The organism is Nocardia glycosmidis (assembly GCF_052545115.1).
This window is the reverse complement of the sequence record NZ_JBQWRH010000022.1, coordinates 1-91,508: the sequence shown is the minus strand read 5'-3', so window position 1 is coordinate 91,508 and position 91,508 is coordinate 1. Positions and strand designations below refer to the sequence as shown.

Here is a 91,508-nt window from a genome sequence, read left to right as displayed (position 1 = left end):
GGCGGTTGTCCGCGGCCCGGGGGGCGGGGGGGGCGGGGCCCCCCCCCCACCCCGACATCGCCAAGGTGATGTTCACCGGATCGACCGCCACCGGCCGTAAGATCGTCGAAGCTTCGGGCAGCAACCTTGCCCGCCTCACGCTCGAATTGGGCGGCAACGACGCAGGCATCGTGCTGCCCGATGCCGATCCGGCGGCGATCGCCGAGGGCCTGTTCTGGGGCGCGTTCATCAACACCGGCCAGACCTGCGCGGCGCTCAAGCGCCTGTACGTGCACGAATCCAACTACGACGCGGTGGTCGACGCGCTCGCCGCGGTGGCGGAGCAGATGCCGATGGGCTATGGGCTCGACGAGCGAAATGTTCTCGGCCCCTTGCAGAACGCCCAACAGTTCGACATCGTCAAGCGCCTGGTCGATGACGCCAAGGCTCGCGGCGGCCGGGTCGTCGCCGGCGGCGAGCCCGCTCCGGAACTGGGCGCCAACTTCTTCCGCACCACCATCATCGCCGACGTCGCGGACGGTGTGCCGCTGGTCGACGAAGAGCAGTTCGGCCCGGCCCTGCCCGTCATCAAGTACACCGACATCGAAGACGCGATCGCGAGCGCAAACCGGCTCGACACAGGACTGGGCGCCTCGGTGTGGTCGAGTGACCGTGCCGCGGCACGAGCGGTTGCCGCGCGATTGCGGGCCGGCACCGTCTGGATCAACTCGCACGGCACCCTGCACCCCAGGATCCCGTTCGGCGGCGTGAAGAGTTCGGGCTACGGACTCGAATTCGGTGTCGAGGGCCTCAAATCGGTTGCCGAGCCGCGGATCATCAACGGTTGAGCGCCTTGTCCGCCGGGATTGCGGTCACTGACCGCGGCATTCACGCTCTCGTCGTCGCGGGTGAACTCTGATCGTCGCCGGAATTCCGGAATTCAGGTCTTCTGACAAACCGGTCATCGCGAACCCCGGACACGGCGTTGGGATGCGCGCCGACGGCGGGGTCCAACGCTCCCTAACCCGAATACCCTGACGGTCGAAGGGCCAGCGATTCGGATCATGCCGGGTAGGTACCCAGCGGGTGTGATCGGTCCTATGCCAAGCGGCACTCGCCCAGTTCGCCGATCTTTGAACCGGTGCCGTCCGCCTCGGAAGGTTCGGTCGCTGAGGGCGGACGGCACTGGACGCGATTTTACCGTGCGCTTGCCTCCAGTGAGCCGAAGAACGTCTCGAGGATCGCGTTGTCGGCGTAGGCCAACTTGGTTGTCGTGGCGTCGGTTTCGGTGAACCAGCGCAGGCCCTGGCCCTCGGCGAGTGTCACGTCTTCGATCTCGAAGTCCACCTCGGCGGTGAAGGTGTGCTCGATACCGAAGTCCAGATCCCGCGTGCACAGGAACTGCACGTGCACCGGGTCGAGCGTGATCCCGATCTCTTCCTCGATTTCGCGGATGATGGTTTCGGCCGGAGTTTCGCCTTCCTCGATCATCCCGCCGAGCAGGCTCCACTGGTTGGGGTAGAGGATGTGCGGTTTGTCGTCGCGCAGGTACATCAGGACCTCGTTGCGCGGGTTGACCATGATGATCTGGGTGCCTTCCTTCTTCGCCATACGGGTGATTCCTTTCAGCACTGGTAGGCGATAGCGAGTTTGCGGACCGCCGCCGCGACGTCATCGACGTCGGCTTCGGTCCTCGCGGGATACAACGGCAGGCTCAGGATACGGTCGGACACCGCGCTGGCCTGCGATGCCGTCTGCTCGGTCATGCCATGCTCACGCTGGTAGTAGGGCTGCTGATTGAGGGCGATGAAGTGGATGCCGGTTTTGATGCCCTCTTCCCGCAGCGCCGCCATGAACTTGTCCCGGTCGATGCTCAACCGGACCACGTCGAGATCGACGATGTAGAGATGGTGCACGTGCCGCACCCCCACTCGTCGCCGCAACGGCCGCACGACCTCCAAGTCGGCGAACCGTTCGTCGTAATCCTTCACTGCCACTACTGAATAGATCACCGACTTTATTGCCCTCCGCTTGGCATTCGCTTCCTCTGCGTCGATATCAGAACTTGCGTTTCGGGGCACGCATCACAATTCCGGTTGGCAGCAATAAGGAACACGCGGTGGTAATCGCCTGGTACCCGGTTCCGAAGTAGCCGATATCCGGCGCAATTATTACCGTAGCTTTTGCTGCGGCGGCGGTGCCGACGATCAAAGTGATAGGCATATAGGTGTTTTCGTCGATCGCCAGAATCCCTGCAAGCTCGTATCCGCCCGTTCGCGCCGTACGTTCGATCCATGCACGGTCGCCGTGGATTTCCACAGCCAAGCCGAGATGCACTAACCCGATTGCTCTGTCAGTCAATGGATTCATTCTCCATCGGCGCGCTGGGTTGGGTCGTCATCGGTCATGATTCGGCCGAGGGCTTTGGTTTTCCCGAAGGCGGGGGAGCGCACACCCCGCCTCCGGGAGCTTCGGAAGCTTCCGCCCACGCTTTGAGGGCGGCGACGTAAAGTTCCAAGTCGGCAAGTGGCAGAGTGCGTACGAGGCCGTGGACCCTGGGGAACGGTTTCCGTTGAGGTAGTGCTGCACTCGCGCTAGCCATGTCGTTCCTTCCGTGAGAGTGGCTGCGCCCGGGGTTGTGTCAACACTTTCCGCCGGTCGGGGGCTATGTCTCGGCAATTTGTTGGTCCCTGGGCGCACAACCAGCACACCACGGAAACCCTTGCCGCATAACCCTTACTGGAGAACCCAGTTCGAACTAGCATGGGAATCGAGGGCAAAACCCAGTTCGCCCGACCCCGAAACCCAGTTCGTTATGTCGGAATACCCAGTACGGGTGGAGATTTACGGTGGAGGATGGATGTCTGACTCAGGCTCGACACTGGCCGGTAGGCAGTTGGGCGGCTACCTTCGAGCCGCACGCCAAGCGTTGGGCGACACCATAGAACGGACCGCTCAAGAGTCCGAGATCAGCGCTTCGGTGCTGCAACGTTTGGAGAAGGGTGTACCCACGCGACTGAAGGTCCGGGACATCCGGGCGCTTTGCGCGGTGCTCGAGATGCCCGAGGAATCGACATCCGCAATGGTGGGTTTGTTCTTGAAGGCTGATGAAAAGAGTTGGTGGCACGCCTACGGCGATGTCATCCCCGAGACCTTCGATGTCTACGTCGGGCTCGAATCAGCCGCTTCAGGACTCACCACGTATCAGCCCTCGCAAGTGCCCGGACTACTCCAGACCGCGGACTACGCGCGGGCGCTGATTCTGAACAGGATGCCGGACAGCACCGAGGGGGAACGTCGGCGCGTGCTGGACCTGAGATTGAAGCGGCAGAACCTGATGACTCGCAAGTTCGACCCCCTGGCGCTGGATGTACTCATGAACGAGGCGGCGCTGCGCTGCCTCGTTGGGGGCCGCGCAGTCATGACCGAGCAGCTGAGACACCTTGCCGAGATCGGCAAGCGTCCCAACGTCACGATAAGAATCCTGCCGTTCGATGTCGGGATGCCCTTGGGGCATCCGATCGGGCAGTACGCCTTGCTGCGATTCGCTAGTACCGGGGCACCTCCAGTGGTGTACCTGGAGGGGTTCAGTGGCTGCGCATACCTGGAAAAGCCCGACGATATCGCCCTGTACGAGGACGCTACCCTACAGCTAGGTCGGCGAGCGCTGAGCGAGGATGCTAGCCGATCGCTGATTCGGAGTGTGGCGAAGGAGCATGAACAGTGAGTAGCCCCCAGTGGTTCAAATCGAGCTACAGCGGCAACCAGGCCGATTGTGTCGAGGTCGCTTTCTTGGACGGGGGCCAGGTCGTCGGGGTCCGCGACTCTAAAAACCCCACCGGCCCGATGGTCGCGTTCACCCCGGCCGAATGGGATGCCTTCTTGGCTGGCGCGCGGGACGGCGAGTTCAGCCAGCCCTAGCGAGGTCAACCACTGCGAGGACCCCCGGGTCGCCGGGGGTCTTCTGCTATCCAGGACAGTTCACGCATGTGAGAAGTTGGTACGAGCACCCGGCGAGTCCCCGAGCCCCATGTGGCGCGGATTTCGCGATCTTGTAGGACATGGATGGCCTTGACCAGTGATCCTGCCCGGTGCGGGGCCGAAGTTCATCGACTTGCTCAGCCAAGACCCGCGCACGGTCGTCGAACCCACTGAGGTCGTCGATCTGATTCGCTCGGTTGCGTCGCAGTCGCGCAGGCGAAAGGCCTTGCCATTCGTGGGGTTCTCGGGCTGGCTTGTCAGAGTGTGGTGCAGTAGAACTCTGCTGCGGTGATGGTCGCGGGCACGCCGAGCACGGCGGCTATCGCCTCCAGCGCCGTCGTGCTGCCGACGAAGGCGGCGTCGATCTCGTCGTCGTGCAGGTGGCGCAGATCCATGCTGTAGTCGCCGGGTGGTCGGACGACGCAGTGGACGTCGCGGTCCAGGTCGCGGCCCCCTCAGTACATGGCCATTCCGCCGTTGACCGCAGCGGTGGTTCCGGTCATGAAGGCGTTATCCACGATCTCGGCCGCTGGGCGATCTCGGATTCCCGATCCGCCCGGAACGGACCGGGATCGGTCAGATTGTGCCGAGAAAGCGGTCGAGGTCGGCGGCGAACTTCTCCGCACTATCGAGAAACACCGCGTGGCCGGCGCCGGCGTGCTCGTCCACCTGAGTCGTCGGTGCGATCTGGGCGAGCCCACGAGCCGAGATGTCCTTGATAACGCGGTCATCGGTCCCGTAGCCGAGACCGAGCGGGATGGTGAGCTCGCGCCAGACATCGTCGTTGTCCTGCTCCCGTGCGAGCATCGCCGAGCGGACCTCGGCCGGCACGCTCAGCGCCGCCCCCAGCCGCTCGTACCGCGCTCGATCCGCGAGCGGGTGCGCGGTCACCAGGTCGAGGAACCGCTCGGTTGCCGACACCGATGTCTCGAGGTCGTGGGACAGCAGTCCCGGGACCAGTTCGAGGAACGCCGCGTCGAGCAGGTCGACACCTTCGGCGGTGCCGACTTTGCGCAGCGGAGCGACGAGGTACACGCCTGCCAGACGGTCCTCGCCGTACTTTCGCAGGAAGTCGCCCACCATCATGCCTGCGTACGACCAGCCGACGACGACGGGAGGCCGGTCGAAACGGCCGAGAACGGCATGTAAGTCGTCCGCCCACTGGTCGGCATCGCTGTAGCTCTCATCCGCGGGAGCCCCCGAGCGGCCGTGCCCTCGCAGGTCGACGGCAACGCCCCGGTAGTCCCGGCGCAGTGCGCCGATCTGGTGCAGCCACACCAGGCCGTCCATGCCCAGCCCGTGCAGGAACACCACGGGACGGGCGTCGGGTTCGCCGTAGCAGCGAACGTGCAGTGTCGTACCGTCGCTGGATTCGACGGCCAGCGCGTGCTCGGTGGTGACCGTCATGAGCCGACCTTGCCGTCCTCGATCAGGCCGACCCCGGTCGCGCCTTCTTCGCCACGCAACTGCCGCAGTAGTGTCTCGGTGTCGAAGTAGACTCGCTCGACCAGCAGCTTTCCGGCCTCGTCGTCGGACTCGCCGAAGAGGTAGAACGCTGCGAGCTCGAAGGAGACCCGGTTTCCGGTGGGGGCGACGCCCGCGAACTCGCCCTTGTGGGTAGCGGTGACGGTGACCTCACGGATCGAGCATCCGGGTACGTCGTACTCGTGACTCACCGCGAGTTGGAAGTCAGGGAAAGAGGACTCGAACGCGGCGTAGAAGTCCTGCACGCCTGTGAAGCCCTCGTAACGGGCGGCGAACGGAATCACGTCGTAGTGCGTCCTCTCGTCCTGAATGAAGGTCTCCCACACGCGGTCCCAGTCGTGGGCGTTCTCGCCGGCCATATGGTTCGCGACCGTCTCCCGTTGCATCCGCACCTTTGCGGCGTCCGACAGGGGCATGACTCACTCCTCGAATCTTCTGGGCGAGGGATCTCGCTGAACAAAGTCTGGATCCACCACACCCACGGCGCCATGGCCCGAAGGTGGAATGTCGACCACCTTGCATGTGACGCCCGTTACAGCGATGCTCGGAGTTGTGTCCATGACAGACAACCGCGGCTGCGGGCTGGGACCGGGCGACTACCGGCGGATTCTGGCAGTGCTTCGCCGGTGCCAGGAAGCAGAGGATGCCGACTCGTTCCGCACGATTTTGCTGGAGTCGCTGGCCGAGAACTTCGGGTATGAACACCTCACCTTCTTTCTCGGCCGACACCCCTCGTCACAGATCGATCTGCGCGACCCGATGACCTACGGCATCGCCGAACCACTGATCGACCAGTACCTTTCCCGCTTCGCCCGCAACGACGTGTTCGCTGCGCGCAAGGCCCGCGGGCTTCTGCGCGCCTATGGGATGGCCTGTCTGCCACATCTGCTCGACGGGCCCCTCACACCGCCGCAGGAGCAGTACGTCGTTTCCTTCCTCGAACCGGTCGGCATCGTCGACAAAGTGATGTTGTGGCTCGACACCGGGTTACCCGTACAGGGATTCGTCGGGATCCTCGCTGTCGGCGACCGCGAGTTCGATAGCCATGACCGCGCCCTGCTCGCCGAGTTGCGCCCGCACCTGACCTACCTGCTGCGCACGCAGCTTCGGCACTCCACCACGTCGGTCGACCAGACGCCGCTGACGATCCGCGAACACGAGGTCGCCCGGCTGGTGGCCGACGGCTGGTCGAACCGCGCGATCAGCCGTCGCCTCGACGTGTGCGAGTCGACGGTGAAGAAGCACGTGACTCGAGTCCTTGCCAAGTGCGGAGTTCACTCACGCACCGAACTGGCCGTGTTGTGGCGGGAGCCGCCCACGGCCGACTCTTTCCCGGCCGACACATCCGGAGTCGCGTAGCGACGCCCCGCCGAGGGGCGAAGTCCCTCGGATTCGGGACAGGCTTTGTGCCGCTTCGGCTTTCGCATAAATAAGACCGGGACGCCTGATGCGATCGCCACCACCCGGAGTTGGGGCCACGGTGTACCCCCTTTGTGGGGGTAGTCGGTTCGGGATGTCATGTGGATACTATCGATGTGATGAGGACCACAGACCAGCCGCGGCCGACGAGCTATTCCTTCGGGGTATGGGACGCACCGTTACTCGGTGACACCATAGGCGACAACCTGGACCGCACAGTCGCCGCACACCCCGACCGGGACGCCCTGATCGATCAGGTAACCGGCATCCGCTGGACCTATCGTGAATTCGTCGCGCAGGTCGATGCGCTGGCGCTCGGTTTGCTCGCAGCCGGTCTCGGTGCGGGTGACCGGATGGGCATCTGGGCGCCGAACTGCGCGGAATGGACACTGGTGCAGTACGCGACGGCGAAGATCGGCGTGATTCTGGTCAACATCAACCCGGCCTACCGCACCCACGAACTGGAATACGTGCTGCGCCAGGCCGGCATCCGCGCCCTGGTGGCGGCGCGGACGTTCAAGACGTCCGACTACGCCGCGATGATCGAGGAAGTCCGGCCGAACTGCCCACAGCTGGAACAGGTGGTACTGCTGGGCTCCGCGGAGTGGACCGCGCTATCGGCCGCCGGGCGCACCGCCGATCGCCGGGACTTGCTCGACGCGCAGGCGAAACTCTCCGCCGACGACCCGATCAATATCCAATACACCTCGGGGACAACGGGTTTTCCGAAGGGTGCGACACTGAGCCACCACAACATCCTGAACAATGGATACTTCGTCGGCGAGCTGTGCGGCTACACCGAACAGGACCGGATCTGCATTCCGGTGCCGTTCTACCACTGTTTCGGCATGGTGATGGGCAATCTCGCCGCTACCAGCCACGGCGCCGCGATGGTGATTCCGGCCCCGTCGTTCGATCCGCGAGCGACGTTGGAAACCGTTGCCGCTGAACGCTGTACCTCGCTGTACGGGGTGCCGACGATGTTCATCGCGGAACTCGCCGAACTCGATGTCCGCACCTACGATCTCTCGTCGTTGCGCACCGGGATCATGGCCGGGTCGCCGTGCCCGGTCGAGGTGATGAAGCAGGTGATCGAACGCATGGGTATGCGGGAGGTGTCCATCTGCTACGGCATGACCGAGACGTCGCCGGTATCTACCCAGACGCGCCGTGCGGATGGCCTTGTCCAGCGCACCGCCACCGTCGGCCGGGTGGGTCCGCACCTGGAGGTCAAGATCGTCGACCCGGTCACCGGGCGGACGGTGCCGCGCGGCGAGCCCGGCGAGCTGTGTACCCGTGGCTACTCGGTAATGCTCGGCTACTGGAACGATCCCGAGAAGACCGCCGAGGCCATCGATGCCGCGCGCTGGATGCATACCGGCGACCTCGGCACGATGGACGACGACGGCTACATCGCCATCACCGGCCGCATCAAGGACATGGTGATCCGCGGTGGCGAGAATATCTATCCGCGGGAGATCGAGGAATACCTGTACACCCACCCGGACATTCTCGATGCCCAGGTGGTCGGTGTGCCCGACCCGAAGTACGGGGAGGAGCTGATGGTCTGGATTCGGATGCGCGAAGGCGCAACACCATTGGACGCCGATACCGTCCGCGAGTTCTGCACCGGCAAGCTCGCCCACTTCAAGATCCCGCGCTACGTGCACATTGCCGAGGAGTTCCCGATGACGGTGACCGGCAAGATCCGCAAGATCGAGATGCGCGAGATCAGCGCGCGCCTCGTCCTGGACGCGCAATAGTGTCAGCTGGGTGCGGACCGACACCGCATCCAAGGCGGAATGGTCGCGGCCGAAACTTCATCTCGCACGTGCGAGTGCAGGCCACTGTGCGGGGTCAGCAGTTGACCCCGCACGGTGGCAGCCCCGCGAGGCGCAGGACTCGCGATCCTGGCGCCGAGCCGCGAGGGTTACGGATGCTGAGCCAGTGACCGACGCAGCCATCAGCAACATCCCTGGCAACGACGCCGCCGGAACCGCTGGATCGACGTGACCGTCGACCGGCTCTGCCTCGCGTTCGGCAATCAGGTTGTCCGGTCCCGGGTCGGCCGGGCGCTGCGGCGATGTGCGCAGGACCTGGCCGGCAGCCTGCCCGAGCTCAGCGAACGGCTGACGCGTCAACGTCTGCTCGATAACAGCGACCGTGTACGGCGACAGATATGAGCGAATTTGTCTTCGAGCGGCAGCGCTCGCGCCGTAGGGGCCCGACCGGGGAACGCGCAGGTGACGATCGGCCCTAGAGATGCGACACAATGCCCATCCTCAGCAGGGGTGCGCGGCGCGACACTGGAGTCATGACCGACAGCAACGCACACACTGCACCGGCTGTGCCGGATCAGTCCGCGCTGGTGGCGGCTGTGGAGCTGGCCGGGCGCGCCCCCTCGGTGCACAACACTCAGCCGTGGCGCTGGGAATTCGACGGTGCCGAACTGCGCCTCTACCGGGACAACGACCGGCTGCTGGTCTCAGCCGACCCGCAAGGCAGGCAACTGGTCATCAGCTGCGGAGCGGTGCTGCATCACCTGCGCACGGTGCTGGCCGCACGCGGCTGGCACGCCGACACCCAGCGGGTCCCCGACCTGGGCCGAAGCCCCGATCTACTGGCACGCGTCACCTTCCGCGCTTGGCCCGACCCGCCTGCGGGCGTGCTGACCCGCGCGGCGGCGATCGAGCGCCGCCGCACCGACCGGCTGCCGATGTACCCACCACATCGGTTCAGCGAGCTGGTACACACCGCGAGGATGTTGACCAGTCCGCACGATGTCGAACTCGACGTGCTCGACGACAGCGCCCGCCCTTTGCTGGCCGCGGCCTCCGAGCAAGCCGCCGCCGCCCGCCACTACGACATGGACTATCGAACCGAACTGCATTGGTGGGCAGGGCATTTGTCGACCAGAGAAGGAGTGCCCCGCACAGCGCTGATATCCGACGCCGAGGCTGCGCGGGTGCCGATCGCCCGTAGCTTCCCCTCCGCGCCGCACTCCGAGCGCCGTGGCGAGCTCGACGACCAGGCGGGGCTGCTGGTGCTCAGCTCGACCGGCAATACCATCGCGGACTGGCTGCACACCGGCGAAGCGCTCTCCGCGCTACTGCTGGAATGCACCGCCGAAGGGTTGGCTACCTGCGCACTGACCCACATCACCGAACTCCCCGCCGCCCGCAATGCGATCGACAGTGCGCTTTCGAGCGCTGGCGTGCCGCAGGTCATCGTTCGTGTCGGTGTCGCACCGACCGAGCCGGAACCCGGCCCGCCGACACCACGGCGCCCGGTCAGCGAGATCCTCACCATCCGCCGCGACGCCGTCCCGCCGCCCCCGAACGAGTGATCCGATCCGAGATTCTGCACACGGCCTACCCGGATGGTCCAGGGACGACGAATCCGTTGTGGCTGTCGCAGCCGACGCAGCTTGCACAGCCTGGCGACTGAGGGGGGCGAGTAATGGCTGCGAGTCGGCTCCGCCGCCGGCACTCTGGTGCAGTACGCCTCCTGCCCGATCGCGGTGGTCCACCCCGCACCATGACCACATGAGCGGGTACTGAACCAGGCGCTGACCCGCCTCGCATCGACGAGCTCGTAGATTCGATCACCATGACGGTGATGCGCTCGATAGTTCTGTTCCTGGTGGCGGCCCTCGCCGAAATCGGCGGTGCGTGGCTGGTGTGGCAAGGCGTACGCGAGCACCGCGGCGGGAAGTGGATCGGAGCGGGAGTTATCGCGCTGGGTATCTATGGGTTCGTCGCTACCCTGCAACCCGACGCTCATTTCGGGCGCATCCTCGCCGCCTACGGGGGTGTCTTCGTCGCAGGTTCGCTGCTGTGGGGCGTGGTGGCCGACCGATTCCAGCCCGACCGCTGGGACATCACCGGCGCTCTCATCTGCCTGGTCGGGGTGGCGGTCATCATGTACGCGCCGCGCGCAACCTGACAGCGATCCGTGACACGTGCGGTGACCTTCCGGTGCAGCGACGACGCGATCAGCAGCACATGTGTCTATCGGTCTCCGGCATTCGATCGCGTTCTCGGGGCCGAGGCAGCGTGGACTAGCTCGCCGGGCCGAGCGAACATCGCCGCCTTCCTCGAATTCGCCGCGAATCTCCTTGTTGCTCTTAGGGTTCCCGCAGCGCTGCGGTGATCCGCACCGCGTCGACGAGGGTGATGGCTCGGCCCTCATGGGCGACCACGACCGGGCCGTCGTGGCCGTTCAGCCGCTGGGCGGCGCGTGCCAGCGGTTCCGTGACGCCCGCGACCGGCAGCGGTGCGCTCAGATGAGCGGTGACCAGGTCATCGCCCGGCGCTCGGGCGAGGGTCGCTGCCACGGCCGCCCCCAGGATTTCGCAACCACCGCCGGGCCGGGCTGCGGACGCCGCATCCTTCACCGGCACACCGGAATCCACCAGCCGCGCCAACCGATCACCGAACCGGACCAAATCCTCCTGAAACGACACGATCGCCGCAACCTCTCAAATCGAGAGTGTTGCGACGACCGCGTGAACCCAAGGGTCCCGCCGGGGTTCCTTCGGTGTGATCGACCCGGGTCAGTCGTTGAGCTCTTCCGGCTGGAGCAGGAATTCGCCGATGTAGGTGCGCGACTGGTCGCCGTTGAGGGGTTGGAACATGGAGGCGGCGGAATCGCGGTAGAGGCGTTCGAAGATCGTGCCCTTACGGAAGGAGGAGCCACCGACCAGGCTCATCGCGTGCCGGGTCATGTGCAGGACGTTGTCGGCGATGAAGGTTTTGGCCAGGCCGATGTAGGGGAAGCGCAGTTCGATGGGCCAGTCGTCGTCTTTGCCGTCGATGAGCTCCTGGCAGGTCTGGTAGAGGACCCGCCGGCAGATCTCGACGCGCGAGGCCATATCGCCGATGCCATCGATGATGTGCCCGACATTGGCGACCTTGGTGTCCTCCGCGACGATCGCGCCGAAGGTGGCGCCGAGCGTCTTCTTCGACAGCACTGCCCGGGCCTCCTCGAGCACCCGGTACTGCATGCCGAGATAGATGCTGGCGAACATCAGCGAGGCCCACTCCAGCACACCGAACGCGCCGGAGCGCCATTCGCAGATGAAACCGTCCTCGGGCACGTAGTAGCCCTCGAAGTGGATGGTTTGCGTGCCGGTGGCGTGCATGCCCAGCGCGTCCCAGGTCTTCTCGATCCGGATGCCGTCGCCCTGGCCGTTCTCGTCGACCTTGAATTCGCCGATGAAGAAGCTTTCGGCGTTGACCCGCTCCTGGAAGTCCTCGGGCAGATTGCCCTCGGCGTCGGTGATGGTCGCGTTGGTGGTGATGATGTCCGCGGCCTCACAGAGCGTGCCCCAGGTCTTCTTGCCGTAGAGGCGCCAGCCGCCCTCGGCTTGCGGCACTGCCTTCATATCGGCCAGGCCGCTGAATCCCGCGCGCTGCTCGGAGAACGGACCGAACATGAGATCGCCGTCGGCGACCCGACCCAGCCAGTACTTGTTCTGCTCCTCGCTCATCAGGCTGCCGGCGATGCCGACCATGATGTAGTGCATGTTGTAGGCCAGCGTGATCGCGGAATCGCCCTTGGACAGTTCGCTGACCACCTTCGAGGTGTGCAGCAGGCTGCCGCCCAGACCGCCGAATGCCCTCGGCACGGGGAGCGCGCCGAGACCGGACTTCTTGAACACCTCGATCGAGGGGTACGCGAAGGTGTTTTCCGTGTCGTACTTCGGACCTATTTCGCGAAAGTACTTCGAAACTTCCTTGGCCTTCTCGAAATACGGCTGGAATTCTTCGTCGGTCAGGTCGGGATCAAGCATGTCTGCTCCTTGATTCTGGGTGGAAAGGGTCAGGGGTGACTGTGTTTCAGCGGATCAGCAGATCTTCGCGGCCGCTGTCGACCAGCAGCTTTTTGTAGACATCGAACAATCCGGTGGTGAGCGGAAGAAGTTTCAGCGCCACCGAACGCTTGCCGTCGAGCTTGACCTTCCGTTGCGCCATCGCAAGCGTGAAGTTGAGCTTCCCCTGCCAGAATCGGTTGCTGTTATCGGACGACATCCGTAGCTGCACCGTGGAATCCATGCTCTGTGCGGCGTCGCCGGTGGCGACCTTCTGCCCGGGGAAATCGATCACGATCACCGCGTCCGGATCGGTCTGTATCAATTTGATGACGAGACCGGTGCCCGCTGTCGCATCGATAAAAGACTGTTCTTTCGTGGCGATTTCGAAGATTCCGCCGATATAGGTGTAGACCTCGTCGGCATTGGCGAATGTGCTCATAGAACGACCCTTTGCTTCCGGTGCGTGTCGCAGCTCAGTCTGGCAACCGGGAGGCCGGGCCCACACCTCCCGGAAGAGGGATTTAGCACCAACGAAGGGGGAGAAGCGGCGCGAATCGCGCGCGTCGGCCGGGGGAGGCCGTGCCGACCAGGGGGCGCCGCCCAACACCCGGAGCCGGTGGCGGCTCGCCCGCTGACCTGCGACGTAGGTGGGGGGATGCGCCACTTATACCCCCTTAGAGCAGTGGTTTTCCTCCGAGAGGAGGTCGATCGCCGGAGTGCCCCGCAATACCTTGAATGCGTACCCGACGAACCGAGGGAGAGCGAACTTCCATGAGTCATTTCTTCGCCGTCAAATGGCTGAAAGCTTTCCGTGAAAGCCCCGAGGCTGTTGTGGCGCTCTATGCCGATGAATTCCTTTTCGAGGACCCTATTCTCGGCCAGTCGATCACAAACAAGGAAGATCTGCTGCGCGTGTTCGCACCGTATGCGAACAAGGACACCGAGAACGGCATCGGCATCAATAACTTCCGCATCGATGAGGTCGTCGGTGACGAGAAGTCGGCGATTTACCGGTGGACCTGGCAGGCGCCGACGGCGACGGCATTCGTCGGCGTGCCGACCAACGGAATAGTGCCGGGCAGCCGTGGCATCACCTTCCACGTCTACAACGAGGACGGGTTGATCGTCAAAGAGGCGAGCCTGTGGGATGTCGCCACCGCTGTCGCCGAGCTCGGCCAGCCGATCGAACCCCGATCGGTCACCAAATCGGCCGCCCTCGTCTGAACAGCGCACTTTCCGAAGGGAATTCGAACATCATGAGCACGCACGAAGAACACGCTCGCCGCTGGGCAACGGCGCTGTCCACGGATACCGCCGCCGCACTCGATCTGTACGCCGATGACCTGGTATACGACGATCACGCGGACCGCGACCACGTCCTGTCCACGGCGATCACCAAGGACGAACTCGCCCCGCGGCTGGCCCCGTTCGCCAATACCGATCCGGCCAATGGTGTCGGTATCCACCGCTTCGATGTCTTCGAGAGCTTCGCGCTGGCGGGCGTCGGCGGCAACCCGGCGGTCGTGATCCGCTGGAACTGGACCGGAACGGGCCTGGACACCTACCGCGGGGTTGCGGTCCAGAACAAGACGCTGACCACCGAGGGTATTACCTGGCACCAGCTCGACGCCGACGGGAAGATCAGCAGAGAGACCACCTACTGGAACGACACTCCCATCCTGCAGGAGCTCGGCATTCCGATCATCACCCCCGAATACTGGGTCGAAGGCTTCGATCCGTCCACTCTCGTCGGCTCCTGATATGTGGGGTACGTTGCCGGACGTCCTGGATCGGGCGTGCACTTACTACTCCTCATCCGTCGCGATCATCGACGGAGAACGGTCGATCACCTACCGGGAGCTCGGGGAATGGCGCAACACAATCGCCAATGCCCTCCTCGCTGTCGGTGTGCAGAAGGGTGAGCGTGTCGGGCTGTTGCTGCCGAACTGTCTGGAGTTCATCCCGACCCAGCACGGCATCTGGGCGGCCGGCGGCGTACTCGTGCAACTGCCGACGCGGTCCGCGGCGGATGGATTCCGATCGAATCTGGCGCAGACCGACGCCACAACATTGATCTATCACGCGCAATTCGACGATGCCGTCGCCGAGATCCGGGACAAGCTGCCGAAGTTGCAGAACCTGATCCGGCTCGGCGGCAGCGCCGATTCGAATCCCAACGACGCACTCGACTACCAGGACTTCATCAGCGGTCTGCCGGCTACCCGTCCGCAAATCGAGCTGTCCGAGGACGACGAGGCATACGTGCTGTTCACCTCGGGCAGCACTGGCGAGCCGAAGGGCGTGGTGAACTCCCACTTCACCTGGGCGCAGTACAGCATCTCGGCCGGGTTGGAGATCGGCGATATCCGTTTCGGCGAGGTGTTCGCACACGGCGCGCCGCTGACGCATTTCACGCAGATCTTCGTCATGCCGACGTTCGTGCGTGGCGGCACGAACGTCATGTTGCCGGGGCTGGATGTCGACGGCCTGCTGGCCGCTGTCGAACGTCATGGTGTGACGGCGACCGCGGTCGTCCCGACCATCATCTACCTTCTGCTGGACCATCCGCTCCGCACCAAGCACGACCTGTCGTCACTACAGACGATGATCTATGCCGGTGCGCCGATCGCACCGGAACGGCTGCGCGAGGCGTTGGACGTGTTCGGCCCGATCTTCATCCAGACCTATGCGGGCACCGAGCCGGGGTACGTCTCGTGCCTGCGCAAGAACGAGCACCGCGTCGACAACGCCACCTGGATCGAGCGCCTCGCCTCGGCGGGCCGGCCGATGTTCCAGGTGCGTGTGACGATTCAGGACGAGGATGATCGGCCGCTCCCGATCGGCGAGGTGGGCGAGGTCTGTTCGAAACAACTCGGCCAGATGCTCGGCTACCTGGATTCCGCCCGCAATCACGAGGCACTGCGCGACGGCTGGGTGCACACCGGTGATATCGGCCGCCTCGACGAGGACGGCTTCCTCTACATCGTCGACCGAAAGAAGGACATGGTCGTCAGCGGCGGCTTCAATGTCTTTCCGCGCCAGGTCGAGGACGTGTTGTCGACCCACCCCGCCGTGGCGCAGTCAGCGGTTATCGGTGTGCCACATCAGAAGTGGGGCGAGGCCGTACACGCCGTCGTGGTCACCAAACCGGATGCGACGGTGTCCGAGAGCGAACTGATCGACCACGTCAAGGCCGCGCTCGGCAGTGTCCCCACCCCGAAGTCGATCGAATTCGTCGACAGTGTGCCGGTGAACCCGGCGGGCAAGGTCGACAAGAAATCGATCCGCGCACCGTATTGGCAAGGGCGAGAACGGCAGATCGGATGAGGCGGCCGCAACTACGTTCCGACGGTTCACATCACATCAGGAGCACCCGATGACTACCCCACACTATTCGATGTACATCGACGGCAAATGGATCGACACCGCCGATGCCTACGAAATCCGCAGTCCCGCAACCGAAGAGCTGGTCGCAACCGTCGCCAAGGGCGGCGTCACCGAGGTCGACCTCGCGGTGGCGGCCGCCAAGGCCGCGCATGAGGAGGGCAGCTGGCGGCGCACCTCGCCGGCCGAGCGCGCCGCGCTGCTGAACGAGGTCGCCACCCGCCTGGCCGGGCGGACCGACGAACTCGCCGTGCTGCAGACCCAGGAAAACGGCGCGACAATCCGGATCACCGGCGCGCTGCACGTCGGTCTGTCGGTGGCGCAGATGCAGTATCTGGCCTCGCTGGCGGAGAACTACGAATGGGAGACCAACGGACCCGAGATCGGTCCGATTCCGGCGGTCGGCATCATCCGGCGCGAACCGCTCGGCGTGGTAGCGGCCATCGTGCCGTGGAACATTCCGCTGCTGACGATAGTTTGGAAGATCGCGCCCGCCCTGGCGGCCGGAAATACGGTGGTGCTCAAGCCCGATGAGCACGCACCGCTGCTGGCCCTCGAATTGGCGAAGGAGTTCGAGGCCGCCGGGCTGCCCGCGGGCGTGCTGAACGTCATCACCGGCGACGGTGACCCGGTCGGCGCGTATCTGAGCGGACACCCCGACGTCCGCAAGGTGGCTTTCACCGGCTCCACCGTGGTCGGCAAGAGCATCCTGCGTCAGTCGGCCCAGACCATTCGGCGGGTCACCCTCGAACTCGGTGGCAAGGGCGCCAACATCGTGCTCGACGATGCCGATCTCGAGCTGGCGGTGGACGGGGCGCTGTTCGCGGCGATGGCCAACAACGGCCAGGCCTGCGAGGCAGGCACCCGGCTGCTGATCCCGGCGAGCAAGCGCGACGAGATCGTGAATCGGCTGGTCGCGCGCGCCTCGACGTTGCGGCTGGGCAACCCGCTCGATCCGGCGACCAATATCGGTCCGATCGTCTCCCAGGTGCAGCGTGACCGCATCGTCGACTACTTCCGGATCGCCGCGGAAGAAGGCGCGACCGCGGTGGTGGGCGGCCGGGTACCGACGGGTGGTGAGTTCGACAAGGGCTATTGGGTCGAGCCCACAATTTACGTCGACGTTACCAACGATATGCGGATCGCTCGTGAAGAGGTCTTCGGCCCGGTCCTGACCGTGCTCACCTACGACTCGGTGGACGAGGCAATCAAGATCGCTAACGACTCCAGCTACGGCCTGTCGGCCGGTGTGTGGGGCGAAGAGAGCCGGGCGCTCGAGGTGGCCCGCCGGCTCGACGCCGGCATGGTGTGGGTGAACGACTGGCATGTCATCCATCCCGCGTATCCCTTCGGGGGCTACAAGGAGAGCGGTCTGGGGCGCGAAGGCGGTCCGGGTGCGCTCGACGAGTACACCGAGCAGAAGTTCATCTCGCTCGACCGGTCGGGCGGAATCGAGAACAAGGCGTTCGCGATCGTCATCGATCCGGTCGCCTAGCCGCCTCCCTCCGTCGCGCGGACGCGGCCCCACCGCATCCGCGCGACGATGGCCAAGAAGGAAATCGTATGTCCCGCTTCGGTATCGAATTCGGCCCTGCGCCGCGAATCGCGATCGAACTGCCCGGCTCGGACCACAATTCGGCCGCGGCCATCGGCACGGCGGCGGACTCCGCCGTGTGGGTCGAGGTGACCGAGCCCGCAGAGGCCACAGTCATTCGCATCCAGGCCGCCGATCTTCGCGCCGCCCAGCAGCAGACCGCGCGGATCAAATCGGCGGCGGCCCTGGCGGGCCGCGATCCGGCGAGCATCAGCGTCCTCGTCGACATCGCGGTAATCATCGCTGCTGACGCCCCGGGCGCGTGTCAACGCATGGCACGGTTGGACGAAATGATCGACACCCCGCCCCGATCGATCCACTACGCGGGGACACCTAAGGGGCTGGCCGGATTGATCGTCGATATCCACGCGGCACACGTCGCCGACGGCGTGACGCTGCTGCCGTTGGAAACCCCAGAGGTGCTGGGGCACATTGCCTTCGAGACCCTGCCATGGCTGGAATCCGTCGGCGTCCAGATGGCGAGAAAGCAAGTCGATTACATCCGGCGCCAGGGACTGGGACCATGCGCCACCGGCCTGCACACCGCTGGTGAGCGCCGGTCGGCCTAGCTCGTCGGATCGGATACTTCAGGAGGAATCGATGTCGAGCTCGATCGAGAGCACCGGCGAGTTGTCGGCCCGCTCGGACAGGTTCCGCAGCGTCAGCGCTGTCGAATACCGCGCGGCACTGCGGCGTCATCCGGCGGGCGTCACCATCGTCACGTGCAATTCGCGCGGCGGGCCGGTCGGCTTCACCGCGACCTCGTTCGCCTCGCTGTCGCTGGATCCGCCGCTGGTGTCGTTCAACATCACCTGCACCTCATCGAGCATCGAAGCGTTGCAGGCGGCCGAATCCGTGGTTGTCCACCTGCTCGGCGCACACCAATTGCCACTCGCGCAACGGTTTTCGCGTAGTGCCGAGCACCGCTTTGCCGACGAATCGCTCTGGTCGCCGCTCGACACCGGCGAGCCGGTGCTGCATGGCACGCCGACCTGGATTCACAGCGAAGTGTCCCAGCTGATCCCAGCCGGTGACTCGGTGCTGGCGATCTGCCGAGTGGTACGCGTGTACTGGGATGCGGACGGCGATGAATCACATGCGCCACTGCTGTATCACAAGGGCGCTTATGTCGCAGCGGCCCCGCTCGATGAGCGGTCGACGGCGTAGGCCGCGCGATCGGCCCGTTTCGGCCGAGCATCGCGGTATACTGGCCAGATGCTAGGTCGGGAGACAGGGCCCGTCGATGGCGAGCTTCGATCCGCTGCGGAAGCAGGGTGACCTCACCGTACGTATTGCGTCGGACCTGAGATCGGCAGGCTTCGAGAATGCCGCCGAGATCGGCCACGGCGGCTTCGGGGTTGTGTATCGCTGCGAGCAGCCCGCACTGGACCGGATAGTCGCGGTCAAGGTACTGACCTCGGACCTCGATCCGGGGAATCTGGAGCGGTTCCTGCGTGAGCAGCGCGCGATGGGTAAACTCTCCGGGCACCCGAATATCGTCAGCATCCTGTTCAGTGGTGTGATCTCGGCCGGTCGGCCCTACATTGTGATGCCCTTCCACCGCCGAAAGTCGTTGCAAGACACCATCCGAAGCGGTGGGCCACTGCCGTGGAGCGATGCGGTGCGGGTCGCGGTGAAGGTGGCCGGAGCGCTCGAATCGGCCCATCGCATCGGGGTGCTGCACCGGGATGTCAAGCCGGGCAACATCTTACTGAGCGAATATGGTGAGCCCGAGCTCACCGATTTCGGTATCGCTCATGTGCCCGGTGGGTTCATCACGACGACCAGTGTCATCATCGGCTCGCCGGCCTTCACCGCGCCCGAGGTGCTGAAGGGGTATCCGCCGACCGCAGCGGCGGATATCTACAGCCTCGGCGCGACACTGTTCTGCCTGATCACCGGCCACGCCGCCTTCGAACGCCGAGCCGGAGAGAAGGTGGTCTCCCAGTTCCTGCGCATCACTTCCGAACCGATTCCGGATCTGCGCGCGCAGAAGATTCCCGATGATGTCTGTGCCGCGATCGAGTGTGCGATGTCGGAGAATCCCGCCGACCGCTACCCGACGGCCGCGGCCTTCGGGCGTAGGCTGATGGAAATCCAACGACGCCATGGTCTTCCGATCGATCAGATGGTACTGCCTGCGGAATCGTCAGGCACAATGGGCAATTCCGAATCGAGCGTGGCCGAGATCTCCACGTCGGGTCGGAATCCCAGCACGCGGACGGCCGCCATGCGCACCCCGCCCACGGCGTCGACGAAGTTCCGCCCACCGACGCCGACCCGCCCGCTGGTTGTGCGGGATCGGCTGATCGAGGTGCTGCGGGCCGGGCAGCGACGGCGACTGACTGTGATCCACGCCCCCGCCGGGTTCGGCAAGAGCACGCTGGCCGCGCAGTGGCGCGACATTCTGACGGCAGATGGTGTCCACGTCGCATGGCTCAGTGTGGACCACGACGACAACAATGAGCTGTGGTTCCTCGCGCACCTCATCGAGGCCGTGCGCCAGGTTTTGCCGACGCTCGCCGCGGAACTGGGGCAGCTGCTCGAAGTGCACGGCGGCGAAGCGGAACCCTATGTGCTCACCTCGCTGATCAACGATATCCACACGGGCGGCGAACGCGTCGCCGTTGTCATCGATGACTGGCACCGGGTCACCCACGCGCCCACTGTGGCCGCGCTGGGCTATCTACTCGATCATGGCTGCCACCATCTACAGGTGATCGTCACCAGCCGTGCCCGCACGGGTCTGCCGTTGAGCAAGATGCGCGTCTATGACGAACTGGTGGAGATCGATTCGAATGCGTTGCGCTTCAACCTCACCGAGGCGAATTCGTTCTTCGCCGGTGTCGGTGGGCTGGCACTCGAGCCGGCCGATATCGCTGATCTGACCGAATCAACCGACGGCTGGGTCGCCGCGCTGCAGCTTGCCTCATTGTCGCTGCGGGGCGCCGAAGATCCCAGCATCCTGATCAGCCATATGTCCGGACGGCTCCATTCGATCGGCGACTTCCTCGCCGAGAACGTGCTGGACAACCTCGAGCCCAGGCTGCTCGAATTCGTGCTGCGGACCTCGATCACGCATCGGCTCTGTGGCGATCTGGCCTCGGCCCTGTCCGGCATGCCCGACGGAACCGCGTTGTTGGACGAGGTAGAGTCCCGTGACCTGTTCCTGAGCCGAGTCGACGCCGACCGGGAATGGTTCCGCTATCACCACCTGTTCGCGGACTTCCTGCGCAGGCGCCTGGAAAGGGACCACCCGGAGTGGATCCCGGATCTGCATCGCACAGCGTCCCGGTGGTTCGGCGGCCACCATTTCTTGCGTGAGGCCGTCGATCACGCACTGGCGGCGGGCGATTCAACCGCCGCCGTCGCGCTGATCGAGAGCGATGGCACGCAACTGCTGGAGCAATCGCAGATGTCGACATTGCTCGCGCTCATCGCGAAGCTGCCGCCGGACGCGGTGCAGTCGAGCCTGCGACTGCAGATCACCACGGCGTGGGCCAATCTGCTGCTGCAACATCCGCAGGCCGCGAACACTGCTCTGGTGCGCGCGCATTCGCTGCTCGAACACGCCCAGGGCGCGACCGCCGACGAACTCGCGACGGAGGCCGCCGTGGTCGAAGCGGGCGTTCGGGTCTCGGCTGATCGCATCGACGGGGTTGCCGAGCTGATCTCGGATTGCCTGGCCCGGCCCGAGCGGCTGCACCCCTGGGTGGTCACCACAGCCGCCGATATGGCGACCTTCGCCGCGATCTACCGATTCGACTTCGCCGCGGCCCACCGATGGCAGGTATGGGCGGCCGACTATCACCGGCAGACGACCGGTCCCTTCAGCGTGATGTACGGCCACTGTTTCGACGGTATCGCCGCCAACGAAGAACTCGATATCGCCGAGGCGGAGGCCAGTTTCCGTACCGCGCTGCAGGTTGCCACGCAGACCGGCGGCTCACGTTTGCACGCCGCGCGGATCGCGAGCGCACTACTCGGTGCGCTGCTGTTGGACATGGGTGATATCGATGCGGCCGAGCGGCTACTCGACGAGGGGTACGAACTGGGCCGTGAGGGCGGAATCGTGGATTCGATGCTCGCTACCTACGGCACGGGCGCACGAATCAAGGCGCTGCGCGGCGATCTCGAAACCGCCCGGCAGCGACTGACCGACGGGTCGCTGATCGCGACCACACTGTCGTTGCCGCGCCTCGCCGCCCGGATAAGGAACGAGAGCATCCGGGCAGGGATTGTTCTTCCGGCAGCGGAACATGGGCGATACCGGTCGCCGCCCGATCCGGATGCCGCCGCCGACGGCATCCGGATCAGCACCGCGGAACTCGAGGAAGCTTCGACAATCCGGGAACTGCTGGTGCGAGAGTCGATCACCGAGGCTCGTACCCGGGCACAGGGGCTCGTCGACCGCATTGCGCCGCAGGGACGCCCTCGGGCGCTGCTGGAAGCGCGCCTACTCCTGGTCGTGTGCACCGCCGAACTCGGTGAGCTCGAGCAAGCCGGACAGCTGCTGCTCCCGGTGGCACGGCAGTGTGCCGAACAAGGGCTCGCCGGCCTGCTGCGGTACGGCGATCCAGCAGTGCGCACAGTATTGCGGGCCCTCGTGGAGGACGAAGCCTCCGGACGCGTGGACGCGTTGCCGGAGGCATTCCTCACCGAGGTGCTGACGCCGTTCTGACGGACAGGGTCAACGATACGTTTCGCCGCGAGAAGCCTTGGCCACCAAGGAATCCGGGGGAGTGAACCGTTCGCCGTACCGCGCTGCCAGCTCGTGTGCGCGCCGCACGAAGCCGGGCAGTCCGCCGTCGTAGCCGTTGATGTACTGCAGTACGCCGCCTGTCCAGGCGGGGAACCCGATGCCGTACAGCGAACCTATGTTCGCGTCCGCGACCGAGGTGAGTACTCCCTCGTCGAAGCAGCGCACGGTTTCGATCGCCTCCGCGAACAACATGCGCTCCTGGAGGTCCTGCAACGGCACGGTGGCCTCCGATCGGAAGGCGTCGCGCAACCCGGACCACAGGCCGAGGCGTCGGCCGGAATCGTCGTAGTCGTAGAACCCGGCGCCAGTCGAACGGCCACTACGCTCGTACGTGTCGATCATGGTGTTCACCACTGCTTCCGACCCGTGCGCGGTCCACGATCCGCCGGCGGCCTCGATCGCCGCTCGCTTCTCGTCGCGGATCTTGCGCGGCAGCGTCAAGGTCAGCTCATCCATGAGTTGCAACGGTGGCGCTGGATAACCGGCCTGCGCACCGGCCTGCTCGATCACCGCCGGATCAACGCCTTCGCCAACGGCGGCGACGGCCTCGTCCAGAAAGGTCATGATCACCCGGCTGGTGAAGAAGCCACGGCTGTCGCCGACGACGATCGGCACTTTGCCGATCTGCTGAGCGAAGTCGAACACCTTCGCCAACGTCTCGCGGGACGTGCACTTTCCGGTGATGATCTCGACCAGCGGCATCTTGTCGACCGGCGAGAAGAAGTGCACCCCGATGAAGTCCTCCTGCCGCTCGACCCCCGCGGCGAGCGTGGTGATCGGCAGCGTCGAGGTGTTCGAGCCGAGCACGGCGTCCGGCTGAACGATGTGCTGAATCTCTTGGAATACTGCCTGTTTGAGCTCGACACTCTCGAAAACGGCTTCGATCACGAAGTCGACGCCCGCGAAATCGGCCGGGGTGGCGGTCGGCTGGATCCGGTCGAGGAGTTCCTTCAAGGCGGCTTCGGTGGTCGATCCCCGCGCAACCGCCTTGGCCTCCAGACCCTCGGCATATCCCTTGCCGCGCAGCGCATTATCGAGCGTGACATCCTTGAGAACCACCTGGATTCCGGCACTCGCGCACACATACGCGAGCGCCGCACCCATCATTCCGGCACCGAGGATGCCGACCTTCGTAGCCGCGAACTTCGGGACGCCGGCAGGTCTGCTCGCCCCGCCTTTGACGGTCTGGATATCGAAGAACGTCGACTGAATCATGTTCTTCGCGATCTGACCGGTGACCAGCGGGATGAAGTACCGAGTCTCGATCAGCGACGCCGCCTCGACATCGACCTGCGCGCCCTCGACCGCCGCGGCGAGGATAGCGCGCGGGGCGGGCAGCGGAGCGCCTTTGAGTCGTCGCCGCAGATTCGCCGCCAATGCCGGCAGCGCCGCGGCTAATTCGGGATCGGCCGGACTACCGCCGGGAATGGTGTATCCCTTGACATCCCACGGTTGCACGGCGTCGGGGTTGGCCTCGATCCATGCCTTGGCCGCGGGCATCAGTTCCTCGGCACTCGGCACGATCTCGTGGATCAGTCCGACTTCCAATGCCTTTGATGATGTGAACCGAGTTCCGGACAGCAGGACGTTGTCCAGTGCGGACCGGACGCCCAGCAACCGCACGGTTCGTACGATCCCGCCGACGCCGGGCAGCAGTCCGAGACCGACCTCGGGCAGCCCAACGACCACGCCGGTGGCCGTGGTGATGCGGTGATGGGCGGCCAGCGCGATCTCCAGACCGCCGCCGAGGGCTGCGCCACTGATGGCCGCGACCACCGGACGGCCGAGCGTCTCGAGCCTGCGCAGTTGCCGCTTCATGTCATCGCAGAAGTCGCTGAAGTGTTGTGCGTCGGCCGGTGTCGCGGCGATCAGGTCGGCCAGGTTGCCGCCCGCGAAGAACGTTTTCTTCGCCGACACGAGCACGACGCCCTTGATGGATTCGCGCTCCCCCTCCAGGCGATCCAGTGTCGAGGCCAGTGACTGCTGGAACGCACCGTTCATGGTGTTCGCCGATGCCGTCGGGTCATCGAGGGTGAGTACGACGATATCGTCGTCATCACGCCGCCAACGGATGGTGCTGATCTGGTTCATCCCGATCTGGTTCATCATTGAATCCTGCTTCCGCTCAAAGACGTTCGATGATGGTTGCGATGCCGATGCCGCCGCCGACGCACAGCGTCACCAGTGCACGCCGTTCCCCGCGCCGTTCGAGTTCGTCGATGACGGTGCCTACGAGCATCGCCCCGGTCGCGCCCAGCGGATGGCCCATGGCGATGGCTCCGCCGTTGACGTTCAGCTTCTCGTCCGGAATCTTCAGGTCCTTCTGGAACTTCAGGACCACCGAGGCGAAGGCCTCGTTCAGTTCGAACAGGTCGATATCGTCCAGGGTCAGACCGGCGATTCCGAGCACCTTTTCGGTGGCCGGTCGCGGTCCGGTCAGCATGATTGTCGGGTCCGCGCCCGATACCGCCGTCGCCACGATCCGCGCCCGTGGTGTCAGACCGAATCGTTCGCCCGCTTCTTCATTGCCGATGAGTACCAACGCGGCACCGTCCACGATGCCCGAGCTGTTTCCGCCGTGATGGACATGTTCGATGCGTTCGATAGACGGATACTTCTGCAGCGCAACGGCATCGAATCCGCCGTTGGCCCCGAGCGCGGCGAACGACGGCTTCAGCGCGGCGAGTGAATCGACCGTGCTGGCGGGACGGCGGTGTTCGTCGTGGTCGAGCACGGTGATGCCGTTGAAGTCTTTAACCGGCACCACCGATTTGGCGAAATACCCACCGGACCAGGCGGATTCGGCGCGTTGCTGGGAGCGCACCGCATAGGCGTCGACGTCCTCGCGGGTGAACCCCTCGATCGTCGCGATGAGATCGGCGCCGATGCCCTGCGGTACGAAATGGAGGTCGTAGACGGTGGCCGGGTCATTGAAAAGAGGACCGCCGTCGGTGCCGATCGGGACGCGCGACATGGATTCGACGCCGCCGGCGAGCACCAGGGATTCGAATCCGGAACGGACCTTCTGGGCGGCGAGGTTCGTCGCCTCGAGGCCCGACGCGCAGTACCGGTTGATCTGAACACCCGCAACCGTATGCGGCAGTCCCGCCGCCAGAGCCGCTGCCTTGGCGATATTGCCGCCCTGGTCACCCACCGGTGTCACGACACCGAGGACGACATCGTCGATGTAGGCGGGATCCAGGTCGGGGAAGCGGACTTTCAGCTCGCCGATCAAGCCGACCACCAGGTCGATCGGTTTCACGCTGCGCAACGAACCGTTCTTCCCCTTGCCTCGGGGCGTGCGAATCGCCTCGTACACGATTGCCTGATTCGGCATGGGCTCTCCTCGGTGACGCCCGCGAACGGCTCCGACGTGCATGCGTCGGCCGCGGAGCGGCCCAGATGTGTGGACGTCGAGACGGTCCGGTGCGGGCAGGTGATCGATAGCCACACTTCTTGTGTGGTCAACCGAAGGTAACCCAACGCCCCACCTGCAGTCAATGCTGACTGCAGGTAGGGATCGGAGGCGCCGAATTCGCAGCCCACCTCGCAGTTTGCGCGCGCCCCGCGACGGCACTCGCGACCGGTCGTGATTTCGTTGCGGGCAATCGATTCACCGGTGCGCGGTTCTACCCTGCTATGGGGAGTCCGGTATACCGGAGTGAATCTCTGATCGGAAGCGATATCCGATATCGCGAGGTATCTGCGTGGCGGTCTCGGGAGCCGAGGATCCCTCGCCTGGACGATGGATGTACTTCTGAGGGATAGCGCGCGGCTGTGACGGACGCCATATGTTCGATCTCGCGGAGTTTGCCTAGTGAACCGCCCCGATGGAAAAAGTACTTCGGATGGAGCATCCAATGCCAACACAGCCGATTGATCATCCCCTCAACCTCACGATGCAAGCCATCCTGACCTATGGCAGCTGGGGGATCACCCTGGTCCTGCTCGCGCTCGCGGTCCGGATGGGGCTGCGGGAGCGAACACCGTTCTACGTGCTGATGGTGCTTGCGGCGATGGTGGCCGCCTTCGCCGAGCCACTCTACGACGTCGGAATGAGTCTGTACTTCTACTCCACCGACGGCATGTTCACCCATTTCACGGCATTCGGTGTGCCACAGCCGATTTGGACACACAGTGGTTACGCGGTGCTGTACGCGAGCGCCGCGATGTATATCGCGCGGGCAATCCGGCGCGGCACACTGACCTCCCGCGGTCTCTACGTCTTCGCGGGCATCGAGTTGGCCATGTCCTCGGCCTTCGAGATGATCGGAATCAACGGCGGCACCTACGAATACTGGGGTCCGCATGCGTTCCGGATTTTCCAGTACCCGCTGGTCATCGGCGTGCTGGAGGCGGCCCAGGTGATCTGTTTCGCGGTCGCGGCGGCGACATTGCGCGACCGGGCGACCCGGCCCTATCACCTGCTCGGGCTGTTTCTGCTGTTCCCCTGCACGTTCTTCATGGCCAACTTCGGCGCCGGTGCGCCCGTGATCATCGCACTGCACCTGGAGCAGCATTCGTCGGTCCTCGTCGCGCTCGCCTCAGTTCTCAGCATCGTCGCGGCGTTGTTGCTGATTCGCACCGCCGCGCGATGCATTCCGGCAGCGATCGGCCGGGAGCAATCCGAACCGGTGGTGGTGGCCGATCAGCGCGACGGTGTCGGCGTTTGAGCCGGAGCGTGTAGGTCGTCGATAATCGTGCGACGCGCCGATTCGTGCAATGGGTAGGGCGTGTAGAGCGTGAATCGGTCGAAGATGTCGGCGAATCGGCGCATGATCTCTGCGCCGATTCTGCTGGTCTCGCCGACTATGGTGAAGGTGTTCAGGACGGCGTCGATGAGTGTCGCCATCGCGGACCACGCGCCCGCTTCGGACAGGGGATGCAGCTCGGTACGCAGGTCACCCCACCCGTCCAGTTCCAATACGGACAGTAGGTAAGTATGGCTCCGTCCGCCACCGCTGCAGTCAGATCTGACTGTAGCTCGGCGTCGGGCCGTACTATCGAGGCATGACCGCCAGTCGAGCCGAGAGCTACCTGCAACAGCAGGAGCAGCGCACCCGGGCCAGTCGTCAGCAGATTCTCGACGCCGCGGTGCGATGCCTGGTCGAATTCGGCTATGCCGGGGCATCGACGTTGCGGATTCAGGAGTTGGCGGGGATTTCGCGTGGCCGCCTGCTGCATCACTTCCCGTCTCGTGACGAGCTGCTCGTTGGGGCGGTGCAGCATCTGGCCGCCAGCCGGATCGCGGAATTGCGCGAGGAGGTCGGCGCGACGATCATCGCGGGCGATAACGATCCGGCCCGTGTCGACGAGGCCATTGCGCACATGTGGAAGAACTATCAGCAGCCATTTTTCTGGGCGTCTATCGAACTGTGGGTGGCCGCGCGGCACAACGCGGCATTGCGGGATGCGCTACGGCCGGCGGAGCGCAATCTGCAGAATGCCATCCGCGAAACAGTCGACGCCATGTTCGGTCCCGTGCTGGCGGCGCGGCCGCGTTATCGGCAAACCGTGGACATTCTGATGTCCAGTATGCGCGGCGTTTCGCTGGCCTACGGCTTCGATCCACGTCGGCCGGATCGGGATCCGCATCTGGCCCAATGGCGCGAGATGGCACGCGTCTTGCTGGCCGAGTGAGCCCACGCGCGTTGGATGTCTCCCGCTTCGAGCCGGTGGCGGCGCTGCGGGCCATCGAACTATGCGCGTCTGGGAAATCGCTCGAACTCGGGGCGGCGCTTCTGCTTATATGCTTCGCGCCCTTCTTGCGCCTCCTCGGTGGCGTAGAAGAGCAGGTTCGCGTCGTGCGCCAGCTGCTGGATGCCGGAGATGCCGTCCTGCGCGGCGTTGAAACTGGCCTTCATCAGCCGCAGCGCGAAGGGTGACATCTGCAGCATCTCGCGGCACCAGGCAATGGTTTCGCGCTCCAGATCGGCGAGCGGCACCACGGTGTTGACCAGGCCCATCTCGACTGCTTGCCGCGCGTTGTACTGGCGGCAGAGGAACCAGATCTCCTTGGCCTTCTTGACTCCGACGAGTTCGGCGAGCAGGCCGGCGCCGAAGCCCCCGTCGAAGGAGCCGACCTTGGGCCCCACCTGGCCGAAGCGCGCGTTGTCGGCGGCGATCGTCAGGTCGCACACGAGGTGCAGAACGTGCCCGCCGCCGATCGCGTATCCGGCGACCATCGCGACAACGGGCTTGGGCAGGCGGCGGATCTGTATCTGTAGGTCGGTAACGTGGAAACGGCCAACGGCGTGGGAATCGCCCGGTTCGGTCAGATAACCGGTATCGCCGCGGACTCGCTGGTCGCCACCGGAGCAGAACGCTTCGGTGCCTTCGCCGGTCAGCAGGATCACGCCGATCGTGGGGTCCTCGCGGGCCTCGGTCAGGGCGTCGGAGATCTCTATCAATGTCTGCGGGCGAAACGCGTTGCGCACCTCGGGTCGGCAGATCGTGACTTTCGCGATGCCGTCGCCGCTGTGTTCGTAGCGGATGTCGTCGTATTCGTGTACCGGCGACCAGGTTATGAGTGTTCCGTCCTGTACATGCATGAGCGATAAGGCCTTTCGATCAGGAGCTGATGTCGATATCGGTTCGTGCGGACGGGAAGGGCTCCGACCGGCGCAAGGAGAGCAAACCTGTCGGAGCCCCGGTCAGGGTGTCGCGCTTACGCCATGGTGAGGCCGCCGCTCACCGACAAGGTCTGCCCGGTGATGTAATCGGTTGCGTCCGAGGCGAAGAAGGCGACGGCGGCGGCCACATCGCTGGGCTGCGCGAGTCGCTTCATCGGCACGCCCCGGGTCATGCCCGAGATGACCTTCTCCGCATCCTGTCCGGCATTGTCGGCGAATTTGCGCAGCGCCGGTGTATCGGTCGGACCGGGGCAGACAGTGTTGGCGGTGACTCCCTTGGTGGCAACCTCGCGCGCGAGAGTTTTGGTGAAGGCGATGATGCCGCCTTTGGCGCCGGAATACACGGCCTCCAGCGAGGAGCCCACACGACCGGCATCCGAGCCGATATTGATGATCCGGCCCCAGCCGCGTTCGATCATGCCGGGTACTACCGCCTGGGTAACCCGGAGTGCGCCTTTGAAATTGATGTCGAGGATGCGGTCCCAGAAGTCTTCGGTGGTGTCGAGGAACTTCATGAAGTCGTCCCAGCCGGCATTGTTCACCGCCACCTCGACTGGGCCGAGTTGCTCGGTGACCGTCTTGACGGCGGCTTGCACCGACGCGGTATCGGTCACATCGACCTGGACGGCGATCGCGGTGCCGCCCGCGGCGGTGATCTCCGCGGCGGTGGCCTCGGCGGCAGTCAGATCGAGATCGGCGATGGCAACGCGGAATCCGCTGGCACCCAGCGTCGCAGAGATTCCTTTACCGATGCCCTGGGCGCCGCCGGTGACGAATGCGACTCGATTGGTCATATCTTCTACTCCGTTGTGTCGTCGGTGACAGGGATTCAGTTGGTAGCGCGGTGCCAGTCGATCGGGCCCGCGGCGATCGAATGGCTGGTGAGCTTGCGCCCCAGCACGTTCTGCGCCTGCAGCGCAGCCAGGATCATCTTCGGGAGATCGATGCCGGTCTCGACACCCATCTCGTGGAACATGCTGATCAGGTCCTCGGTGGCGATATTGCCGGTTGAGCCCGCGGGCACCGGACAGCCGCCGAGTTCACCGAAGCTGGATTCGAAACTGGTACAACCGGCCCGCAGTGCGGCATAGGCGTTGGCCAGGCCCTGACCGCGGGTGTTGTGGAAGTGGGCGGTGACCTCGACACCGGGCAGCCGATCCAGAGCCGCGGCGAAGAACTCCGCGGCGTAAGCCGGATTGCACATGCCGGTGGTGTCGCCGAAGCCGATCTCGCCGGCGCCGCCGGCGGCGAACCGCTCGGCGATGTCGAGCACCCGCGACATCTCGACCTTGCCCTCATAGGGGCAGCCGAACGAGGTCGCGATGACGGCCGCACAGTGCAGTCCCTCCGCGACAATCCGTTTCGCCATGACATCGTTGTCGGCCATCGACTCGGCGACCGTGCGGTTGACGTTCTTCTTGTTGTGGGTTTCCGATGCGCTGACGAAGATCGCGACCTCATGGAACGTGTCGCGCACCCGCAGAGCGTTCTCCAGGCCCCGCGTGTTCGGCACGAGGACCATGAGTGCGACGTCATCGGGGACATCGATCTGATCGAGCACTTCCCGGCCGTCGGCCAACTGGGGAATCACATCAGGCCGCACGAAACTCGCGACCTCGATCCGCTTGACCCCGGACTGCCCGAGCGCATTGACCAGCCGGATCTTGTCGGGTGTCGAGATGTGCTCCGGTTCGTTCTGAAAACCGTCGCGCGGTCCCACTTCCCGGATGTGTACCTGCTTGGGATGGGTCATTTCTGTGGATCCTCTTCCGTTGTGCCCGTCAGGACCGGCGGGAGTGCGTGGCACGCTCGAGTTCTTCCCGGTGTTCGGGGGCGGCCACCGAGATCAGCTGCCGCGCCCGGCCCCCCAGATCGAGACCGCGCAGGGCGGCGATGCCGAATTCGGTGACGACGAAATCGACATCGGCGCGCGCGGTCGTCACCGAGCCGTATTCGAGCCGCGCCTTGATATTCGACTCACTCTCGCGGGCGGCCCGCATCGCGATGATCGACCGTGCCCCGGTAAGCGAAGCGGCCCTGGTGAAATCGGTTTGACCCGCCACCGCTCCGGCATAGATCCGGCCGCGGCGTTCCGCGCCCACCTGCCCGGTGAGGTCGACCTCGATCGCGGAGTTGATCGACACCAACGACCGCAGCCGAACGAGCACGCTCGGATCGTGGGTGTAGCTGGCGGGCCGGAATCCGATCGGCATGGCGCCCACCCGCTCGTACAGTTTCGACGTGCCGATGGCTGTCCCGGTGATCACCATGCCCGTATCGATCTCCTTGCGTGCCCCGGTCAACACGCCCTTGTCGATGAGCCGCAGCACATCGTCGGCGATCATGCCGGAGTGCATGCCGAGGTCGTCGTGACTCTCGAGTGCGAAAAGCACTGCGGCGGGTAGTGTTCCGACGCCGATCTGGATGGTGTCGCCATCGCGGACCAGACTCGCGACGTGGCGGGCGATCCGCCGTTCCACTTCGTCGGGCCGGCGTTCGGCGGCTTCCAGGAGTGGCCGGTCGGTGCCGATCGTCGCGGTGAACCGGCTCAGCGGAATCGTCGGCGCGCCGCGGGTCACCGGCATCTGGCGGTTGATCTCGGCGATCAGCACAGGTGTGTGCTCCACTGCGTCGGCGATGTAGTCGACGCCGATACCCATGGAGCAGTTGCCGGTCGCATCCGGCGGCGAAACCTGCAGCAGTCCCACATCGCTCGGCAGCGCGCCTTCGGCGAACAGCCTCGGTAACGCGGAGTAATGACACGGCACCACATCGAGCAGTCCATGCTTGCTCAGTGTCGACAGCTCGCCGAGCCCGCCGTATGAGGTGACCGAGAGCAGCGGCGGCGGGTCATGGGTGACGGCGCGATTCCAGGTGAGACCCGCGAACGCACGGATCGGGCCGATCTCGCCGACCTGCTCGACCAGTGCGTTCACCAGTGGGGTCGGCTCGGCGCCCGCCTGGTTCCACCGGACGCCCGAGCCTGCCCGGATATGCGGTCGCAGATCGATCATCAGTGCACCCGCTGGACCAGCGTGGCGGTGCCGAGCCCGCCGCCGCAGCACATGGTGACCAGGCCGAGTTCCTTGTCCCGGCGTTCGAGTTCGGCGACGATGGTCGCGATCAGCCTCGCTCCCGTCGCGCCGACCGGGTGACCGAGGGCGATCGCGCCGCCGTTCACATTGACCCGGTCCATATCCGGCTTCAGTTCCCGCTGCCAGGCGAGGACGACGGAGCCGAAGGCCTCGTTGACCTCGAAGAGATCGATATCATCGATCGTCATCCGGTTGCGTTCGAGGATCTTGTGCGTGGCCGGGATCGGGCCGGTCAACATGATGATGGGGTCGACCCCGACCGTGGTCTGATCCACGATCCGCGCGCGGGCCCGAAGCCCGTGCGCGGTAGCGGCTTCCCGGGACGAAAGCAGCACCCCGCCCGCGCCGTCGCAGATCGGCGACGAGGTGCCCGCGGTGACGCGGCCGTCCTCGCGGAACACGGTCTTCAGCTTGGCGAGCGTGGCCAGGTCGGTGCCCGGCCGCACCGTCTGGTCGGTGCTGCGGGTTTGTCCGTCGAGCTCGAGCGCAACCATCTCGTCCGCGAAGCGACCGGCCTCGATCGCGGCGGTAGCCAATGCGTGTGAGCGCACCGCGAATTCGTCCATCTCCGCGCGGGAGATGCCCCACTTGTCGGCGATCAGTTCCGCGCTCTCGCCCTGTGAGACGAAGGAGTACAGCTCACGAAGCTCCGCCGGCCACGGATCGCCATACAACTCCGAAATCCTCGCGGGCGAGTTCATCGGCACATGGCCCATGTGCTCGACGCCGCCCGCGATGACGAGATCGTGTGTGCCGGAGCCGATCAGCGCTGCGGCCAGCTCGACGGCGGTCTGCGCGGATCCGCACCGCCGGTCCAAGGTCACCGCGGGCACCTCGGCCGGGTAACCCGCCTGTAGCCAGGCGTTGCGGCCGATGTTTCGCGACTGCTCACCGAACGGCGCCGTACAGCCGATCACCAGGTCCTCCACCGCCGCGGGCGCGATTGCGCTGCGGTGCACCAGATCCCGGTACACCGAAGACAGGATCGCATTGGGGTGGATATCGCGGTACCAGCCGTTGTCGGGGTGCGACCGGCCGATAGGCGTGCGCACCGCCTCGGCGATGAGTACTTCGCGCGCGGTACGCCGGAACGGCCCCGGTGCCGGGCAAGTCGTCGATGTGGTCATCAGATCACCGTCCCGCCGTCGACGGGAAGAACCTGTCCCGTGATGTAAGCGCCCGCGTCGGAGGCGAAGAAGACGAAGCTGCCCGCGATCTCGCTCGGCTCGGCCCAGCGCCCCAGCGGAATACGCGCCAGGGTCTTGACGGCCAGCTTCTCGTTGGAGCGAATGTTCTCGGTCATGGCGGTCGCGGCCAGCGGTGCGATCGCATTGGCCGTGATCCGGCGCTTGGCCAGCTCTTTCGCGAGCGACTTGGTGAGGCCGATGATGCCTGCCTTCGCTGCCCCGTAGTTGGCCTGGCCGATGGTGCCGGTGAGTCCGGCGGCCGAGGTCACATTGATGATGCGCCCGGTGCCGTCGTCGGGCAGATATTCCAGCGCCGCCTTGCTGCAGACGAACGAGCCCAGCAGGTGGATGTCGACGATCCGGGAGAACGCCTCCTGGTCCAGGTTCGCGAACATGGCGGGGGCGGTCGCGCCCGCATTGTTGACCAGGATATTGAGCGTGCCGTTATTGAGGGCTGCGGCCTGTGCGGCGGCCTCGGCCGCCTGCTGCGCGTCGCGCACGTCCAGGACCGCCGACTGCGCGGCACCACCTGCCGCGGTGATCCGGTCGGCGACCGCGGCGGCCGTATCGCCGTTCACATCCGTAACCAGCACCGCCGCACCCGCTTTCGCGAATGCCTCGGCCACGGCCGCTCCGATGCCGCCGCCCGCGCCGGTCAGCAGGGCCGATCGTCGCGTGAGTCCGAACATCAGTAGCTCCTCGGCAGGCCGAGCACGTGCTCGCCCAGGTAGTTGAGCACCATCTCCTGACTCAGTGGAGCGATGCGGGTCAGCCGGGCCTCCCGGAAGTACCGCGCGACGTGGTACTCCTCGGAGTACCCCATGCCGCCGTGGGTCTGCAGGGCGCGGTCGGCGGCCTGGAAGCCCGCGTCCGCGCAAAGGTATTTGGCCGTATTCGCCTCGCGGGCACACGGTTTGCCGTTGTCATAAAGCCAGGTGGCCTTACGCAGCACGAGTTCGGCGGCATCGAGCCGGGCGAGGGAGTCGGCGAGCGGGAACTGCAGGCCCTGGTTCATGCCGATGGGCCGGCCGAACACGTGGCGTTCCTTGCCGTACCGAGTGGCGCGGCGCAAGGCGGCCCGGCCGATACCGAGCGCCTCCGAGGCGACCAACATCCGCTCCGGGTTCAGGCCGTCGAGGATGTATTCGAAGCCCCGTCCCTCTTCACCCACCCGGTCTTCGACCGGAATCTCGAGGCCATCGATGAACAGCTCGTTGGAGGTGACGGCATTGCGACCCATCTTCTCGATGGGGCGGATCTCCACCTTCGAGCGATCGAGGTCGGTCAGGAACAGGGTCAGGCCGTCGGTCTTGCGCTGGACGTGCTCGAACTTGGTGGTCCGGGTCAGCAACAGGATCTTCTCCGACTCCATCGCCTTGGAGATCCACACCTTGCGGCCGTCGACGATGTAGCTGGGTCCCTCGCGTCGCGCAAAAGTGGTGATCCGTGTCGTGTCCAGTCCCGCACCGGGCTCCGTGACGCCGAAGCACACGTGCAGGTCGCCCTCGACGACGCGCGGCAAGGTGCGTCGTTTGAGTTCCTCGGAGCCGTGCACGATCACCGGGTGCATGCCGAAGATCGACAGGTGCATGGAGCTCGCGCCGTTCATGCCGGCTCCGGACGCGGCGACCTCCTCGAGCAACAGCGAAGCCTCGGTAATGCCGAGACCGTGCCCGCCATATTCCTCGGGCGTCGTAATGCCCAGCCAGCCACCCTTGGCGAACGCGTCATAGAACTCGGTGGGGAACTCGTGGGCCGAATCCTTTTCCACCCAGTACTGCTCGTCGAATTTTCCCGCGAGTTCGCGTACCGCGTCGCGAATTGTCTGTTGATCCTCGGTCAGATCGAAGTCCACCGCACACGTCCCGTCGGTAACTGAGAATTCTTTGGGCCAAATATACAAAAGGACTGACCAAAAGGCAATCTTACTGAGCTGCGGCCACCAGGGGCAGTAGATCGGCCAGCCGCCCGTTCCAGACCGCGGCCGAGCCGAACAGTTGGGCGTCGAGCTTGGCGCGTTTGTAGTAGAGGTGCAGGTCGTGCTCCCAGGTGTAGCCGACCGCGCCGTGCAGGGTCAGCGCGCTGTCGGCCGCGACGACGGCGGACGGGGTCACCTGGGCTTTCGCCACGGCGGCATGGATCGTGCGCTGCGAGTGCTGCTCCTGGACCGATTGCGCGGCGAAGTACACGATCGAGCGGGCGGCTTCAACGGACACCAACATGGTTGCGGCGGCATGCTTTACAGCCTGGAAGGACCCGATCGGCGCGCCGAACTGCTGGCGGGTCTTGCTGTAGCTCACCGCCAGGTCCAGCATTCGCTCCATAGCGCCCAGCGCGTCGGCGGCCGTCAGTACAGCGGCCCGCAGCGCGACATCGGCCAGCGCCGATTCGGCGTCGAGGTCGAGCCGCAGTCCTGCCGCGCCGGTCAGCCGCACGTCAGCAGCGCGGCGCGAGCGATCCAACGTTTTCCGCGGCGCGACGCTTACCGCGTTGTCGCGCGCGTTCACCAGATACAGCCCGGGGCCATCGGGGCCCCGAGCGGGCACGACGAGCAGGTCCGCCTGATCGGCGCCGAGCGAGGTGGCGACCGCGCCGGACAGCGCGCCGTCCTCGGAAATGCGGAACGTCGTGGCCGTGTCGGCGGCGCGTGACGCGTCCACAGCCAGGGCCGCCGTGAGCTCGCCGGACAGGACCTGTCCGGCCGTTTCCGCCGGCAGCAGAGGCGCGGTCAGCACGGCGGCGAACCAGGTGGACGACGGTGCCGCGTGGCGTCCCAGTTCCTCTGCGGTAAGAGCGAGCTCGAGCAATCCGCCGCCCTGCCCGCCAATGGGCTCGGGCAGTCCGACGGCGAACCAGCCCTCCTTGGCGAACTTCGTGTCGAAGACCGAGGAATCGCCGGACTCCAACCATTTTCGGACGGATTCGGGCGGCGCGAACCGGTCCAGCCAGCCGGCGAAGGATTCCCGGAACAGTTCCTGTTCTTCCGTCAGTTCCCAGCGCATGATCTGCGGTCCTGTCGATCGTGACCTGAACTACGCTCTGCGCAGCCCGGGTGAAAAAAGGGATGGATGTTATATTGAGGTCTGACCCTTAGACCAGAGAGTGGGGCATGTGATGCCGAAGGCCGCGGCCAGCGGGGATACGAGCAACCGGCGCTCCGCCATTCAGCTGCAGCCGATGGCGGTCCCGAAAGCGTCGGACGTGCTGGCCACCGAATTACGCGAACGCATCCTCAGTGGCGAATTCGAGGACAATACGCCGCTGCCGCCCGAGCGGGAACTCGTCATCCAGACGCGCATGAGCCGTACCACGGTGCGGGAAGCTCTGCGAATCCTCGAGGTCCAGGGCTTCGTCCGCATCAAGGCGGGGCGCAATGGCGGGGCCTTTGTGCGGCGGCCGGGCGAGCAGTCGATGGCCGACTCGGTGGCGCTGCTCATTCGCGGCCAGCGGATCCGTCTCGCCGCCCTGCTGGAGACCCGCGAGGCGATAGAGCCCTTTTGCGCGCGGCTGGCCGCGCTCAACCGCACCGACGCCGACCTGGTCGCGCTGGGTGCCGCCAACGATGCCATCGCCGACGCGGGCGCAGATCTGGACAAGTTCCTGCAGGCGAATGTCGACTGGCATATCGGGGTGTCGCAAGCCAGCCACAACGAACTGCTGACCGGACTGATGATCGCGCTGTCGCGCGCGATCTACACTGCCACCGCCAATGAGGGCTTTGTCGACGAGGAGGTGCGCGCCACGACTTTGCGTGCCCACCGATCGGTGACGCGGGCGATCCGAGACCGTGATCCCGACGCTGCCGTGCGGCGCATGACCCGGCACGTGCACAACTACGCCAAGGCCGTCCTCGAATTCGAGAAGCGCACCGAGATCCCGCTCGACGGGGATGCGTAGCGCCGTGTCCCGCACCGACGGTGCGAGACACGGATAGGCTGTCGCGCTCACTGTCGGCCACCGACCACGGTGCGAACCTCGTCGAGTGACTCGGGGTTCTCGGCGCCGGACAGGTCTCCCGGATCAGTGCCCAAGGCCGCGGCTCGGATAGCGCGGCGCATGATCTTGGCCGAGCGTGTCTTGGGCAGTGCCGACACCTGGTGAACGGCGCTGGGCGCGAACGGCTTCCCCAGTTCGTCGGCGACGAGCTGCGCCAGTTCCGCCGAGATGTCGGTAGTGTTCCCTGGTCGCGCGACCCAGAATGCCCACACGGTTTCGCCCTTCTTCGGATCGGGTACGCCGATCGCCGCCGCCTCCGACACCGCCGGGTGGGTGGCCATCGCCGCTTCGACCTCCGCCGACGCGAGCCGCTTGCCCGCCACGTTCATCACGTCGTCCGAGCGGCCGCGGATATACCACTGCCCGTCGGCGTCCACCACCGCGTAGTCGCCGTGGCGCCACATTCCGGGGAAGGTGGACCAGTACGCCTCGAGGTAGCGCTGTTCGTCCTTCCAGATGCCGCGGGTCATCGAGGGCCATGGCTGGCGGCACACGAGTTCGCCGGGTTCACCGCGGACCGGTGCGCCGGTGTGGTCGACCACGTCGACATCCATGCCGAGCGACGGTCCGCCCAGTGAGCAACTGCGGATGGGCTCGACCGGGTAAGGCGCGAGGAAGGAGCCGCCTACCTCCGTGCCGCCAGAGAAGTTGATAACCGGGATGTGTCCGCCGAAGACGTCCCGAGCGAGCCAATCGTAGGAGTCCGGATCCCACGGTTCACCCGTCGAGCCGAGTGTGCGTACCGAGGACAGATCGATGTTGTCCACAGTCGTCGCCGCACTGGTCCGCAACGTACGGATCAGGGTGGGGGAGACGCCGAGCATAGTGACCTGGTGCCGCGCCGTCAGGTGCCACAGGCGGTTCAGGTCGGGAACGTCGGGAGAACCCTCGTAGAGCATCAGGGTGCCGCCGTTGGCGTGGGTCCCGATGATGGACAGCGGACCCATGATCCAGCCCATATCGGTGATCCAGCAGAAGATTCCGCCGGGTCTCAGGTCGAACGAGTACGCGACCTCGCTCGCTGTCTTCACCAGGAATCCGGCGTGCGTGTGCACCGCGCCCTTGGGCTTGCCAGTGGTACCCGAGGTGTAGGCCAGCAGCAGCGGCTGCGTGGCGTCGAGGGATTCGCTGGTCATCGGGGATGCGACGGCCGCGAGCAGGTCAAGCCACGCGGTCTCGTGTGCGCCCGGGAGGATCGGTTCACCCGTGTTGTCGACGACCACGACTCGGTTCACCGACGGACAGGATTTCAACGCCTCATCCAGGGCAGGCTTCATGGCGATCTTCTTGCCGCGGCGGATGGTCCCGTCGGCGGTGATGATCACCTTCGCACCGGCGTCCTGGACGCGTGCGGCGATCGCGTTCGCGGCGAAGCCCGAAAACAGCGGAACCAGAACGGCTCCCAGGTGCGCGATCGCGTACACCGCGACCGCCGCTTCCGGAATCATCGGCAGGTAGACGGCGACCGTGTCGCCCTTGCGCACGCCGAGCGCACGCAACCCGGCTGCGCACGCGACGACGGCCGCCGCCAACTCCCGATAGGTCATGCTCCGCACGGACCCGTCCTCGGATTCATGGACGACGGCGAGCCGATCGGCAGCGTCGGCGTCGCGCACCCAACGCTCGAGGCAGGCGTCGACGATATTGAGCCTGCCCCCGACGAACCAGTCGGGGTGCTCGATGCCTTTGGACGTATCGAGTACCTCGGTGTACGGCTCGCGGAAGGGCAGCCCGAGATCACGCACGACCGCGTCCCAGTACCACGAGACATCCGCCACCGAACGCGCCCGCAATTCCGAAAGCGTTGCCAGCCCATGGTCGCGCGCCAACCTGGTGACATTCGCGGTGTCGATGTACTCGGGTGTCGGCAGCCAGGCATAGTCGGTCACGGTCAGCTCCTCGGCATTTCGAGCATGCGCTCGGCGACGATATTGCGCTGGATGAAGGTCGAGCCCCCCGCGATCGCCGTGCCGCGGGCCTGGTACGCCAGCCGTAGCCACTGCGCCGCGTGCTGTCGCTCGTCCTCGGCCGCGAGTTGCCCGCCGAGGGGCTCGAGCGAGAGCCGGAAGTCGCTGAGATCCTCGACCAGCGGGCAGAAATACAGCTTGCCGATCGAGGTCACCGGCCCGGGCGGGCCTTCGGCGGCCGCGAGGGCGATCACGCGCTGGCCGATCAGGTAGTGCACCAGTGCGCGGCCGTAGAGGTCGGCGACCTTTTGACGCACGGTTGGGCTCTGCCCCAAGGGTTTTCCGGTGTCGTCGGTCATCCCCGCGATATCGGCGATCAACTCGTCGACCGCGCGCTTCGTATTGACCCGGCCGGTGGCGATCGCGACGCGTTCATAAGCGAGCGTGCCCATCGCGACCGTCCAACCGCCGTCCACCTCGCCGACCACCAGGTCGTCGGGAATGAAGACGTCATCGAGGAAGACTTCGTTGAATTCGGGCTCACCGAGCATGTGCGGCAGCGGCCGGACCCGGACACCGGGGCTGTCCATCGGCAGCAGGAAGAAGGTGATGCCGCGGTGCCGCGGCCCGCCGCCGGTGCGGGCCAACAGGATCGCGTGCGCGGCGATATGCGCCCGGCTGGTCCAGATCTTCTGGCCGTTGATCCGCCACCCGCCCTGGACCTCGGTGGCTTTGGTACGCAGCGAGGCCAGATCGGAACCGGCCTCGGGCTCGGAGAACAGCTGGCACCAGATCTCCTCGCCGGTGAGGATCGGGCGCAGAAAGCGTTGTTTCTGCGCCTCGGTGCCGAAGTCGATGATGGTCGGCCCGGCGAAGTCCTCACCGATGGTGTTCAGGCGTTCGGGTGCGCCGGCGCGATCGAGTTCTTCGGTGAAAATGGCCCGCCGGATCGCGTCCGCGCCCTGCCCGCCGAATTCTTTCGGCCAGGACTGCCCGGCGTACCCGGCTTCGAACAACAGCTTTTGCCATTGCCGCCAGAACGGCACCTTCCCGACCAGATCGGCGGGTTCCGGCCAAGGGAGGGTGGACAGCGACTGCGCCAGCCAGTGTCGGACTTCCCCACGGAACTGCGCCTCAGCTGGGGAATCGGCAAGGTTCATCGTTGGATCTCCTCAAATACGGTGCAATAATACTATAGGTCAGTCCAAATATAGAACGAAGACGGGAGGGCGGGAAGATGGCGGAGACGACGCTCGGTGCGATCGTCGACCAGGTGGAATACGAGGTCGAACGCGGCAAGATCGGTGAATTCAGCCGTGCGACCCGGACCGAGAGCGCGGTGCACCGCGACCCGGAGGCCGCCGCCGCGGCGGGTTTCGAGCGCATTCCCGCCACGCTCACGCACAGCGTGGTCGCCGGGCATTACCGCGACCAGGCTGGTTTCGTGGCGAAGCTGGGCCTGGCACTGAGCCGGATCGTGGTGGGCTCGGTGAAGTGGACGTACCTGCGGCCGTTGGCGGCAGGCGATGCGCTGCGGGGTATCCGGCGGGTGGTCGGCGACGAGCCCCGGGAAGGTAAGCGCGGCGGCACGATGCGGGTCGTCACACTCGAGACCGACTATCGGGACGCGGCGGGCGATAGGGTGCTGACGGTCCGCGAAGTGCTGATCGAGCGAGGAACCGACGCGTGCGACCCCCGGTGAGAGCGCAGGTGGGACACGCGCATCCGGACCGGACCGTAGGGCCGTTGACCTTGACCGACGTGGTGCGTTTCGCCGGGGCGGGGGGCGATTTCAATCCCTTGCACCATGATCCCGGCTTTGTAGCGGCCGCGGGGTTCCCCGCGATCGTGTCCATGGGTCAGCTGCAGGCGGGAATGCTGGCGGGCTGGCTCTCGGACTGGGTCGGCGTCGAGCACGTGCGTGAGTATGAGATCCGTTTCATCGCACCGGTATTCGTAGGCGATGTACTGACGCTCGGGGGAAAGGTCACCGTGATCCGGCAGCAGGGGGCCGAGCGGCTGGCAACGATCGAGCTGACGGCCGCCAAGGGCGATGGCAGCGCTGCCGTGCTGGGTCGGGCGACGGTTGTCGTGGACGGCTGAACCTGGTGCCGGGCCAGCGAAAATGGGCGGTGACCGGGTCGCGGTCACCGCCCATTTCGGGCAACGTCGACGGCCTGGTTCGGCGGACGTCACGCCTTCAGCTGCGCGGCGATCCGGGCGCGCAGAATGTGCTTCTGAACCTTGCCGGTGGCCGTCATCGGAAGTTCGTCGACGATTTCCAGGCGCTGCGGGACCTTCTGGATGGCCAGGCCCGCATCCAAGAGATACTTCTTGATCTCCTCCAGCGTGGGCGGCGCCGCCGGATCGGCTGGGACCAGGTAGCAGCAAACCGCTTCGCCCAGTCGCGGATCGGGCATGCCGACCACTGCTACGCCGTGCACTCCGGAATGCGCGGTGAGCAGGTCCTCGATCTCGCGGACGCTGATATTGAGACCGCCTCGGATGACAATGTCTTTGGTGCGCCCGGTGACTCGCACGTAGCCCTCGGCGTCCATGAACCCGAGATCGCCGGATCGCGAGTAGCCGTCCGGAGTGAACAGCGCGACCGTTTCCTCGGGCCGGCCCAGGTATTCGAGCATGTGTGTCGCGCCCTTGAAGGCGATATCGCCCTCCTGTCCGCGCGGCACCTCGCCACCCAACTCGTCCACGATCTTGACCGATTGCAGCGGCAGGGCGCGGCCGTCGGAGGTGACCGACCGCTGCGGGTCGTCCTCGACGGCGCACACGGTGGTGGTGAGATTCTCCGAGCGCCCGTACAGGCTCAGGATGCGCATGTCCGGGAAGAGTTCGGTCGCCCGTTCGACGATGCTGCCCGGGATCGGTGAGCCCGCGCAAACCCACGCACGCATACTTGCGATGTCATCGGTGCCGGGATCGTATGCCTCCATGATCATTTGGAGGAATGCGGTGGCGCAGACGACCGCGGTGCAGCCGCGCTTGCGGATCTGGTCGATGCCGCGCTCGGGCTCCCACGCCTCCATCAGGTACGTCGAAGCGCCATAGAGCAGCGGCATGATGACGCTGGTGACCAGGCCCGTCGAATGAGTGATGGGAGAGGGGCCGAACTGGACGTCCTCGGCGGTGTAGGCGATGGCCTTCGCCAGTAGCCGGGACGTGCACGCATAGGTATTGAAGGTGTGCACGCAGCCCTTCGGCCGGGACGTGGTGCCGCTGGTATACACGATGACAAACGGCTCGTCGGGCCCGGAGTCCGGGCCGAGTTCGGCTGCGGCCTCGGCCGGCTCGATATCCGCCAGCAGCGACTCGAAGCGCAGGACATTCTCCGGGGTGTCGGTACCGCGCAACGCCACGACGTCCTGGAGTGCGGGCAGTTCGCCGCGCAGCTGCTGGTACATGGCGGGATAGTCGAACTTCTTGAAGCTCTCGGGACAGATGGCGAGCCGGACACCGGCATTGGCCAGCACGTAGCCGACCTCGTCGCGGCGATAGATCGGCATGATCGGCACCAGGATCGCGCCGATCCGCGACAGCGCCACCGCGATGATCGCGAATTCCGCCCAGTTCGGAACCTGGGCCGACACTCGGTCGCCACACCCGATGCCGCGGCGCTTCAGCCCCACCGCCAGGCGCAGCGCGCGCCGCCGCAGTTCGGCGAAGGTGAGTGAGCAGACGTCGTCGATGACGAAGGCTCGATCGGGATTCGCCGCCGCCTGGGCCTCGAGGACGTCGAACAGGTTCTCGGTGTGCCACTGCCCGGTGGCGTAGAAGTGCCGGATTTCCGCTTCCGAGAAACGGTCGGTCACCGTGGCGATCGTCATGGGGAGGGCCCTTCTGGAGCAGCTGGACGGGGGCGATGCCAGCATTCGAAATTATGGTGCAATGGTCAGACCATATGGTCGATAATCTGCTGCGCTCCGAGACGCACGCGGATCAGCGCGTCCCTTCGGAAAAACAGGACTCAGTCGATGCTGAGCACGACCTTGCCGAAACCGTGTCCGGCTTCGAGGAATTCGTGGGCCGCCCGGGCCTGGTCGAGCGGGTAGACGGCGCTGATCGGCGCGGGGGCCACGTCGTGGGTGTCGAGCAGATGCAGCAGACCCGCGAAATCGCGTGGACTGCCCATCGTGGTCCCGATCAGCTCGTACTGGCCGAAGTAGTAAGGCCGGATGTCCAACACCGCGGTCTCGCCGCGGGTCGCGCCCAGCACCACGAGCCGGCCGCCCGGGCGCAGTGCGGACAGTGCCTGTGCCCAGGTGCCCACCGAATCCAAGACGAGATCGAAACCCCGTGCACCCGGGCATAATTCGCGGGCCGCCTCGGGCCATCCCGGATCCGTGTACAGCACGCCGCCGATGGCGCCCAGCGATACCGCCTGCGCGATCTTGGCTTCCGAGGAGGAGGTCACCGTCACTGTGGCGCCCACCGCCGCGGCGAGCTGCACCGCCATCGTCGCGACACCGCCACCCGCGCCCAGCACCAGCAGGTTCTCACCGGCGCGCAGGCGACCCCTGGTGAACAGCCCGCGATACACCGTCAAGCCCACCAGGGGCAGCGCGGCCGACTGCGCCCAGGTGAGGTTCGCCGGTTTCGGTGCGACGCATTCGATAGGCACGCGAACCAATTCGGCATACGTGCCGCGCTCATAGTCGCCGAGGATCTGCCAATCCGGCCCCGGAGCCGATTCGTCCGCGCCCCAGCGCAGCGACGGCAGGATGACCACGCCCTCGCCGGTATCGGCGCGAATTCCCGCGCCGTCCGCGCCGAGCACATGCGGGAGCGGGGAGCCGTAGGCGCCCCGGCGAACCGGCGCATCGTGCCAGTTGAGCGCGGCGGCCTCGAGCTGCACCGTGATCCACCCTGGTTCGGCAGCGGGATCCGGCATCGAGCGCAGCCGCAGCACATCGGGTCCGCCGAACTCGTCGAGTACCACCGCCTGCACGGCATCTCCTATCGGTCTTACCATTTGGCGTTATTTGCCGAGACTGGTGCGGCGGAAGTGCTCGCTATTCGAGCGACGAGGTCAGACCGCAAATGTTCTGCGGCCACAGTGCATGAAGCTGCTCGCTGATCATGAATTCCGCTGCGTTCGAATGCTGCACGGGGAAGGCGGCTGGTCAGGGTAAATGGCGGTGTGGATCAGCCGCCGCGGAGCTACCTGACGTCCAGGTAGATGCTCTTCGAGTACTGATAGCCGCTCAAACCCTCCGGGCCCAATTCGCGGCCCATACCACTGGACTTGATGCCGCCGAATGGCGCGGTCGGGTCGTTGACGTACCCGTTGACACCGACGGTCCCGGTGGCGATCCGGCGCGCGAAGCGCGCGCCGCGCTCGGGATCGGAGGTCCAGACCGAACCGCCCAGACCGTAATCCGAGTAATTGGCGATCGCCACGGCCTCGGCCTCGTCGGCGTAGGGGATCACCGACAGCACAGGACCGAAGATCTCCTCACGGGCAATGGTGTGACCCGGGTCGACGTCGGCGAAGACGGTCGGCTCGACGAACCAGCCGCGATCGGCGGGTCGCCCGCCACCGGTGGTGAGCCGACCGCCGTCGGAGCGGCCCTTCTCGATGTACCCCTCGACGCGGTTGCGCTGGCGTTCCGACACCAGCGGGCCCATCTGGGTCTTCTCTGACAGCGGGTCGCCCACCACGACGCCTTTGGCCAGGGCGGTGATCGTGTCGACGATTTCGGCGTACCGGGACCGGGGCGCGAGCACGCGCGTGCCGAGCCAGCAGATCTGTCCATTGTTCAGAAGCGTTGCGGCGAAAAATGATTCGAGATTTTCTGACAGCCGCGCGTCATCGAGCACGACGGCCGCGGACTTGCCGCCGAGTTCCAGGGTGACCGGGCGCAGCAACTCGCCACAGGTACGCGCGATATCGCGTCCGGCAGTGGTGGATCCGGTGAAGGAGATCTTGTCGACGCCCGGATGACCGACCAGGTGCGCGCCGACTTCCCGGCCGCCGGGCACCACGTTGAGCACGCCCGGCGGGAGTCCGGCCGCGCTCGCTGCCTCGGCCATCAGAAAGGCGTCGAGCACCGTCTCCGGCGCGGGCTTGAGCACCACCGTGCAGCCCGCCGCGAGGGCGGGCGCGATCTTCAGGAAGGTGATGGCCTGCGGCACATTCCAGGGCACGATCGCGCCCACCACGCCGACCGGCGTCTTGGTGACCACAGTTGATCCGCCGATCATGCCCGGCCGTATATCGTCGCGTTGCGCTGCGACCAACTCGCTGTAGTAGCGCAGCACCAGCGATGGGAATCCGCCCTCGAACTGCCGGGCAACCGTGATCGGCATGCCGTTCTGGCTGCTGACCCGCTGCGCGGTTTCCTCGGCGCGCGACTGCAATTCATCGGCGAAGGTCCGCAGCACATCGCCACGACGGGCGGATTCCCAGGTGGCCCAGCCGCTCGGATCGTCGAAGGCGGCACGGGCGGCGGCGACGGCGCTGTCGACATCGGCCTCCGTGCCTTCGGGCACCGAACCGATCCGTTCCTCGGTCGTGGGGGAGATCACTGGGATGATCGCATTGCTGGCGGGGCGCGACCAGCCGCCGCCCACATACAGCTCGTGGTAGTCGATCGTCATGGGTCTTGTCTTTCTCGGTGATTCGGATTCGTTCAGTCGTGCACGAGCACGGGCTTGAGGACCTCACCGCGGTGCTGCGCCGCGATGGCGTCATTGATCTTGGCGAAGGGAAAGGTGGTCACCAGCTTGTCGATCGGGAATCGTCCGGACCGATAGAGCTCGATCAGTTCGGGCATGAAACTGTCGGGAGCGCTGTCGCCTTCGACGATTCCGGCGACGGTGATGCCGAGAACCAGCGCGTCGAGAATGCTCAGCGGGAGGCCGGCATTGGGATCGGCGGGAACGCCGATCAATCCGAGCTTGCCGTGAAAGGTCATCGATGCGATGAGGCTCGCGATCACGGCGGGCAGGCCGGAGGTGTCGATCGCGTAGTCGACACCGGCCGCGACGATGGCCCGGACCTGTTCCTCGACCGGGCCGTCGCTCGGATCCACGACGTGGGTGGCGCCGAGCTCGAGGGCCAGCGCGCGGCGCGAAGCGTGCGGTTCGACGGCAATGATGGTGGCGCACTCGCGCACTGCCGCGGCCATGACCGCGGACAGTCCGACCGAACCCGCACCCGCGACGAGCAGCGCCGAACCGGGGCGGCAGTCCAGTGACCGCAGTACCGCTCCCGCGCCGGTCTGGATGCCGCAGCCGATCGGGGCGATGAGTTCGGCGGGCACATCGTCGGGCACCCGCACCACATTGCGTTCCAGCGCCAGGCTGTGGGTCGCGAATGACGACTGCCCGAAGAACAGCCCGGTCACCGGCTCCCCGGCGGCGGACAGCGGCCCGGTGCCGTCGGCCCGCGCCCCGGAGTAGTTCAGGCGCATGAAGTGATGGCAGTAGGACGGGGTATCGGCCGTGCAGGCGGGGCAGGCCCCGCAACTGGCGAACGTAATGCCCACGCGATCACCGGCGGCGACCTTGGTGACGCCCGGGCCGACCGCCTCGACAACTCCGCAACCTTCGTGACCCAGCACAGCGGGCAGCGCCACCGGGATCGCGCCGTCGCGGGTGGCGATATCGGTGTGACAGATGCCGACCGCTTCGATGCGCACCAGGACTTCACCGGCTCGCGGTTGGTCGATGGTGAGGGTTTCGAGGGTGAATTCGGTCTGTGGCGCTCGTGCCACCGCGGCCAATATTTCCATGATCAGATCCTTCGGGTGTGCGGCCGGGCGCCTGCGGCGACCGGCGTGGAGGGGCCGTCCAGCGCGACATCGCGCAGGGCGGTACCCGGGTCGGCCAGCGCGCCGCGGTCCAGCTGCGCCCGAGTGCCGATGAATTTCTTGCCCGCCATGAAATCGGCTGCGGCATTGACTGTTTCGACCGATAAGGCCACGCCCTCCGGGGTGAGGTGGAAGAGCGAGAAGGCACCGGTATCCGGGTCGCCGCGCAGCACGGCCGCGGTGGCCGGGTCATAGATGCCGGCCATCTTCATTTTGAGATCGAACTGATCCGACCAGAACCACGGCACCTCGTGCGCGGGTACCGGCGTGCCCATGATGACGGCGGCCGCCTGCTTGGCCTGCTCGACGGCGCTGGGGATGCTTTCCAACCGGACGAGCCTGCCCAGCGTGGCGTGCAGCCGTTGGGTCACATCGCCGATCGCGAGGATATGCGGATCGCTGGTGCGGGCCAGCTCGTCGACCACGATGCCGGACCTGCAGTGGATGTCGGCCGCCCGCGCGAGTCCGTCCGCGGGGATCGCCCCGATGCCGACGACGACGAGGTCGCAGTCGATTTCGGTGGTGTCGGTCAATCGGACCCCGCGAATCCGCCCGGCGGCGCCCAGCAGCTCGGCCACCTCGGCCCCGGCGATGATCCGGGTGCCGCGGGCGGTGTGGAACTCGGTGAGGATGCGGGACAACTCGGGGCTCGCGACCCGTGCCAGCACCCGGTCCTCGCGTTCGATCACGGTGACCGAGCAGCCGTGCGCGCGTGCGGCGGCGGCGACTTCCAGCCCGACGTATCCGCCGCCGACAATGGCCAAACGTGCTCCGGCAAGCACGGATTCGCGCAGCACGCGCGCGTCCGTGAGAGTACGCAGTCCCAGGACGCCCTGCAGGTCGTTACCCGCAACCGGCAGCGTGCGCGGTGACGCACCGGTCGCGAGCACCAAGTAGGCATACGGAAAGTCCGCCCCCGACGCCGTCGAAACGGTGCGGGCCAGGCGGTTGACTCGGGTGACCGGATCATCGAGCCGAAGCTCGATGTCGTTGTCGCGGTAGAAGGATTCGGGCCGCAACCATTGGAGGAAGTCCTCGGCGCCGAACTTCTTCGACAGCGGCGGCCGGTGGTACGGCGGCACCGGTTCCGCTGCGCACAGCACCATGCGTCCGGCGAACTTCTGCTGCCGGAGCAGGCCGGCGAGCGTGCCGCCGGCCTGCCCCGCGCCGACGATCACCACATTGTGTGCCGGATGCGTCGCGTCCACGGTGACTACCGGCGGAATTCGATCGACACCGGCATGTTCTTGAGCCCACCGACGAAGTTGGTCTGAATGAACTTGGTATTCCCGGTCGCGGTCAGCGACTCGATATGGGGGAGCAGCTCTTCGAACATGATGCGCAACTCCAGCTTTGCCAGATGCTGGCCGATGCACATGTGTGGCCCGTACCCGAAGGCGATGTGCTTGTTCGGGCGGCGCTGCGGATCGAAGCTGTCCGGATTCGGGTTGGCCTCGGCGTCCCGGTTGCCGGACTGGTACAGCAGCATGAAGCGATCGCCCGCGTGGACCTCGCGGCCGCGCAGGGTGTACTCCTGTGTCGCTGTGCGCATGAAGTGCTTCACCGGCGAGGCCCAGCGCAGCGATTCGTTGACCAGATGCGGGACCAGCGACAGATCACCGCGCACCCGCGCCAATTGCTCCGGGTCACGCCCGAGTTCGAGCATGCCGCCCGCGAGCGTGCTGGAGGTGGTGTCGTGACCCGCCGTCGCAATGGCGATGAAGTAGCCATAATACATCTCGTTCGGGTAGAACTCGCCGTTCGGATCACGGCCCATCGCGATGACGGTGGCCAGATCTTCGCGTGGATTGGCGCGCCGATCCTGGAGCAGCGCTTCGAAATACGCGTAGAAGTCCTGGATAGTGGCGACCCACTGCTGGGCGGCGGCGTCGGGGCTCAGCGGCGCCACGTCCGCGCGGGCGGCGTCGGGGTCGGCGCTGCCGAAGAACTCCTGAGTCAGCGCCATCATCCGCGGCTCGTCGGATTCCGGGACGCCGAACAGGCTCATGATCACGTGCAGCGGGTACTGCAGTGCGAAATCCTTGACGAAGTCGACCTTGCCGTCGGTGGCCAGCAGCCGGGCCACCGACGCTCGCGCGATATCGCGAATCACGGTTTCCCATTTGGCCAGGTTCTGCGGCCGGAACCAGTCCAGCGCAATGTCTTTGATCGCGGTGTGCTCCGGCGGATCCAGATAGGTCAGGGTCTCCAGAATCCGCAGGCTGCCATTGTTGATGCTCTTGGTGAAGGCGTCACCGGCCTGATTGGCCAGGATCGGATTGACCGACCCCTTGTATTCGCCGCCGGCGCTGGTGAAGATCTCGGGCTGGCGTTCGATCTCCATGATGTCGGCGTACTTGGTGACCAGCCACAGCGGGTCGTAGCCGTCTACGACGGCGCGCCCCAGCGGATTGTGGTCGCGCAGCCAAGCGTATGCGGCGAAGAGCGCGTCATTGTCACGGTGGCCCTCGGGAAGCACGATCTGCCGGGCGATGGTCTCCGGAATCAACTCCGTGGACTGTTCCGTGGTGCTCATCGTCTCTCCTCGTTACGTTTTCGGACCGCGTCGTCCGGGTGGTTGCTGCACTGAGCTGGGAGTGCACCCAGCGTCGCAGCGGATGGGGTGAGCCACATCACACCGATGGGGGATAGGGGTCTGCTGCCAGGGGGAAATCCGGGGATGGTGTCACTCCGAGGACAGACGCCGATCGACCGTCGTGGGGATGTGTGGTGGCGACCGGCCCGCCGACACTGGGACCACTTCGGTAATCCAGTCGTGAAGGAGGCCACCATGCCCACCGTCGTCTACCACCTGCCCGACGGTTCGAACAGCGTCGTCGAGGTGCCCGCCGGACAGTCGGTGATGGACGGATCGGTCCGCAACAACCTGCCGGGCATCATCGCCGAGTGCGGCGGCAGCTGCTCATGCGCGACCTGCCACGTCTATCTGGGCGAGGATGCCGCGCAGTGCTTCGGTGAACCGTCGATGGAGGAGCGGGATCTGCTCGAATATCTCGAGGGCGCGAGTCCCGGCTCGCGCCTCGCCTGTCAGCTGATCGTGCGGGCCGAGATGGGCATCGTCGAAGTCACGGTCGCACAGTCCGGAGGTTAGCGAGGTGCGCGTGGTCGTACTGGGCGATCAATTCCGCGCGGTTGCCGGCGCCCAGCTTGCGCAGCACGCGTTTGACGTGAGATTTCACCGTGTCGATCGTGATGACGAGTTCTTCCGCGATCACCGAATTGGACGCGCCGGTCAGAATCAGGCGCAGCACGTCGATCTCGCGGTCGGTAAGCGGTTCCACCAGGGGTGGCCCGGCGTGCGCCGGCGTGGTGGAAAGTTCAGTGCGCGAGGGGGTTTCGATATCTTCGGCCCATGACCGGGTGCTGGTTCGCAAGAGGTTCACCTGTCTGGTGCGACGTGTCGCCAGCCCGAGCCGGGCGAAGCAGACGCCGAGCACCTCGGCCAGCATGGTGACCGAATCATGCAGCGCCGCCGTGATAGACCCGGCTATGTACAGCATCCCTGCCGGTTTCGCGTCGATGGCGACGGGCAGGATCGCGCAGCCACCAGGGAACGCCGTGCGCAGGGTAGCGACCGGTTCGGCGTCGAACTGCGGTTGTCCGGCCAGCGCCCGTGCCTCGGCCGATCCAGGAGTGATGTCGAGCGCGGGTGGCAGTTCCCGCCGGTCGGCATCCGCGGCGTCATAGACCATGACGGGAATCGCCTGGGGGCCCGCAAGCGTGCACAGCACGACGCGCTCGGATCGGCACAGATCGGCGAATCCCCGGCAGGCGCGCCGCATGAGCTCGTCGCTGGAGGACGCATCGCCGAGCGTCCGCACAATCTGTTCGAGCTGGAACATGGCGTGGCGCAGTTCGTCTCTCGCGCTGTCGCGCTGCTTATCCCGCAGTTCGAGCAGATCGACCATCCGAGCGCCGAGTTCGACGAGTCGCGGTCCCGACGCGTTGCGCATCGCGGCCATGGTGTCGGCGATTGTCCGATCCAGATCCTGTTCGGTCTCCAGTGGCCCGGGAGAATCGCCGCCGATCACGCCGGTATCCTGTCCGGCAGTCGCCGCCCGGCGTGCCACGCGGCCGCTTCGGCGCGGGTCGCCACATTGAGCTTCTTGAAGATCTGTTGTGCGTGCGATTTCACCGTACCGTCGGAAATGCACAGACGCCGTGAGATGGCCGCGTTGGTCGCGCCGGTCGCCATCAAGGCCAGCACGTCGCGTTCGCGTGGGCTCAGCGGCGCCGGGTGCGCCGTGCTGTCCGGGTCACCGTCGATCCGCACGGGCGGGCTGCCAGGTGCGGTGACCTCGCCCAGGGTGACCTCGCCCAGGGTGACCTCGGACTCCTCGAGGTCGCGCAGGGAGCGGGCCAGTCGCTGCAGTTCGGCCTCGGTGCGCTGATTCTGCTCGGCGATCCGGCCGCGCAGCGCCTGCGATTCCGTCGCCAGCGCGCAAACTTCGGCGAGCGCGCCGACGAGATGGAAGTCCGCGTCGGACAGATCGCTGTCCTGGCGGTCGACGTGGACGATGCCCACCGCGCGCTCGCCGACCACGACAGGCACCGCCAGATAGGCCGCGGATCTGCTCAGGTCGAGCAGCGGCCGGTAGGTGTGGCGGTGGATCTCCGCCGGGCTGACCGCAAAGGAACGGCGCTTGCGCACCAGCTCGGCTTCGCGCGGCGCGTCGCGCAGCGAGATCCGATGACCGTCGACCGCCGCGATCAGTTCGTGGAAGCCATCGCCCAGTTCGGGATTTACCGACACCGACATCGGCGACCACGAGGAGCCCGAGATCAGGGAGAACATCGCTTTGCTGTACCCGACCGCGGTGCACAGTTCGCGCGTGACCACGTCGGGCAGCAGCGCGCCGCCCGCGCCGCTGATGGCGCGCACCGCCCGGGTCAGTCCGCTGACATGCTGTGCGTGCACGCGCATCCGCCGGGTGAGGTCTGCCCGGATGGCGACGTCGACCGAAGCGAGGATCATGGCGACCTCGGCGGTGTGCTCGGGCACCGCCAGCCCGGCGCGCAGTACCCGGGTCAGGTAACCGCGCGCCAGCGAAAGACTGGGGTAGCGCTCTTGCAGGCGCAACAGTTCCGGATCTGGACCGATCAGCTCCCGCAGCTGGGCAAGCGCGTGTTCTGCGACGTGGGCGGCATCGCCCGGAAAGCTGTGCGGAACCACTGATAACTCCTCGAACCGATGGACCCCATGTGCTGCGGGTTCGTCGTCGCCACACACCGTGTGACTCACAACACAATACGCTATTTGTATATGGTATGTTCAAATGTTGGCAAGAGTCGCGTCGATCAGTAGGCACTCGATCAACGGGCGTCGGACTCGTCGATGCAGGCGAGCAGAGCGCGGCCGCGCCGTTCGAGTTCCAGCGCGGTCGCGAAGGATCCGATCTCCTGATTGCGCTGGAGCGCGCGTTTGGTCATGCGGACGGCGCCGAGCGGGTGCTCGGCAATGGCGCGCGCCACGGTGAACGCCTCATCCAGTAACCGGTCACCGGCCACGATGCGGTTGGCCAGGCCGATGCGCACCGCTTCCTCGGCGCCGACGACCCGGCCGGTGAACGAGAGTTCGGCGGCGCGGCCATATCCGATCAACCGGGTCAGCTGCCAGGAATTGCTGAGCTCACCCACCGACAAGCCGACCCGCACGAACGCGGCATTGAACTTCGCATGCGGTGCGATCAACCGGAAATCGGCCGCCAGCGCCAGCGACAATCCGCCGCCGGAGGCGGCGCCGTTGACCGCGGCGATGACCGGAAACGGCAGCTGCCGCAGCGCGGCCATGCCTCCTGCGGCCAACTCCTGAAACTGGAGGAACTCCCGGATCCCCATCCGGGTGATGACCGAGATCTCGTCGAGGTCGAATCCGGTGCAGAAAGCGCGCTCACCCGCACCGCGAATGATCAGCGCTCGCGCGCCGGTGTCGCGCAAGGCGTGGGCGGCCGTGCCGAACTCGGCGAACATGGTGACGGTCTGGGAGTTCATCCGCTCCGGCCGGTTTACGGTCAGCACCGCGATCCGGCCGGGATGGATATCCAGCGTCAGCGTCTCCAGCTGGGGCGGTGCATAATTCGCGAGTGCGGCGGACTCGATCTCACCCACGGTCTCTGTCATCGCGATCACCGTCCCGTGAAGTGGGGCCGGCGCTTCTGCTTGAACGCGGTCAGCGCCTCGGGCATATCCGCGCCGCGGGTCAGCAGCGCCTGGCCGCGGTTCTCCAGTTCCAGCGCCGCTGCGAAGGAGCCGATCTCCATATTGGCCTGCAATGCCCGCTTGGAAAGCTGAATACCGCCAGGGGAATTCGCGCAGATCTCCTCGGCCAGGTCGATGGCCGCATCGAGCAGAGATTCGGCTGGAACCACGGAATTGAGCAGGCCGAGCCGCTCGGCCTCGGGGGCCTCCATAATGCGGGCAGTGTAGGCGAATTCGGCGGCCTGCGCCGGGCCGATGAGGCGGGTGAGCAGCCATGAGGAGCCGAGATCACCCGCCGAGAGGCCGATGCGGACGAAGGCGGCATTGAAGCGCGCTGCCGGAGCGCCGATCCGGATATCGGCGGCGAGCGCGAGTGCCAAACCACCACCGGCGGCCGCACCATTGACGGCCGCGATAACGGGAACCCGCATGCCGCGAATGGCGGCGAGCGCCCGGGCCGCCAGCTCCTGCTGATCGAGCATCCCCAGCGCCGACAGTTCGGTGAGCCGGTCGGCATCGGCGAGGTCATAGCCCGCGCAGAAGGCCTTGCCCGCTCCGGTGATGATCAATACCCGCAGATCGTCTTCGCGATCGAGAGTGTGTGCGAGCCAATCGAGTTCGGCAAACATGGTGTTCGTCATCGCGTTCATCCGATCGGCGCGGTCGAGTGTGGCGACAACGATTCCGGGTTCGGGGCGATCCAGTCGAATCGTTTCCAGCTGTCGGCGGGTGGTCACAGAGGGCTCACTTTCGATATAGACGCAGTGGGTCACGCGAACCTCGGCGCGCGCTTCTCCAGGAATGCCGTGAGACCTTCCTTGGCTTCGCCGTGCTCGAACAGTTGCTGCTCCTGCTCGACCTCGTAGCGCAACCCCTCCTCGAGCGGCAGGTCGAAGGCGGCGTCGACGGTGCGGATGACGGCTTGCTGTGCGGGCAACGACTTTTCGCAAAGGTCGGTGGCGAGCTCGAGCGCGGCGGCCGCGGCTCGGCCGTCGGCGACGAGTCGGTCGATCAGGCCGATCGCGTAGGCCTCCTGTGCGGGTACCTGCCGGGCGCTGAGCATGATGTCGAGCGCACGACCCCGGCCCACCAGGCGGGGCAGTCGCTGGGTTCCGCCCGCGCCGGGAATCAATCCGAGCTCGACCTCCGGGAGCCCGAACCGCGCCGCGGCTCCACCGACCCGCAGGGTGCAGGCCATCGCGAGCTCGAGACCGCCGCCGAGAGCCACCCCCTCGACCGCGGCGATGGTGATCCGATCGGATCCGGCGAGCCGATCGAGCGCACCGCGCAGCCGATCGCCGTAGGCGGTGAAGGACTCGGCGTCGACGCCCTGCATGTGTTTGATGTCGGCGCCGGCCGCGAAGAATCCCGGGATATCGGACACGACTACCGCCACTTTGATGTTCCCGGCCGCGTCGGCCGCATCGAGCGCCGCACCGATCCCCTCGATGATGGCCGGGCCGAGCGCATTGGCCGGTCGTCGCCGCAGGGTGATCGTCATGATGCCGCTCTCGGCGATATTCCAGGTGACGGCTGGGGTGTCGGTGCCGGTCATGGGACCTTCCTCAGTTCTTCGGATATTGGACGTATTATCAGACCGAAATCAGGCAATGGTTCCGGCGGTGCCCGCGATGGATGCGCCCGCGAGCCCTGCCGCACCGCGAGCCGCGTTCAAAAAAGACAGGACCAACGCCTCGTCTCGGTAGTACGGATCGCCGACGCCGGTCACCGCACGGCGGCGGCCGTATTCGTAGAGAACCGCCAGCTTCCAGTGGGCCAGGGCGATGTACCAGTTCAGGTTGGTCAGGCTGCGTCCGGTGGCCACGGCATACCGATCGGCCAGCTCGGCTCTGGTCGGATAGCCGTCCTCGAGGCAGGCGGTGCCGAGTTCAGCGGTGGGCGTGAGTGGTTCGCCGGCGGCGGGATAGCACGCCAGGAAGTACCCCAGGTCGAAGAGCGGATCGCCGATCGTGGCCAGCTCCCAGTCCAGCACCGCGGCGATACGCGCCGGCGGGCACGGCGCGACGATGACGTTCCCGATGCGGAAGTCGTTATGAATGATGGTCGCTCCCGATTCGGCGGGCGCGTGGACTGCCAGCCACTCGGTGATGTCGGCGAACTCGGTCGGTGGTTGACCGTCGGCGTCCGCGACGAGTTGGCCCATCCGATGCAGATGCCGTCTGTTGAAACCTTCCGGGCGGCCTAGATCGCTCAATCCGGCGGCGCGCCAGTCGACGGCATGCAGGGCCGCCAATGTATCGATCAGGGCTTCGCCGAGGGCGCGGCGCTCGGCGGGCGCGGCTAGCGCGTCCGGGGTGTTCGTGGTGATCACCGGTCCGGCGACATGATTCATCACATAGAACCCGACGTCGAGGACCTCGCCTGCCTGGCTGGTCGCGAGTACTTGGGGAACCGGTACCCCGGTATTCGCGAGACCGTCGAGCAAGCGGGCTTCGCGGAGCATGTCGTGCGCCCCGGGCGGCACCGGAGGCGGCGGCGGACGCCGCACGATCACCGGGCGCCGTCCATCCGAAACCAGGAAGGTGAGGTTGGAGTGCCCATCGCCGATGCGTTTCGTGGTCAGCGGTCCGTCGACGATGCCATGCTCGAACAGGAAACGCCGCAGCGCGGCGAGGGTCGCGGGTGACCAGTCCCAGGTCATCGGTTCGCCTCTACCAGATGCTGGAGATAGCCTGCGGGCCAATGCGTTTCGAATTGCCCCGCGCCGGGTTCCCCGTCGATTACGGCCGCACAGGCGGCTTCGGAGATGACCGTAGCCATGCTGTCGTTGGTCGGCAGCCGGAACAGGCCGAAGCGTTCCATCGTGAGATGGGTACGGCCGCCGGTGATGTCGACGAAGACCGCGTCGAGGCTGCGCTGCGCCATGTCCCGGTCGTATCCGGTCTTCGCCTCGATGTGCGAAACAGGGATCGTGACACCGTCTTTCAGCACATATCCCGCGAAGCCCCATTCGCCCTTGGCGATCCAGATCCACCCGTTCACCGCCCGCCCGGACTCGGTGTAGGCGATGATCCACTTCCAGTGGTGCGGGACGCCCCAGTCGCGGGGGCCCCAGGAGTGGTCGCGGTGTCCCTTGCGATCCAATTCGATACGGCGGTCGCCGATTTCGAGGAATCCGGTGACGTGACCCGTCTGCTCGAGCCGGTTCTCGGCGAACCAACTCGGTAACCCGTCCGGGTTCTGGCGATAGCTGAACGCGTCGTGGATCGCCTCGAACTCGTACTGCAATCGGACGTTCGCCGAGGTGAAGCCGACCTGCGCGGTCCGGCGCAACTCGGGCTGGCGCACCGTCAGATGCTCGAATTCGAAATCGTCCAGGTCCATGCCGGACGCGACGACTCCTTGCGCCAGTTCGCGCGCGACGGGCTGCTCGTCCGGTCCCCAGACCACGACGTTGTAGCCCGTCCGGCCGCGGTCGGTCAGATACAGGTAGATCTGCAGGCCGAGCTGCTCCTCGGGCATTGTCAGCTGCCAGAACAGGGAGTCGCGCATCTTCGCGCCGGGGGCGGGCCGGTGCCGCAGATCGTCGTCGGGGCCGAAGCCCGGGGCGATGTCGCCGAGGGTGGTCACAGTCTGAATGTACAAAAGGACTGACCAAACAGCAATGGGCGAGATTTGGTATATGGTATGTCCAATAGTGCTTGTGAGATATCGAGGAGCTGCCATGCGTACTCGGGTCGGGGTGTCCGTGCACGATACGATTCTGGATCCGAGTCCGTCGCGGCGTCGCCGCATCCTGGAGCGGATCGCCGCAGCGGACATCGACCACGTGGCGGTGGGCGACCACATCAGCTTCCGCGGCGGGACCGGATTCGACGGGCTGATATCGGCGACTGCGGTGCTCGCCACGCACGACGAGCTCGCGGTGCATCTCGGCGTGTATCTACTCGGGCTGCGGCATCCGATGCCGGCCGCGCGCCAGCTGTCGACGCTGGCCGAAATCGCGCCCGCCAGGCTGGTTTTGGGTGTAGGAGTGGGCGGCGAGGACCGGGCGGAGATCCGCAATGCCGGTGTCGACCCGGCGACGCGCGGGCGTCGGCTCGATGAGACGCTGGCGCTGGTACGGGCCCTGCTGGACGGCGAGGAGGTCACCCATCGGGGGGAGTTCTTCGAACTGGACCGTGCGCGGATCCTGCCCGCGCCCGTCCCGGCCATCCCGATCATCGTGGGCGGCAAGGGCGATGCGGCGATCAGACGGGCCGCGCGGTATGGCGACGGCTGGCTGGGGCTGTTCTGCTCGGCGCGCCGGTTCGCGGCCACGCGGGAGCGCATCCTCGAAGCGGCGGATTCCCTCGGGCGCAAACCGGATCGGTTCGGCATGAATGTGTGGTGCGGTCTGGACGCGGACGCGTCGAAGGCCGAGGATCTGCTGGCCCGCAAGATGACCGCGCTCTACCACCTGCCGCGGGAGCGGTTCCTCAATGTTGCGCCTGCCGGCACGCCCACGCAGGTGGCCGACTGGCTGCGGCCGTTCGTCACGGCGGGCGCGCAGAACCTGACCATCACCGTCGCGGCCGCGTCGGTAGAAGCGGGCATCGACCACGCGGCCGAGGTGCGGGAGTTGCTGTGCGCGGCCGACTCCTGATGAACCCCGCGGGTCAGCGCTGCCGGTAGGAGTCGAGCACGCCCAACGCGCTGCGGACCATGGTGTCGGCGAGGGCGGGCGTGCGACTGACCTTGGTCGGCCAGTACGCGATCGAGAAGAGCATGCCCAGACAGGTCTGGGTCGCGATGGCGACCTGGACCGCCGTGGCATCCGGCAGGCAGCGCCGCACCGTGGCTTCCCAGCCTTCGACATACCGCAGCCGCCGTCGGTTCACCTGTCGCAGCCAGGGCTCGACCAGGGAGCGGTCTTCCCGCTGCGCGACATTGACCAGGTGCCGGTTCGAGATCGCGAACTCCACATGGTGGCGCACCAGCCGCTCGAAATCGCGATCCGGGTCCTCGTCCTGAACCCCGGTCGCGCGCCCCAATTCGTCCATGGCCTCGTTGAACAGGGTCGCCAGAATCTCGTCCTTCCCGCCGAAGTGGCGGTACAGGGCCGGCCCGCTGACCCCGGCGCGGGCGCCGAGTTCGTCGACCTTGGTGCCGTGGAAGCCCTTCTCGTAGAAGAGTTCGGCGGCGGCGTCGAGAATCTTCCGCTCTCTGTCCATCGGGCCAATCTACCTCGTTGTAAACGATCGTTATTGCATCGATCAGCTGATCACACTGTATCTCCTCGTTCCCTTGAAAACGATCGTTAACTGCCTTACATTCGTCATACGGTCGGACCAAAAAGGTCCACAGGAAGGATCGACGAGTCAATGACTGACTTCACCGACGTGACGTACGAGGTCGACAACGGACTGGCCTGGATCACCATCAACCGGCCCGACCGGTACAACTCGTTCCGCGCCCGCACCGTCGACGAACTGGTCAAGAGCTTCAAGAAGGCGTGGGCAAGTGTGGACGTGGGTGCCATCGCGCTCACCGGCGCGGGCGAGAAGGCGTTCTGCACCGGCGGCGACCAGAAGCAGCGCATGGAGAGCGGCGACTACGGCCCGTCCGACAGCGGCCTGTTCGAGGTCGATGCGCTGCACCGGGTCATTCGCGATGTTCCCAAGCCGGTGATCGCGGCGGTCAATGGGTTCGCCATCGGCGGCGGTCATGTGCTGCACGTGCTCTGCGATTTGACCATCGCGGCAGACACCGCCGTCTTCGGTCAGAACGGCCCGCGCGTAGGTTCCTTCGATGCCGGCTTCGGCAGCGGCTATCTAGCCCGCGTGATCGGTGAGAAGCGGACACGCGAGATCTGGTTCCTGTGCCGTCGCTACAGCGCGCAGCAGGCCGAGGAATGGGGTCTGGTCAACAAGGTGGTTCCCGCCGACCAACTGCGTGCCGAGGTTCGCGCCTGGGCGGATGAGATCCTGCAGCTGTCGCCGACCGCGCTGAAGGTCCTCAAGCAGTCGCTGAACAGCGACACCGAGCAATTCGCCTCGATCGGGCAAATGGCCTACTCCAGCCTGAAGATGTTCGGTGAGACCGATGAGGCGCGCGAGGGTATCACCGCGTTCAATGAGAAGCGCAAGCCTGACTTCTCGAAGTACCGGGCCAACTGATCCACTCATCGAACCGAAAGGACCAGCGGGGATGCCGGATTCCCTGTTCGCGCCCGGAGTGTTGGCGGGCAAGCGAATTCTGATCACCGGGGGTGGAACGGGCTTGGGAAGAGGGCTGGCCCGGCACCTGGTGGGTATGGGTGCCCAGGTGCACCTGTGGGGGCGGCGTCCCGCTGTCCTCGCCGAAGCGGCCGCCGAGGCGTCGGCGCAGTCGCCGGGGTCGGTGCATTGGCAGGCGGTGGACGTGCGGCAGGCCGATCTGGTCGACGCCGCGATGACGCAGATCTGGGCGCGGCACGGACCATTGACCGGCGTAATGAACAATGCGGCCGCCAATTTCATCGCCCCGACCGAATCTCTCAGCACACGCGCGTTCGAGGCGGTCACTGCCACGGTCATGGGCGGCTCCTTCAATACCACGCACGCCGCAGGCCGGCGCTGGATCGCCCAGGGCGACAAGGGCGTTGTGCTCTCCACCCTGACCACCTGGATATGGACCGGGTCGGCGTTCGTGGTGCCCTCGGCGATGGCCAAGGCGGCGATCCACGCGATGACCATGTCCCTGGCCGTGGAATGGGCCCGATACGGCATCCGGCTCAACGCCCTCGCGCCCGGCCCGATTCCCACCGACTACGCATGGGAGATGTTGAACCCCAACGAGAAGAGCTCGGTCGGCGCGACCCAGGCCGACCAGATCCCGATGGGCCGGATGGGCACCATCGAAGAACTGGCGAACCTGACCGCCTTCCTCCTGTCGGACGCGTGCGACTACCTCACCGGCCAGACCATCGCCATGGACGGCGGCCAAATGCTTGCCGGCCCGGGCACTTTCGCCGGGCTCACCGCGATGTCCGCCGAGGACTGGGCGGACGCGCGCGAGCGCAGTAAGGCCGCCAACGCGGCAAGCAAGGCACAGCGAAGTGTCTGACCAATACTTGCGGCAGCGAATTGGGCGGGCCTCGGATCAACCATCCGACGCTCGCCCATTGCCTGTGTGTGCAGGGTCAGCCTGCGGAGACACCGCCGTTGATGCCGATCGCCCGGCCGGTGGCCTAGAGAGCCTTGCGGAATTCTTCGTGCTCATCTCGCCCAACTCGGCCGACCGGATACCGGCCACTACGGGTCCGCGACACCTTGTTCTGCAAGTGGCCGATTCCCGCTGTCAGCCCCAGATCCCAGGGGCGCGGGCAGGAACCGTCAGTTCGGCGACTATGCCGTAGTGGTCGCTCGCCTGAACCGCACCCTGCGGCTCGACACCGATCAGGTCGACGGACCGCACCTCGAGCGTGGGCCCGAAACTGCCGCCTCGCACCATCACGTAGTCGATGCGCCGTCCGGCAGCGGAGAACATGTCGCCGCGGGCGACAAGCGCGTTGTCCGGGGTGAAGGTATGCCCGGGATCGTTGGGTCGCAGCACTTCCCACGCGTCGTGATAACTTACGCTCACGCCCGCCAGTGACTGGCGGCCGGTCCAGAACCGTATGCTCGACGAGTTCGGGGTGGCGTCGAAGTCGCCGACCACGACAACGTGTGCGTCGCGTCCGTCGAGCACTTCTTCGATGAACCGGGCAGCCTCGACCGCCTGCAACTCACGTTCGTGTTCGTAGTCGAACTGGAAGACCGGTTTGTGGTGGGCGACATGCAGTGTCCCCAACGGTTGCGGAGCACGGATTTCGGCGACAACCACAGCCGACCATGGGAACACCGCCGCGCGATCGGTGACCCCCAGGCTGTGCTCGTGAATCTTGCCGAACGGCCAGCGGCTGGCCAGCGCCAATCCGACGCCATCGGGTGTTGTCCGAGAGTGCCACGCGACGTGCCAGCCCGGGCCGAGCAGATCGGCAATGCCCTGATTCCGGTCCGCACCGGCGTCGACCTCTTGCAGAGCGATGATGTCGGGGTCAGTTGCCCGCAATTGTTCTGCCACGACTTTCTTCCGGTGATGCCAATCGGCAAGCAGCGGCGACAGGACATTGAAGGTTGCCACACGCACAGAACCCACGGATATCTCGTGGCCGGTGTTCGGCTCGGGATTGATCACGATGGACATAGTCCCAGGCGCACGTAGTACAAGCCCCCGATACCCGACGCAAGTGGCTACGGCAACCGAGCATCGTTGTTTTCCACGATTACACCTTGTACCCGGCCAAGCTGACGGCAAGGTCGCGATCCTTCGGTGTGTACGGGTGTCGCCGGGCACCGGGCCGACATCGAAGACTCTGTCGACCCAGTACTCGGCTACTCCAGATCCCGTACATATGCTTGTGGGGCATGCGGGCGGCGGTCGGCGAGAACGCGCTCGTCACCGGTCCCGTTCAGCATCAGCGAGTAGACCACGGCGGACCCGACCGCCTGCGGCCGACGCTGATCATGATCTTCGGAGAAGACTCCTGAGCAGCGCGGAAACCGCAGGCGTGCGGGCTCGATCAAGCCGGGAAGGACGAGCGGGCGTGGTAGCCATAGTCTGCGAGCAATGAAACACCATTCACCGCAACAGAATTCGGCGATGCCAAGCTGAGGACGAGCCATGCGATGTTTTCGGGGGTGCTCACCGGATAGTCCACCCCGGCGAAGGATTCTATTCCCATGCCATCGCGTGACATCGGCGTGTCTACGATCGAGGGGCAGACGCTGTTGACTCGAATGCCGTGTGGCTCATGCAATTCCACGGAAAGCGCCCTGGTCAATTGAGCTACCGCACCCTTGGAGGCGTTGTAGGCGAGCATGCCCGGGGCGGTAACGAATCCCGAGTCGCTTCCGACCAGTGTGTACGTCGGGTCGACGCCTTCCTTGAGGTACGGCAGCGCGAGCTTGGCGGCCAGAAAGGCGCCGAGGACGTTGATTTTCTGGACTTCGAGAAAATCTGCTGCTTGGACCTGGTCGACAGTCTCGCCGAGCGCCCCGGCGATACCCGCGCTGTTGACGACATGGTCCAGTCCGCCGATTTCGGAGACGATCGAAGTGACTGCGTTGCGCATCGAATCCTCGTCGGCTACGTCGCCGACGGCTCCGACGATTTTCGCTTCGGGGTGGGCCGCGCGAAGCGTCTTCAGAGCCGAATCCATTCGTTCCGGGGAGCGCCCGATGATCCCCACGCGTGCCTGCTCGCCCGCGAATAGGTCCGCGACGGCCAGCCCGATCCCCGAGGTGCCGCCGGTGATGAGGACATTTCGACCTTGGAATCCGAGGTTGATCATTCTTCTGCTCCTGGATGAGATGAGATGAGATTACTGCAAGCCGGCTACGGCGCATGAGCTCCGCCCAACCGGGGTGAATCAGGAAAATTGCCGGAGCCGCGCCGAGCAGCGAACCGAACCTTACTGAGCGACGTGCCGGTGGAGCAGTTCTTTCGCGAGGTCCACCACTAGCGGCCGAATATATTCTAGGACGAAATCCGAAGTCTCGTCGCCGGGGCGATCCGCCGCCCAGCCCAGATAGGTGAGTCCTCGGGCCAGGAGCATCGGGCGTAGTGCCGCGTAATCGTGATCGTCCAACTCCCGCACGCTGCGGTAGCCGTCGCACAATGCGCTGAGAACAGCCTCGGATCGAGGATGCGGCTGGTAGAAGAAAAACGCTGTAGCGAGATCGAACAAGTAGTATCCGTGACCGCTGTCATCGAAATCGATGATGGTCATTCGCTGCTCGTCGACCAGAACATTCTCCGGTGTGAAGTCCGCGTGGATCTGACCGTACCGCCCGGGGAGCCGGCCATACTCCTCCAAGGTGCTGAGCAGCATGGGAATCGCCTCCTCGACAATCGCGCCGCCGAGAGCGTCGTCACCGAAGGCGCGTCGCGGGTCGCCCCATACTGCGCGGTCGCCGACCAGGCCCGGCGCATCCCAAGCCGGGCGCACCGACTTTCCTTGTTCGATGGAGATGACCGCATTGTGAAATTCCGCGATCAGCGCGCCGAGTGCTCGGAACCGGCTTTCGTCTATCAGCGCTTCTCCGAGGAAAGCCGTTCCGATATCGCCGAGTGGCACGGCCCCGTCCACCCAAACGAGCATGTCCACCTGATGCAGGTCTCCGTCGTCGTCGGCAGCAAAACACAGGCGACTGCCGTCGGCGGATGTGCAGACGCGCGGGACGGCGACACCGGCATTTCCCAGGGCGCAAATAAGATCGAGTTCCTCGGCTATCTCGCTATCGCTGCGGTAACCTGAGCGGTGGATTCGCAAGGCGCGGCTTTCGCCCGCCATGTCCACTTTGAAAACGTAGTTCTCCCGGTATTTGACAAAGGATATCAGCGCATCGGCCGTGGCACCATAATTGTCCAGAGCGCGGCGCGCGACTCGCTCCGCGGACTCGATATCGGAAATCATGATGGCGTTGCCCTCTCTCTAAGACTTGCAGCTGGCCCCACTGCTGAGCGTCGACTGCTCAGGTAGCGGGCGCCCCGGCCCTGCAATTTACGCAGACGGTCCGGCAACAGTCAATACCCAGGGGGAGGAATCTTAATGGTGCGTTCATCTTTTAACTGTCGTGTAACACGCCGTGATATTGCTGTCATCGCAAGTCTTCCAGGGCCTCATATCGCATCCGATACCGCCCAGTGCCCACTGGTGCGGCCGCGAGAACGCAACGCCGTGCTTCGTAGCCGCGCGAGGTCGCCATCGACAGCGCGCATCGGGGACTCGAGTAATTCTCGACGGGAACGCTGCCCGTCACTGCGAGAGCCCGTCCCGCCTCGCATCCGGCGCAAGGCGGGATGCGAGGCGGAGTCGTCGGAATCCGCCGGCCGGTCAGAGCACGACGGTGATCACCTTCTCTTCGGTGTTGGCTTCGATGCCGGCCCAGCCGAGTTCTCGGCCGACACCACTGGTCTTCATACCGCCCCACGGCAGAGCCGGGTCGATGGCCGCCCAGCCGTTTACCCAGACCGCACCGGCACGGACTTTGCGTGCGAGGCTATGGGCGTAGGACACGTCCCGCGTCCAGATGCTGGCGGCGAGGCCATAGTCGGTGTCATTTGCGATGCGAATGGCCTCGTCGACATCGTCGAATGGGATCACGGTGCCGACAGGGCCGAAGATCTCTTCGCGGGCAATCGTCATCTCGTTCGTGGCGTCGGCGAAGATTGTCGGCTGTACGAAATAGCCACGGTTGCCGGTGCCCCCGCCGCCCGCCACGAGGCGGGCGCCGTCCTGGTGGCCCTTCTGGATGTAGCCGAGCACGCTCTCGCGCTGCTTGGCGTTGACCAGCGCGCCCATGGTGGTGGCCGGGTCGAGCGGATCGCCGAGGACCTGCGCGGCGGCGGCAGCAGCAAGCCCATCCACGGCCTGAGCGTACAGCGAGCGATGCACCAGCACCCGGGTGCCGGCCGCGCATACCTCGCCCTGGTTGAAGAACAGACCCATGGCGGTGCCATTGATCGCGGCCTCGACATCGGCATCCGCCAGGATGATCTGCGGGGACTTGCCACCCAGTTCGAGGGTGACGCGCTTGAAGGTTTCGGCGGCGCGCTGGGCGATGAGCCGCCCGACCCGCGGGCTGCCGGTGAAGCTGATCTTGTCGATGCCCGCGTGGCGGACCAAAGCGTCACCGGCGACGTCACCCAGTCCGGAAACGATGTTCACGACACCGTCGGGCAATCCCGCTTCCTGCAGCAGCTTGCCCAGGTGCAGAATCGACAGCGGCGCGTCCTCCGGCGGTTTGATCACCATGGTGTTGCCGGTGGCGAGTGCGGGCGCGATTTTCCAGGCGGCGATCATCAATGGTGTATTCCAGGGGATGATCGCGCCGATCACACCGATCGGCTCACGCACGGTGTACGAGTGCGTCGGCCTGCCCATGTATCCGGCGGTCGGTATGACACTGCCGGATACTTTGTCGGCCCAGCCGGCGAAGTGCCTGAAGGTCGCTGCGGCGTTGGGGATGTCGAGCACAGTGGGCTGGCCGATCGGCTTGCCGATGTCCAGCGCCTCCAACCGGGCCAGGATCTCTGCGTCACGCTCGATGAGATCGGCGACTCTGTTGAGGATCCGGCCCCTGGCGACGCCGGGCAGGTTGCCCCATTCCCCGTGGAGCTGGGATCCCGCCGCAGTGACCGCCTCGTCGACATCCTGCGGGGTGGCCGCGGCCACTAGCGTGAGTTCGGTCTCCGTAGCGGGGTTGATGTCGACAAAGGTCCCGCCACTGGCAGCCTCGCGCCACTTGCCGCCGATGAACAGCGATGTCGCCGTGTCCGCAGGCAGTGCCGAGGCGATCGTCGGCTCGGGCAACGTGCTCATGGTGCTCCTTGTCTTCACGCCGGAACCGGCTTCGCCGGTCCAGCGGGCGGTCATGACCCGGGCCACGCATAGTGACCTGGGCCATAACTCTGATGATTTGCGGCGGGAATTACTTGTTGCTGGGCGCACAGCCGCTTGGTCGAATGCGAACATCGGAGCGGCTACGCGGTCTCGTGAGACGCTACGTGCGCACCTTGATCTCGATGGCCGCAGCCTCGCTCCGGAGCGTGTCGTTGCGGTACTCGCGCGGCGGCACTCCGAACTCCTCCTTGAAAATCTTCGAGAAGTGTGAAGAGTCGGCCAGTCCGTGCCGGCTGCAGATCGCGCCTATACTCAGGTGCGCCATGCGCGCGTCGGCCAGGTCCTTGCGGCATTTCTCCAACCGGCGGCGCCGAATCCAACCGGCGACAGTCGCCCCGTCTCCTTCGAATAGCCGCTGCAGGTATCGCGGTGAGATGTGGTGGTTCTCGGCGATCATTCTGGTGTTCAGGTCGATATTGCTCAGGTGCGCCTCGATGAATGCCTTCGCACTTGCCAGCAGGACCTCACCCGAATGCTCGTGATCGGCGGGGCTGCCGACCTCCAGTACGGCTGAAACCAGGTCGAAGACGGCGCTCTCGAGCATCGGGGAATCCCGGAAGCCTTCGTCGGCGAGACTCCGTCGCAGCCCGTACAAGAAGGGAGAGAGCACGCCGCCGATCCCTTGTTCGCCATTGATACTTCGGGCCACCGCCGAAGCGAGATCCTGTTCGCGAGAGCGGAGTTCCGCACGCGGAAACATCACCACGAACATCGCGCACGACCCGGTGAACTCGACGCGGTACGGCCGCGCAGTGTCGTAGATGGCGAAATCGCCCGGTGTGAGCACGGCCTCATGGCCGCTCTGGCGAACGATGCTGCGTCCCTGCACCTGCATACCGAGTTTGATCAGACCTGGATCGGAACGGCGGATCATCCCGGGGGTGCGGCTCACCACGACGGCGCCACCGGACACCTCGCTCAACTGGATACTGCCGAGAGTCCGGGACCGGAGCTCGCCAACGAAGCCCAGTGCGGACGCCGACGACCTGAGAGCCGCCTCGAGCGGCACGAATTCGGCTGAGATGGCTTCACGCCACGGCCCGAACGCCAGCTCGGAACGTCCGCGGCCGACTGTGGCGATGTCCGCATCGTCCGCGGGGCGGTGGCTGGTTTGCAGCATCGAGTACCTCACGACGGCTAGTCATCGATCAATCGCTTGGTGTCGCCGAGGGTATCAGCGGCGCCGCAAGCCCGATTGCTGACGTCCTGCCTGTCGGCGAAATGACGGACGAATCGCGCCAAGCCGACGCTGCGACCTCGTCGAGGGTGAAGCCGAAAGCGCGGGCCGACGGCAGTCCGTGCGCCTCGGCCATGATACGCCGGTGATCCTGTTCCGCATCGCCGCGGGTGGGCTTCTCGACTGGTCGCGCTGCAGCGTTCCTCATGGCGGCCTCATTCGATCCGGCTGCGTGGCCCGGGTGCAGTCATTGAAAATAATCTGAACTAAGCGTACAAGTATTTAATAACTAGTTCAAGTTGACTGTGATGCTGGTCGAATGCGCATTCGTGCGCTGGGCCGCGGCGTCGCAACCGGGAGGTCGCGAAGTGCGGCGCCGTCCGATGTCATCGATTGATAGGGAAAGAACATGAGTGGTGCGCTGAGGCGTTGGCCTGCCGAACGTGCGGCGCGTGAGCTTCGGAGCGGGGAGAGCTCCTCTGCGGCGGTCGCGAGCGTCGCCATCGCTCGTCCGGAAGGGATGAGCACTGGGCCGCACAGCACTGGGAACGTGCTGAGCGATGCTCTCGACCACGCCCGAGACGCCGATGTGGCGGGAGCCCGAAGTGGACATCGGAGATCCCTGCATAGCGTCTGCGCGGCAACCAAGCCGAATACCGATGTGTCGGGGTCGCACCACCTAGCGGGATTGTTCCCGCCCGAACGTGATCTACACCTGCGGATCTCGATGGCCGGTATGGTCTTCGAGTACACCGCAGCGGCGGCGGCGGTACGCAATTTGATCCACGATTGGCGGCGAAAGCGCTGGTGCACAATCGAATTGATCGGCGAAGCCGTTGAGGATTGTCGGCTGCTGCCGCGGCTTCCGTGCGAACGGTTGTTTCTCGGACCGTGACCGTGCGACGACGAGCCGCGAACGCCGCGTGGCGGCCCGCTGAAGGTGCGGGCCGCCACGCGGTGCAATGGGCGGTGCCGGCCGTCCTGGGTGATGCCTCTTTCGGCTAGGCCTTGGCGGGGAGCACGCCGTTGTCGTGGACCAGGCGGCCGCCGACGTGGGTGCGCAACACGCGCGTCGTTGGGAGCGCGTCGATTTCGCAGGTGATCGGGTTGCGGTCGACGATGGCGAGGTCGGCGTGGTTGCCGGGGGAGAGGGTGCCGATTCCTTCCCAGCCGAGCAGCTTCGCGCCATTCGCGGTCCACATCGCGAAAGCCTCGGCACGCGAGATGGCCTGTGCGGGGCCCGCATTGGTGCGACCGCTCGGGAACATCTGGTGGGTGACGGCGATCTGCATCTGCTCGAAGGGGTTGGTGGGTCCCCAGTCCATGCCGGCGGCGGCGGAGAGCCCGGCGTCGAGGTGGGTGCGGAAGGTGTTGAGCAGCGTCAGCGCCTCGGGGCCGAACCGTTCGGCGATCATGTCGCCCTTGCCGAAGGTGAAGCTCGAGCTGACGGTCAGGTCGAAGCCCAGCTCGGCGAGTCGCTTCGACTGGCCCGGGCGGGTCATCTCGGCATGCTGGATGATGCCGTCGAAGCGATCGAGGCCGTACTTGCGGATCGTCTCTTCCGCCAGCGCGATGGCCTCGTCGTGCTCGTCGGGGGTGATCGAGACGACGTTCAGACGCAGCCCGTGCTCGGCGCAGAAGTCGAAGGCCAGCCGCATGTTCTCTTCGCTGATCGCGCGATGACCATGGGTGACATTGCCGTAGGGGTCCAGGTAGCCGTCGTGCGACAGGACGTTACCGCTGTAGCAGGTGCCGTAGGTACACGCGGTGACACCGTCGACACGCATCCAATCGTCGTCGCGCGTGCGCATGGCCAGTGCTGTTTCCAGCAGTGCGCGGGCCTCCTCGACCGACTTGGGCCGGTCTCCCGGCAGTGCCGTGCCCTGCAGCTCAGGGGCTGCCTGGACGCGCAGGTTCAGCAGGCCCTGCGCGCTGAGGGCGCGATAGAGCTCGATCTGCGGGATCTCGATGGCGTGGCCCTCGTACACCGTGGTGATGCCCATGGCGTTGTACCCCTGGACACCCTTCAGCAGAGCGTCGACGACCAGGTCGCGCTGGATCAGCTCGGGCATCTGCTCCCGCAGGCTGTTGAAGAACGGGTCCTGGTTGTAGTAGCTCGTGACACTGCCGCGCAGGATGCCGGTCGGGGAGCCCGCACTGTCCTTTTCGATCCAGACGTTGTTCACGCGGTCGGGGGTCGAGGCGGTGATGCCGACCTTGGCCAGGGCCGCGGAGTTCATCGCCACGACGTTCGGCAGCACGGGGGCCACTGCCTGGATCAGCACAGGGTGGTCCGGAGCGGCTCGGTCGAGGACGTACCGGTCGGGCAGGGCCCCTTCGGCGAGGTCGTGCCAGGAGCGCCGGTGGAAGTAGTGGTACTCCCCGACCGGAGTGGTCAGGATCCACTCTCCGGCGGGAACCTCCGCGGCCTTCGCTCGGATCGCCGCAATGATGTCGGAGTGGTTGCGCGCCTCGGTGATATCCACGAGCGGGGCCCGCATCGCGGCGAAGTGCATCAAGTGCGGGTGGGTGTCGATCAGACCGGGGATCACGGTGGCCCCGTCCAGGCTCTGACGCTCGACTCCCGTGCCCGCGGCGCTCAGAACCTCGGCGTTCGAACCGACCGCGGCGACGCGGCCGCCGCGGATGAGGATCGCCTCGGCGGCTTCGCCTTTGGAATCGACTAGTACCTCGCCATCCGTGTAGACGACATCCGATTGTCCGGTAGGTGATACCTGGCTCATTTTCACTCCTGCTTGCCGGTGAACACGACTGAAACAATCCCCGGAATTCGGGGTCGCCACACCGACGTGGGACGCACCCCAAAAGGAATCGATAAGAAACGTAGCACCATCCTCTCGGCAATTAATGCCGAGGAGCGCGAATTCGGGTGTGGCTCTTCTCGCTTTGACACCCTCTGAGGTGTCTGACCAGCATTCCGGCCCGCCCAGCTGCGACTTGACAAATCGGCATGAGTCCGACCACCGGGTGCGAGCTTCCGGATCGGGTACACGCCGATCGAAAAATTTCAAATCGATATCGCGATGCACTGCTGGTTGCCGGGGAGACGCGCAGCCCGGGAACGCTTTCGGCGTCGGCTCGGCCTCAGGTAATCGGAATGATTCGACTAATGGAAGTGCGGGAATCGACACGGAAAAAGATGGGTATACGGTAGATGCGATTCGGCTGTGGCATTTGCCGAAAATGGTCGGAAATGGGCAGACCTTCTGATCCGTGGAGACGGCACGGCGTATCAGAGTCCGCGAAACGTCAGTGGGTGCCGCGCGAGGTTGGCCGAGCACGGCGATCCTCGGCGGCCGAGGCCTGCTTTTGACGTAGCGATCTGTCGCCGGGACGGCAGCAGCGAGCATGCCGGCAGGGGGAAAAGCGGGACGCTGCGACGTGCACTATCCAGCCTGGGTTCAGGAACGGGCGAGGTGGCGGATGCCGGCTGCGCAGGCGATCGCGTGCGCGTACGGCGGGCCGTGGGCTGCGTACGGATACTTCGCTCGCCGCCGAAATCAGCGGCAGGTTCGCATCCGAGCCTGTCGAATGCGAACCTGCGCATGGCTACGAGTTCCTGAGATCAGACCGCGGCGCGTTCGGAGATCTCAAGGTTTGGTGGGAACGATTCGGCTGTCGCCACGGAACTCCGCGATGACGTTTTGCTGCTCGTCGGTGATCGTGACGTCGTAGATTCCGTTGCGGCCGAAGCGAATACGCTCGGCCGCAACTGCGGTGAGGGTTTCCCCGAGCCGAGTCGGCCGAAGATAGCGGATATCGGCACGGGCTGCCACAGCTCGATGCCCGTGACTATTACAGGCGAGGGCGAATGTCGTATCCGCCAAAAGGAATACGTAACCGCCATGGGTGATTCCATGGCCGTTGACCATTCTTTCGGTCACGGTCATCGTGGCGGTGGCGTACCCTTCGCCGAGGTCGGCGATCTCGATGCCCGCTGCGCGGGAGGCGATGTCATCGGCGAACATCTGATGGGCGAGTTCGAATGAATTCGCGTCGATCGCGGTCATCTTCGGTTTTCCCTGGTTTCTGGGTCGGACGAATAGAGATGAGCCGCGGGCTGCCGGGAGCCCGCGGCCTATAATCCACTACTACAGAACCGATTCGACGTTCTGGATGTACAGGGTGGCTCCGCCGGTGGCGAATTTGCGCACATCCTCACCTGCTGCCCCCATTTCGGGGGAAGTCAACGCCTGCTGCAGATCGTCTTTGGTAGCGAACTGCAGATGGGCGACGGCGTAGTACGCGGGTTCGGAACCGTCCAATGACGTGCACTTCCCGAAAGTGTAGCCGGTCAAACCGGGCACCTTTGCGGCGAGCGGAATGTGCGTCGCGCGGTAGTACTCGTCGAATGCGGCCGGATCGACCGGCTTTCCGTAGCAGACCGCGATCTGGTAAGTCATTCGGAATCTCCTTTGGGCTTGGCGACGAGCGTCAGCACGTCGTAGCTGGCGACGACGTCGCCGTCCTGGTTGGCGACGGTGGCATCCCAGCGCACTTCACCGTAGTCGACGCTGTTACGCGGGCTGATCTGTTTGGCGGTGAGGGTCACCGTCAGTTCGTCATCGACCTTGACCGGGGTGAGGAATCGCAGGTTGTCTACGCCGAAATTGGCCAGGACCGGCCCGGGCGCGGGGTCGACGAACAGTCCGGCCGCCAGGGATACGACGAGGTACCCGTGGGCAACGATGCCGCCGAAGAGCGGATTGGCCGCCGCGGCCGCGGGATCGGTGTGTGCGTAGAACGTATCGCCGGTGAATTCCGCGAAATGGGCGATATCGGCGTGGGTTACGCGGCGCGGACCGCCGACGATGGTGTCACCCAAGCGGAGTTCGCCGAGGTCCTTACGGAAGGGGTGTACCTCGCCCGAGAGTCGCTGCGCACCGGTCACCCAGCGTCGCCCGATCGCGGTCAGCACGTTCGGGCTTGCCTGCACCGCCGTGCGTTGCATGTGGTGCAGTACGCCACGGATGCCGCCGAGTTCCTCACCGCCGCCGGCACGCCCCGGGCCGCCGTGCACCAGAACAGGCAAGGGTGAGCCGTGTCCGGTCGATTCCTTGGCGTCCTCGCTGTCGAGCACCAGGATCCGTCCGTGGTATGGCGCTACGCCGAGCACGATGTCACGGGCGATGGCCGAATCCGCGGTGACCAACGAGGCGACAAGACTGCCCTTGCCGCGCGCCGCCAGGTCGATGACATCCGCGGCGTCGCGGTAGCCGATGACGGTACTGACCGGCCCGAACGCCTCGATCTCATGCGGCTCGACGGCGTCGCGGTCGTCGCAGCGCAGCAGAATCGGTGACAGGAACGCACCTGTCGCGGCGTCCGCGCCGATGACCTCGACTGCATCGGGATCACCGAAGACGATGCGAGCGGCCTTGGTCAGATCGCGCACCGACTTGCGGACCTCGTCGCGCTGTTCGAGGCTGGCCAGCGCGCCCATCGTCACGCCTTCGGCATCGGGATCTCCGACGACCACCTTCGACAACCGGGCGGATGCGGCCGCCACGACGTCCTCGACCAGCGCCTCGGGTACGAACGCCCGGCGGATCGCGGTGCACTTCTGACCGGCCTTCGAGGTCATCTCGGTGACCAGCTGTTTGATGTAGAGATCGAACTCCGTGCTGCCCGGGGTCACATCGAGGCCGAGGATCGAGGCGTTGAGGGAGTCGGCTTCGGCGTTGAAGTGCACGCCCTCGGTCAGGACCTTCGGATGGGCGCGCAGCGTGGCCGCGGTATCGGCCGAACCGGTGAATGCCACCGAATCCTGGCCGGACAGGTGATCGAGCAAACCACGAGCGCTGCCGCACAGCAGCTGAAGCGAGCCCTCGGGCAGCAGGCCCGATTCGATGATCCGGCGCACGACGAGTTCGGTGAGATAAGCCGTCTGGCTGGCCGGTTTGACGATCGACGGCACACCGGCGATGAACGCCGGGGCCAACTTCTCGAGGAAGCCCCAGACGGGGAAGTTGAAGGCATTGATCTGCACAGCCACGCCGCGGCGGGAGGTGTAGATGTGCTGGCCGACGAACGTGCCCTTCTTGCCCAATGGCTCGACCGCGCCGTCGAGGTAGACGGTGTCGTTGGGCAGCTCGCGGCGGGCTTTGCTCGCGTAGCTGAGCAGGGTTCCGAACCCGCCGTCGATGTCCACGGCGGAATCTCGCGTGGTCGCGCCGGTAGCGGTCGAGAGCGCGTAGAACTCCTCCTTGTCCGCCAGCAGTGCCAGAGCCAGCGCCTTCAAGGCCGCGCCGCGTTCGTGGAAGGTCAACGCGGCCAGCGCGGGCCCGCCGACGGTGCGTGCGTAGTCGACCATATGGGCGAGGTCGAGCCCGGTGGACGAGATTCGAGCCACTTCGCTGCCGTCCACGGCGCTGAGCAATGGCGCGCCCTCATCGGGCGCGGCGTACCAACGCCCACCTACATAGCTTTGCAGCAGCTCACTCATCAACTCTCCGTTCAACTGAACATTCGGTCAGTAATCACGATCCGTGAGTGCGTCGCGTGTGTCAAGGGGCGAGGGCTGGGAAGCATCGGTTTCGGCGCGGCGCAGCCCGGTGAAGACGATCATGACGACGGTGTCGGTCAATTCCTCGACCGAGCCGCCGTTGCGGGGGCGGTACCACTCGACGATCGAATTGATCATGCCCCAGATCAGGCGGCTGACCAGGGCTGGATCGATTTCCGCGTGGAGATCGCCTTCGTCGGCGGCGGCTTGGACCAGGTCGCTGAGGAACGCGTCGAACTCGCGGCGGCGGGCCAGTGCGCGCTTCTCGACCGGGGTGTTTCCGCGTACGCGCAGCAGCAGGGTGACGTAGGGGAGCTCGGCGACCAGGACTTCTACGCTGCGGCGGACGACGTATTCGAGCCGGTCGATGTGACGTCCGGTGACCGCTCGCTCCTCCGTGGTGGCGGCGAACAGTCCGTTCAATGCGCGGGCCAATGCCATTTCGAGCAGCTCGGACTTACTCGAAACATGATGGTAGATAGCGGATTTGGTGATGCCGAGCCGCTTGGCGAGCACCTCCATGCTGGTGCCGTCGTAGCCCTTGTCGTTGAACACCTTGACCGCGACAGCCAGCAGTGAGTCGAGATCGTACCCGGGCCTGCCGGGGCGTCCGGTTCGGTGGACTACACGTGGCGTTGTCATCCGTCCATCTTGACGCATCGTCCGGGCAATCCTCAGATACTCGAGAGTAAGACTTGATACTGACCGAATGTTCGGTTAATAATTCGGGGCAGGAGCCGAAAAGGAGCAGCGATGGGCGAAGTCTTCCTCGTGGATGGTGCACGGACACCGCAAGGCCGCTACGCCGGCGCTTTGGCCGGGATCCGGCCCGATGATCTGGCCGGTCTGGTCGTCGCCGAAGCGGTGCGCCGGGCCGGTGTGCCTGTCGAGTCCGTCGACGAGGTCGTGTTGGGTGCGGCCAATCAGGCCGGTGAGGACAACCGGAATGTCGCGCGGATGGCGGTGCTGTTGGCAGGACTGCCCGACAGCATCCCCGGCTACACGGTCAACCGCTTGTGCGCGAGTGGCCTGACGGCCGTCGCAAACGCCGCCGCGACGATTCGAAGCGGTGAAGCGGATGTCATCGTGGCCGGTGGCGTCGAGTCGATGACCCGCGCGCCGTGGGTGATGGCCAAGCCGGGTACGCCGTGGGCGCGGCCCGGCGAGGTGGCTGACACCTCGCTCGGCTGGCGATTCACGAATCCGAAATTCACCGCCGCCGACAAGGTGATACCGGTGGGAGCGGGACCGGAGATTCGCAAGATCACCCTGACTATGGGGGAGACCGCCGAGGAGGTCGCCGCCCTGGAGGGGATTACGCGAGCGGAGAGCGATGCCTTCGCGTTGCGTAGTCAACAGCGTGCTGCCGCGGCCGCCGACGCTGGACACTTCGATCGAGAAATTGTCGGGGTACCGATCAAGGACGGCGTCCTCGATGTCGATGAGGTTCCACGCCGCGGCACCACCCTGGAGAAGCTGGCGAAGCTGACACCGGTGTTCCGCGAAGGCGGCATCGTCACCGCAGGATCGTCGTCACCGCTCTCCGACGGCGCGAGCGCACTGGTCGTCGCCAGCGCGCGAGCGGTCGAGCGTTACGGGCTGCGGGTGCGCGCCAGGATCGTCACCAGCGCGAGCGCCGGTGTGGCGCCGAATGTGATGGGACTCGGTCCCGTGCCTGCTACCAATAAGGCGCTGGCACAGGCGAATTGGTCGATCCAGGAGCTGGAAGCGGTCGAGCTGAACGAGGCGTTTGCCGCACAGTCGCTGGCGGTGATTCGGCAGTTGAAGCTCGATGAGCGGATCGTCAATGCCGACGGCGGCGCCATCGCGCTGGGTCATCCGCTCGGCTGTTCGGGCGCACGAATCCTGCTCACGCTGGTGGGCCGGATGGAGCGGGAGGGTGCACGCCGTGGTCTGGCCACGCTGTGTGTCGGTGTCGGGCAGGGTGTCGCGATGTTGATCGAGGCGCCGTGAGCTCCTACACCACGCTGAAGATCGAGGAGCGCGACGACCGCATGGTCGTGATCCTCGACCGTCCCGCGCAGCGCAACGCCATCAACGCCGAGATGATCGCCGAGCTGCACGACATCTGTGCCCGGTTGGAGCGTGCACCGAAGCTGATGTTGCTCACCGGAGATGGCGAGCACTTCGCCGGTGGCGCGGATATCGCCCAGTTGCGCGACCGGACCCGCGACGACGCGCTGGCCGGCATCAACCGCAATCTGTTCGACCGGATCGGGCGCCTGCCGCTCCCCACGGTCGCCGCGGTGACCGGATACGCATTGGGCGGCGGTGCGGAACTGGCGTATGCCTGCGACATCCGGATCGCGACGAGCACAGCGAAGTTCGGCAATCCGGAGCCGGGCCTGGGCATCATCGCCGCCGCCGGCGCGAGCTATCGCCTGCCCCTGCTGGTGGGCGCGTCCATCGCGAAGCAGGTACTGCTCGGGGGGCGCATTCTCGATGCCGAGGCCGCGCTGAGCGCTGGGCTCGTCATCGAGGTCACCGAACCCGGTGACCACGTGAGCGCCGCGCACCGACTGCTCGATCGCATCGCGCGCTCCGCGCCACTGGCGCTGCGATTGACGAAAACCATCGTGGACGCGCCGGGTTCGCATCCCTTCGCCGCCGATATCGCCCAAGCGGTGCTGTTCGAGACCGCGGACAAACACTCCCGCATGACCGCATTCCTGGAGAAGAAGGCATGACCGAAACACAGACACCGGCTCGGGTCGCCGTCGTGGGCGGCGGCCGGATGGGCGCGGGCATCGCGCAGGTATTCGCGACACTCGGTAGCAGGGTCGTCATCGCCGAGGCGGCGGACCAGACGGCGGCCGTGGAACGGGTCGCCCGCGGACTCCGTCAGGCCCAAGCGCGCGGAAAGCTGGGTGAGGTCGAGCCGGCTGACATCCTCGCACGGGTATCGACGGTGGCCGCGCCCATAGAGTTGCCCGCCGACCTCGATCTGGTGATCGAAGCGGTTCCGGAGAATCCGGCGCTCAAGATCGACGTGCTGGCTGCGGTCGACAAAATCGTCCGCCCCGAGGCGGTGATCGCCAGCAACACCAGTTCACTGTCGATCAGCGAACTCGGTGCCGCACTTCAAGATCCGAGCCGATTTATCGGGATGCACTTCTTCAATCCGGTTCCGGCGTCGGTGTTGGTGGAGATTGTCCGAACCACGGCCACCGCGGATTCGGTGGTCGAGCGCGTGCGGGCCTGGGTCGCCGCGCTGGGCAAGGCCGAAATCCTGGTCAACGATTCGCCCGGTTTCGCCACCAGCCGCCTCGGCGTCGGCCTCGGACTCGAAGCGATCCGCATGCTCGAAGAGGGCGTGGCGGACGCCGAGGCGATCGACCGCGCCATGGAACTCGGCTATCGCCACCCGATGGGGCCACTGCGGTCTACCGACTTGGTTGGCCTCGATGTTCGCCTCGCTATCGCCGAACATCTGGCGGCGACTCTCGGACCGCGTTTCGAGCCGCCCCGGCTGCTGCGCGAGAAGGTCGAGCGCGGTGAACTGGGCCGCAAGACCGGCCAAGGGTTCTTCACCTGGGATCAGGTACCGGCAGAAGGACGGTCATGACCTCGAACCACAGCACCGTCACCGTTCACATCGCCGACGGCTTGGCCACCATCACGCTCTCGCGTGGTGCGGCCTCGAACGCTCTCGACACCGCGACCAAAATCGGCCTGTTCCAGGCAGTGCACCGCGTCGCCGGCGACGCGACGGTGCGCGCGGTGCTCCTGAACGCCGAGGGTAAGAACTTCTGTGTCGGCCAGGACCTCGCCGAACATGTCGACGCCTTGCGTGCCGACCCGGCGACAGCGATGCAAACCGTTGGCGAGCACTACAATCCGCTCATCCAGGCGTTGTCGGAGCTTACGGTTCCGGTCGTCGTCGCCATTCGTGGCGCCTGTGTGGGGGCGGGCCTGGGGATAGCGCTGGCCGCAGATATCCGAGTGGTCGGCACCGGCAGCAAGTTCGCGACAGCCTTCACCGGAATCGGACTCGCCAGTGACTCCGGATTGACCCACGCGCTCGTCCATGCGGTCGGCGCCAGCCGGGCCGCGGCTTTGCTGTTGCTCGGCGATCGTTTCACCGCGACCGAAGCCCTCGCCTGGGGGCTGGTGCACCGCGTGGTCGCCGACGAGGAGGTCGAAACCACGGCCGCGGGCATCGCGCGCTTGCTCGCCCACGGCCCCACGCAGGCATACCGCCAGGTCAAACAGCTGGTACAGGCAGCGTCCGCGGGCCTTCCCGATGCACTCGAACGCGAGCGGATCGCTCAGGAAACGCTGGGTGCGACCCGAGACCACAGCGCTGCGGTCGAGGCATTCCTAGCCAAAACCACGCCGGTTTTCGAAGGACGGTGATTCATATGACTGCGACAACACCGCTGGCAGAACTCCAGCAGGGATTCGACCACACGATCGAGCGCGACCAGCGCATCGAACCCCGGGACTGGATGCCCGACGGATATCGCAAGACACTGATTCGCCAGATCGCTCAGCACGCGCATTCGGAGATCATCGGAATGCAGCCGGAAGGAAACTGGCTGACCCGCGCACCGTCGCTGCGCCGCAAGGCCATTCTGATGGCCAAGGTGCAGGACGAGGCCGGTCACGGGCTGTATCTGTACTCGGCGGCCGAAACGCTCGGAGCCGACCGCGCCGATCTGACGACCAAGTTGATCGAGGGCAAGCAGAAATACTCGTCGATCTTCAACTACCCGACGCTCACCTACGCCGACGTCGGGGTCATCGGCTGGCTCGTCGACGGCGCGGCGATCTGCAACCAAGTTCCGTTGTGCCGCAGCAGTTTCGGGCCGTATGCCCGTGCGATGATCCGGGTTTGCAAAGAAGAGTCGTTCCATCAGCGGCAGGGCTACGAGTTGCTGATGACGATGATGAGCGGCACCGAGGCCCAGCGCCGCATGGTGCAGGAATCGGTCGACCGATGGTGGTGGCCCGCACTGATGATGTTCGGTCCGCCCGACGCCCAGTCGACCAATACCGAGCAGTCCATGGCTTGGCGGGTCAAGCGGCACACCAATGACGAACTGCGCCAACGATTCGTCGATATGTCCGTACCGCAGGCCCAGGTGCTCGGCGTGACCTTCCCCGACCCGGACCTGGTGTGGAACGCGGAGCGCGGGAGCTACGACTTCGGCGAGCCCGACTGGCACGAATTCGCCGCCATCATCAGCGGCAACGGCCCGTGCAATATCGAACGAATCACCAACCGCCGCAACGCACATGAGAACGGCGCCTGGGTGCGCGAGGCCGCCGTCGCCTTTGCCGCACGGGAACGAGAGGGCTCGAAACAATGACCGACGTCCAGTCCACCGTCGAACCGTCGCAGATCAAGGCCGAATGGCCGCTCTACGAGGTTTTTGTGCGCGGAAAGCGCGGACTCAATCATGTGCACGTCGGTTCGCTGCACGCCGCCGACGACGAGATGGCACTGCGGCACGCTCGTGATGTCTACACCCGGCGCAATGAGGGTGTGAGTCTGTGGGTCGTGCCGTCGAATTCGATCGCCGCGTCCAGCCCGTCGGAAAAGGACCCGTATTTCGCGCCCAATCGCGACAAGGTGTACCGCCACCCGACGTTCTACGACATTCCCGACAACGTCCCACACATGTGAAGGCAGAGACCATGATCGATCACGACAACGCCTTCAGCGGCCTGATCGGCGAGGACGACAGCCATGGGCAGTGGGCCTTCGGGACGAGTTTCGACGATCCGCTGGCGGGCGTCGACACCACCGTCCCGGATGACGTGGATCTGTCCGCGCTCGCGCGTTACTGCCTGATGCTCGGTGATGACGCCCTGATCTCGGCACAGCGTCTAGCGGAGTGGACCGCGCGTGCACCCGAATTGGAGGAGGAGGTCGCACTGGCCAATATCGGCCTCGACCTGCTCGGTCAGGCACGGTTGCTGCTGGCTCGCGCGGCTGCGGCGGATCCGTCGATCGTTCCGTACATCTCCGAATCTTCTCCGGTCCCCGCCGACGATGCGCTCGCTTTTTTCCGCGACGAGGATCAGTTCCGTTGTGTGCGACTGGTCGAGGTCGGCAATGGCGACTTCGCTCGCACCATTGCCCGAGTACTGGTGTTCTCGACCTGGCGGCTGGCGCTGTTCGACAGGCTCCGCGATTCCCGTGACCCGGTGCTGGCCGCGGTGGCGCACAAGGGCGTCAAGGAACTGACCTATCACCGCGACTACGCGGCGCGCTGGGCGGTGACGCTCGGCTGCGGGACCGCGGAGTCGCGGCGCCGGCTGGTCGAGGCGATCGAATTCATCTGGCCGTTCATCCCGGAGCTGTTCGTCTGCACCGACACCGAATCGGCCATGGCCGCCGTCGGCGTCGGCATCGATCCGAGCACGGTGCGCGCGGAATTCGATGCGGCGCTGGCCCAAGTGCTGCACGCGGCCGAACTGCCTGCACCGCGTGCGGCGACTATCGGGACCGTCGGCGGTCGCTCGGGCCGCCAGGGCCTGCACACCGAGGCGCTGGGCCTGGTGCTCGCCGAAATGCAGAGCGTGGCCCGCGCCCACCCCGAAGGGAAGTGGTGATCATGTCCGCGCCGACCCGGATGAGCGTCCGCGATCTGGTCGATTCCGTGCTCGATCCGGAAATGCCGATGCTCACCCTCGCTGATCTGGGTATCGTGCGTGGCGTCGAGATCACCGATGACCATCGCGTGGTTGTGACGATCACGCCGACCTACTCGGGGTGCCCCGCGATCGCGACGATGCGAGTCGACATCGAAGAAACGCTGCGGCGCAACGGCTACGCCGACGTCCGCGTCGACACCAGTCTCGCGCCGGCATGGAGCAGCGATTGGATCACCGACGAGGGGCGAAGGAAGCTGCGTGAGTTCGGCTACTCCCTGCCGGGACCCGCGCCCACGCGCGCACCGGGCCCGATTCCGTTGACCCTCACCGCACGCCCGCGCGACCTTGTCTGCCCGAACTGCGGATCCGCGGACGTGCGCCTGGTATCCGAGTTCGGCGCGACCTTGTGCAAGGCACAGTACCGCTGTGCGACGTGCCTCGAGCCGTTCGACCACGTGAAGGAAATTTGACATGAGCGAGCGAACAATGGACACAGCCGTCCATGCGGTCATGCCGGAACCGAGCGCCGGCGAGGTGCGGAGATGAGCGCACCAGTGCAGAGCAAAGGGTTGGGTTCGGTGTCGCGCAACCGGCCATTCCGGTCGCTGGCTGTCGCCGATGTCGAGCGGCTCTGCGACGACGCGGTGGCGGTTACCTTCGATATCCCGGATGAGTTCGCGGACGAGTTCGCGTTCGACGCGGGGCAGTCGCTGACCCTGCGCCGCATCGTCGACGGCGTAGAGCATCGCCGGTCGTACTCGATCTGCGCGCCGATCGGGCACGCACCGCGCGTGGGCGTGCGGGAGGTGCCGGACGGGCTGTTCTCGACGTGGCTGGTCAACGAGGTGCGCGCCGGTGATCTGATCGAGGTGCAGGGCCCCAGTGGGACATTCGTGGCCGATCCGGCCGCCGGGGGTCGGCACCTGTTGATCGCCGCTGGTTCCGGTATCACACCGATGCTGTCCATCGCCAGTTCCGTGCTGGAGAATTCGGACGCCGAAGTCGTTCTTCTGTACGGCAATCGCCGTGTCCGGTCGGTGATGTTCGCTGAGGAGATCGCCGACCTCAAGGACAGCTACGGTGCGCGCCTCGACGTGATCCACGTCTTGTCCCGGGAACCCCGGGATGTCGAACTGTTCAGCGGTCGGCTCGATGCCGAGCGGTTGCGCGCCATCCTGAGCTCGGTCGTGCCGATCGCCGACATCGACGACGTCTGGCTCTGCGGGCCGTTCGGCATGGTGACCGACGCGCAGCAAGTCCTCGCCGAATTCGGCATCGGAAAGCAGCATATCCACCATGAGCTGTTCTTCGTCGAGGACGCGCCTCCGGTCCAGACGACCCATCGCGAGGCGGGGATCGACGGACCGACCAGCACCGTGACCATTACCTTGGACGGGCGCAGCGCCACGGGGCAACTGAGCCGGGACCAGAACATCCTCGATGCGGCCGAGCAGATCCGATCGGACCTGCCGTTTGCCTGCAAGGGCGGCGTGTGCGGCACCTGCCGGGCCAAGATCACCGGCGGAGAGGTCGATATGCGCCGCAACTACGCCTTGGACGAGTCCGAAGTCGCCGACGGCTTCGTCCTGACCTGCCAAACCTATCCCCTCAGTGAGTCGGTTACCGTCGACTTCGACGCCTGAACCCTTACCCGGAGTCATCATGAGCAGCGTTGCCCCCCTCTCACCGCAGACGCCCGAAACAGATATCGAATTCGCCTCCCGCGACCGGATTTCGGCACTGCAACTGGACCGGCTGAAATGGTCGCTCCAGCACGCATACAACAATGTTCCGCATTATCGGAACGCCTTCGACAATGCTGGGGTACACCCCTCGGATCTGGTCGAGCTCGCAGATCTGGCGAAGTTTCCATTCACCACGAAGGCCGATCTCCGGGCGAACTATCCGTTCGGGATGTTCGCAGTCCCGCGCGAGCAGGTGTCGCGGGTGCACGCCTCCTCCGGCACCACCGGTCAGCCGACCGTAGTCGGGTATACGTCCAATGACCTGAACAACTGGGCCGATCTGATCGCTCGCAGCCTGCGTGCGAGCGGCGTCCGGCCCACCGACACCGTTCATGTCGCCTACGGGTACGGGCTTTTCACCGGCGGGCTCGGCGCGCATTACGGCGCGGAACGGCTCGGATGCACGGTCATACCGATGTCGGGCGGGATGACCGATCGTCAGGTGCAGCTCATCGAGGACTTCAAGCCGGACGCCATCATGGTCACACCGTCCTACATGCTGACTATCCTCGACGCCATGATCGCGAAAGGCGTCGACCCCGCCGCGACCTCGCTGCGGGTGGGCGTGTTCGGCGCCGAGCCCTGGACCGAACAGATGCGCGCCGAACTCGAGAAGGTACTGGCGATCGACGCCGTCGACATCTACGGGCTGTCGGAGGTCATCGGCCCCGGCGTGGCCATGGAGTGCGCCGAGACCAAGGATGGCCTGCACATTTGGGAGGACCACTTCTATCCGGAGATCATCGATCCCGAGACGGGTGAGGTGCTGCCCGAAGGGGCGGAGGGCGAACTGGTCTTCACCTCCCTGACGAAGGAGGCGATGCCGGTGATCCGTTACCGCACAAGGGATTTGACTCGCCTGCTGCCCGGCACCGCACGGTCGATGCGGCGGATGCAGAAGATCACCGGCCGCAGCGACGACATGATCATCCTGCGCGGGGTCAACCTTTTCCCCACCCAGATCGAGGAAATCATCCTCACCGTGCCCGCGTTGGCGCCGCAGTTCCAGTGCATCCTGGATCGTCCATCTCGCATGGATATCCTGACCGTGCGTGTGGAAGCGCGACCCGACGCACTGCCCGATCAGCACGGCGCGGCGGCCGACCAACTGCGCAAGCAGATCAAGAACCGGATCGGTGTGAGTGTGGAGGTCGAAGTGCTCCCGCCGGCTGCGCTCGAACGCTCGATCGGCAAGGCGAAGCGGCTGATCGACAACCGGCGGCCCTGACCGCAGCCGCGCGGCGCACTTCGAAAACGAACTGTGCCAGTTGGCGTTATTCCCCGTCCACTGGCACTATTCGGAACGGTCCGCACTCGTCAGCAGTGCCGGTTCAACCCGATCGGTCTCCGACCCGGCCGCCCGCAGAGCATCGTGGTTACGTCGACGCCATTGGGTGAACTCGCGGGGCATGCTCCAGCCGAGGACTGCGTTGATCGCGTTATCCCGGTACTGCACGGCGACGAACCGCGCGTCCTCGACGGCTCCGTCGACGATGTCGAGCGGAACATCCGGCGCGATTGCGCCTACCAACTGAATACGGTGACCGAACTGGTCCGACCAGAAGTAGGGCGCATCGAGGTACGGCGTACCGGGCTCGCCCGCCGAGAGGTGTGCCAAGAGCGCTCGGGCGGCAACGCCAGGCATGCCTGAGGCGGTAGACCAGTGCTCGACTCGGACTCGCCGATCGCCACGCTGGAATCGGGCGACGTCCCCGGCAGCTACCACACCTGGAAGACTCGTCCGGCCCCAGGCATCGGTCAGAACCCCGTTGTCGCAGCGCACGCCTGACCGGTCGAGCCACTCGGTGTTGGGGATCGCGCCTATGCCGATCAGAACCAGATCGGCCGGGAGCTGCGTTCCGTCGTTCAGCACGATGGCCGAGATACGCTCCGCACCACGGAATTCGGCGACGGTCTGTCCGGTGCGCAGTTCCACGTCGTGGTCGTTCATCGTTCGTCGGAGGACATCCGCGGCCACTCGGCCCAGGTGGGTCTCGAATGGATTCGTCGCGGCTTCGACGATAGTCACCCGCTTACCGAGAGTTGCTGCGGTGGAGGCGACTTCGGCGCCGATGAAGCCCGCGCCCACGATCACGACCCGATGCGCAGAGTCGAGTTCTCGGCTGAGCGCAATGGCGTCGTCGAGCGTGCGCAGAACGTGAATTCCCGGGAGATCGCCGCCGTTGGGGAGTGTCCGTGCGCGGGCGCCGGTGGCTATGACGATGCCGTCTGCGGACAGGGTTTCGCCGTCGGCGATGGTCACCTGGCCGGGGTGCAGGTTCGTCGCCGCCTGGCCCAGGATCCAGCGCGCCTCGAGCGCGTCCCGAGTGGCCTGATCTGCCAGCGTGATATCTGCCGCGGCGACGTTACCGAGTAGGTAGTCCTTCGACAGGGGTGGGCGATCGTAGGGCAGGTGGGACTCACTGCCGACGATCGTCAGCTCGCCATCGAATCCTTCCCGACGCAGCGCCTCGGCTGCTCGGAGCCCAGCCAGCGATGCGCCGACCACCGCGATGTGGCTCATGGCTGCCGCTCCAGGAGGAAGACCTCGCCATTCTCGACAGCCACCGGAAAGGTAGCGATCGGTTCACGGGCCGGCGGAACGTCGGGCGCACCGGTCGCCAGATCGAATCGCGATTCGTGCAGCGGACATTCGACGCATCCGTCCTCGACCCAACCGTCGGAGAGCGAGGCGGTCTGATGGCTGCAGAGATCGGCTATGCAGAAGATCCGGCCGTCGGAATCGGCCACGGCCAACGGGATGTCGATGCCTGGCACATCGGCTATACGGATGATGCCGTTCGTGGGCACGTCCGCTCGGTTGCAGAGTTTGATACGGGTCATTGTCTCGCTCATTTCTTCTCCGTGTGGTCGAACAGCACCGGCACGGTGACCGGTCCCCGGAATTGCCAGCCGACGAATTGCGGCGTACCGGCCGGACGGATGCCCGGCAGGTCGAGAATCAGCGGCACCGCGGCGCGCATCATGGCCCGCACGAGATGACTGCCGAGGCAGAAGTGCGCACCGACCGAGAAGCCGAGGTGGTCTTCGAGTCCCGGCCGGTCGATGTCGAAGGTGCTGGGATCGGCGAACTTTCGTTCGTCGTAGTTTGCCGAAGCCGCCAGGACCAGGACGGTGTCGCCGACTTTCAGATCCGCCGCGGGACCGGAGTAGTCCTGGATGACGACGCGAGGGTAGCTACCGACCGGCGTCAGCCACCGAACCGATTCGTCTATGGCGCGCTCGAACGCCGCACTGTCCTCGCGTGTTCGCTGTCGAATCTCGGGGTGTGTCATCAGCAACCACGGCAAGGTGGCGACTGCGTCGCGGGCGTCATTGAAACCGCCGGCGATCATCAGGCGAATATTGGCGGCGATCTCTTCGAGGGACAGCGGGTTCTCGGGGTGAGCGTGCGCCATGGCCGAGACGACGGTGGCGTCGGGCTGCTTGCGTACGCGTTCGACGGCCAGCCGGACCGCTTCAGTGTTCTCGGCACGCGCGCGTTCGGCAGTAGCCCACACCTGCGGGTCGTCGTTGTTGTTGATGAAACCCTGAATGTAGGCGTCGGACCAGTTGCGGATGTCCTCGGGCGTGGCGTCGAGCAAGCCGAGGACTTCGCGCAGACATGCGCCGGTGTAGTCGTTCGCGAAGTCGGCCGCGAGGTCGGCCTGGTCGCGGTCGCGCAGCGGCTCGATGTAGTGCTGAGCGAGCTCGCGAATCACCTCGGGCCATGCTCGCTGTATCGAGCGGCGCTTGAGTGGCTCGTCGCCGGCGCTGCGGACACGGCGGTGGCGTTCGCCTTCGCTGCGGATCATTGTCTGTCCGATGGTTCGGGTGAGCAGCGCGCCGGGAATCTCGGTCGAAAAGATCTCCGGGTGCGAGTCGACGTAGACGACATCGTCGAACCGGCTGACCAGCCACATCCGCATAGTCTCGGACCAGGTCCAGCGCTGGTTACTGCGCAGGCCGGCGAAGTACGGGAAGGGGTCGGCCATCATAGCGGCGAAGTCGAGATCGGGTTGCGCTGTCGTCACCGGGGTTCTCCTCGTTGAGTGTATGAGCACCACTGAGTGTGACCGGTGTCATGCTCAATGAAAAGCGCATATATCCGGCGTTTAACCTAAGTTGAACTTATGAAGCCCGTGGATGTCACGCTGCGGCAGCTCGAATACTTCGTGTCCACCGTCGAACGGGGCACGTTGAGCGCGGCAGCGGCTCATTTCCATATTTCGCAGACCGCGGTGTCCTTGGCGATCAGTCAGCTGGAAAAGGCGCTGGGAGTCCAGGTTCTGGTGCGTCGGCCTGCGCGGCCGCCCGCGCTGACGGCAGCGGGTCGGCAGTTGCTGGTCGATGCCCGGCAGGTGTTGGCCCTCGTGGGCGAACTCGAGAGTGCTGTCCGCACGGTTGGGCAGGACATCTCGGGTCGGCTCGCTGTCGGCTGTTTCCCGACCATCACGCCGTTCGTGATGGGGAGGGTTCTGGAGGAGGTTCCGATCCGCTATCCGGAACTCGAGATCGATCTGGTCGAGGACACCGTCGACGGTCTCCTGCGGCGGCTGGCCGACGGATTGTGCGATCTGGCGATCATGTATGACATCGGCTTGGGGTCGGATGTGACGACGGTTCGGTTGTACTCCTGCTCGCCCTATGCGGCGTTGCCCGCCGGACATCGGTATGCCACGCGGACCAAGGTCGCGCTGTCCGAGCTGATCGATGAGCCGATGGTGATGATCGACATGGCTCCCAGCTTGGAATTTTTCACCGGCCGGATAGCGGAGGCCGGTCATGTGCCCGATATCCGATTCCGCACAGGAAGCGTGGAGTCCGTGCGTACTTTCGTGGGGCGCGGCATGGGCTGGTCGGTCCTGCTGCAGCGGCCGATGGCCGAGCGCAGCTACGACGGGAGCGCGATTGCCGCAGTAGATCTCGAGGGGATCGGCCCACCGGTCGACGTGCTGTTGGTGACGAATTCGGCCGCGCGGCCGACCCGGCGGGCGCGAGCGTTTGCGGACCTGTGCCGCGAGTTGTTGCGTGGCGGACCTGCGCGGCCTTCGTGAGGATGGCGGAGAGCTCGCAGCGGGGGGAGAAGAGTGCGCCGCCCAGAGGTCATATTTGAACTACATGTAACAACTATGTACGGGCCGTTCGCGTTTTTGCCCAAACGTATTGTGACATACCTCTCCGTAAGCCTATGGTCGTCGGACACCCCCGGTGCAGGGGGCCCGAATCACTCCAGTACAGGATCAACGGCCCGTGAACGAATCTCCCGAGGCGCTTCCGCTCAGCGTCGAATCAGCAAATGTCACAACGCAAACAGTCCCGGAGCATGGTCTCCGACGTAGCCTCGGCACCTGGCGGCTCATCCTGATGGTCGTCGCGGCGGCAGCTCCCATGGCGGCGGTCATCGGGATCGTCCCGGTCGCCTTCGCGCTCGGCAATGGACCAGGGGTTCCGCTCACCTTTGTCTGCGTCAGCATCGTGCTCGCCTTCTTCTCGGTCGGATACTCGGCGATGAGCCGCCGGATCGTTTCGACAGGGGCCTTCTACTCCTACATCGCCCAGGGGCTGGGGGGCGCCCCCGGACTCGGCGCGGCGTTTGTCGCCGTGGTCTCCTACACAGTGTTCGTAGCGGGCGGGTACGGCTACGTCGCTGTCTTCACCCAGACAGCTGTCCAGCAGATCACGGGTTGGAACGGTTCGTGGATCTGGTTCGCGGTCGGCGGCTGCGTGGCCGTCGGGGTGCTCGGTTACCGGCGGATCGACCTCAGCTCCCGCCTGATCGCGGTGCTCCTGACCGCGGAGTTCGCGATTCTGCTCTGCCTGGTGATCAGCATCATTTGGCACGCCGGAGTGCATGCTTTCCCGGCCCAGTCGTTCTCCCCGCATGCCGCGATATCGGGCACGCCGGGAATCGCCGTGATGCTCGCCTTCACGTGTTTCATCGGATTCGAATCGGCCGCGTTGTATTCAGAGGAAACCCACGACCCGCGGCGTAGCGTGGCGCGAGCGACTTACGGCGCGGTAGCACTCATCGGCGCGTTCTATGTCCTGACAACCTGGGTGACCGTGGGCGCGGTCGGCCCCGACCGGATAGCCGAAGCCGCCGGGCAGTCCACCGGCAACATCTACTTCGACCTGACCGCGACCTATCTCGCGCCATGGGTTGCGGACGTCATGGCAGTCCTCATGGCAACCAGCCTGTTCGCCACCACTCTCGCCATCCACAACGTAGCGAGTCGTTATCTGTTCGCACTCGGGCGGCAACGATGCCTGCCGCACCAACTCGGCCGCATCCATCACCGGCACGGCAGCCCGTCCGTGGCGAGCTGTGCGATCTCGATCGTCACGACGGCAACGGTTCTCGTGTGCGTGGCCACCGGGGTTGCACCGATGGTCGGACTGGGGACCGTCGGCATCGGCTTCGGCACGGTCGGAATCATCGCCCTGCAGTGCGTGACCAGCCTCGCGGTCGTCGGCTATTTCCGCCGAGTCGGCGCGAAGGCCGGCTACGCGACTCTGACAGCGCCGCTGCTCGCCTTTATCGGCCTGTTCGCCGCGGTCGTCCTCGCGGTCGGCAAGTTCGACCTGCTCAGCGGCGCCAGCAGCCGATGGGTGAACTGCCTGCCGGCGCTGCTCGCAGTGGTGTTCGCAGCCGGCGTCGGACATGCGCTGTGGATCCGAAAAAAACGACCGACCCAGTTCCGGCAGATGACGGAGCTGATGGCGAACCAAGCCCCGGAGTGAACCCGCCCGATTCAGAAAACTTTACTGGAAGTATATATTTATTACGAGTAGTCAACCAAGGGCGTGCCGGTCGGCGGCCCCCGGTCACAGGAGACGTCATGACGACTTCCAGCGCGTGGGCAGCGCGGGCTCTGCTGGCCCGCCGTACAGCAACACTGGGCCCACACTCACCGCTCTTCTACGCGGAGCCGCTACACCTGGTTTCCGGTGCGGGCGTCTGGCTGAAAGCGGCTGACGGCATCGAATACCTCGACGCCTACAACAACGTCCCCCATGTCGGTCACTGCAATCCCGTGGTCGTGCGCGCACTGTCCGAGCAGGCGGGGCGGCTCAACGTCAATTCACGCTACCTGTCGGCGCTGACAGTCGAATACGCGGAACTGCTGCTGGCGACCTTCGCACCACATTTGAGCAAGGTGTTCTTCGTCAACAGCGGATCGGAGGCGAACGAGCTCGCACTGCGAATCGCCCGGCAGCACACGGGCCACACGGGCGTGCTGGTATCGGATTTCTGTTACCACGGCAACACCACCAGCCTCGCGGTGTCGACCACCGGCCTCCGGGTGAAGGAACCGCTGGGCGAGCACGTCCGAGCACTGCGCATCCCCGATCTCGACAACGATCCGAGGCCGGAGGGCGACGTACTCGCCGAGGCTTTGGGCCAGGCCGCCGGCGCTATCGCTGCACTTCAGGCCGCTGGCCACGGAGTATCCGCGTTCCTTTTCGACCCCCTGTTCTCCACAGAGGGATTGCTGCGGCTTCCCGCAGGTTATATCGAGGGCGTCGCCGCCCTGGTGCGTGCCGCCGGCGGCCTTGTCATCGCCGACGAGGTGCAGTCGGGATTCGGCCGTTCCGGGATAGCGATGTGGGGCCACGAGCTCTACAACCTCACGCCCGAGCTGGTCACACTCGGCAAGCCGATGGGCAATGGTCATCCGCTCGGTGCCGTGATCACCACTTCAGAGCTACTCGACGAGTTCGGCTCGGCGAACCTCTACTTCAACACCTTCGCGGGCAATCCGGTCTCCGCCGCGGTGGGCATCGCGGTGTTGCAGGAGATGGGTGACCGAGAACTGCAGAACAGCGCCTCGGAAATCGGCATCCGCGCCCGCGAGGTGCTGGAAAAACTCGCCAACGAATCGTCCTACGTCAAGAACGTGCGAGGCACCGGTATGTTCTTCGGCCTCGAATTCGTCGATGGAAGCGGCAACCCCGCAGCCGAGCAGACCAAGTGGGTTGTCGAGGATATGCGACGTCGAGGAGTGCTGATCAGCAAGATCGGCGCGCACGACAACGTCCTCAAGATCCGGCCCCCGCTGGTCTTCGAACACGAACATCTGGATCTGCTCGTCGACCGACTCGCCGCAAGTCTCGAGGAGTTGGAGGGCGCTCAGCCGAGCATCCCGGGAGTCGGCGGCCGAACGAGCGCGGCTCCGCTGACGACAACCGCGGCGCGCAAACTGACGCCGAATTCCGTCCGGACCGAGCTTTTCATCGGCGGGGCATGGCAACCGGCGGCGCAAACATTCGATGTCGTAGATCCGTCTGACGGGGGTCTGCTGGCTCAGGTTTCCGCTGCGGACGCCGACGATGTCGATCGCGCCGTGACGGCGGCGCGACGCGCACTGAACGGCACGTGGGGCTCGATGTCCGGGGCCGACAGAGGTGTTCTGCTGAATCGGCTCGCCGATCTCATCGAGCGCGATGGCGACTTCCTGGCCCGGCTCGAGGCACTAGATATCGGCAAGCCGATCGGCCAGCCGACGGTATTGGACATCCCGAACGCGATCGCGACCTTCCGCCACTTCGCTGGATGGGCCGACAAAATTCAGGGCGCGGCAATTCCGACCGCCGGTCACATGGGGCGTCCGACACACTCCTACACCGTCCGGGAACCGATCGGCGTGATCGCGGCGATCATCCCGTGGAACACACCGCTGATGATCGCGGGGTGGAAGCTCGCACCGGCTCTCGCCGCCGGAAACACGCTGGTTGTGAAGCCCGCCGAAGACGCGCCGCTCTCGGTCCTGCATCTGGTCAAGCTCATCGACGAGGCCGGGTTCCCGCCCGGGGTCGTCAATATCGTGCCAGGTCTCGGCAAGGTCGCCGGCGCGGCTCTGGTCCGCCACCGCGACGTCGACAAAGTCAGCTTCACAGGGTCGCCAGAGGTCGGCCGGGACATCCAGCAAGCAGCCGCGGAATCCTTCAAACGCGTAACACTGGAACTGGGTGGCAAGAGCCCGCAGATCGTGCTGCCGGACGCCGACGTCGACGCAGCGGTCCAAGGCATCGCCATGGGGCTGTTCTTCAACCAAGGCGAAGTATGTGCGGCGGGCACTCGGATTCTGGTGCACCGATCGGTCTACGACCGGGTGGTCGCGGCGTTGGGCGACGCGACCCGCGCGCAAGTGCCCGGCGAACCTTTCGATCCGGCCACGACGATCGGACCGCTGGTGAACCGCCGCCAGCAGGAACGCGTCCTCGCCTATATCGAACGAGGTAAGGCCGAAGGAGCACGGCTGGTGGCCGGCGGTGGGCGAGTGGATCGGGCGGGATTCTTCGTCGAGCCAACCGTTTTCGCGGACGTCACCAATGACAGCACGATTGCGCGAGAAGAGATCTTTGGTCCGGTCGGTGCGGTGATCCCGTTCGACGACGTGGACGAGGCGATCCGGATCGCCAACGACACCGAGTACGGCCTGGCAGCCACCATCTGGACGCGCGATGTGACGCTCGCGCACACCCTTGCCCATAAAGTACAAGCGGGCGCGGTCTGGGTGAACGGCTGGGCTGCGCTGAATCCAGCGCTGCCGTGGGGAGGGGTCAAATCCAGCGGAATCGGGCGTGAGTTGGGGTGGAGCGGGATCCTCGCCAACACCGAGGAGAAAACCGTCACCGTGGTTCTGTAAGGATTTGTGTCGGGGGGGGGGGGGGGGGCCCCCCCCCCCCCCCCCCCCCCCCAAAACCCCAAGACTCGG

At 65.6% G+C, this 91,508-nt stretch carries 87 protein-coding genes and 1 pseudogene; 39 read left to right on the top strand and 49 right to left on the bottom strand.

Features of this window, described 5'->3' with window-relative positions:
• On the top strand, positions 1-827 hold an 827-nt coding region (locus tag ACT86A_RS24035; RefSeq protein ID WP_445094465.1), incomplete at its 5' end, for an aldehyde dehydrogenase family protein.
• Between the two features lie 349 nt (positions 828-1,176).
• Here the strand turns inward: ACT86A_RS24035 and ACT86A_RS24030 are convergent.
• From ACT86A_RS24030 to ACT86A_RS24020, 3 genes are all read right to left on the bottom strand, one after another.
• Complete coding sequence (locus ACT86A_RS24030; RefSeq protein ID WP_445094464.1) at positions 1,177-1,590, bottom strand: NUDIX hydrolase; 414 nt, start codon at positions 1,588-1,590, stop codon at positions 1,177-1,179.
• A gap of 14 nt (positions 1,591-1,604) precedes the next feature.
• Positions 1,605-1,970, bottom strand: coding sequence for a DegT/DnrJ/EryC1/StrS family aminotransferase (locus ACT86A_RS24025; RefSeq protein ID WP_445094463.1), 366 nt, complete (start codon positions 1,968-1,970; stop codon positions 1,605-1,607).
• A gap of 67 nt (positions 1,971-2,037) precedes the next feature.
• Positions 2,038-2,340, bottom strand: coding sequence for a hypothetical protein (locus ACT86A_RS24020; RefSeq protein WP_445094462.1), 303 nt, complete (start codon positions 2,338-2,340; stop codon positions 2,038-2,040).
• Between the two features lie 475 nt (positions 2,341-2,815).
• On the opposite strand from ACT86A_RS24020, the gene ACT86A_RS24015 reads away from it, so the two are divergent.
• Complete coding sequence (locus tag ACT86A_RS24015; RefSeq protein ID WP_445094461.1) at positions 2,816-3,706, top strand: helix-turn-helix domain-containing protein; 891 nt, start codon at positions 2,816-2,818, stop codon at positions 3,704-3,706.
• A complete protein-coding gene (locus tag ACT86A_RS24010; RefSeq protein ID WP_445094460.1) occupies positions 3,703-3,900 on the top strand; it encodes a DUF397 domain-containing protein in 198 nt (65 codons plus the stop codon). The genes ACT86A_RS24015 and ACT86A_RS24010 overlap by 4 nt, the downstream gene beginning before the upstream one ends.
• 317 nt (positions 3,901-4,217) lie before the next feature.
• Here ACT86A_RS24010 and ACT86A_RS24005 read toward each other — a convergent pair whose 3' ends face one another.
• The 3 genes from ACT86A_RS24005 to ACT86A_RS23995 all read right to left on the bottom strand — a co-directional run bounded on the left by ACT86A_RS24005 (position 4,218) and on the right by ACT86A_RS23995 (position 5,861).
• Positions 4,218-4,355, bottom strand: a complete 138-nt coding sequence (locus ACT86A_RS24005; protein ID WP_445094459.1) for a hypothetical protein — start codon at positions 4,353-4,355, stop codon at positions 4,218-4,220.
• 181 nt (positions 4,356-4,536) lie between these two features.
• On the bottom strand, positions 4,537-5,367 hold the full coding sequence (locus ACT86A_RS24000; protein ID WP_445094458.1) for an alpha/beta fold hydrolase: 831 nt from the start codon (positions 5,365-5,367) through the stop codon (positions 4,537-4,539).
• Positions 5,364-5,861: an ester cyclase gene (locus ACT86A_RS23995; RefSeq protein WP_445094457.1), complete on the bottom strand. Its 498-nt coding sequence runs from the start codon at positions 5,859-5,861 to the stop codon at positions 5,364-5,366. Before ACT86A_RS23995 ends, ACT86A_RS24000 begins: the two co-directional genes overlap by 4 nt.
• Before the next feature lie 142 nt (positions 5,862-6,003).
• On the opposite strand from ACT86A_RS23995, the gene ACT86A_RS23990 reads away from it, so the two are divergent.
• The 5 genes from ACT86A_RS23990 (at position 6,004) to ACT86A_RS23970 (ending at position 10,809) form a co-directional block, all read left to right on the top strand.
• Positions 6,004-6,804: a helix-turn-helix transcriptional regulator gene (locus tag ACT86A_RS23990; protein WP_445094456.1), complete on the top strand. Its 801-nt coding sequence runs from the start codon at positions 6,004-6,006 to the stop codon at positions 6,802-6,804.
• A 179-nt stretch (positions 6,805-6,983) separates the two neighbouring features.
• Positions 6,984-8,627: an AMP-binding protein gene (locus tag ACT86A_RS23985; protein WP_445094455.1), complete on the top strand. Its 1,644-nt coding sequence runs from the start codon at positions 6,984-6,986 to the stop codon at positions 8,625-8,627.
• 246 nt (positions 8,628-8,873) lie between these two features.
• Positions 8,874-9,047: a hypothetical protein gene (locus tag ACT86A_RS23980; protein ID WP_445094454.1), complete on the top strand. Its 174-nt coding sequence runs from the start codon at positions 8,874-8,876 to the stop codon at positions 9,045-9,047.
• A 131-nt stretch (positions 9,048-9,178) separates the two neighbouring features.
• Positions 9,179-10,210, top strand: a complete 1,032-nt coding sequence (locus ACT86A_RS23975; protein WP_445094453.1) for an Acg family FMN-binding oxidoreductase — start codon at positions 9,179-9,181, stop codon at positions 10,208-10,210.
• A 263-nt stretch (positions 10,211-10,473) separates the two neighbouring features.
• Positions 10,474-10,809, top strand: coding sequence for a YnfA family protein (locus tag ACT86A_RS23970; protein WP_445094452.1), 336 nt, complete (start codon positions 10,474-10,476; stop codon positions 10,807-10,809).
• Between the two features lie 181 nt (positions 10,810-10,990).
• Here the strand turns inward: ACT86A_RS23970 and ACT86A_RS23965 are convergent, their stop codons facing one another.
• The 3 genes from ACT86A_RS23965 to ACT86A_RS23955 form a co-directional block, all read right to left on the bottom strand.
• Positions 10,991-11,329 carry a hypothetical protein gene (locus ACT86A_RS23965; RefSeq protein ID WP_445094451.1) on the bottom strand — a complete coding sequence of 113 codons (339 nt, stop codon included), beginning with the start codon at positions 11,327-11,329 and terminating at the stop codon, positions 10,991-10,993.
• Positions 11,330-11,419: 90 nt separating this feature from the next.
• Positions 11,420-12,658 (bottom strand): acyl-CoA dehydrogenase family protein, encoded by a 1,239-nt coding sequence (locus ACT86A_RS23960; protein ID WP_445094450.1) that lies wholly within the window; start codon positions 12,656-12,658, stop codon positions 11,420-11,422.
• A 46-nt stretch (positions 12,659-12,704) separates the two neighbouring features.
• Positions 12,705-13,343 (bottom strand): SCP2 sterol-binding domain-containing protein, encoded by a 639-nt coding sequence (locus ACT86A_RS23955; protein ID WP_445094449.1) that lies wholly within the window; start codon positions 13,341-13,343, stop codon positions 12,705-12,707.
• Between the two features lie 107 nt (positions 13,344-13,450).
• Between ACT86A_RS23955 and ACT86A_RS23950 the strand changes: the two genes are divergently transcribed.
• The 7 genes from ACT86A_RS23950 (at position 13,451) to ACT86A_RS23920 (ending at position 22,338) form a co-directional block, all read left to right on the top strand.
• Positions 13,451-13,903 carry a ketosteroid isomerase-related protein gene (locus ACT86A_RS23950; protein ID WP_445094448.1) on the top strand — a complete coding sequence of 151 codons (453 nt, stop codon included), beginning with the start codon at positions 13,451-13,453 and terminating at the stop codon, positions 13,901-13,903.
• Between the two features lie 32 nt (positions 13,904-13,935).
• Positions 13,936-14,439, top strand: coding sequence for a ketosteroid isomerase-related protein (locus ACT86A_RS23945; RefSeq protein ID WP_445094447.1), 504 nt, complete (start codon positions 13,936-13,938; stop codon positions 14,437-14,439).
• A gap of 1 nt (position 14,440) precedes the next feature.
• Positions 14,441-16,006, top strand: coding sequence for an acyl-CoA synthetase (locus ACT86A_RS23940; RefSeq protein ID WP_445094446.1), 1,566 nt, complete (start codon positions 14,441-14,443; stop codon positions 16,004-16,006).
• A gap of 49 nt (positions 16,007-16,055) precedes the next feature.
• Complete coding sequence (locus ACT86A_RS23935) at positions 16,056-17,558, top strand: aldehyde dehydrogenase family protein (protein WP_445094445.1); 1,503 nt, start codon at positions 16,056-16,058, stop codon at positions 17,556-17,558.
• Between the two features lie 68 nt (positions 17,559-17,626).
• A complete protein-coding gene (locus ACT86A_RS23930; RefSeq protein ID WP_445094444.1) occupies positions 17,627-18,226 on the top strand; it encodes a hypothetical protein in 600 nt (199 codons plus the stop codon).
• A 31-nt stretch (positions 18,227-18,257) separates the two neighbouring features.
• Complete coding sequence (locus ACT86A_RS23925) at positions 18,258-18,824, top strand: flavin reductase family protein (protein WP_445094443.1); 567 nt, start codon at positions 18,258-18,260, stop codon at positions 18,822-18,824.
• A 76-nt stretch (positions 18,825-18,900) separates the two neighbouring features.
• A complete protein-coding gene (locus ACT86A_RS23920; protein WP_445094442.1) occupies positions 18,901-22,338 on the top strand; it encodes a protein kinase domain-containing protein in 3,438 nt (1,145 codons plus the stop codon).
• 9 nt (positions 22,339-22,347) lie between these two features.
• Here ACT86A_RS23920 and ACT86A_RS23915 read toward each other — a convergent pair whose 3' ends face one another.
• Both ACT86A_RS23915 and ACT86A_RS23910 read right to left on the bottom strand, forming a co-directional pair.
• Positions 22,348-24,510 carry a 3-hydroxyacyl-CoA dehydrogenase NAD-binding domain-containing protein gene (locus ACT86A_RS23915; RefSeq protein ID WP_445094469.1) on the bottom strand — a complete coding sequence of 721 codons (2,163 nt, stop codon included), beginning with the start codon at positions 24,508-24,510 and terminating at the stop codon, positions 22,348-22,350.
• Between the two features lie 34 nt (positions 24,511-24,544).
• Positions 24,545-25,756 carry an acetyl-CoA C-acetyltransferase gene (locus ACT86A_RS23910; protein ID WP_445094441.1) on the bottom strand — a complete coding sequence of 404 codons (1,212 nt, stop codon included), beginning with the start codon at positions 25,754-25,756 and terminating at the stop codon, positions 24,545-24,547.
• Between the two features lie 523 nt (positions 25,757-26,279).
• Here ACT86A_RS23910 and ACT86A_RS23905 point away from each other — a divergent pair.
• A complete protein-coding gene (locus ACT86A_RS23905; protein ID WP_445094440.1) occupies positions 26,280-27,092 on the top strand; it encodes a hypothetical protein in 813 nt (270 codons plus the stop codon).
• On the opposite strand, the gene ACT86A_RS23900 is transcribed toward ACT86A_RS23905, so the two are convergent.
• Positions 27,068-27,343: a hypothetical protein gene (locus ACT86A_RS23900; RefSeq protein WP_445094439.1), complete on the bottom strand. Its 276-nt coding sequence runs from the start codon at positions 27,341-27,343 to the stop codon at positions 27,068-27,070. The two genes, ACT86A_RS23905 and ACT86A_RS23900, sit on opposite strands and share 25 nt — an antisense overlap.
• 86 nt (positions 27,344-27,429) lie before the next feature.
• Between ACT86A_RS23900 and ACT86A_RS23895 the strand changes: the two genes are divergently transcribed.
• On the top strand, positions 27,430-28,059 hold the full coding sequence (locus ACT86A_RS23895; protein ID WP_445094438.1) for a TetR/AcrR family transcriptional regulator: 630 nt from the start codon (positions 27,430-27,432) through the stop codon (positions 28,057-28,059).
• Positions 28,060-28,118: 59 nt separating this feature from the next.
• Here the strand turns inward: ACT86A_RS23895 and menB are convergent, their stop codons facing one another.
• The 8 genes from menB to ACT86A_RS23855 form a co-directional block, all read right to left on the bottom strand.
• On the bottom strand, positions 28,119-28,970 hold the full coding sequence (gene menB, locus ACT86A_RS23890; RefSeq protein WP_445094437.1) for a 1,4-dihydroxy-2-naphthoyl-CoA synthase: 852 nt from the start codon (positions 28,968-28,970) through the stop codon (positions 28,119-28,121).
• A 116-nt stretch (positions 28,971-29,086) separates the two neighbouring features.
• On the bottom strand, positions 29,087-29,845 hold the full coding sequence (locus ACT86A_RS23885; protein WP_445094436.1) for an SDR family NAD(P)-dependent oxidoreductase: 759 nt from the start codon (positions 29,843-29,845) through the stop codon (positions 29,087-29,089).
• Between the two features lie 35 nt (positions 29,846-29,880).
• Positions 29,881-30,804 (bottom strand): hydroxymethylglutaryl-CoA lyase, encoded by a 924-nt coding sequence (locus tag ACT86A_RS23880; protein ID WP_445094435.1) that lies wholly within the window; start codon positions 30,802-30,804, stop codon positions 29,881-29,883.
• Positions 30,805-30,832: 28 nt separating this feature from the next.
• The gene (locus ACT86A_RS23875) at positions 30,833-32,065 is read right to left on the bottom strand and encodes an acetyl-CoA hydrolase/transferase family protein (protein WP_445094434.1); all 1,233 of its coding nucleotides are present in this window, start codon (positions 32,063-32,065) and stop codon (positions 30,833-30,835) included.
• Positions 32,065-33,273 (bottom strand): thiolase family protein, encoded by a 1,209-nt coding sequence (locus ACT86A_RS23870; RefSeq protein ID WP_445094433.1) that lies wholly within the window; start codon positions 33,271-33,273, stop codon positions 32,065-32,067. Before ACT86A_RS23870 ends, ACT86A_RS23875 begins: the two co-directional genes overlap by 1 nt.
• Positions 33,273-34,022 (bottom strand): SDR family NAD(P)-dependent oxidoreductase, encoded by a 750-nt coding sequence (locus ACT86A_RS23865; RefSeq protein WP_445094432.1) that lies wholly within the window; start codon positions 34,020-34,022, stop codon positions 33,273-33,275. The genes ACT86A_RS23870 and ACT86A_RS23865 overlap by 1 nt, the downstream gene beginning before the upstream one ends.
• Positions 34,022-35,188 carry an acyl-CoA dehydrogenase family protein gene (locus ACT86A_RS23860; RefSeq protein ID WP_445094431.1) on the bottom strand — a complete coding sequence of 389 codons (1,167 nt, stop codon included), beginning with the start codon at positions 35,186-35,188 and terminating at the stop codon, positions 34,022-34,024. Before ACT86A_RS23860 ends, ACT86A_RS23865 begins: the two co-directional genes overlap by 1 nt.
• A gap of 70 nt (positions 35,189-35,258) precedes the next feature.
• Positions 35,259-36,335 (bottom strand): acyl-CoA dehydrogenase family protein, encoded by a 1,077-nt coding sequence (locus ACT86A_RS23855; RefSeq protein WP_445094430.1) that lies wholly within the window; start codon positions 36,333-36,335, stop codon positions 35,259-35,261.
• Positions 36,336-36,510: 175 nt separating this feature from the next.
• On the opposite strand from ACT86A_RS23855, the gene ACT86A_RS23850 reads away from it, so the two are divergent.
• Positions 36,511-37,230: a FadR/GntR family transcriptional regulator gene (locus ACT86A_RS23850; protein WP_445094468.1), complete on the top strand. Its 720-nt coding sequence runs from the start codon at positions 36,511-36,513 to the stop codon at positions 37,228-37,230.
• A 47-nt stretch (positions 37,231-37,277) separates the two neighbouring features.
• On the opposite strand, the gene ACT86A_RS23845 is transcribed toward ACT86A_RS23850, so the two are convergent.
• Together ACT86A_RS23845 and ACT86A_RS23840 are read right to left on the bottom strand one after the other, a co-directional pair.
• Positions 37,278-39,218, bottom strand: coding sequence for an AMP-binding protein (locus ACT86A_RS23845; RefSeq protein ID WP_445094429.1), 1,941 nt, complete (start codon positions 39,216-39,218; stop codon positions 37,278-37,280).
• Positions 39,219-39,220: 2 nt separating this feature from the next.
• Positions 39,221-40,396 (bottom strand): acyl-CoA dehydrogenase family protein, encoded by a 1,176-nt coding sequence (locus tag ACT86A_RS23840; RefSeq protein ID WP_445094428.1) that lies wholly within the window; start codon positions 40,394-40,396, stop codon positions 39,221-39,223.
• 77 nt (positions 40,397-40,473) lie between these two features.
• Here ACT86A_RS23840 and ACT86A_RS23835 point away from each other — a divergent pair, with 77 nt between their 5' ends.
• Together ACT86A_RS23835 and ACT86A_RS23830 are read left to right on the top strand one after the other, a co-directional pair.
• Positions 40,474-40,938: an FAS1-like dehydratase domain-containing protein gene (locus ACT86A_RS23835; RefSeq protein ID WP_445094427.1), complete on the top strand. Its 465-nt coding sequence runs from the start codon at positions 40,474-40,476 to the stop codon at positions 40,936-40,938.
• Positions 40,923-41,339: a MaoC/PaaZ C-terminal domain-containing protein gene (locus ACT86A_RS23830; protein WP_445094426.1), complete on the top strand. Its 417-nt coding sequence runs from the start codon at positions 40,923-40,925 to the stop codon at positions 41,337-41,339. The genes ACT86A_RS23835 and ACT86A_RS23830 overlap by 16 nt, the downstream gene beginning before the upstream one ends.
• A gap of 89 nt (positions 41,340-41,428) precedes the next feature.
• Here the strand turns inward: ACT86A_RS23830 and ACT86A_RS23825 are convergent, their stop codons facing one another.
• The 6 genes from ACT86A_RS23825 to ACT86A_RS23800 all read right to left on the bottom strand — a co-directional run bounded on the left by ACT86A_RS23825 (position 41,429) and on the right by ACT86A_RS23800 (position 49,601).
• Positions 41,429-43,078 carry an AMP-binding protein gene (locus tag ACT86A_RS23825; protein WP_445094425.1) on the bottom strand — a complete coding sequence of 550 codons (1,650 nt, stop codon included), beginning with the start codon at positions 43,076-43,078 and terminating at the stop codon, positions 41,429-41,431.
• A gap of 140 nt (positions 43,079-43,218) precedes the next feature.
• Positions 43,219-44,199, bottom strand: coding sequence for a quinone oxidoreductase family protein (locus ACT86A_RS23820; RefSeq protein WP_445094424.1), 981 nt, complete (start codon positions 44,197-44,199; stop codon positions 43,219-43,221).
• A 212-nt stretch (positions 44,200-44,411) separates the two neighbouring features.
• Positions 44,412-45,851, bottom strand: coding sequence for an aldehyde dehydrogenase (locus ACT86A_RS23815; protein WP_445094423.1), 1,440 nt, complete (start codon positions 45,849-45,851; stop codon positions 44,412-44,414).
• A gap of 32 nt (positions 45,852-45,883) precedes the next feature.
• Positions 45,884-46,987 (bottom strand): NAD(P)-dependent alcohol dehydrogenase, encoded by a 1,104-nt coding sequence (locus ACT86A_RS23810; RefSeq protein ID WP_445094422.1) that lies wholly within the window; start codon positions 46,985-46,987, stop codon positions 45,884-45,886.
• Positions 46,988-46,989: 2 nt separating this feature from the next.
• Complete coding sequence (locus ACT86A_RS23805; protein WP_445094421.1) at positions 46,990-48,273, bottom strand: NAD(P)/FAD-dependent oxidoreductase; 1,284 nt, start codon at positions 48,271-48,273, stop codon at positions 46,990-46,992.
• Positions 48,274-48,278: 5 nt separating this feature from the next.
• Complete coding sequence (locus ACT86A_RS23800) at positions 48,279-49,601, bottom strand: cytochrome P450 (protein WP_445094420.1); 1,323 nt, start codon at positions 49,599-49,601, stop codon at positions 48,279-48,281.
• Positions 49,602-49,856: 255 nt separating this feature from the next.
• Between ACT86A_RS23800 and ACT86A_RS23795 the strand changes: the two genes are divergently transcribed.
• Positions 49,857-50,177: a 2Fe-2S iron-sulfur cluster-binding protein gene (locus ACT86A_RS23795; RefSeq protein WP_445094419.1), complete on the top strand. Its 321-nt coding sequence runs from the start codon at positions 49,857-49,859 to the stop codon at positions 50,175-50,177.
• Here the strand turns inward: ACT86A_RS23795 and ACT86A_RS23790 are convergent.
• The 7 genes from ACT86A_RS23790 to ACT86A_RS23760 all read right to left on the bottom strand — a co-directional run bounded on the left by ACT86A_RS23790 (position 50,152) and on the right by ACT86A_RS23760 (position 56,875).
• Positions 50,152-51,117: a helix-turn-helix transcriptional regulator gene (locus ACT86A_RS23790; RefSeq protein ID WP_445094418.1), complete on the bottom strand. Its 966-nt coding sequence runs from the start codon at positions 51,115-51,117 to the stop codon at positions 50,152-50,154. The two genes, ACT86A_RS23795 and ACT86A_RS23790, sit on opposite strands and share 26 nt — an antisense overlap.
• A complete protein-coding gene (locus ACT86A_RS23785; RefSeq protein WP_445094417.1) occupies positions 51,114-52,259 on the bottom strand; it encodes a LuxR C-terminal-related transcriptional regulator in 1,146 nt (381 codons plus the stop codon). Before ACT86A_RS23785 ends, ACT86A_RS23790 begins: the two co-directional genes overlap by 4 nt.
• 140 nt (positions 52,260-52,399) lie before the next feature.
• Entirely contained in the window at positions 52,400-53,206 is an 807-nt protein-coding gene (locus ACT86A_RS23780) for an enoyl-CoA hydratase/isomerase family protein (RefSeq protein ID WP_445094416.1), read from the bottom strand.
• Between the two features lie 5 nt (positions 53,207-53,211).
• A complete protein-coding gene (locus tag ACT86A_RS23775; RefSeq protein ID WP_445094415.1) occupies positions 53,212-54,021 on the bottom strand; it encodes an enoyl-CoA hydratase/isomerase family protein in 810 nt (269 codons plus the stop codon).
• Between the two features lie 32 nt (positions 54,022-54,053).
• Complete coding sequence (locus ACT86A_RS23770) at positions 54,054-54,839, bottom strand: enoyl-CoA hydratase/isomerase family protein (RefSeq protein WP_445094414.1); 786 nt, start codon at positions 54,837-54,839, stop codon at positions 54,054-54,056.
• 48 nt (positions 54,840-54,887) lie between these two features.
• Positions 54,888-55,946 (bottom strand): phosphotransferase family protein, encoded by a 1,059-nt coding sequence (locus ACT86A_RS23765; RefSeq protein ID WP_445094413.1) that lies wholly within the window; start codon positions 55,944-55,946, stop codon positions 54,888-54,890.
• Positions 55,943-56,875 (bottom strand): DUF7064 domain-containing protein, encoded by a 933-nt coding sequence (locus tag ACT86A_RS23760; RefSeq protein WP_445094412.1) that lies wholly within the window; start codon positions 56,873-56,875, stop codon positions 55,943-55,945. Before ACT86A_RS23760 ends, ACT86A_RS23765 begins: the two co-directional genes overlap by 4 nt.
• A gap of 94 nt (positions 56,876-56,969) precedes the next feature.
• Here ACT86A_RS23760 and ACT86A_RS23755 point away from each other — a divergent pair, with 94 nt between their 5' ends.
• The gene (locus ACT86A_RS23755; protein ID WP_445094411.1) at positions 56,970-57,890 is read left to right on the top strand and encodes an LLM class flavin-dependent oxidoreductase; all 921 of its coding nucleotides are present in this window, start codon (positions 56,970-56,972) and stop codon (positions 57,888-57,890) included.
• A 13-nt stretch (positions 57,891-57,903) separates the two neighbouring features.
• On the opposite strand, the gene ACT86A_RS23750 is transcribed toward ACT86A_RS23755, so the two are convergent.
• Positions 57,904-58,458: a TetR/AcrR family transcriptional regulator gene (locus tag ACT86A_RS23750; RefSeq protein WP_445094410.1), complete on the bottom strand. Its 555-nt coding sequence runs from the start codon at positions 58,456-58,458 to the stop codon at positions 57,904-57,906.
• A gap of 150 nt (positions 58,459-58,608) precedes the next feature.
• On the opposite strand from ACT86A_RS23750, the gene ACT86A_RS23745 reads away from it, so the two are divergent.
• Together ACT86A_RS23745 and ACT86A_RS23740 are read left to right on the top strand one after the other, a co-directional pair.
• Positions 58,609-59,403 (top strand): enoyl-CoA hydratase-related protein, encoded by a 795-nt coding sequence (locus tag ACT86A_RS23745; RefSeq protein ID WP_445094409.1) that lies wholly within the window; start codon positions 58,609-58,611, stop codon positions 59,401-59,403.
• Between the two features lie 31 nt (positions 59,404-59,434).
• On the top strand, positions 59,435-60,331 hold the full coding sequence (locus ACT86A_RS23740) for an SDR family oxidoreductase (RefSeq protein ID WP_445094408.1): 897 nt from the start codon (positions 59,435-59,437) through the stop codon (positions 60,329-60,331).
• 234 nt (positions 60,332-60,565) lie between these two features.
• Here ACT86A_RS23740 and ACT86A_RS23735 read toward each other — a convergent pair whose 3' ends face one another.
• On the bottom strand, positions 60,566-61,405 hold the full coding sequence (locus ACT86A_RS23735; protein ID WP_445094407.1) for an endonuclease/exonuclease/phosphatase family protein: 840 nt from the start codon (positions 61,403-61,405) through the stop codon (positions 60,566-60,568).
• A 269-nt stretch (positions 61,406-61,674) separates the two neighbouring features.
• Here ACT86A_RS23735 and ACT86A_RS23730 point away from each other — a divergent pair, with 269 nt between their 5' ends.
• The gene (locus ACT86A_RS23730; RefSeq protein ID WP_445094406.1) at positions 61,675-61,797 is read left to right on the top strand and encodes a hypothetical protein; all 123 of its coding nucleotides are present in this window, start codon (positions 61,675-61,677) and stop codon (positions 61,795-61,797) included.
• Positions 61,798-61,829: 32 nt separating this feature from the next.
• On the opposite strand, the gene ACT86A_RS23725 is transcribed toward ACT86A_RS23730, so the two are convergent.
• From ACT86A_RS23725 to ACT86A_RS23685, 9 genes are all read right to left on the bottom strand, one after another.
• Positions 61,830-62,600, bottom strand: coding sequence for an SDR family NAD(P)-dependent oxidoreductase (locus ACT86A_RS23725; protein ID WP_445094405.1), 771 nt, complete (start codon positions 62,598-62,600; stop codon positions 61,830-61,832).
• 120 nt (positions 62,601-62,720) lie between these two features.
• Complete coding sequence (locus tag ACT86A_RS23720; protein WP_445094404.1) at positions 62,721-63,725, bottom strand: phosphotransferase enzyme family protein; 1,005 nt, start codon at positions 63,723-63,725, stop codon at positions 62,721-62,723.
• Positions 63,726-64,145: 420 nt separating this feature from the next.
• Positions 64,146-65,633: a phenylacetaldehyde dehydrogenase StyD gene (gene styD, locus ACT86A_RS23715; protein ID WP_445094403.1), complete on the bottom strand. Its 1,488-nt coding sequence runs from the start codon at positions 65,631-65,633 to the stop codon at positions 64,146-64,148.
• A gap of 181 nt (positions 65,634-65,814) precedes the next feature.
• Positions 65,815-66,834 carry an AraC-like ligand-binding domain-containing protein gene (locus tag ACT86A_RS23710; RefSeq protein WP_445094402.1) on the bottom strand — a complete coding sequence of 340 codons (1,020 nt, stop codon included), beginning with the start codon at positions 66,832-66,834 and terminating at the stop codon, positions 65,815-65,817.
• A 1,058-nt stretch (positions 66,835-67,892) separates the two neighbouring features.
• Positions 67,893-69,635 (bottom strand): amidohydrolase, encoded by a 1,743-nt coding sequence (locus ACT86A_RS23705; protein WP_445094401.1) that lies wholly within the window; start codon positions 69,633-69,635, stop codon positions 67,893-67,895.
• A gap of 867 nt (positions 69,636-70,502) precedes the next feature.
• Entirely contained in the window at positions 70,503-70,922 is a 420-nt protein-coding gene (gene paaI, locus ACT86A_RS23700) for a hydroxyphenylacetyl-CoA thioesterase PaaI (protein WP_445094400.1), read from the bottom strand.
• Between the two features lie 81 nt (positions 70,923-71,003).
• Positions 71,004-71,315: an EthD family reductase gene (locus ACT86A_RS23695; RefSeq protein WP_445094399.1), complete on the bottom strand. Its 312-nt coding sequence runs from the start codon at positions 71,313-71,315 to the stop codon at positions 71,004-71,006.
• Positions 71,312-73,357 (bottom strand): phenylacetic acid degradation bifunctional protein PaaZ, encoded by a 2,046-nt coding sequence (gene paaZ / locus ACT86A_RS23690; RefSeq protein WP_445094398.1) that lies wholly within the window; start codon positions 73,355-73,357, stop codon positions 71,312-71,314. The genes ACT86A_RS23695 and paaZ overlap by 4 nt, the downstream gene beginning before the upstream one ends.
• Before the next feature lie 27 nt (positions 73,358-73,384).
• A complete protein-coding gene (locus tag ACT86A_RS23685) occupies positions 73,385-74,059 on the bottom strand; it encodes a TetR/AcrR family transcriptional regulator (protein ID WP_445094397.1) in 675 nt (224 codons plus the stop codon).
• A gap of 111 nt (positions 74,060-74,170) precedes the next feature.
• Here ACT86A_RS23685 and ACT86A_RS23680 point away from each other — a divergent pair, with 111 nt between their 5' ends.
• The 10 genes from ACT86A_RS23680 to paaK all read left to right on the top strand — a co-directional run bounded on the left by ACT86A_RS23680 (position 74,171) and on the right by paaK (position 83,014).
• Entirely contained in the window at positions 74,171-75,391 is a 1,221-nt protein-coding gene (locus ACT86A_RS23680; protein ID WP_445094396.1) for a thiolase family protein, read from the top strand.
• Between the two features lie 41 nt (positions 75,392-75,432).
• A complete protein-coding gene (locus ACT86A_RS23675) occupies positions 75,433-76,125 on the top strand; it encodes an enoyl-CoA hydratase/isomerase family protein (RefSeq protein ID WP_445094467.1) in 693 nt (230 codons plus the stop codon).
• On the top strand, positions 76,122-77,003 hold the full coding sequence (locus ACT86A_RS23670; RefSeq protein ID WP_445094395.1) for a 3-hydroxyacyl-CoA dehydrogenase family protein: 882 nt from the start codon (positions 76,122-76,124) through the stop codon (positions 77,001-77,003). The genes ACT86A_RS23675 and ACT86A_RS23670 overlap by 4 nt, the downstream gene beginning before the upstream one ends.
• Positions 77,000-77,794, top strand: coding sequence for an enoyl-CoA hydratase/isomerase family protein (locus ACT86A_RS23665; RefSeq protein WP_445094394.1), 795 nt, complete (start codon positions 77,000-77,002; stop codon positions 77,792-77,794). The genes ACT86A_RS23670 and ACT86A_RS23665 overlap by 4 nt, the downstream gene beginning before the upstream one ends.
• A 5-nt stretch (positions 77,795-77,799) precedes the next feature.
• On the top strand, positions 77,800-78,750 hold the full coding sequence (gene paaA / locus ACT86A_RS23660) for a 1,2-phenylacetyl-CoA epoxidase subunit PaaA (RefSeq protein WP_445094393.1): 951 nt from the start codon (positions 77,800-77,802) through the stop codon (positions 78,748-78,750).
• Complete coding sequence (paaB, locus tag ACT86A_RS23655) at positions 78,747-79,067, top strand: 1,2-phenylacetyl-CoA epoxidase subunit PaaB (protein WP_445094392.1); 321 nt, start codon at positions 78,747-78,749, stop codon at positions 79,065-79,067. Before paaA ends, paaB begins: the two co-directional genes overlap by 4 nt.
• Positions 79,068-79,078: 11 nt before the next feature.
• A complete protein-coding gene (gene paaC, locus ACT86A_RS23650) occupies positions 79,079-79,999 on the top strand; it encodes a 1,2-phenylacetyl-CoA epoxidase subunit PaaC (protein WP_445094391.1) in 921 nt (306 codons plus the stop codon).
• Between the two features lie 2 nt (positions 80,000-80,001).
• Positions 80,002-80,511, top strand: coding sequence for a 1,2-phenylacetyl-CoA epoxidase subunit PaaD (paaD, locus tag ACT86A_RS23645; protein ID WP_445094390.1), 510 nt, complete (start codon positions 80,002-80,004; stop codon positions 80,509-80,511).
• Positions 80,512-80,583: 72 nt separating this feature from the next.
• Complete coding sequence (gene paaE, locus ACT86A_RS23640; RefSeq protein WP_445094389.1) at positions 80,584-81,684, top strand: 1,2-phenylacetyl-CoA epoxidase subunit PaaE; 1,101 nt, start codon at positions 80,584-80,586, stop codon at positions 81,682-81,684.
• Positions 81,685-81,703: 19 nt separating this feature from the next.
• The gene (gene paaK, locus ACT86A_RS23635) at positions 81,704-83,014 is read left to right on the top strand and encodes a phenylacetate--CoA ligase PaaK (protein WP_445094388.1); all 1,311 of its coding nucleotides are present in this window, start codon (positions 81,704-81,706) and stop codon (positions 83,012-83,014) included.
• Between the two features lie 66 nt (positions 83,015-83,080).
• On the opposite strand, the gene ACT86A_RS23630 is transcribed toward paaK, so the two are convergent.
• The 3 genes from ACT86A_RS23630 to ACT86A_RS23620 are packed head-to-tail and all read right to left on the bottom strand — an operon-like array spanning position 83,081 to position 85,820.
• Positions 83,081-84,310: an NAD(P)/FAD-dependent oxidoreductase gene (locus ACT86A_RS23630; protein WP_445094387.1), complete on the bottom strand. Its 1,230-nt coding sequence runs from the start codon at positions 84,308-84,310 to the stop codon at positions 83,081-83,083.
• The gene (locus ACT86A_RS23625) at positions 84,307-84,630 is read right to left on the bottom strand and encodes a non-heme iron oxygenase ferredoxin subunit (RefSeq protein ID WP_445094386.1); all 324 of its coding nucleotides are present in this window, start codon (positions 84,628-84,630) and stop codon (positions 84,307-84,309) included. The genes ACT86A_RS23630 and ACT86A_RS23625 overlap by 4 nt, the downstream gene beginning before the upstream one ends.
• An 8-nt stretch (positions 84,631-84,638) precedes the next feature.
• Complete coding sequence (locus tag ACT86A_RS23620) at positions 84,639-85,820, bottom strand: cytochrome P450 (protein WP_445094385.1); 1,182 nt, start codon at positions 85,818-85,820, stop codon at positions 84,639-84,641.
• Positions 85,821-85,919: 99 nt separating this feature from the next.
• On the opposite strand from ACT86A_RS23620, the gene ACT86A_RS23615 reads away from it, so the two are divergent.
• The 4 genes and pseudogenes from ACT86A_RS23615 to styD (ACT86A_RS23600) all read left to right on the top strand — a co-directional run bounded on the left by ACT86A_RS23615 (position 85,920) and on the right by styD (ACT86A_RS23600) (position 91,439).
• Positions 85,920-86,843, top strand: a complete 924-nt coding sequence (locus tag ACT86A_RS23615) for a LysR family transcriptional regulator (RefSeq protein WP_445094384.1) — start codon at positions 85,920-85,922, stop codon at positions 86,841-86,843.
• A gap of 196 nt (positions 86,844-87,039) precedes the next feature.
• The gene (locus ACT86A_RS23610; protein ID WP_445094383.1) at positions 87,040-88,530 is read left to right on the top strand and encodes an APC family permease; all 1,491 of its coding nucleotides are present in this window, start codon (positions 87,040-87,042) and stop codon (positions 88,528-88,530) included.
• A 98-nt stretch (positions 88,531-88,628) separates the two neighbouring features.
• Positions 88,629-89,885: pseudogene (locus ACT86A_RS23605) on the top strand (aspartate aminotransferase family protein); the annotation flags it as partial.
• Positions 89,886-89,966: 81 nt separating this feature from the next.
• The gene (gene styD, locus ACT86A_RS23600; protein WP_445094466.1) at positions 89,967-91,439 is read left to right on the top strand and encodes a phenylacetaldehyde dehydrogenase StyD; all 1,473 of its coding nucleotides are present in this window, start codon (positions 89,967-89,969) and stop codon (positions 91,437-91,439) included.
• The last annotated feature ends 69 nt before the right edge of the window (positions 91,440-91,508 follow it).

Excerpts from the sequence above, each read along its gene's own strand:
- paaC (WP_445094391.1), top strand. The coding sequence starts at position 79,079 with ATGATCGATCACGACAACGCCTTCAGCGGCCTGATCGGCGAGGACGAC.
- ACT86A_RS23780 (WP_445094416.1), bottom strand. The coding sequence starts at position 53,206 with ATGACAGAGACCGTGGGTGAGATCGAGTCCGCCGCACTCGCGAATTAT.
- ACT86A_RS23915 (WP_445094469.1), bottom strand. The coding sequence starts at position 24,510 with ATGAACCAGATCAGCACCATCCGTTGGCGGCGTGATGACGACGATATC.
- ACT86A_RS23925 (WP_445094443.1), top strand. The coding sequence starts at position 18,258 with ATGTCGAGCTCGATCGAGAGCACCGGCGAGTTGTCGGCCCGCTCGGAC.
- ACT86A_RS24000 (WP_445094458.1), bottom strand. The coding sequence starts at position 5,367 with ATGACGGTCACCACCGAGCACGCGCTGGCCGTCGAATCCAGCGACGGT.
- ACT86A_RS23670 (WP_445094395.1), top strand. The coding sequence starts at position 76,122 with ATGACCGAAACACAGACACCGGCTCGGGTCGCCGTCGTGGGCGGCGGC.
- ACT86A_RS23995 (WP_445094457.1), bottom strand. The coding sequence starts at position 5,861 with ATGCCCCTGTCGGACGCCGCAAAGGTGCGGATGCAACGGGAGACGGTC.
- ACT86A_RS23825 (WP_445094425.1), bottom strand. The coding sequence starts at position 43,078 with ATGACGATCGCCACGGTGACCGACCGTTTCTCGGAAGCGGAAATCCGG.
- ACT86A_RS23630 (WP_445094387.1), bottom strand. The coding sequence starts at position 84,310 with ATGAGCCACATCGCGGTGGTCGGCGCATCGCTGGCTGGGCTCCGAGCA.
- ACT86A_RS23840 (WP_445094428.1), bottom strand. The coding sequence starts at position 40,396 with ATGAACCTTGCCGATTCCCCAGCTGAGGCGCAGTTCCGTGGGGAAGTC.
- ACT86A_RS23940 (WP_445094446.1), top strand. The coding sequence starts at position 14,441 with ATGTGGGGTACGTTGCCGGACGTCCTGGATCGGGCGTGCACTTACTAC.
- ACT86A_RS23695 (WP_445094399.1), bottom strand. The coding sequence starts at position 71,315 with ATGACTTACCAGATCGCGGTCTGCTACGGAAAGCCGGTCGATCCGGCC.
- menB (WP_445094437.1), bottom strand. The coding sequence starts at position 28,970 with ATGCATGTACAGGACGGAACACTCATAACCTGGTCGCCGGTACACGAA.
- ACT86A_RS23720 (WP_445094404.1), bottom strand. The coding sequence starts at position 63,725 with ATGATTTCCGATATCGAGTCCGCGGAGCGAGTCGCGCGCCGCGCTCTG.
- ACT86A_RS24030 (WP_445094464.1), bottom strand. The coding sequence starts at position 1,590 with ATGGCGAAGAAGGAAGGCACCCAGATCATCATGGTCAACCCGCGCAAC.
- ACT86A_RS23745 (WP_445094409.1), top strand. The coding sequence starts at position 58,609 with ATGACTGACTTCACCGACGTGACGTACGAGGTCGACAACGGACTGGCC.
- ACT86A_RS23675 (WP_445094467.1), top strand. The coding sequence starts at position 75,433 with ATGGTCGTGATCCTCGACCGTCCCGCGCAGCGCAACGCCATCAACGCC.
- ACT86A_RS23765 (WP_445094413.1), bottom strand. The coding sequence starts at position 55,946 with ATGACCTGGGACTGGTCACCCGCGACCCTCGCCGCGCTGCGGCGTTTC.
- ACT86A_RS23865 (WP_445094432.1), bottom strand. The coding sequence starts at position 34,022 with ATGTTCGGACTCACGCGACGATCGGCCCTGCTGACCGGCGCGGGCGGC.
- ACT86A_RS23945 (WP_445094447.1), top strand. The coding sequence starts at position 13,936 with ATGAGCACGCACGAAGAACACGCTCGCCGCTGGGCAACGGCGCTGTCC.
- ACT86A_RS23990 (WP_445094456.1), top strand. The coding sequence starts at position 6,004 with ATGACAGACAACCGCGGCTGCGGGCTGGGACCGGGCGACTACCGGCGG.
- paaD (WP_445094390.1), top strand. The coding sequence starts at position 80,002 with ATGTCCGCGCCGACCCGGATGAGCGTCCGCGATCTGGTCGATTCCGTG.
- ACT86A_RS23985 (WP_445094455.1), top strand. The coding sequence starts at position 6,984 with ATGAGGACCACAGACCAGCCGCGGCCGACGAGCTATTCCTTCGGGGTA.
- ACT86A_RS23795 (WP_445094419.1), top strand. The coding sequence starts at position 49,857 with ATGCCCACCGTCGTCTACCACCTGCCCGACGGTTCGAACAGCGTCGTC.
- ACT86A_RS23920 (WP_445094442.1), top strand. The coding sequence starts at position 18,901 with ATGGCGAGCTTCGATCCGCTGCGGAAGCAGGGTGACCTCACCGTACGT.
- paaA (WP_445094393.1), top strand. The coding sequence starts at position 77,800 with ATGACTGCGACAACACCGCTGGCAGAACTCCAGCAGGGATTCGACCAC.
- ACT86A_RS23885 (WP_445094436.1), bottom strand. The coding sequence starts at position 29,845 with ATGACCAATCGAGTCGCATTCGTCACCGGCGGCGCCCAGGGCATCGGT.
- ACT86A_RS23895 (WP_445094438.1), top strand. The coding sequence starts at position 27,430 with ATGACCGCCAGTCGAGCCGAGAGCTACCTGCAACAGCAGGAGCAGCGC.
- ACT86A_RS23710 (WP_445094402.1), bottom strand. The coding sequence starts at position 66,834 with ATGCTGCAAACCAGCCACCGCCCCGCGGACGATGCGGACATCGCCACA.
- ACT86A_RS23770 (WP_445094414.1), bottom strand. The coding sequence starts at position 54,839 with ATGACCGGCACCGACACCCCAGCCGTCACCTGGAATATCGCCGAGAGC.
- ACT86A_RS23960 (WP_445094450.1), bottom strand. The coding sequence starts at position 12,658 with ATGCTTGATCCCGACCTGACCGACGAAGAATTCCAGCCGTATTTCGAG.
- paaB (WP_445094392.1), top strand. The coding sequence starts at position 78,747 with ATGACCGACGTCCAGTCCACCGTCGAACCGTCGCAGATCAAGGCCGAA.
- ACT86A_RS23875 (WP_445094434.1), bottom strand. The coding sequence starts at position 32,065 with ATGATCGATCTGCGACCGCATATCCGGGCAGGCTCGGGCGTCCGGTGG.
- ACT86A_RS23855 (WP_445094430.1), bottom strand. The coding sequence starts at position 36,335 with ATGCGCTGGGAACTGACGGAAGAACAGGAACTGTTCCGGGAATCCTTC.
- ACT86A_RS23910 (WP_445094441.1), bottom strand. The coding sequence starts at position 25,756 with ATGCCGAATCAGGCAATCGTGTACGAGGCGATTCGCACGCCCCGAGGC.
- ACT86A_RS23750 (WP_445094410.1), bottom strand. The coding sequence starts at position 58,458 with ATGGACAGAGAGCGGAAGATTCTCGACGCCGCCGCCGAACTCTTCTAC.
- ACT86A_RS23905 (WP_445094440.1), top strand. The coding sequence starts at position 26,280 with ATGCCAACACAGCCGATTGATCATCCCCTCAACCTCACGATGCAAGCC.
- ACT86A_RS23665 (WP_445094394.1), top strand. The coding sequence starts at position 77,000 with ATGACCTCGAACCACAGCACCGTCACCGTTCACATCGCCGACGGCTTG.
- ACT86A_RS23850 (WP_445094468.1), top strand. The coding sequence starts at position 36,511 with ATGGCGGTCCCGAAAGCGTCGGACGTGCTGGCCACCGAATTACGCGAA.
- ACT86A_RS23730 (WP_445094406.1), top strand. The coding sequence starts at position 61,675 with ATGCGGGCGGCGGTCGGCGAGAACGCGCTCGTCACCGGTCCCGTTCAG.
- ACT86A_RS23975 (WP_445094453.1), top strand. The coding sequence starts at position 9,179 with ATGACCGACAGCAACGCACACACTGCACCGGCTGTGCCGGATCAGTCC.
- ACT86A_RS23625 (WP_445094386.1), bottom strand. The coding sequence starts at position 84,630 with ATGACCCGTATCAAACTCTGCAACCGAGCGGACGTGCCCACGAACGGC.
- paaI (WP_445094400.1), bottom strand. The coding sequence starts at position 70,922 with ATGACCGCGATCGACGCGAATTCATTCGAACTCGCCCATCAGATGTTC.
- ACT86A_RS23930 (WP_445094444.1), top strand. The coding sequence starts at position 17,627 with ATGTCCCGCTTCGGTATCGAATTCGGCCCTGCGCCGCGAATCGCGATC.
- ACT86A_RS23950 (WP_445094448.1), top strand. The coding sequence starts at position 13,451 with ATGAGTCATTTCTTCGCCGTCAAATGGCTGAAAGCTTTCCGTGAAAGC.
- paaE (WP_445094389.1), top strand. The coding sequence starts at position 80,584 with ATGAGCGCACCAGTGCAGAGCAAAGGGTTGGGTTCGGTGTCGCGCAAC.
- ACT86A_RS23870 (WP_445094433.1), bottom strand. The coding sequence starts at position 33,273 with ATGACCACATCGACGACTTGCCCGGCACCGGGGCCGTTCCGGCGTACC.
- ACT86A_RS23835 (WP_445094427.1), top strand. The coding sequence starts at position 40,474 with ATGGCGGAGACGACGCTCGGTGCGATCGTCGACCAGGTGGAATACGAG.
- ACT86A_RS23970 (WP_445094452.1), top strand. The coding sequence starts at position 10,474 with ATGACGGTGATGCGCTCGATAGTTCTGTTCCTGGTGGCGGCCCTCGCC.
- ACT86A_RS23740 (WP_445094408.1), top strand. The coding sequence starts at position 59,435 with ATGCCGGATTCCCTGTTCGCGCCCGGAGTGTTGGCGGGCAAGCGAATT.
- ACT86A_RS23705 (WP_445094401.1), bottom strand. The coding sequence starts at position 69,635 with ATGAGCCAGGTATCACCTACCGGACAATCGGATGTCGTCTACACGGAT.
- ACT86A_RS23680 (WP_445094396.1), top strand. The coding sequence starts at position 74,171 with ATGGGCGAAGTCTTCCTCGTGGATGGTGCACGGACACCGCAAGGCCGC.
- ACT86A_RS23755 (WP_445094411.1), top strand. The coding sequence starts at position 56,970 with ATGCGTACTCGGGTCGGGGTGTCCGTGCACGATACGATTCTGGATCCG.
- paaZ (WP_445094398.1), bottom strand. The coding sequence starts at position 73,357 with ATGAGTGAGCTGCTGCAAAGCTATGTAGGTGGGCGTTGGTACGCCGCG.
- ACT86A_RS23685 (WP_445094397.1), bottom strand. The coding sequence starts at position 74,059 with ATGACAACGCCACGTGTAGTCCACCGAACCGGACGCCCCGGCAGGCCC.
- ACT86A_RS23810 (WP_445094422.1), bottom strand. The coding sequence starts at position 46,987 with ATGGAAATATTGGCCGCGGTGGCACGAGCGCCACAGACCGAATTCACC.
- ACT86A_RS24005 (WP_445094459.1), bottom strand. The coding sequence starts at position 4,355 with ATGGATCTGCGCCACCTGCACGACGACGAGATCGACGCCGCCTTCGTC.
- ACT86A_RS23725 (WP_445094405.1), bottom strand. The coding sequence starts at position 62,600 with ATGATCAACCTCGGATTCCAAGGTCGAAATGTCCTCATCACCGGCGGC.
- ACT86A_RS23935 (WP_445094445.1), top strand. The coding sequence starts at position 16,056 with ATGACTACCCCACACTATTCGATGTACATCGACGGCAAATGGATCGAC.
- ACT86A_RS23815 (WP_445094423.1), bottom strand. The coding sequence starts at position 45,851 with ATGACGATCGACTACCACGAGCTGTATGTGGGCGGCGGCTGGTCGCGC.
- ACT86A_RS23615 (WP_445094384.1), top strand. The coding sequence starts at position 85,920 with ATGAAGCCCGTGGATGTCACGCTGCGGCAGCTCGAATACTTCGTGTCC.
- ACT86A_RS23800 (WP_445094420.1), bottom strand. The coding sequence starts at position 49,601 with ATGAGCACCACGGAACAGTCCACGGAGTTGATTCCGGAGACCATCGCC.
- ACT86A_RS23880 (WP_445094435.1), bottom strand. The coding sequence starts at position 30,804 with ATGACCCATCCCAAGCAGGTACACATCCGGGAAGTGGGACCGCGCGAC.
- styD (WP_445094403.1), bottom strand. The coding sequence starts at position 65,633 with ATGAGCACGTTGCCCGAGCCGACGATCGCCTCGGCACTGCCTGCGGAC.
- paaK (WP_445094388.1), top strand. The coding sequence starts at position 81,704 with ATGAGCAGCGTTGCCCCCCTCTCACCGCAGACGCCCGAAACAGATATC.